This is a genomic window from Ruegeria sp. ABV4_181 (genome assembly GCF_056158465.1).
Map to the genome: position 1 here is coordinate 40,001 of NZ_JBSWTI010000002.1, position 114,403 is coordinate 154,403.

A 114,403-nucleotide genomic window follows, 5' to 3' on the forward strand; every position below is an offset into this window, starting at 1 on the left:
GCGATTTTTTTGCTTTTTCTTGTTTTTCTATTTTTTGTCAGTGAGTTACCATCCTCTCTGACCCTCCCAAAATGCTGTCTACATGCCGAAGCGGCGTTCCGGACATTCTGGTAGCATCAGATCCGATGCACACTGACCCCATATATAGTGCGTCTGTCATATACGCCTACAAGACCAAACCGAGTCGGACGCCCCGGCCGGTTCAGTATTAGCCCGGTTTTCGCGCCTCGCCCTACGCGTCAGGCATCAAATTCGGCACTAACCGAATCCCGGGCCTTGCGCATTAACCCTTAATACGGTCAGGTCAGCAGAAAGATACGCCCGCACTGTGACATGAACTTAACGCACGCTGACCCTTTCCCTTGCATCCGAACGGTTGGCCTGGACGGCCTGTTGATCTCGTTTGCCGACACGATGGCGGAACCCTCGAACCGGGCGGCTCTGGCATTTCGCAATGCAATCGACTCACTAAAGTGGAAGGGTGTGATCGAGACGTCCGCCTCGCTGGCCTCTGCCTATGTGCGGTTCGACCCCCTGAGCCTGCCTCATGCCGAACTTCATGCACGGATTGAACAGGTGCTGCGGCAACAGAACTGGTATCAAACGCCACTGCCGGGCGGGCGCAGACTGTGGCGGGTGCCAACTGTATATGGGGGCGTTCTTGCCCCGCAACTGGATGAGGCGGCCTCCTCGGCGGGGCTGACCACTGACGACGCAATACGGCGCCTGAGCGAAACGCGCGTTCGGGTTCTGACCATCGGCTTTGCCCCGGGGCAGCCCTATCTCGGGCCGTTGGGACCCGAGTTCAATATTCCGCGCCTTAGTGAACTTACACCGATGGTGCCGGAGGGCGCGTTGGTTCTGGCCATTTCTCAGTTTGTGCTGTTTTCGGGCCCGACCCCGACCGGATGGCGTCATGTCGGTCAGACGGCTTTTCGCTGTTTCCGGCCGGAAGCCCGGCAAAGCTTTGCGCTGCGCCCCGGCGATGAAATGCAGTTTCTGCCGGTCTCGGAAAAGGAACTGGAGGAAATCCGTGCGACCGCCACCGATGGTTCGGGCGGAGCGACCTGCGAGGAGATCCCGGGATGAGCCTGCGCGTGATCAGTATCGGCCCTGCCTGCACAATACAGGATCATGGTCGCAGCGGGTATCTGGATCAGGGTCTGTCGCGATCGGGCGCTGCGGATCAGCTGGCCCTGCATGAAGGCGCGGCCCTGTTAGGGCAGAGCCCGGATTGCGCGGCATTGGAAATGGCGGGCATGGGCGGTGTATTCGAAGCCACGCAACCCGTACGCATTGCCCTGACGGGTGCCCCGATGCAGGCCAGCGTCGACAATGTTCCTGTGGTCTGGAATGCCTCTCATTCCCTTATGACCGGGCAACAGCTGTCCATCGGGGCGGTCAAGCAGGGGAATTACGGTTACCTGCATCTTGGTGGCGGGATCGAAACGCCAATGGTGCTGGGATCTCGCTCGGCCCATCTGACTGCGAATGTCGGGCGCGCGGTGCAAGCCGGGGATATATTGCCGTCCGCGCCCGACACGGGTGATGCCGGCGCGAAACTGCGCCCTGATGAGCGGTTTGCCGGAGGAACCTTGCGCGTGGTGACCAGCTTTCAGTCCGCACTGTTCGATCAGGACACGCTGGACCGCTTTGGCCAAACCGAATTTCGCCGCGGCGCGCGGGCCAACCGGATGGGAATGCAGTTGGACAGCGACGGAGAAGGGTTCGCCGCCAAAAGGCAGCTGAACATTCTGTCCGAAGTCATAACGCCCGGTGACATTCAGATGACCGGCACCGGAAACCCCTTTATCCTGCTGCCCGAATGCCAAACCACCGGAGGCTACCCCCGCATCGCCACTGTCCTGCCTTGCGACTTGCCGCGCGCGGCACAGACCCCGGCAGGCGGGTTGGTTCGGTTTTTGTTCGTGACGATGAAAGAGGCCATCGCCCTGCAGGCTGCCTTTGTGGCGGACCTGTCGCGGATGCGGTCCCGGGTGGAACCACTGGTGCGCGACCCGCATGACATCCCGGACCTGTTGTCCTACCAATTGATCGGCGGAATGATCTCTGCCACTGACTAAGGAGTGCTGCCAATGCCCAGCGTCGATCTGAATGCCGATATGGGGGAAAGCTTTGGTCCCTGGAAGATGGGCGACGATGACAGCCTGCTGAAGATCATCACCTCGGCCAATATCGCCTGCGGCTTTCACGCAGGTGACCCGGATGTGATGGCGCAGACGATGGCTCTGGCTGCTGAAAACGGCGTCGGCATCGGTGCGCATCCCGGCTTTCCCGACCTGCAGGGTTTTGGCCGTCGCAACATGAAGGTGCCGCACGCGACCCTACGCAATCTGGTGCGCTATCAGCTGGGCGCGGCAATAGGGATGGCCAAGGCGGTTGGCGCGCAAGTGCGGCATCTGAAACTACATGGCGCGCTGGCCAATATGTGTTCGGTCGATATCGACATGGCGCGGGCCTGCTATCAGGGCGCGCTGGATGTGGACCCCGACATCATCATCATGGTTCTGGCGGTCACCAAACAGGAAGAGGCCGTACGCGAGCTGGGCTGCAAATGGGTCGGCGAGATTTTTGCGGATCGTGCCTATAATGATGACGGCACACTTGTAGATCGCAGCCTGCCCGGAGCCGTCATCCATGACCCGGACATTGCCGGCCCCCGTATTCTGAACATGGTCCGCGAAGGGGCCATCATCACCGAATCCGGCAAGCGGCTGGAGACCTCGATTGACACGATCTGCCTGCATGGTGACGGACCAACGGCGGTTCAGATCGCCCGGTCGGTGCGCCAAAACCTGATAGACGGCGGTGTCGAGGTGACAAAATTCATCCGATAGCCATCCCGGCGTAAGGTCAGCGGCCCACTTTCTTACTGTTGCCCGCGCGGATTTCAGTCCCTAGCATGCCGGCAAGTGCATGTTCTGAATACTACAAATCCAGGCAGCGCCGCGCCTGATCGCAATCGGGTGCACGCAAGGAGGTAAGTTAATGTCTTTCGATCTGATGTCTTATGAACCCCGGGGCGACAAGAAAAACTCGGACTTTTTCAATGAATACCTGCCGATGATTTACGAACGGCGTGACATTTCCGGCATTGCCGATCAGGTCGGCGCGATGCGGGCAATCGTTCTTCAGGTGGAAACCACCGCGCTGTTCGACACCCTGATCGAACTCTATGTCATGACCCCCTATCGCCACACGGCCACGTATCTGGGGCAAACCCACAAATTTTCGATCCTGCATTCACATCCGGACTATCCCGCGCTGATCGTTATGGCCCCGCTGAGCTCCGGCTTCGAAGACTTCATACCGCGCATCAACCGGATGTACCCGCTGGCCCGCAGCACTCCGCAAACCCGCTATGTCGGCGAGATTTACGGTGCGACGGAACTCAAAACCCTCTGCAAGACGCTCGAAGATCAGAACATCCGGTTCGAATACAGCGGTGACACCGAAAACCCGTTCTACACGCTGGATGGATTCTGCTTTACAACGCCGTCCGATTTCACCTGCAACCGGGTCGGTTATTCCACGCTGGATTTCAACGACCCCGACAGTCTGGGCCTTGGTGATCGGGTCTTGCTTAACGATGCGGAACAGGCGCAGCTGGAACAGGCCGCCGCGTTTGGCGCCGACAGCAAGATCGCGCCACTGATGCTGGGCATCGATCACCTTGCCACCCGCGTCCTGGCCGGCGAGCGCGAGGACGCAATCCTCGAGTTCCTGACCATGGTGCCCTATTACTTCTGGGGGGCGTACAACATCTTCGACATGAACTCGTCGACCAATGTAAACCGCAACGCCAATGTGGATGACGACAAGAAATCGCCAGCCAAGGTTTTCACAGCCAACAACACGCCTTCTTTTGTGAATTCATTCGCCAAGCTGCCGATGCCGACCGAGGATTTCGTACGCAATTTCGGTCGCCGCCTGCACCACATGGCGGTTGAAATTCAGGATGGCGATCACAACGCGGGCGAAAAGAACGTGGATTTCGTGGTCAACACGCTGAAAGACAAGGGCGTGCCGTTCCTGGCCCATGTGGTGGGCGAGTGCAAAGACGATCCGAACCTGAAACAGATCTTCTCGAAACACTCAAAGAACACGCTGCTGATCACGGAATATATCGAGCGCTGCCACCACTATGACGGGTTCTTTACCAAGGACAATGTAGCGGCCTTGACGGCCGCCGCCGGGCAGGATGAACAATACCAGCACGGCCACGTCTTCGACTGACAAAAAAGGCTGCGGGTGACCCCGCAGCCAAATCCAGCCAGGAGAGAGCATGTCGGGTCTTATGACGGCCCGATCATGAAACATGTGACGTTCCGGGCCTGCAATCTGCGGCAGGCCAGATCGGCCTGTTCGCGGGTCATGCCCTGAAACGTCGCATCAAAGCCGCGCGAGCTTTGGTTCACCTTGCGCAGCGTGCCTTCCAGAGTGGTCATTTCCGACAGGGCGGTTTTCAGCAAAACCTTTTCCGCCTCGTATCGGGTGGTATAGCGGCCGACATTGACGCCCCACAGATGCCCGCCGGATGTGGACAGCCGGGTGACGATTTCCTGCTCTGGCTCGGGTTGTACGGCCGGATCGGTCGAGGCCAGAACAAGATCCCCGGGACGAGCGGCAGGCCGCGTCGTATCGTCGGTGGGTGTCTGGATATCCGCCGCGGCAATTGCGGCTGCAATTCCATCCTGAATACGCGCACCGTTCTTGGCGGCGGTTTCGGCAACAGTGCCCGCGACTTGCACCGCGGCACCCGGCCCCGGACGCAGCACCGGACGCAGGCTGGATTTCGGCGCAACGGTCAGAGCGGCAATCGTGGCGCCCAGCCCGGAATTTCCGGCATAGGCCGGGCGGGCTGGTTTGCGGATCGGTGCCCGCGAGGGGGCACGACGAAAGCCCATATCCAGCAGCTCGGCCACGCGTGCATTGCGCGACGCGCCGGACTTGCCACCAAAGACCGTGGCAATGATGCGTTCGTCCTTGCGCTTGGCGGACGCAACCAGGTTGAAACCAGCCGCACGGGTGTATCCCGTCTTGATCCCGTCCGCCCCTTTGTAGGCAGCCAACAGGCGACGGTTCGTGTTGGGAACCGTCTTGATCCCCGCATGCGTCGACTGGCGCGAGAACAGGTTGTAGTACTGCGGATAATCATACAGCAGATGACGGCCCAGCGTGGTCATGTCCCGCGCGGTCGACAGGTGACCCGATTCCGTCAGCCCGTGCGCGTTCTTGAAGGTCGTCCGGCTCATGCCCATGGCCTTGGCGGTGCGTGTCATGCGACGGGCAAACGCCGCCTCGGACCCGCTGATCGCGATTCCGATTGCAGTGGCGGCATCATTGGCCGATTTTACCGCCGCCGCCCGGATCAGATAACGGAATGCAATCCTTTGGCCGGATCGCAACCCCAGTTTTGACGGCGGCTCGGAGGCGGCCTTTTTGGTGATGCGCACCTGAGTATCCAGGTCGATCTCTCCGTTCCTCACCGCTTCGAACGCAATATAGAGCGTCATCATCTTGGTCAGCGAAGCCGGGTGCAGCCTGGTGTCGGCATTGCGCGAATGCAGCACTTCACCGGTGCGGGCGTCGATCACCATCGCCGCATACGGTGCCGCGACCCCTTGCACAGGCGCAAAGGAAAGCAGCCATATCAACGCCATAAGGATTAAGCCCATCCGGGCTGGAACTTTCCGCCGAACCTGCACGATCTTTGCCTCTGTCTACCTCAGGCCGCCGGGTTTTCCCGGTCGGCAACCATTTATTTTATTATCTGTCAGGCTAGCACAGCGCCCCTTTGAAATAAACCGAAAGCTCGTGTTTTTGCGGTTTCGTTATCACCTTGACCCACCACAATATATTGTTCGCTCCAGCGCGGCGGCCACTAAATGCGCAATACTGGCAAGACTGTGTCGTCGAATCTGCGCGAAATTCCGGGACTGCGGCCAATTGGCAACATCAACTCAGCGCGCGGACAAGATCCGAAAGCCCGCTCAGATCCCTCAGCTCTTTGTAACGCGGGTTATCCACAGGGGTTTCCGCGTGTTCGACTTCCCAGACCAGCCCATGCGGCACATAAACACCCCAGCACCCGGCCCGAATCGGCGCGACCACATCCGAGCGCATCGAATTTCCCACCATCATCGCATGTGCGGGCCCCTGACCATGGCTGGCAAATATCTCACGATAGGTTTCCGGCGACTTTTCCGACACGATCTCGACCGCATCGAACAGCTCTCCCAGCCCTGATTGCGCCAGCTTCCGCTCCTGATCGATCAGGTCGCCCTTGGTGATCAGTACCACCTGATGAGTTGCCGCCACGCTTTCGATCGCCTCGCGCGCATGGGGCAGCAACTCGATCGGATGGGCCAGCATTTCCTGCCCGGCCTCGATCAGCCGTCGAATAACAGCGGCTGGAACGCGGTCCTCTGTCACCTCGATCGCGGTTTCGATCATCGACAGGGTAAAACCTTTGATTCCGTAGCCGTAATGCCGGATGTTGCGTTTTTCAGCGGCCAGCAGACGTTCCAGCAGGTGGTCCCGGTCGGCGTGATCGGCCAGCAATTCGGTGAAATAGGTCTGGGTCAGCTGAAAAAACCGCTCGTTATGCCACAGGGTATCGTCCGCATCGAAGCCGATTGTGGTAAGATTTTGGTCCATGTCGAATACGTCCTGCTGGCTCTTTTCTCCGGCCCTAGTGACGTTATATAACCGCACAAACAAACCGAAGCCTGAATCGGATAGTAGAACGCGATGCTGGAACACCAATGGATGATGTCTGACGAGCCGGACGACGACCCCGAGTCGTCCGTTCTGGTACAGACGCGCCCCAAGACCAAGCGTCCGCCGCTGTACAAGGTTCTGCTGCTGAACGACGACTACACGCCGATGGAGTTCGTCGTGCATGTGCTGGAGCGGTTCTTTGGCATGACCCACGCGCAGGCGTTCGAGATCATGCTGACTGTCCACAAGAAAGGCGTGGCCGTGGTCGGTGTCTTCAGCCACGAGATTGCCGAGACCAAGGTGGGCCAGGTCATGGATTTCGCCCGCAGGCATCAGCATCCCCTGCAATGCACTATGGAACGGGAAGAGTAAGGCCGCGCCGCTCTGACCGAAAACGCTTATGTCCCCTCGCCTTGATCTTGCCCTGCAAAGCGGCCTGACGTTGTCGCAACCGCTGACGGTTATGGGGCCGACGATGGCCGATGACTTGTCAGCTCTGCCTCACGAGACACAGGTGGTGCAGCCGTTCAAACCGTTCCACGATCACTTTGCCAATCAGGGTTTCGATGTTGTTCCCGAGTCTCAGGATGCCTGCCAGGACGCCATCGTGTTCCTGCCCCGCGCAAAGGCTCTGGCCCGCAGTCTGGTGTATCAAGCCTGCAGCCGCGCCAGCGGTGTGGTTGTGGTGGACGGCGCAAAAACCGATGGCGTGGACAGCGTGCTTAAGGACATCCGCAAGCGCGTTGCAGTCGAGGGGCCGATTTCCAAGGCTCATGGCAAGATATTTTGGTTTCAGTCCGATCGCGCTGCGTTTTCCGACTGGGCCGCGCCCGCAAGTCAGAAGGTGGACGGGTATCTGACCGCGCCCGGTGTGTTTTCCGCGGACGGAATCGATCCTGCCTCTGCCCTGTTGCTTGGTGCGTTGCCGGGCAAGATTGGCCCGCGGGTCGCTGATTTAGGGGCCGGATGGGGGTTTCTGTCCGCGGGGCTTATGCAGACCACGGGGCTGAAATCCATCCATCTGGTCGAGGCGGACCATATCGCGCTGACCTGCGCCCGCGCGAACGTGACCGAACCCCGTGCCCTGTTCCACTGGGCCGATGCCGTCACATGGCGGGCGCCCGACCCTGTTGATACGGTCGTGATGAACCCGCCGTTCCACACATCGCGCAGCGCCGATTCCGCATTGGGGCAAGGCTTTATCGCGTCGGCGGCCAGAAACCTGACCCGACAGGGTGACCTTTGGATGGTTGCCAACCGCCACCTGCCCTATGAGTCCACGCTTGCAGAGACCTTCGCGCGCGTGGAAGAGGTGGCCGGCGACAATCGTTTCAAGGTGTTTCACGCCTCTCGCCCTCGGCGATGATCCCGGTTAACCTGCGCCGCAATTCAGGAGGAAGTGCATGTCCTTTTCCATAGCTGGCAAGACCGCAATCGTGACAGGGGGCGCCAGTGGCGTCGGTCTGGCCATCGGGCGGCACTTTGCCGACGCGGGTGCCAATGTGATGTTCGCCGATATGGACGAAAAGCGGCTGGCCGAGGAACTGGGCGAGCAGGCCGATGACAGCAACATCCGCTTCTTTGCCGGCGATCTGCGGGAAAAGCTGACAATCGCCAACCTGCTGTCGGCCACCATCGACGCCTTCGAACAGATCGACATCCTGATCAACGGCTCGCGCCAGGTGATCCCGTCCGATCCTCTGGATACCGAGGATGACTCGGTCCGCACCCTGCTGAACCAGAACCTGATGCCCGCCCTGCGGCTGAGCCAGCTGGTCGCCAAACGGATGATCAAGCAGACAGGCGATGATGACGAGGACCCGGCCGGGTCGATCATCAACCTGTCTTCGATTGCCGCGCGGCGCACGCATCCCGATCTGATGGCCTATTCGGTGTCGACGGCGGCGCTGGATCAGATGACGCGTTCACTGGCCGTTGCCTTTGCCCCCCATCGTATCCGGGTGAATTCCATTGCGCTTGGATCGGTGATGAGTGCATCCCTGCAATCGACACTGAAGGAAAACCGGAGCTTCCGCGACGACATCGAGAAACACACGCCTCTGGCCCGGATTGCCGCGCCTTCTGAGCTGACCGAAACCGCGCAGTATCTGGCTTCGGATGCGGCCGGGTTCATCACCGGACAAATCCTGACCATTGATGGCGGCCGCACCCTGCTGGACCCCGTCGCAGCCCCGGCCCACTGACCCTCATGTTCGATACAGAAAAATCCACCGCATCCGCCTGGTTCCGCCAGTTGCGCGACGACATCGTCGCGGCGTTTGAATCCCTCGAAGACAGCCACACCACCGGACCTTTCGCAGAAGCCAGCCCGGGACGGTTCGAGATCAAGGAAACCAAGCGCCGGTCCGAGGACGGCACGGATGCGGGCGGTGGGCTGATGTCGGTGATGCGCGGCGGTCGGGTGTTCGAGAAGGTCGGCGTCAATGTCTCGACCGTATACGGTACGCTGGGCGCACGCGCGCAACAGGCCATGGCCGCGCGCAAAGGGATTCCGGGCATGACCGAAGACCCCAGATTCTGGGCTTCGGGCATCTCGCTGGTCGCGCATATGCAAAACCCACACGTCCCGGCGGTTCATATGAACACCCGCATGTTCTGGACACCCCATGCCTGGTGGTTCGGTGGCGGTTCGGACCTGAACCCCTGCATCGAATACGAAGACGACACGGCCCATTTTCACGCCACCCAGAAATCCCATCTAGACCCGCACGGACCCGGGCACTATCCGCGACTAAAGGATTGGGCGGACGAGTATTTCTATATCCCCCACCGCAAGCGCGCGCGCGGAGTCGGCGGGATATTCATGGATGACTATTGTACCGGCGACTGGGCCCGGGATTTCGCGTTGACGCAGGATATCGGCCGGGCATTTCTGCCCGCATTTCTGCCGCTGGTCGAAAAGCGCCGGGTGCAGGCGTTCAGCGATGATGACAAGAACACCCAACTTGTACATCGCGGCCTTTATGCCGAATACAACCTCGTTTATGACCGGGGCACCAAGTTCGGGCTGGAAACCGGTCACGACCCGGACGCGGTCCTGATGAGCCTGCCGCCGATGGCAAAATGGGACTGAGCCGCCCTCAGAACCCGAAATCCATGAAATTGTCAAAGCAGTAGCCCTGCGCGGAACCGGCGGTCATGTTCTCGCCGACGCGCTTGACGGTGACGGAATAGCCCGGCGTGGTGTCTACGCCTTCGGGCGCGGTCAGGGAAAACTGCACCGTCCGCGTTTGCTTCTCATACGCCTTGGTGATGTAGATGCGCTGTGTCGCCTGCGTGCGCAGGGTGCGGATGGCAAAGTCACCGATACCACACCAATAGGCGACCGCAGCCGAGGTACCGCTGGTGGACACCTGATAAATACCGCCGTTCAGCGGGGTGACCGTTGTGCGAAATGCAGGGTTCAGGCCAATGCCGAACCCGACGGCCTGCGCCAATCCGGGCAACACAACCAGTGCGAGTGCGCCCCACAACCTCCAGTACCGCATGGCAATAAATCCCTAAAAACAAACCAAACCTGACAAGGATCATAGTCGTCGTGCCGAACGAGTAAAGTTCGCGTCCCGTGACGTTGGGCTGCAACCCGGCTCGCCATAGGGGAAACCGAGGCCAAAACAGTATCATTTCAAAACTTTAGAGGTTAGAATCCGGATGTCAGAATTGAACGGGGTTTGTATTGAGCAAGGCATTCCCAAAAGACTGGTTCGACTTCCCGCCCGACAAATATGCGGATTTCGGCGCGATGTTCTATCTTGCCTCGCTGACCCGGACGCACCGGGACCGCAGTCTGGGGCAGGTCCTGTACGCGTTTGAAACTCCGTTCCGGCTGGGACAGTATCACATCTTTCGCCAGAACGGCTTTCCCCGCGGCTTTGTGACATTTGCGGGCCTCAGCGCCGAGGCGGAACACCGGTATGCGGTGCAGGAAACACCGCTGACCGACACGGATTTCACCAGCGGATCATCATTCTGGATCGTGGATCTGGTTGCCCCTTTCGGTCAGACCAACCAGATCGTGGAACTTCTGAAGAACCAGATCCCGCATCCCCGCGTGCGAACAAACCGCATGGATAGCGACATGACCCGAAACCGGATCGTGGAATGGACCCGCGACGATGCGGGCGATGTGCACATGCGCTTGTACCGCAAACAGGAATTCGAACTGGCCCTGCAGAAGGAGGGTATGTGACATGGCATCTATCGCGGGCGACACAACAGGTCTGGTCACCGGCAACCCGCCGAATATGGCGACCGGCGATCTGGACGTCGATACACCGGGCACGATCACGTCGCAGACCTGGGTTATTTCGTCCCCGCCGGCCTTCGGCACCGCCTCTGTCGATCCAAATACCGGCGAATGGACCTATACCGTCGACCCGGTTTTCTTCGACAGCCTCGACAGCGGAGATATCGCCATTGACACGTTCACGGTTCAGGTCACCGGAACGGTTGCCTTTCCCTTCGGCACGCTGCCTTTCAACCTCTCTCAGCCCGTCACCATCACCATCGAAGGGGTCTGTTTTACAGCCGGCACTCTGATTGACACGGACAACGGCGCGCGGCCAATCGAGACGCTGGCCGCGGGCGACAATGTCCACACGCAGGATCACGGCCCGCAGCCGATCCGGTGGATTGAAAGCAGCGCCCTGCCGCCGGATCGGTTACGGGACAATCCGGCCATGCGTCCCGTCAGGATCAGTGCCGGCAGTCTGGGTTTCAATACGCCCGCTCGCGATCTGCTGGTCTCTCAACAGCACCGAATTCTGGTCCGGGGTCCCAAAGTCGAACTTTTGTTCGGCGCGCGCGAGGCCCTTGTCGCAGCCAAACACCTGTGTTCGTGGCCGGGCATCGATATTGAGATGTCGGATGAACCGGTGGAGTATTTTCATATTCTGCTCGACAACCACGAAATCCTGACGGCCGAAGGCGCACCGGCAGAGAGCTTGTTTCTGGGCGAGGAATCCCTCTACACCCTGTCTTCGGACGCATTGCAGGAACTGGCCGCGATATTCCCCGACACCGCCACGCCAACAGGGGCGGGGTTCGGTCGTGCCGCCCGGATGATCCTGCGCGAATTCGAAGCCCGCGCTCTGGTTTAGGGCGCGTTCACACGCCCACCGACATCCTGCGGCGCCAGCGCGACTGTTTTGATCACTGCAAAACAGGGTTTGCCCGGCTCCAATTCCAGCGCCGCAACCGAGCGGCGGGTGACGCGGGCCAGAACCGACCCTGCGGGGGTTTTCACCGAGACGATGGCCCCGGGGCCTTCGCCCGCGCGGATCGTTTCCACGGTGCCCCCCAACATGTTCAGGGCAGAAAGGCCCTCGGGCCTTTTGCTCGACAGGATGACCTCCTGCGCGGGAATACGGATCCGAAGATCCTCACCGATCTGATGCGGCACCCTCGGCAGGAACAGGCTTTCGCCGCCGGCATCCAGTTCGGTCAACCCGTCGGCGTGATGCTTGCGGACCCGGACCTGCAACACCGCACCTACTGCCCGCACACCGGCGGGGGCCACCGACGGGTCGGCCATCACCTCGGATGCCGGTCCGTGCCGCACCACTTTACCGTCCTGCAGCGCAACAACTGACGTCGCCAACCGGGCGACCTCGGCGGCGGAGTGGGTGACGTACAGAATGGGGACCGAGACCTCATCCCGCAGCCGTTCGAAATAGGGCAGGATTTCAGCCTTGCGGGCGTCGTCCAGCGCCGCCAGCGGCTCGTCCGCCAGGATCAGGCGCGGGCTGGCCAGAAGCGCCCGACCAATGGCCACGCGTTGTTTCTCGCCCCCCGAAAGCCCGGCCGGGCGACGGTCCAGCAGGTGGCCGATACCCAACATATCAATCACCTTGTCGGGGTTTTCGCGGCGCGCGCCTTTGGGGGCGAACCAGCGCCCATAGGAGAGATTTTGGCGAACCGTCAGATGCGGAAACAGGCGGCCTTCCTGAAAAATGTACCCAAGCCGCCGCCGATGGGGCGGCAGCCACAGGTTTTCCTCGGTATCGAACAGCTTCCAGTCGTTTACGGCCACACGCCCGGATGTGGGTCGCAACAGCCCGGCTACCGCGTTGACCACCGTGGTTTTGCCGGACCCCGACCGCCCGAACAGAACCGTGACCCCTGCCGGAGCCTCAAAGCTGAGGTCCAGCGTCATATCGGGCAAATCGTGCCGCAGGTGGACGGACAGGCTCATGATCCGGCCACCCGCGCGGCGGCGCGCCGACCGACGTATTCCGACAGCAACAACGCCCCCATGGCGATCACGATTGAAATCACCACTAGTCGGGTTGCCGCGCCTTCGCCCCCCGGCACCTGCAGGAATGCGTAGACCGCCGAGGGCAGCGTTTGCGTCTGTCCCGGTATGTTCGACACAAATGTGATGGTTGCACCGAACTCGCCCATCGCTTTGGCAAAGGCGAGGATGGACCCGGCGATCACGCCCGGCAGGATCATCGGCAGGGTTATGGTTGCAAACACAAACGGTCGCGATGCCCCAAGTGTCGCGCCAGCCTGTTCCAGTTTGGGGTCCACGGCCTCAATCGACAGGCGGATGGCGCGCACCATCAGCGGGAAGGCCATGATCCCCGCCGCCAGCGCCGCGCCCGTCCAGCGAAAGGCCACGACGATGCCGAATTCGGCCAGCAACCTGCCCAGCGGCCCCTGAATGCCAAAGGTCAGCAACAGCAGATATCCGGTCACAACCGGGGGCAGGATCAGCGGCAAATGCACCAGCCCGTTCAAAAGCTGACGACCGGGAAATCGCCAGCGTGCCAGCGCGTAAGCGACGAAAATTCCAAAGGGCAGCGCCACCAATGTCGCCCAGAACGACACGCGCAGGGACAGCCTCAGCGCTTCCAGTTCCGCTGGTCCCAGCCAACCCACCCGGTTAGCTGCCCGGCAGGGTAAAACCCTGCTCTGCAAACACGGACCGGGCCACTTCCGACTGAAGATAATCCAGAAACTCTGATGCCCCGGCGGCGGCGGCACCTGTCACCGCGGCCGGATAGACAATTGGCGGATGCAGATCAGAAGGGAATGCGGCGACGACCTTCACTCTGTTTTCCGCCATCGCGTCAGACCGGTACACGACCCCCAATGGGGCTGCTCCGGTGGCAACCAGAGCCAGAGCCGCGCGCACATTGTCGGTTTGCGCGACGTGATCCTTTACATCGCCCCAAAGCCCCAGGTTTTGTAGTGCAGCCTTGCCATAAATTCCCGCCGGAACGGCATCGACCAGAGCCATCGCCAGATGGCCGCCAACCAGCAACCCCGGCAGATCGACATCCGCACGCATGTCTCCGATGTCCGGCTGATCCACCGCACCAATCAGAACCAGCCCGTTTCCCAGCAGATCAACGCGCGACGCAGGATCAACCAATCCACGCTCTTGAAGGAAATCCATCCAGTCCGCATTGGCCGAAATGAACAGATCCGCAGGCGCGCCCAACTGAATCTGTCGCGCCAAAACCGATGAGGCCGCAAAGGATACGGTGACGTCATGCCCCGTCTGCTGCTCGAACACCGGCGCGATTTCATCCAGCGCATTTTTCAGGCTGGCAGCGGCAAACACCAAAATCCCGTCCGCTCCGGCCCGGATCGGAGCCAGCGTCAAAACACCCAGAGCCAGAGCCGCGATCAGAAATCGGCGGACAGGGGACAGGATCATATGTACTCCCGCCTGGAAGATTACAGTCCTTCCGGGGATATCTGAGGCAACGGGGCACGCGCAAGCGCCTTTCCCGTATCCCGCAGGCACAGCATACGGAAAAGGCACGACATTAACCCGGTTCACGATCATTTCCGTCAGTTCAGCCTTCGCCCGTGTCGCAAACGACATTGATCCCGTTTGTCATCGCGTGGATGCTGCCCGTGACCCAGGAAGCAGGACGCTGACAATGCTGCAAAACACACCCGGCCTGATCGACGCCATCCGCGCCCGGTTTGCCCATGTCGACGCCTGCCCGTTTCAGGGACCCCGCATTTTCTTCGAAAACGCAGGCGGCGCGCTGACGTTGAATTCCGTCATCGAAACCTCGGCAAAGTTTGCAGCCATCCCTGACAATCAGGGGCGCGATAATGTTGCCAGCCATGCCCTTGTCGACATCATCAACACATCAAAGGCCGATCTGTCCGTTTTCATGAATGCCTCGGCCGGTCAGTTTTTTGTCGGCGAAAGCGGGACCGAACTGTTGTTCCGAATGATCCGAACCGCCTGTGTGAACGCGCCCAGGGGCCGCAAAGTCATCGGCAGTTCGATCGAGCACCCGGCCAGCCGCAGCGCCGCGCGCCGTTGGGCCGGTATCGCCGGGCTGGTTTATGTCAACGTTCCACATGATGACGAAACCGGTCTGGTCACCGCCGAAGACTATCGTGCCGCCATGACGCCGGATGTATGTGTCGCCACGATCCTGCACGCTTCCCCGGTAACCGGGATGGGCATGGATGTCACTGCCATTGCGCAGGCCATTCGCGCGGTTTCGCCCGACTGTTTCATCATCGTCGACGGCATCCAGCACGCAGCCCATGGGCAGGTGGATATCGACAGCTATGACATCGATGGCTATGCAATCTCACCTTACAAGGTGTTTTCGCGTCACGGCTATGGCATCGCCTGGATTTCCGACCGCCTGACCGCCCTACCCCATGATCAATTGATCGATGCACCCGCAGACGGGTGGGAATTCGGCACCCGCGACACCGGCTCATACGCCACAATGTCGGATGTGGTGCGCTATTTCGACTGGCTTGGCACGCAAGTATCTGACGCGTCCGACCGGCGGGCCCGAATCGAAGCCGCAGGCCGCGCAATTCACGCCTATGAAACTCACCTGACCAACGCGATGATCAACGGCACCGGCAATCTGCCCGGCCTGCGGGACATGGACCACGTGCGCATTCTGGCCGGGGCCGACAACCCGGCGCGTGAGGGGCTGGTGTCCGTGGTTCTGCGCGATGTCCCTTCAGCCGAAGTCGTCACCAGGCTGAACGAACAGGGCATCCGCACCCATATCCGAAAAGCCGACCATTACAGCGGCAATGTGCTGACCCCGCTGGGCCTGAGCGACTGCATCCGGATTTCGCTGTGCCACTACAATACCGAGCAGGAAGTGGCCCAGTTGCTGGCCGCACTGAACGAGATGGTAAACTGATCCGCCTTCAGGCAAAGAAATTCTTCCGGACCCTCTTGCGCCCGCGCGCAGGCTTGGCTACATGCACCGTCACGGGTGATTAGCTCAGTTGGTAGAGCGCTTCGTTTACACCGAAGATGTCGGGAGTTCGAGTCTCTCATCACCCACCATTCTAACCTTTTGAAACAAAAGAAAACCCTTGCAAACAGGGCGTTATGTCCGTTTGAAGGTTACAACTTTGGTTACAAAAGGTGTTTCCATGGCAGGTAAGATTCGTCACCTCGTCAACCGTTCCGGGCGGTATCATGCACGTGTTGTGGTTCCGAAAGACCTGCGCGGAATCATCGGGAAGACCGAGCTGCGCATCGCTCTGGGTGGTGACTACCGCGAAGCGCTCAAACTTTTGCCGGGCGCAGTTACGCAGATTCAGCATCAGATCGCGGTGGCAGAGCAAAAGGCGAACCCAAACCGACCACCAAACGCCCCTGCCCGCTTCCCTCTAACACCGAGTCAGATCGCACACAGCCACTATCACCAGCGCATGGCCTTTGATGATCAACTCAGAAATGATCCACGCTATTCTGCTGTCGGCATTGATGACCTACTGGTTGACCGCCTGCGCGCTGCCATAGCCGGGAATGCCAATGACGCTGAACTAGGCGAACTGGTCGGCGCACAGATTGAACGCTTCCGGGCTGCTGGCAATGTGGATGCGGCACCGGGTAGCACCGAATGGCGAGCGATAGCCCGTGCCCTTCGCCAAGCAGAGCTTGAAGCCCTTGCGCGCTCCCTAGAGCGCGATGAAGGGGATTTTACAGGCACACCCACAGCGCCAATCATTGTGAACGCACAGCCCCCGGAAAACGCCCCTACGCCGGTCAGCATCAAACAGCTCTGGAAAGACTACGTTGCGCACCGCCAGCAAGCCGGGTTCATGCGGTCTGGCACAGGTCGACAACAGCCGGTCATCGATAAGTTGGTCAAATACCTAAAGCACAACGACGCAACACGAGTAACAAAGAAAAACCTGCTGGCGTGGCGTGATCACCTGATGCGTGACTTGTCGGCCAAGACGGTTAGCGATGTGTATCTCTCAACCATCCGGTCACTATTTTCGTGGGCAGTCGAGAATGAATTCCTGAATGAGAATCCGGCAGCCAACGTGCGGCAGGCAAAACCTAAGAAACAGCACGCTCGGGAACGTGGATATGTAGATCCCGAGGCAAACAAGGTCTTGAATGCAAGCCGATCCTACCAACCCAACGAAGATGAGCGCGGCTATATCAGAGAGAAATCACATCTGGTTGCCGCCAAACGATGGGCACCAATAATATGCGCCTTCACTGGTGCGCGCGTCTCAGAGATTACTCAGCTCCGCAAAGAAGACGTGCGCAAGATCGATGAGCATTGGGTTATTCGGATTACGCCCGACGCCGGTTCGGTTAAGACAGGTGGATATCGTGACGCTCCGCTGCATCCCCAAATCATAAGCGAGGGCTTCATTGACTTTGTCGAAGTCGCGAAGCCCGGCCCAATGTTCCACGGCGGCACGAGACAAGAGGACTATTCACGCAAGGCGAAGCGTATCGCAAATCAGATTGCAGCATGGCTTAGCAAGTCCGGGCTGGCGCCAGAAGGATTGCTGCCCAATCATGCGTGGCGGCACCGGTTCAAAACGCAGTGCCGCGAACTCGGCATCTCAGATCGCGTTGTCGATGCCATCCAAGGGCATGCCGGAAAGACAGCCGGCGACGACTATGGCCTTGTAACTCTAACAGCTAAGATCAATGCGATAGAACAGTTGCCTTGGTATGAACTGGGTGGGAACTAGGGTTCGCAAATTTTCAAACTTGCCCCTACTGGAAGTTTTTTTACTGCTTCTCCCGCCGCGCATTCCCATCCAGATCATCGCTATACCAAAGACATGCAGCGTGTGTTGCGACACTTTCTAGAGAGTAGCGATGACTAAAAAACCGTATGAAGATTCCCGGATGGCGACGTATGTAAAACGGAGGGTGCTCGAACAGAAACCTACTAAAAGCCAAGCCAAGATCGCGGCGCAGGTAGGATACGTCAACCCGAACATGATCACGATGATCAAGCAGGGTAGTTCCAAGGTGGCATTGGATCGCGTCCCGGCTTTGGCGAAAGCTCTAGAATGCGATGCCGCCTACCTTATGCGCCTCGCAATTGAGCAGTCGATCGGCCCGGCTGCAGCCGAGGCAGTTGTCGAGGTGTTCGGAGAACCCGTCACGTCGAATGAGCTTGGTTGGCTTAATGCAATTCGCAAGGCTTCCAACAACACCGATCCTAGGCTGACCAGCCGGTCAGAGACGGCGATCAAGACCATCTTTGGGAGGTAGCTGCCATGTATGACCGGAAAGACGACCTGACATTGAATGAGCGCGCCTGGTTGCAGTTCCTCCGTGACGTAAGCAACGGAAGCGATCCTGAAGCTACGTTGCGGCGGGTGCAGCTTCTACGTCACCTCTGTGTAGTTCGCAGAGCTATGAAGTAGTCAGCATCGGTCCTGCGGTGAGGAATGGCTGGTTCGTCCTACCTCGCCGGATCCCGCAACAACGTCAAAAGGTTGCATAAGGTTGACAAAGGTTTACATGGCGCCGGCCGGGATCGACGGAATGTAAACCTTTCACCCCTCAAAACGACCGATTTCGGGCCAAAAGGTTTACACTAAGTTTACCTTAAGTTGACAGATTTCGGCTCAAAACCAGTTTTTCAGACCAAAATGTAAACCTTTGAACCTAACAAACCCATTAAACAAAGGTTCTCAGAAAACACATATCCGAAGACAGGCCAGAAAAGCTCATCAGAGAGCGAAACACAGGCCAGCTAGCACCAGACACACAAACAAACACGGAGGTAGCTCAGGCCAGCTTATAGAGCTCCTGAGACAAAACCTCATAGAGAGCAAACACACAGGTCTAGGCCAGCAAAGCTGTTGAGCATCTCCGGAGATCAAATACCGACGATTACACATAGAGCGGTAATAGATGCACCTAGAGAGAAACACCCTAAGAGAACGGACACACGTAAGAACGCCCTAGAGAGAGAAAGTCCCTATAGAGAGCGTCAATGCCTAGAGAGAAGAGGTGCGCGTGTTTAGAGGGGTAAACGTAGGGAGGAGTGCTGAGGGACGCCGCCCTATCCACATCGATCTTTGACCAGTGAGTTTCGAAGCTCCGCAGGTAACTATCTGTGTGATATGTAGAATTTACGGAGGCGGAAACCGGGTAGCATGCTTCAGGCCCAAAAAGCTAAAATGACACAAAGAGGGGCAACGTGCCCCTCTTTTCATTGAATAGTAACCCGAAGTGCCCTATTTTGAGACTGCAAGAGGGAGAATTTCAATGTCGGGTAAGTATGGCCAGGTAAAAAGTCAGGTCATCAAACGCCGGAGTGCCACTGGTGTGTTTGTCTCTGGCCGCAACGTCAAAAGCACGGCCGGAGAGTTTCGGACCGTTACCCTCAACGGCGTGAAGAAGCCGCTTACCGCCGAGGAGCGCAAAGCCCTGATCCGTGAAACCGCTTCAGAGGTAGAAAAGCGCTTCAAGGGGTCCATGAGAATCCTCGCCTAGTGTCCTTCGAACTGCCGGAAGGCCTGGACGGGATATTCTTCCCGAACCTTGAACATGTAATCTTGATCCATGACGAGTTTGCCCTGCTGACCGGTGGCCTGCCGGGCATGCTTAAGGTTGATGACCTGGCGGGTGCCGTTGGGCGCCCGGTTCAGGCTGCTCATTACGACCTGGATGCGGATTTCATCAAGATCGCCGCCTATTACTGGCATGGCATCTCGATCAGCCACGGATTCTCCGATGGCAACAAGCGAACCGGGCTGATCACGGCGATCACGTTCCTCAATATCAACGGGTTTGACGTGGAGGCAGACGAGAGCGAGTTGGGTGTCATTGTCGAGGATTGGATGGACAGGGGCATATTCACGCTCGACCGACTCGATGCGCTCCTGCGCGAGCGCACCTATGTCCTGCCTCAAGTGCTGGAGTAGCTGCACTCTATGAAGGCGTAATAGGCGTCGTTAGTATTGTAGTGTAGCCAACTGGAGGCATTCTTATGCCTCATTAAATTGACACATCCGACCCGTTGGAAATACTCTAAACAGCACCGGATTGGCTCTAGGAGGAGAACGTGAAGAAGGAATGCAGTGCTCCCTCGAGCGAAGAATTATCTGCGATGCTTCGCGAATCTCTGGTTCAATCCATAGAACGCTCCAAACAACCAGCCTGGCGCATTGTGCTGATGCCAATGCTTTTGGGAGTATCATTCACCCTCGCGATTATGATCTTGGTTGCATGGCTCGTAAAATCCGGATTGCTCTGAACAAATTGAAGAATTGCCAGTCGTGACTGAATCGAACTACACGCCTGTCGCAAAACTACTGATTTAATTCAAATAGTTAATTCTCCACACGGAATTGCTGAGTAGCCCGGCATATACCTTCGCCGACTTCCCAGGTTGTAGATGAAGTCCTAGAAAAATCCTCCAGATGCGAACAGGATGCATTCTGGTGCCGTCGCGTTGCGGCGGTTTGAACCTGCTACTAGATGCGTCAAGGCAGTTTGCTTGGCCAGAAGGTAAACCGATTGGAAGTCACTGATAAAAAAGTAGTAATCAGCAACAACTGAATCCATCTGGAAGATGTTCTGTCGCAGACATAGGGCCGGCTCGCGCAATTAGGCGAGGAATGGCCCGGCACCTCGCTCTAGCCCGTCCGCCAGATCCCTCAAAATCGAAGTCCTAGGTTTCCCCAAGCATGATTAAGGGGATGGGTTCTGGCTCCGCAGCATCCGGGTGTTCCAAACCTCCTCTAGATTCAGGGACACTTTCAGCGAGCAAACTAGACGTGCAAATCTGTTGTTCAGGGTCTCATTCGCAGTCTTAAGCATAGCCGTGCTTCTGGGGCCTGTGCTGATCTGAACTTCCAAGCAGGAACTGGATTTGCTTGTCCGAGTTATAGTGTGCTTCGATAATCCCGTTCCATCGAAGCACACTTCTTTATGGAAGTGTTTGCACTCGTGTCACAGAGCGAGGGTTATGCTGCCTTAGGTGATACCTTCCTGCCGAGAAATTCCGGATAGCGTTCGCGTAAATGCCTAACGGCCCGAGACGCCTTGGCATTCAAATAGTGCCATTGAGACAGGCCTTGGGGCTGACCCTTTTCGGGGATAAACTTAATGCTAAGCATGTCCAATTCCTGAAGCGCTTCGAAAACTGCTATCGGAAATTGTCTGTCCTTCTTTTCACCTGCGATACGCCAAGGTTCTCGCACATACTCGGGGCTGTTGACTAGTATCTCACGCACCTGGTTATCACCTGCAATCGGTGTTCCAATCAGCAAGCCCATCCCAAGCGTGCGGCGAGCTCGTGAACTGTCCGTCAGGCGAACAATCTCATTCAAGATCGGCGAGGTTAGCTGTGTTAACTCCATGCTGAATCTAGAGTCTGCCTCATTCCATGAAGCCGTTTGGACATCCTCTACGATCCACTGCAATGGAGGAGCGCGTTCAATTAGAGGTAACCAAACCGGACAATTAATCGTTTTATCGTAGATCTTTTGCTCTCCCGCACCATAGATGCGGTATCGCCAACCTGCGAAAATAGAAAAAGAAAGATACGCGACACCTTGGCGCTTGCGTGCGCGGTTTGCCAAAAAGTGGGCGATCGCACCGAACTCCGATGTTGGATCGCCTGCAATACCTAATGTTCCCGTTACGGCTGCATCGGTATGTTCTAAAACTTTAGCGCCCGGGATGAAATCAGTTGCAACATGTTCAACTTTTGGCATGAAATTTGCATTGGCTTCAATGCGATAGATGACTTCTTCAATGCCACGTTTTCCAAGTGCAGAGTTCGTGGGATGGAATTTGGATGCAATCCGCTGGACAAGCTCGTCACGCTCCTCGTCAAACTGCGAAAGCCTGAATGGGACGAACCCGGTTCCAATTACAATGTGCTCCGCCAGAGTATATACCAAGTCTGAGTGGATACCCCAGTTGTTGGTTTCTTTTCCCGTTAGTTCGCGCAGCCTGTTGGTGAAGCTACCAATATCAAAAGTGCCGTAACCATAGAACTTGTTGGCATCAATGCCGACTTTTAACGCCGCATCAGATTTGTATCCGAACCCGGCAGCTATCGCCTGCGAGATATGACTGCTTCTAAAGCCACTGTTTGTTGTTCTAAGCTGATTGCGTAACAAGCTTCGTTTGATGCCTGCGACAGACTCATGCGAGCATGGTAGGATGAACATTACCAATCTCCTAGTAAATCGGGAATTGTTCGTCGATTACACGCACCCGGACAGAGAATGGGATGTGCTCATTTTGATATAAAAACCAACTGTTTGAGTCGACGATAGCTCAAGCCGTTTGCGCTCACTCCATCGATATCGTGGCGTCAAAGAAGATGTCAAGGTCAGTGCCTTCAAAACGTTAGGTTTTTGGGGGGGGAGTGCTTCACTATGCCATCTGTGACCAAGTCACACGCGGCATGAAATCTTAGCTAGTCAGGGATAAGCGAAGTCCTAGAAAAACCTTCAGATACGTTGGGGATGCGTTCTGGTGCCGCCATGTCCGGGTGGGTGGAACCTCCCATCCTTTACGGCGCGCGTTTGCCTGGACGCTCTAGACACACGCGACCGACAAATACCTCGTGCAATTTTCTATGACGGGAAGCGAAGTGACGTGAGTTTACATCGAAGCCCACCTGAACGTCGGAACGCCCCGCCTTATCCGGTCCCGAGCCTTATCCTCTGATACTCCATATCTCTCCGCTAGAATCTTAGATGCAGCAGTCATGCTCCTGAAACTCTCTCCTTCGAACTCGAAATTCTCGCCTTTCCTAGAGGTCGCTCCAAGCGGAGCCGTCAACGCTTCTTCCACGGACATGCCCCGCTTGAGCCGAAATTCGAATGTCCCCTTGCCGATACCATAGTCTCGACAGGCTGCCGTTCGGCTTAGATACCAATTTCCAAAAACCGAAAGTCCCTTTCCGTGAACGCTGTTCACTCTGTCTTGCGGAGTCCCCCAAGCAAAGTTTTTTGGCCCCCAAGGCAAATCAGGGTCCGGCCGGTAGAAGTCCAGTTTCTCCTTGCCGTCTGCCGCGGTATCCCGTTTCCAAACATCGTAGCTTGCCTCCCAATCCGGCATCATTGATCCGGTTGCGCCTTCTCGAACACGCTTGCAGAGACCAAGCCATTTTCGATAAAGGATGGAGCCGGCCTCTGAATGCTTGCTGTGTAGTCTGGCCTTATCAGGCAGTGGCACACCGGCCGTCAAACGCGTCAGAATGACGTGTTCCGCCAGACCAGTCTCGTCTGCAATATCACGCGCTGCGGCCGCACGGGACTGATAGGCTTTACCATTGTGCCAAGTCTCACATCCCTCGACGCGGCCGATGCTACCGCCCTTGGCGATATTGAAGCCCGCCGGATATTCCGTTCCGAGTTCTCTGATCCAAAAGCGTTCGCGTTCACCCAATTCTGAGCCAGACATCACACGCTCCTCGATCACATCCATACGAAAGTCTTCTTGGCCAGTCTTGCGCATTTCTCTATGTAGGGGGGCTTTGCCGTCGTTTTCAAAAGCGTCTGCCAAGTGGTCCCGCCAGCGTGTCCGTTCCCCGCGAACACTGATTCCGACATAGCGCAGTCCGCTTGAAACCTGGGTGATCACGTAAACAATGCTATAAGTTCCGTCCCTTTCGATCGGAGGCCTACTTAAAGCATCATCAATGTCCCAACTTCGCTTCAATCGCGCTTGGATTGCAGCCCGGTCACTGTAGCGCCCAATCTGTTTCAGGAAAGATGTCACTGAACTGTAGTCGCCACGCGCCAATGGATAGAGATCGCCGTCATAGTTGAAACCTCTCCGACGCCCTCCGCCATAGTGGGTGATCCAATCCTTAGTCGACATAGTCGCGGCATCCTGGAGCAATTTACCCGTGAGATCGCCACGCTTAACGATCCGCTGACGGAAGGTAGACCAGGAGACTACCTTTTCGGGTAACTCCGCAAAAACCAGGCCGAGATCGGTCGCTTTACCTTCGATAGTCACCCAAGTGCGGCGAATACCATACTTCGATTTGAATTCCTCCGTGCTGGAGTAGAGCGCTTCGTCGAGCCAATGGTCTTCATAGCTGACGTGGTGCTTAAGGCCGCAGCGCAGCCTTCCTGATAGTGTGTTTCGGCTTACAGTCGGGGGTGGAGTTACCTCTCGAAAAAACTCCATAAACGATCTGTAGTTGCGACCCTTAAATGGGATTGGAAGCGGAAGGAGCGAATTATGAGCGGCTTTATTCCGGTGGAGATAGACCATGAATAGCACGAGGCTCCTTTAAACCTTCAATCCAACCGCCGAAGGGTGGTTAGAAAATCGCATCTTCGGTTTGATATTTCATAAACATACTTAGTTTTCGGGGTAGCAGTAGGCTGGTTGTTCTGAAACATGTTGCTGTATAGATGCGCTAGAATTTTGATTTCTGGCGTGTTCTGAGGAGAGATCGACCATGTGCCAGCAAACTGCGGACTTTCGTATGGGTGCCGACTGCCGCGACATTCTTCTCGTGGGAGCTTGCCCCGGTGAGGCCGAAGAGCGACTGGGAAGGCCATTCATTGGCGATGCTGGTCAAAACTTGCGCACCATGATCATTGCTCTACATGAGCGAGATCCAGTTATTTTTCCCTCCGCAGACCTGGACGATTATAGCATGCTCAACGCTCATCCGCTGCCGCGCTACAGCGACCGAGATGGGTTTGACGGTAAAACAGAACCGAGTGAGGAAGAGGTTTTGGCTCCAGAAAATATCGAAAGACTTAGAGAGCATATCGCACGCGTCAGCCCCAGGATTGTGCTATATCTGGGCAAAACAGCTAAGTATATTGATCCGATAATCAGAGACACTGCTCCCCGGGCAGAAGTTTTAATGACTGGCCATCCTTCGAGATCAGCTTGGAACACACGGCAAGAATACCAAGGCCTGCCTGCAAACGAAAAACTCAACAGGTGGGCCATCGACAAACTGGTCGAAATCTGCCCTCCATAACGTGCTCAACAACGGAATACCTGTGTAAACTTGGTGAGCGATCTGAAATGGCAACTTTTTTCTACTATTTGAAAGTGTATTACGATCAGCTTCGTTTGCGTGAAAGCCCTTTTCCCTATGGCGCGCGCCCTAAGCCGCGATGCCCGATCCTATTTACTTGTAAGTAAACGCTTACTTGTGACGTCATTTCTCAGCTTAGATCACAAAGAACTGAGCTGTTACCTGCACCCTAACTTTCAAGCCACGCTCTCCGTTCCCGCTCACCTAGGTGTCGGAAAGCGGTGGAGACTTTCTTATTCAAAACCTCATATGCAATCAAATTAGAAGTCGCGCCGCGGCCAACCCGGTTCTGTGTGATAGGCCATCCATTACGCCGAAATACCTTCTTAACTTCCGGTCTTGTTGAGCGAACATGCTCCTCCCACACCTCGTCTCTTCTCATGAGCGCAAGTAAGCCAGATTTCAGGAAAATTTCAGCACGTTTCTCTTCTTCCAGACCGTTAACTGCGCGGATTGCTGGGCTTCGTTTACTGTTAAGGCTGGCGAATGTGGGCAGCATAAATTGGAAGAATTTCTTCTGTAATTTTGTGTATTTGAAGCCTTTCAGATCGGGCAACTCGTAAAGCCCAAGGTCGTGAAGGTCTCGGCATTTGAGCGTGACCTCGACCCGGGCTCTCTTCTGATCTTCAGTCAGCTGCTTGAATGAGCCCTTCGAGGGGTTTTGCTGATCTTTCTCCTTGTTTTGGATGCGGATCATACCGCTCGTTCCTTTTTCTCCCATATACATCGTGCCATCTAAAAACGGGCTGCGAAACTCATTCGGACTAGGTCTCACTGTGAGCGAGTCCTCACGCTTTTCTCCCATTACGGGCGGCAAATACTCGGTTGTGGTAGCACTACCAGGTTGTTCGGAGATGGCTGCGGTCGAACGAGGCATATCCAATTCAGCCGCCCACCGATCCGTCGCAGCATAGTAAGTCCTCTGCAGCAGCCCTATCATTTGCTCTCTTTTGTCTTCTGCACCATCTCGGCTATATACGTCCAAACTGAATTCTATTTCCCGAATTTGAGGCGTCCTGCGTTCGCCTCGTTTTGCGCCAACAGCTGCAATCGCTGCTGCCACGACAGCGATTGATTGGGGTTCTTGGATCCTAATGTCGAACTCGTCTGCCCCCGTGCCTCCACTGGGGTTGGTGGAGGTGATCCAGCTATCACGCGGCAAGACGGTGCGAAGTTCTTGTTGGATCCACTGGAACTGGGTTCTGTTGGTAAACACCCTGACAACCACAAAGTCGATGACCGCCTTGAAGCGGAAACATTTGAGGTCCAACGTTGGTATCAGCACCTGACGGTCTCGGAAACGCGCTTGTTTGCCACCGACTTCAGATTCAACAAACGTCAATTTTCGCACTGGGCGTAGAGGATCCAGTGGCGACAGGTTAGTAGAAGTTGGCAGTGGCATTCTTGAGCCTCGAAAATTGGTTTTCGGCTGAATTTTGAAGATGTGTCTCTCGACGAGAATTGAGTTTGTATTCTCGGTCAATCGTTGGTCAAAACTTCAACAATATAGTCCAATAGTTTCTTCTGCTTTTCCCATCCTGGTGCATGCAAGCTAACCAAATCGAAAAACTCTGGACTGTGGTCGTGGTGTTTGAGGTGGGCAAGTTCATGCACGACGACGTATTCGATGCACTCTCGCGGCGCCTTGACCAAATGCGGGTTCAGGATAACTTGACCCTGAGGCGAGCAGCTTCCCCATTGGCGTGACATTTCTAACAACCGGAAAGGCGGAGGCTGATCGATCCAAGGCAGCTTTTTGGACTTCTGATCGATCAGCCGCGCGAAGTAATCTCGAGCGCGTGTGCGATACCAGGCGCGAACGATACCACGGACTTTTCTGGGATCTTTGGATTGCACCGTCACTTCCAACCGGTTTCCGCGCAATCGCGCTGTGCCTTGGGTCTTGTCGCTCTGAACTACTTTCAGCATATAGCGACGCCCCAGATACAGAACCTGTTCACCTGATACATAAGATTTGGGATGAACGTGGCGGTAGCGATCCTTAGCTTCGGCGACATGATCAGCGATCCAACGGGCCCGTTTATGCACCGCTTTGTGGACCATCTCAACGGGTTGGTTTGGTGGAGCATCGACTATGACACTTCCATCAGGCTCCACGTGGATTGCAATTCGGGTCGTTCTTCGGGGATCCGGATTAACCTGATACGGTATCTGTTCCTTGCCGTAGGTTAGAATGTTCTGGGCGGTCATGTGCCACGCCTCGCATCACCTGCACGGACGATTGCGACAACCTGCTCAATCACAGAATTGGCTGTGTCCAATCCTCCCAGAAGATTAAATAGCCGGGGCAAAAGAGCTTTTCGAATTTCCGCTTCGATGCCGGCAGGCTTGATCGAATGAGATCGAACAGCGTCTTGAACCACACCGTCGATGAAAAGTGTTTCTTCAACGAGTTTGTCTTCTCCTAGATCGTCAATCTGATTCCGAACCAGTGACATTGCGAAAGCCCCGTAGAAGGCTTGAGCCATTTTGTTGTCACCAAACCTATCCGGCACTGAGGGTGTGTCGCGATCTTCCACCATCGCTTCCAGATCAGCAAACATAGTGTATTGCTTGCCTGGGTGATCGAATAGCGCCTCGGCTTCACGGATGGCTTCCTTAAGCATTTCTGAGAACACCCGCTGAGCATAGGGATCATCTATCAGGTCCTGTTCAATCGTCTTGCGAATGCGGGTCTTGATGACATCCGCCTCTGTCCGAGTTTTTTCGTCAGACCATTCTTCAGGATCACCTGCCTGGCCCAGCGTGTCGACCCGGATGAAGCCTTCTGGGTCCACAACTTCTTGGCCGATAACTTGCTTGTCCACCATTCGTCGTATTTGGTCTTCGTATTCAGAGAAATCCACGGTCTCTTGTGCATCACGCTTGGCCTGCACACGAAGTTCGGAAAAAAACCTGAGGTCTCGTTTATAGCTCTGAATTGTCTTTTCATCGAAGGCACCGTCCTCAAAGAACGTGCGGGATGAAAGAGCCAACTTCAGGCACATTCCAAACTCAGTCAGAGCGTCGTAAAAGTCTTCACGGACTTTCTGGTTCTGGTCGATGCTATAACCAGTTCCATCCTCTGCCACTAACGGCACCAGCACGCGACGAAACTGTTCCATATCCTGTTTGTTGGCTACATCTGCAAAGATTTCCCAGAGTGCGTCATGCAGCCCGGGAAGCCGCTTATATTCGACAGATACGTTGGATACGGTGCCAGCAAGATCGTCTATCTCGTAGCCTGCTTGCGTCTGTGAGGCGAGGTCTTGGTAATCTTGGATTGAGGTATCAAGCTCGGCCAGGATGCCTCGGTAGTCGATTAGGTAGCCAAACTGCTTAGCATCATGGAGCCTGTTCACCCGTGCGACGGCTTGGAGAAGATTATGACCCTTGAGATGTTTGTCGATATAGAGCACCGCGTTGCGGGGCTCGTCAAAGCCCGTCAAAAGCTTGTCTACGACGATCAGGATGTCTGGTGCCCCGTCGGAGCTAAACCGTTCTATGACGTCCGTCTCATAGCCCTCGGGATCATTACCAACGTTCATCTTCCACCAGGCCTGAACCTCAGGGGTTTTGGTCTCATCGGTGTCTTCGTGACCTTCGCGAGTATCAGGGGCTGAGATCACGACTGCACTGGTCACCATACCAGTCAGATCAAGTGCGTTTTTGTAGCGGATAGCAGACAGTTTGCTGTCCGTTGCCAGTTGCGCCTTCAGGCCTAAACCCAGTTTGGCGAAGTTCTCGGTGAAGTGCATGGCAATGTCCCAGGCGATGAGATCAATGCGCCCACCCGCTCCGTAGACCCGTCCTCGACTGGAATACTTTTGTTTCAAGTCTGACTTCTGGCTGTCTGACAATCCCATGGTGATCTTATCGAACCAGGTATCAATCGCCGTGTCGTTGATATCCACGATGGGTCTACGTTCTTCGTAAACCAATGGGGTGACAGCCCCGTCCTCAACCGCATCCTGCATCGTGTAAGCATGCAGGATCGGGCCGAACTTGTTGCGTGTCTTATCTTCCTTCAGCAGAGGTGTTCCAGTGAAAGCGATGAAAGCCGCGTTGGGCAGTGCCTGTCGCATCCTCTCGTGGTTCTCGCCGCCTTGGCTGCGATGGCCCTCGTCAACCAGCACAATGATTTTGTCAGATGTATTCTTGCACTCCGGTAGCTTGGTGGCTGAGTTGAACTTCTGAAGCAGAGTGAAAATGATCCGTTCCGATCCAGACCCAATTCGTATGGCAAGGTCGCGCCCGGACAGGACCTTGGAAGTTTCCCCATCCTTTTTGGTCGCAACAGCCGAGCCGAACGCCCCGCCCGTCAGGAAGGTAGAAGCAAGCTGTTTTTCGAGGTCCACGCGATCTGTGACAATGATAATTCGACACCCCGCCAAGTCCTGATCAAGCAGAAGAGCCTTTGCTAGGAACACCATTAGGTTGGACTTGCCTGACCCCGTGGTGTGCCAAATCACGCCGCCCTCACGACTGCCATCGGGCTTCTGCTTGGCCACCTGTGAAAGGATCGCCTTGGCTCCCTGAACCTGCTGATACCTCGCCGCGATCTTGCCGAGCTTTTGGTCGAAGAAGATGAAGCGCCTTGTGAAGTCGAGCAGGCGGTCAGGACGCAGCAGGCTGATAATCAAGCGATCCTGCTCTGTGGGCCACACAGCGCCGCTGTGGAGCCTGTCGAAGTCGTCCCGCATCCAAGCGGGCTTGTCGGCGAACAGTGCCTCCCTCTGGGCCTCTGAGAGGGGGGTGGACTTAACCGCCTGCATCTCGACATCTGTGATCTCTTCTTCAGTCCACGTCCCCCAAAACTTGGCAGGCGTCCCCGTGGTGCCATAACGCCCATCGGTGCCGGAGATTGACAGCAGGAGTTGCGAGTAGACGTAGAGGTCCTGGATACCGTCAGGCTTTTGGTTCCTCAGGTGCTGGCTAATCCCTTCTGTGACCATCGCGGTGTCCTTGGTGGAAGACACGGGCCGCTTTGCTTCGATCACCACCAGGGGAATACCATTCACATAACAGACCACATCAGGCCTAAACCGTCCCATGCCCGCAGGGCGTTCAACGCTGAGCTCTTCGGTGACCTGAAGCGCGTTGGCGGTTGGATTAGTCCAGTCGATCAACGGCACGGTGACGGATGTGCGTTGCCCATTGACGAACTCGGTCACAGTGATCCCTAGCGTCAGATGTTTGTAAATCGCCTCATTGGCAGGGATTAGGCCTTCGTTCAGTCCGGTTGCACTGATTTCTCGCACCACCTGGTCAATACCGCCAGGAGAAAGGGAGTAGCTCTGCCCCTTGAATTCGAACCGATGGCACCTGAGGCGCTCGCGCAATACAGGCTCCAGCAGGACTGCACGTTCAGATCCGCGCAAGGCCAACGCATCAGCGGGGGTTATGTAGTCCCAACCCATCGCCATCAACGTATGCAAAGCTGGGAGCTTGGATGCCGCTTCTTCACGGGTGTCGGGAGTGCGGGAGTGGGTCATGATGCAACGGCCTGCTGCCAAAAAATTTGCATTCTGGTAGGAAGTTTCCTACATACTAGGCAAGGATTGGGAATTACCTGGTCGGCGATAGGGTGCTGGGAAACTGGTGCCCTTTTGCTCTTTTGAGTCATGGAAACTGCTTGATCGCTCCCATCTTGGTCAAAATTACATCGTAGGCGCGGTTTGGTTGATTGGGGCGCAAGGTCTTCAATGCAATGGGTCGTGCAGTGAGATCAGCAAGCTGAAGTCCCGTTGAATTGACAGATTTCTTGGCGAATTTTGGTTCAAAATCCATGATTTCAAACTTGTGCTTGCGATAGCCCCAATGTCCGTCTCCAGCTACTATCCTACGGAAGGTTAGCTCAAGGTCGTCATCCTCTGATTTGCCACGGCATTCGAAAACGACGTGTGTCAACTTTCCTTCCTGACCATTTTCTCGCAGGAATGTCTGCAATCGCTCCAAGCAGAAGTGCAGCGCTAGATCATACGGACTCCAAGGATTGGCATACTTGTCTGTCAGCTTCACCTTATCGATGACGGATCCGATGATCGTGATTGGCGCATCTACCATCACCTGGGTCAGGTCTTCGTAAAATTGTTCGCGTAGGGCGCGATCCGTCAGCAAGAAAGTGAAATCGCCTTTCGACTTTCGGATTTCGTGCTCATGCAGGACAACGGAATCGTGGCCCCAATACTTGAACTTGAGCGCCTGCATGGAGGGAACGACCTGGACCAGATAGTCGTCTTTTTTCACCACGCAGAACGACAAGGAGAATACCGGAAAATCCGCGTCGATGGAGGTCACGCTGTGATCACCGCTTTCATCAACATACACGATGTAATCCGAAAACTCCGCCATGCGTTACAGCCTGTCGAACACGGAGCCTACGCGCGGCTCAAACAACTGCTGATAACGCTTCGTGGCATAGTCGTCGGTCATGCCAGCAATGTAGTCACAGATAACCCGCTTCTTCAGGTCATCACTCGAGGCTTCGTCATGCCGACGAGCATCGCGTTTGGGCAGAAGTCTTTCCGGATCAGTTGCAAAGGCGTGGAAGAGTTCGGTGACAATCTTCTGACCCTTGAACTCAAGCTGCTGGACCGTGGTGGTAAAAATCACCTGATTAACAACTAGGCCTTGCAACACATCTAGAACCGCACGGGCCTCCTTTGCTAGAACGGCCTGATACCCGAAGATAGGGTTGCCAAATTCGTGAGGGTTTGATGTGTCCAGTGTCGTATGACGGATGCAGAAATCGACCAGCGCACCGATGGCCTTCTTCCGCTTGTAGGTATGTGACGAAAACAGGTTCGCGATGAGATTGCTATAGCTCATCCCGTCTGACCATTCACAGAACCCACCAATGTCTTCGGCTTTCACTCCGGCCTCGAATGCCGCGCGGTCGATTAGTCCCAGACCAATCGCATCCTCAAGGTCATGAACCCCGTAAGCGATGTCGTCGGCGATCTCCATGATCGAAGTGTCGAGAGCGTGGTGCAGAGTCTTTTTGTGCTTGTTGTCGCCCTGGTGCTTGAGCTCACCACTGATCCGAGCCCAATCGCTGAGGTCTTTGGCGATCCAATCGACAACCTCGATTTCCGTATCGAGGTAGCACTCAGGTGGTTTAAACGGCTTGGCCTTGAATACCGAGGAGGCGCCGTCGGTATCCGCCCCTTCATACTGTTTCTTGTTCACCACTGCGCTCAGCGGTGCGGGATACTTGAGCACACCCAACAGAGACCTGCGGCTCAAGTTCATACCAAGCGTTTCATGATACGGTTCGATCAGCGCCATGATACGCAGGGTCTGACCGTTTCCCTCAAACCCGCCATGACCGATCATGCAGCGGTTCAACGCAATCTCGCCGCCATGACCGAACGGAGGATGGCCGAGGTCATGAGCAAGACATATAGTGCGGATCAGGATCGGGTCAGGCAGGATGTCGTAGCTGGGTGTCCCTTTGATCGCAGCGGCTTTGAACCGGCGTGCGATGCCTTCACCGATCTGGCTGACTTCCATCGAGTGGGTCAGGCGTGTCCGGTAGAAATCGCTGTCACCGACACCAAGCACCTGCGTCTTGGCCTGAAGACGGCGGAAGGCGGCGGAGTGCACGACCCTAGCATAGTCCCGTTCATAAGCAGTGCGCCCGTCTTTGGTGACACCACCATCCCTACGTTCTTCCCAATACTCGACCATTAAGTCTCTCATCAAAGTCTTTGTTTATCAATTTGTTAAACCACTTCTACTGTCTAAACACTAAGCCCAACCGTTCAAGCTTTTTTGCGAATTCGGGCGCGTCACCCGTCAAATGGCCACCGTCGTCTTGTGTTTGCCCGTCATTTTTGGCGACGCAGATAGGCAAACCCGGTATTTCGCCTAGAAGTTCAACACATCGGGTTCCAATGCCCTGATGAAGATATTGGCGGTTGCAGCCCTCCAAGAAGGCGTTGGTCATTTTCAGGTAATAGCCATCAGGAGCCATGGAGACTTCAATGAGCCTGCATTCAATTGCCCCTATTCGGTTTCCGGACTGATCAAAGACCGTCGCGTCATAGTTGTCTTCATCAATCTTGATCGTGACGATTGAGCCGTTTTTTGTTTTGAATGTTGTCTTCATACGGAAACCCGCCGTTTGCCCGTGAGAAGCTGCTGCATCAGCGCTTTCTTTTCGGCGCGGAGTTTGGATACTTTTTTCTTTAGAATAGATATTTGGCCGTCTTCGGCGTCCAGGATTTCGGCAATGCGTTCCTGCTCAGGAAAAGAAGGTAAACGGACCATGCAGTTTCCGATTTCCCCCAGATTGATTTTCTTGGGAAACGCCACGTGGATCATCCGCTTGTGAAGTTCGCGTTGAAACGGCTGAGCGTTTAGATATTGCGAAAGAAAATGGGGAACAACACGATGGGCGGGTTTGATCAACGCTAAGCTAACATAAAAAGAAGCCCGGACATCCCAGTCAATCAAACGAGCTGTTCCTACGTCCCCGATGCGAGTCATCAGTATGTCTCCATGCTCTAGTTTGACTCTCTGATTTTCCTTTTCAAAGACTTCCTCAGAAATAAACTTGGTTACTGAGAAATCATCCTTTGTAACGTGTTCGACGCTGTAGAATGGCACACCCAACTCAACATACTTTGGGGTGGAGTGGGTGCCATCGAAAATCTTTGCGACATCCCGTAGGCGAACTTCTTCCCAGGGTTGGTCGTCGAACCCCGAGAAGCGGCGCTTGCCTGTGAGGAGGGATTGCATGAGGGCACGTTTTTGGGCTTTCGCAGTGGTCAGCAGGGCCTCAGTCTTCTCGATGGCCGCATCCCAGGTCGAGAGGATATCCGCGATCTTCCGCTGCTCGGGGAGTGGCGGGAGTGTGATCTGCAACTTGCGAAGATCAGCCAGCGAAATCTCTGTAAACGTGCTGCCCTTTGAGACGGCATGAACCCGCGCCCGAACAGCGTGGCTGCCGAGTTGATACCTAAGAAAGCGATTGTCAGCATTCCCGTTCACCGCCAGACGGGCAGTGCCTTGGGTCAAGTTAGCTTCCGGCAAAGTGTCGGGCACAATGCTGGATGCGCCCGTATTCCCCCGCAGTGAAATGATGATGTCACCAGGCTTAATGGTGGAGCGTTTGTAACGTTTGTGGATCTCTGGCGATGTTCTTGCCAATCCATCGGCCTTGATTTGCCCGCCAACGTCGGAACTCTTGATGTAAGGGATGCCGTCATCGACATGCTCCCCAGCCTGAACAATTCCGTAGACGATTTTCTCGTCGCAGACCTGTTGCAGGAGCCTTTCATCCCACCCCTCAAGAACCATACCCAAGCTCCCGCAGAAATCCCTCCATGCGGGCTTCCAACTCGGCCAGATCGGCCTTCAGCGCGGCCCGCTGGGCTCGCACAGCCATCAGGTCAATCTCTTCTTCCTCCTCGAACGTGTCCACATAGCGGGGGATGTTGAGGTTGAAATCGTTCTCCTCGATCTCCTTTCTCTTGGCACGGTAGGCATACTTGTCCACGGTTTCCCGAGCCTCGTAGGTCGCCACGATCTTGTCGATATGGGTCTGGTCCAGGGTGTTCTGGTTGGTGCCAGAGATAAACTCCCGACTGGCATCGACGAACATCACGCTGTCGTCTGCTTTGTGCTTTCGGAACACCAATAGCGCCGCGGGGATGCCTGTGCCGAAGAATAACTTTTCCGGCAGGCCGATGACAGCATCAAGCAGGTTTTCCTCCACCAGCTTCTGCCGGATTTTTCCCTCAGACGATCCACGGAATAGCACCCCATGGGGCACGACCACCACGGCGCGACCTGATTTGGGTTTCAGCGTCTCGATCATGTGCAGGATGAAGGCGTAATCGCCTTTGGTTTTGGGCGGGATGCCACGTCTGAACCGTCCGAATTTGTCCGTCTCGGCGGCCTCGGTCCCCCATTTATCCAGGGAGAAGGGAGGATTGGCCACGACCACATCGAAGTGCCGCAGCGCGTCGTCTTTAGTGCGCAGCTTGGGGTTGCGGATCGTGTCGCCCCATTCGACCTGGTGGTTCACTTCCCCGTGTAAAAACAGGTTCATCTTGGCCAGCGCCCAGGTGGATCCAATGGCCTCCTGTCCAAACAGCGCGTATCCCTTGCCGCCCTTGTCGTGGATCAGCTTGCCACATTTCATCAGCAGCGAAGCCGAGCCACAGGTAGGATCGCAAATGTGGTTCCTAGGTTGGGGGTCGGCCAAGCGGGCCATGAGATCAGACACCTCGGCAGGGGTATAAAATTCTCCCGCTTTTTTGCCTGCCGTGGCCGCAAAGCGCGAGATAAGGTATTCGTAAGCCCCACCGATGATGTCGAGTTGACCGACACGTGACGGGCGCAGATCCAAAGCTTGCTTGGCGAAATCTTCCAGTAAGTGGCGGAGAATGTCGTTCTTCTGCTCTTCGTCTCCGAGCTTGTTGGAGTTGAAGCTGATATCCTGGAACACATCGCGCAATTTGTCGCCGTTGGCTTCTTCGATCGCATGAAGGGCCTTATCGATACGTTCGCCATTCCCGGCCTCGTGGCGACGGGCATGCAGATTGTCAAATCCAGCACCAGTGGGTAGGACAAATGCCTCCTGCTGCATCAATGCGTCCACCAACTCCGGAGCTCCGGGGTGTTCAGCTTCATACCGAGACCGATGATCTTTCCAAACGTCACTGACATATTTCAGGAAGAGCATCGTTAGGACGTAATCTTTATAGATCGACGGATCGACCACGCCCCGGAAAGTGTCACATGCTCCCCATGCGGATTTGTTGATTTCGGATTGGGTGATGGGGGTCATCGTCTCTGCCTGCTCGTTCGAGTTTTGTTTTGCCGTAAGTATCTTGTGGTCGCCTGGGGAACTCAAGGGTCTTCCAAGCCTTTGGACATATCTGATTGGTGTTCGATTCAGCGATTGAGGAATATTGAAATGGCAATGACACCAGCGGAACGAAAACGTCTACAGCGGCAGCGGGAGAAAGAACAGCAACGTGCCACGTAGGATAGCACTTACCCCTTCCTCAAACGGACATTCAGTGAGCAAGCAGAAGCACGCGGCGGGTTCACTGAATTCGAGCTGCCATTGTGGACGGCGGGCATAGATGCGCCCTCGTTCGACGATGAGCGCGGTCCAGAGGCGTTCGTGCTGGAGGATGCGACTCAGGGAATAGAAAATCCGTTTGGCGGCGCGCAGGGCACCGTAGGGCGGGCTGAGGTGATCATCGATTGCCTAATCGACGCAGCCGTGGGGCTAGCCGTGGTGGTGAATGCCTATAAGCAGCAGGAGATCACCAACTACCTGGCAGAACTGGAACGCTCTGATACGGCAGACAAGACCACGGCCATGAGTGAAGCCGTGCGGCTCAACAAGATGCTGGATCAGCTTGATAAGCAGGTCCGCAGGTCTTTCCCTCAGTGGAAAGTTACGGGCATCTAGGCGCTCAAAGGAGCGACGTGGCTTCAGTTTGGCGACCAGAACCACGCCGCATTTTTGCAATGTTCAACAATAGGATGAACACTATGAACGAGAATACCACCAACACTCCGGCAGGGGCAACACTGACTCAGAAAGAACTGTTTCAGCGATTCCTGGATTCTCCGGTCTACCCGCGCACACACAAGTCCACTCTTGTGGACAACAAAGCTGTTAGTGATGAGACGATGAAGGATCACTTGTTTGGATTTAGCGCATGCTCTTGCGTGGGAATACCCGAAGATGTGATTGACCGGATCATTGACGATCTTCGGGCGGATGACGATCCTGCTGGCTCTCTTGAAGAACTCATTGATCAGCTCAGAGGCCTTCTTGTGGAGATGCAAAGGCTTGAAGTTGAATTCTCGGCTGTTGCTGCACTTACTCGCACCAAAGAGCCCGAAGAGGATGCACCGGACGAAGTGTTCCGCGAGTGGGAAGACAACCCCCGCTATGTGCTGCCGGTGGTCGAAGTAGGAAAGGATGCAGCATGAACGCCGCGTCTAATGTTGTCCCGTTCCCGGAGCGAGCGCGCGACTGCGCCTGGAAGGCTGCCGAAACTGAATGTCTTCTGGATACTATGCTTGATGCAGCGTCGAGGGCAGCGGAAGAGCTCCGCGCGGCCGAGCGGATTTTGACTAAGTTGAAAGCTGAATTTGCTGACAGTCAACCTGATGATTAATCTAGAAACCCGCCGGTGCAAGCTGGCGGGTTTCTTGATTCAAAGTCATACCTTTTAACCGGTTCGATTCTCATCTACCCCTCGTGTCATGGTTGCACAGTTTAGGAGCTGATATGCGAGTTGAGGTTCAGGTCACTGACACCACCCTTGAAGGCGAATACCGGGATGTAGATGGCCTGTCAGGCCAGTGCGAACGGTGTGGTCACACAGTCGAAGTCTATGGCGATAGTGACGCCTCAGAGCGGGCGCTTTGTGCGAAAATGCGTGAAGAATGCCTAGAGGGAGAGAGTAATTTTTAGGTGGCAAAACGCTGATCGGCAAATTGATCATGATTTCGCATTGGCAAACTTGGCGCTAATAAAATGAAAGTAATATCAGATATTTCCTTGGAAAACGCATCTAGCTTTAACGAAGCGGATGTCCGCTATCACTTTGTCAATAAAGTCGTCGAGCATCTAGGCTATGACGGGGCTAACGGAACATACCTGAAACTCGAAGAAAAACTAGAATACCCCTATTATTACATTGGACACAAATCGAAAAAGAAAGACCTACCGCTCGGATATCCAGACTATAGAGCCGGACTTAAGGGGCGAAGGGGGAGTTTTATCATAGAAGCGAAATCGCCGTCCAAGCCAATTTCAGATAATGTTGTGGGGCAAGCACACTCGTATGCCACACACGCGGAGGTGGGTGCAAATTATTTTGTCTTGTGTGACGGTTTGCGTTTCCAAATCTATGAGTCGCTTTCAGGGCCGTCTCCGGATCCTATAGTTGATCTGAAAGTATCCGAAATTAACGAATACTTCTACGAGATCGAAAACATACTATCTCCCTTAAACCTTCAAAAAAACTGCAACAAGACTCATGATACCGGCCTGCGTTTAAGCGACGGCTTAGGTTCTAGTATAGGTGTTCTTGTTGGCTCGTATGACCTGCAATGGGCAGAATACCGGTTCGATGTGGGTGGCGTCGACCAAACAGAGACTTTTAGAAGGCTTTTACCTCAACTTGCTGAATTAGATAATCAAATTGCAATGATGAGAGAATGCAAGTTGGTCGTCGAAGATGGAACTGCATCACGAAATGAACACGGGCGCATCGTTGCCGACGTTAAATTCTCCGGAATCACAAAAAGTAATCAACAAGCGATGCAGTTGATGGGCTTGGACAAGATTTCGTTCGAAACAGAAGAGAAGTTTATTTCGACGGACAGTTCGCAACCAACTGCTTTTGAAGCCGTGACAGGGTTCGAAGTTCACAAAGGTGTCGCGTTGCCTACAAGTCTGTTCGGCGTCCAGATTCGGTCAATTGATGTTGGAGTCAATGGCGATCTTTTCATAAGTGCAAGTATGGTTTTCAGTGAGAACGCTATCTCCGGTAGCTACGGTGGATCTGCAAACTACTACCTACAAATTCCCGGCATCGGGAAGACAGTTATGGAGTTCGATTTTTCAGGTAAATTCAATTTACGACCTTTGGGAAAGGTATAGCCTTGTAAGCGAGCCTTGACGCCACGTCATCCGGCCCATTTTAGGGCCGGTTACACGGTTACAAAACCACACGTAAGGCATTGATTTTACACGATGCGTCGGGAGTTCGAGTCTCTCATCACCCACCATCCCGCTTTCGCAAATTTGCCACGGACTCGGCGTCACACAGCATCGCTGATTGCAACCGATTGCAAGTCTGGTGCAATGGTGCATAGTATTTCCCCCATGTTATCACCTTTCCGCCATTCCCCCATTCGCGGGTATCAGCCATGAGTGTCACCCTGAAAGACGTCGCCGCGCTGGCGGGTGTTTCGCGCTCGGCAGTCTCGCGCACCTTTACCGAGGGCGCGTCCGTTTCCGCCAAGACACGCAGCAAGGTCGAAAAGGCCGCTCAGCAGCTGGGCTATAGTCCCAATGCGCTGGCCTCGTCGCTGACTACCGGGCGCACCAAGCTGATCGGTTTGATCTCCAACAACTTTCACAACCCGATATTCCTTGAGGTATTCGATCAGTTCACCCGCGCCCTGCAGGAACGGGGGTTGCGGCCACTGATCGTGAACCTGACCGATGAAACCGAACCCGCCAATTCGGTTCGGATGCTCAGGCAGTATTCGGTGGATGCCGCCATCGTGGCCTCATCCACGCTGCCGCCCAGCTTTGCCAAGGCGTTCCACGACGCAGGCGTGCCGGTGGTGCACACGTTCGGGCGTTCCGCCACGTCGCCCGAGGTGCATGTCGTGGGGATCGACAATGTCGAATGCGGGCGCATGGCCGCGCGCGAGTTGCTTGCCCGCAGCTATCGGCGCGTCGGATATCTGGGCGGACCCAGGGATGCCACCTCGGCGATGGACCGATATCGCGGTTTCATGGAAGAGGTTGAGCGGCATGCCGATCTTGAAGTGACACATTCCTTTGCCGACAACTATTCCTTCGAGGCCGGACGCGCCGAGATGCTGCGCCTGTTGCAAGGTACCCCGGCCGAAGGGTATTTCTGCGGCGATGACATCCTGTCGATCGGCGCATTGTCGGCACTGTCGGATCACGGGCTGAAACCGGGCCGGGATATCGGGATCATCGGCCTGAACGACATGGAAATGTCACGTTGGGAAAGCGTCGATCTGACCACCATTCACCAGCCGATCAAGCAGATTATCACCTCGTCGGTCGATCTGGTCGAAGAGATGCTGAAAGATCCCGAGCGCTATCCCGAAGCGCGGATTTTTCCCTGCCGCGTGATCGAACGGGGCACGTTGCGGCCCCGCCCCTGATCAGCGGAACATCGGCGGGCGCGCGTCTGTCCACGCGCCGTCATTTCTGGACGACGCGACGGCGGCGTGCACGGCGGCAATCGAGCGGACCCCATCGGACGGTGTGGGCAGCCCATCCCGTGCCTCACCCAATATGGCGTCTGCCAGATCGCAATAGATATTCGCCACCGCCAACGGAAAACCTTCGGGATGTGCGATAGCCACGCGGGACAGGCGCTGGGTTTCTTCGTGCAGGCCGCCTTCGCCCTTTTCGATGATCTGAGTGCGCCCGCCCACGGGGGTATAGACCAACTGGTTGGGATGCTCGGACGCCCAGCGCAACCCGCCCGTTTCACCGAATACCTGAATGTCGAACCCGTGCTGACGCCCGATGGCGACGGACGAGGTCCACAAACGGCCAACCGTGCCACGCTCCATTCGGAAATTGACCATGGCGTCATCCTCCAACTCGCGGCTTGCGATAGTAGAGGCCATGTCGGCGGACAGCGATTTCACCTCATCGTCGCAGATGAAGCTGGCCATATGCAGCGCATGTATCCCGCAATCGGCAAACTGGCCGGAAACCCCTGCCATCGCCGGATCGTAGCGCCAGCGCACCCGCGGGTTGTCGGCATCGGTGGCATCGCCGTGATGGCCGTGGCTGAAGTTGGTCACAACCAGCCGGACCTTGCCCAGATCCCCCGCACGCACCATCGCCCGCGCCTGCCGCACCATCGGGTAGGCAGAATAGCAGTAATTGACCGCGCAGATCTTGCCCGAGGCTTCGGCAACGCGAACGATCTCTTCGCCCTCGTCCACTGTCATGGTCATCGGCTTTTCGCACAGAACGTTGAAGCCGGCCTCAAGAAAGGCTTTGGCGATTTCGAAATGCGTTGCGTTCGGCGTGGCGATCGTCACCAGATCGATACGGTCGGCGCGATCCTTTTCGCCTGACAGCATTTCCTGCCAGTTGCCATAGGCACGGTCGGCGGAGACACCCAGTCTTTGGGCGTATTCGCGCCCCACATCGGCGCGATGGTCCAGCGCGCCGGCAGCAAATTCGAACATTCCGTCCGCCAGCGCGCCCAAACGGTGGGCGGGTCCGATCTGGCTGCCTTCGCCGCCACCAATCATGCCCCATTTCAGCTTTGCCATGGTTCTTGTCTCTCTTCGGTCTTTCAGTTGTGCGCAGCGCCTAGAAGTCGCTGACCTTTTGCCAACACCGCTGCTCGGACGAGGCCAGAGCGGCAGACAGTACGCGATTGACCTCGTGCCCGTCGCGGAAGGTCGGCCAGATCGCCTGTCCTGTATGGATGGCCTGCAGGAAATCCTTGGCCTCGATGATGATCTGATCCTGATACCCGGTGCCGTGCCCAGGGCCCTGACAGAACGGCTCATAATCCGGGTGGGCCGGGCCGGTCAGGATCTTAGTGAACCCTCTTTGCGCCTCGGGACCTTCGCGCCGGTACAGCCACAGCGCGTTCTGATCTTCCTGATCAAAGCGAATTGCGCCTTTCGTGCCCGAGATTTCATACGCGTAGCCCATCTTTCGACCGGTTGAGATGCGGCTGACATAAATGTTGCCCATCGCGCCATTCTGAAACCGGCACATGATCTGCGCATGGTCATCATTGGTCACGGTGCCGCCGGGACGTGTGTCGTGAACGGTCTCGACCTCAGCCATGACTTCCGCAACAGGCCCGATCAGCGCCAGCGCCCCGTTGACCATGTGCGGGGCAAGATCGCCCATGGTGCCGTTGGCCATCCCCGTGGTGCGCCAACTGGCCGGAGCCTGGGGATCGGCATAGAAATCCTCGGTATGTTCGCCGCGAAACCAGGTGATTTCGCCCAGTTCGCCATCGGCAATTAGCTGGCGGGCAAACTGGGTGGCCGGCGTTCGGACATAGTTGAAGCCGACCATGTTGGTCACACCGGCCGCGTCGGCCGCGTCCACCATTGCCTGACCGTCCTCCATGGATGCGCCCAGCGGTTTTTCGCACAGCACCGGCTTGCCCAGCGCAAGGGCTGCCTCGGCGATTTCACGATGCGTTCCCTGTGGCGACGCGATGACGATGGCCTCGACGGCGGCGTCACCCACCAGCGCGCGCCAGTCCCCGGTCGCGCGCCGGAACCCATAGGCAGCACGATACCGTTCGGCGCTTTCAGGGCTTGCCGCGCAGATCATCTCAAGCCGCGGGCGCAGCGCGGTATCGAACACCGCCCCCACTGCCGACATCGCAACTGAATGGGCCTTGCCCATATAGCCGCCGCCAACAATTCCAATTCCGATTTCCGGCATCTGTCACGGCTCCGAACAATATATTTGCAACCGGTTGCAAAATCAGTATCGTGTGAATCGACACAACGCAAGGTCCATACCACTTTGCACGCCCCTTTTTGCCGGAGGACATAACGTGAGCGCTTTGATCGACGGTATCAAAGGAAACCGGTTTGCGGTATTCGGACGTGCAGGCATGGACATGTTTGCCGCCCCCGTCGGCGTCAAAAGCGAAGATGCCGATACATTCCACGCCGATCTGGGCGGATCATCGGCCAATATCTGTGCCGGTCTGGTCAAACTGGGCAGTCAGGCGGCATTGATCACCTCGGTCTCGGATGACGCCGTGGGGCGGTTTTGCTTGAACCGGCTGCGCCATTACGGGGTGGACACGTCCAATATCCGGGTACTCGGCGGCGAATACCGGATGTCGTTGGCCGTTTACGAAAGCCGGATCGAGAATTTCCAGAATGTCATCTACCGCAATGGCGCGGTCGATTTTCAGGTCACCGAAGAAGACATGGACAAGGTCGACTATTCGGCCTTCTCAGCCGTGATCTCAGCCGGAACAGTACTTGCCGCCGAACCCTCGCGCAGCGCCACATTCCGGGCTTTCGACAACGCGCGCGCATCGGGTCTGCCGATCATTTTCGATATCGACTACCGCCCCTATAGCTGGCCTTCGCCAGAGGTCGCGGCCGATGTCCTGTCCCGCGCGGGCGAGGCCAGCGATTTGATTGTGGGGAATGACGAGGAATTCGGCTTTATGGCCGGCGGTATCGAAAAAGGGTTCCAAAAGGCCCGGGAACTGGCTGCGAAGCCCGGGCGGATCGTCATCTACAAATTGGGCGAAAAAGGCGCGGTGACGCTGACCGACGGTCAGGAAATCAGAACCGGGATCTACCCCGTCACTGCCGTCAAGCCGAACGGTGCGGGCGACAGTTTCATGGCCGGGTTGCTGGCATCCGTCGCAGCCGGGCATTCGCTGGAAGACGCGGTGCTGCGCGGCTCGGCCTGTGCATCCATCGTTGTCTCGCAACCGGGTTGCGCACCAGCCATGCCCACAACCCCGGAACTGGACGCGTTTCTGGCGTCCCACCCCGGCCCGACGACATAGGAGAGACCCATGCACATCGCGCCCTATGACAACCAGAACAAACCCATCGTCGACGCGGACGATCCGACGGTGCCGTTGAATTACTTCAATATCGTCAAGCTGCGCCGGGGCGAGGCCTTCGAATACCAGGTGCCCGGGTATGAAACCTGCATCGTGCCCGCCACCGGCAGCGTCGATGTCGAGGTCGAGGGCGTGCCGTTTCCCCGGCTGGGCAACCGCGGCGAAGATGTCTGGGATGGCGAGCCCGAAGGCGTCTATGTTCCCGTCGGCGCCAACGCGCAGCTGGTTTGCATGTCGGAAGAGGCCGAGGTGTTCATCGCAGGGGCAAAGTATGACAAGGTCCTTGATCCGTTTGACGTGCGCGAACATGACCTGGTGCAATACGGCAGTGACGACACGAAGACCCATCGCAAGATCAAGCATATCCTCGGCCAGAAACAGCACGATAAGGTTGGCCGCCTGCTGGTCAGCGAGTTGTTCACTGTCGGTCAGGGCGGATGGTCCGGCTTCCCCAGCCACAAACACGACACCAACCGCCTTCCGGACGAGTCGCGCCATGATGAGACGTATAATTTCCGCTTCAGACCCAAATGGGGCTCGGGCCTGCAGATGCTGCAGCGTGAGGATAACGAGCCCGGCGATGCCTATCACATCGTCGATGGATCGACGATCTGCATCGACAATGGCTATCACCCGTGCTGCGTTCTGCCGGGATACGAGATGTACTACTTCACCATTCTCGGCGGTCTGACGCAGCGCTCTCTGGTGCAGTATTTCCAACCCACCCATGCTTATCAGATCGAAACGATCCCGGGCATCAAAGACATGATTGCAAAGTTCAAATGACCCTTGTCACGCTGAAAGACGTCCTGACCCCTGCGTATGAGCAGGGCTATGCCGTGGGTGGGCTGGTGACGCTGGGCTGGGAGGACATGCGCGCCTATGTGGCGGCGGCAGAGGCTGAGAATGCGCCGGTGATCCTGCAGGCCGGGCCAAGTTGCCGCGAGCACACGCCGCTGCCGGTTCTGGGCAAGATGTTCCGGCATCTGGCCGAGAACGCCTCCGTGCCTGTCGTTGCCCATCTGGATCACGGATACACGTTCGAGGATTGCAAAATCGCGCTCGACAGCGGGTTCACCTCGCTCATGTTCGACGGGTCGCGCAAACCCCTGCAACAGAATATCGACGAGACCGCGGCCATTGCCGAAATGGCGCATAAGGCCGGGATTTCCTGCGAGGGTGAGATCGGGTTCGTGGGCTACTCCGGTGGCGAGGGCTCCAGCGGGACCGACCCTGATGAGGCCGCCCTCTTCGCACGCGAAAGCGGGGTCGATGCAATGGCCATATCGGTCGGAAACGTCCATCTGCAGCAGAACAAAGAGGGTGGTCTGGATGAGGATCGCATCCGCCGGATCGACGCCGTAACCGATGTGCCCCTGGTAATCCATGGCGGGTCAGGCGTACCGGTTGCGCAACGCACGCGGCTGGCGCGCGAGACCTCGATCTGCAAGTTCAACATCGGAACGGAACTGCGTATGGCCTTCGGCAGCGCGCTGCGCGAGGCGGTCAACCGCGACCCGGAACGATTTGACCGGGTGACCATTCTGAAGGAAACCCACGATCCGGTCGAGGCCGCCGCCCGCGCGGTGATCCGTGCCTTCGGGGCGCCGCCGCAACACCAGAACCCCGGCTGAGAAATCAGATCGTGAAGGCCGCCCGGAACGCCTCAAGGGCAGCCTCTGGGTCGCCGGACGCAGAAGCCTCCAACCCCACAGGGCCGCGATATTCGAGCTCGTACAGCGCCTTGGCGATTACCGCATAGTTGATTTCCCCGGTTCCCGGCTCGCACCGGCCGGGATTGTCCGCAACCTGAATTTCTCCGATCCAGGGCAGGCATTTGTCGCACCAGCGGATCAGGTCCCCCTCTCCGATCTGTGTGTGGTAGAGGTCCAGGTTGATACGCAGTTGCGGCCGGTCAATTGCCGACACCAAGGCCAATACGTCGGCCGTGGACCCGAAGGGGCAGCCGGGATGATCCAGCTGGTTCAGGTTCTCCAGCGTGAAAACCACGCCTTCTTCCTCGGCCAGATCACAGATGCGGTTCAGCGTATCCCGCGCCTTCAGCCACATTTCACCGGTCACAACATCGTGCTGCCTGATCGGAATCCCCCCTTCACCCAGCCCGGTTCCGTGCAGGTTCAGCCGATCCACGCCCAGCCGCTTCCCAACCTTGATTGTTTCACCAGCAGAGGCCAGCAGCATCGCGGCCCCCTCGTCATCGGCCAGCCGCCCCTGAACATAACCGTCCATGATGGTGAAGTTCGCCCCAATGGCTTCCAGCTTGGCAAGGTCCAGGTCAGGCCAGCTCCACAATCCGACACCAAGGCCCATCTCGGTCAGGCGCGCGACGCGCCAGTCTATCGGCCTGTCCAGCCACAGCATTTCGGCACAGGCCGCAAGTTGAAAGGGTGCGGACATTCCGGACCTCCTGAATTCAGAAACTATCGGGTCTCAGATCGACCCGCCTTCGACCATGAAATTACCCGCGCTGCACATGGCGGCGTCGTCCGAGGCCAGAAACAAAACCATCCGCGCGACATATATCGGATCAATCGGGTCCGGCAGGCATTGACGGTCGATCTGTTTGGCCAGCGCTTCGGGCGTGACCCACAGGTCCTTCTGCCGGTCGGTCATGATCCAGCCGGGAACAACGGTGTTTACGCGGATGCGGTGATCGCCCAGTTCGCGCGCCATCGTGCGGGTCAGACCGTGGACCGCCGACTTGGCGGTGGCATAGGCGGGAAAGCCTGCCCCGGCCTCCCACCACGAGTTCGAGCCGAGATTGATGATGGAACCGCCACCGGCTTCGATCATCCCCGGTGCGAGGGCCTGAATAGTAAAGAACATGTGCCGGATATTGGTGGCCATGCGCTCATCCCAATAGTCCGGGGTGACCGTGCGCCAGTCGTGGCGGTCGTCATGGGCTGCATTGTTGACCAGCACCTGGGCGGGCCCCAAATCCTCTGCCAGTTGGTCCAAAGCCGCGCGCAACGCGTCAATGTCGCGCAAGTCACACTGGGCAAAAGCGTGCTGGCCATCCAGTTCCGCCAACAGCGCTTGCCCCGCGTCGGCATTGATATCCAGAAACCCCACCTTCGCGCCCTGATCCGCGAATGCGCGCACCGTGCGCGCACCGATACCCCCTGCGCCGCCCGTGATAATGACCGTCTTGCCGCTGAGGCTGGTGTAGCTGGCGAAATCCTGTGTCAACTGTCGCGCTCCATGATCCATTTGACCTCGGGGGCCGGGACGAACCGCCATTTCCGCAAGGGCCCGGCCATGACGTTCAGATAATACATCTCAAACCCATATGGCGCACCGCAAGGGTGATGGCCACGCGGGACGGTCACAACATCGCCATCTGACACCGCCATCGTCTCATCCAGCTGTCCGTCGTCGGTATAGACCCGCTGAATGCCAAAGCCGGAGGCCGGGTTCAGGCGGTGGTAATAGGTTTCTTCCAGATACGTTATGCGGGGATAGTCATCCTCGTCATGGCGGTGGCTGGGATACGAAGACCAGTGCCCGTTCGGCGTGAACACCTCGGTCACCAGAAGGCTGTCGGCATAATCCTCGGCCTCCATCGCGATGTTGTTGATATGGCGGGTGTTGGTGCCCTTGCCGCGTTCGGTCAGCGTTATGCCGTCGGGTCCGATCCGGCGGGCCGAATGGCCGCCCTTGCCCGGCGCGGAACAGACCGCTACAACGCAGTCCGTTTCGGCCACCGCCGCCCACTCGGTACCGTTCGGCAGGTAAAGGCAATGCGGCGGCGTCTTTTCGAAAACATTCATCCGGTCGCCCAGAATACCCCAGTCCTGACCCGCCCCGGTGATACGTGCCTTGCCTTCGACCATGACCAGAATAACCTCGCGATCTCCGGTCACCTCGGCAGCCTTGTCCCCGGCACGCAGGTGATACAGGCCGAACCCGACATAGCGCCATCCGGCGCTGACCGGCGTAATGTCATGCACCTTGCCGCGGGTTCCGAACGGTTTCTTGAGCAGGTCTGCCATTCAGTCGTCTCCTTCAGGGGCGGGCACATCGGCCCGCCCGGGTCATGTGTCAGGCAGCCCGCCGCGTGTTCAGAGCTTTCAGAGCGTCGGCCAGTTCCGCCGCGCGCCAGCCCTCGGACACCGCGCGATGCAGAATGTCGGCCTGACTGGCCGGCGCGTTGCCCCCAACCGGAGGATCGGTGTCCAGATTGGTCGGGAACGGGTAGCCCTCGGCCGTGGCGGCAATCGCCGCGTTCAGTTCAGCCCCGGTCAGATCGCCCCGTTGTTTCAACGCGACCAGCTGCGGGAACACCGCCAGGGACATGGCCTGACGGTCGATCGCCTCCATCGCGCGTCCAAAGGCCGACGAGATCTGCAACAGGTTGGCCATCCGGTGAATATCCGTGCTGCGGTTCTCGCCCGCCGCATGGAACAGCGCCGGGTTGAAGAACACCGCATCACCTTTTTCCAGCGGCAACTGGATGTAGGACGCTTCGAAATGGTCCCTGTGGCCAGCGTCGTGAAACGCCAGATACCCGGCCGGGTAGAGCTGCGAAAACGGCAGCAACTTTGTCGGCCCGCTTTCCACCGGCATATCGCAATGGGCGACGGCCCCCTGCAAGGTCAGCGATGCCGTCACCAGATGCGCATGCGCCGGGTAACGGGCTGCATTTTCCGCAGTCTGAAAGCCCAGATGATAATCCCGGTGCGCCTGCTGCGCCTTGCCGCCGGGGCGCACCTGGTTGATCTGCGCGGTGACCTGATAGTTGGGGCCCAGCCACGCCTCGCAGGCCGCTGCAATCGCCGTGTTGCCGAAATAGAGCGCAAAGCCTTCGGGGTCGCGCAGGCATTGTTTCTGCAACGCATTCCAAACCCGGTCATTGGCACCAGAGGCTGCGAAATGGTCGCCTTCCCCCGCTCCGCCCCGGCGTTCTTCTTCGATGATCCGGCGAAACACGTCGGTGGCCCGGTCGATGACCGAAATGTCTGCGTAAGCCCGTTTCAGCGCGATCACACCGGCCGAGCTGTTCAGTACGCGACCCCATTCCGCCATCAGATCGCGGCGCTGGTCCGCGTCTTTCAGCGCCGGGCGCAGGGCGTGCATGTCATAGACGGGTACGTTCTGTTCAATTGCGGCCGCACGGGGCACGTCATCAGCCTTCAGGCTCTGCGAGGTCAGCACCTTGAATTCATCCAGATCACAGGATTCCCGGTCAAAATACCCGACATATCCAAGTTCCTGACTTACCATGATGTTCTCCTTTCTCATGGCGTTGGTGCTGCCGCTTTGGGCGGTTTGTTAACTGCTGATCTCCAATCCCGCCTGCCCGCAGACATCGACGATATGTTCGTAGCCCGTTTTGGAATATTCATAGGGCGGCGCCTTGGCGGGGTCCTGTTCGGCCTCGACCACGATCCAGCCTTCGTAATCCATCGCCCTGAGCGCGTTTGCGACGGCCTGAAAGTCAATGCAGCCATCGCTGGGAACCGTAAAGGCACCGGCAATCACGGCATCCAGAAAACTGCGGTTATTCTCGCGCGTGTCCTGAACCACTGCGGGGCGGATATCCTTGAAATGCACGTGATGCACCCGGTCGCCCCACCGATTGAGGGTGGCCATGACATCGCCGCCGCCAAACAGCAGGTGGCCGGTGTCGAAACACAGCTTTACTTCGGGGCCCGAGCCTTCCATCAGCCAGTTCACGTCCTCTTCGGTCTCGATGATCGTGCCCATGTGATGGTGATAGGCCATCGGCATTCCCTGATCGGCCATCCAATTGGCCAGTTCGGTGATCCGGGCTGCGTAAGCCAGCACTTCGTCCTTGGACAGTTTGGGGCGGTTGTTGACCGGCGTCCCGATCTGCCCCTGCACGGTGTTGGAACATTCGGCGTAGACGATGCAGGGGCTGTTCAGCGCCACGAACTGTTCGACCTGTTCGCGCACGGCTTCGCGTTCGGTGGCAAAATCGTTGACCAGCGACGCGCCCGAGCACCAGCCGCCGCACAACGCGATGTCATTGCCGTCCAGATAGGCCCGCAGCCCCTCGGTGTCGCCGGGCATCCGCTGACCGCGCTCGACGCCGGTATAGCCAATCTCGCGCGCCTCTTTCAGCGCCTGTTCCATGGTGTAGGCCGCCGTCAGGTCCGGCAGATCGTCATTCTGCCAGGCGATCGGAGAGATTCCGATTTTCACGCTCATTTAGTGTTTCTTTCCTTAATGGCGACTTCATAGGCCGCCCGCTTTTCATTCACTTCGGGGCGGGTGCTGACCTCGGGCACCGCCACTTCCCACCACGTGCCGCCATATTCGGTCGAGGGGTACGGATCGGTGTCGATGACCACCACATAGGGGCCCGTAATGTCGCCACGTTTGGCCAACGCGCCCTCCAACTCGGAGATCGAGCCGACTTTGACCGAAGTTGCGCCCATCGCCGCTGCATGGGCGGCAAAGTCGATAGCCGAAGGGTTCTGATGCACGGCGTGATCCAGCAGGTTGTTGAACTCGGCCCCGCCGGTGCCCATTTGCAGGCGGTTTATGCAGCCGAAGCCGCGGTTGTCGGTGATGACCACAGTGAATGACACGCCCATCATGGCGGCGGTCGCCATTTCCGAATTGGCCATCATATAGGTGCCGTCGCCGGTAAAGCAGATCACGTCACGCTCGGGCTGCGCCATCTTGATACCCATGGCACCGGCGATTTCGTAGCCCATGCAACTGAAACCATATTCCATGTGATAGGCCCCGGGGCGTGGCGCTTTCCACAGCTTGTGAAGCTCGCCGGGCATGGTGCCCGCCGCGCACATCACAACCGTGCCATCATGTGCGGCACGCTGCACGGCGCCCACCACCTGCATATCGGTTGGCAGAGCGTTGCCGTCACCCGGGGCGTCGGTCAGCTTGTCGACTTTACCGTACCACTCGGCCTTCAGCGTGTCGGCGACCGGGTCGGCGCGGTAACCTTGCAAAGCTGCGCCCAGTTCCTCAAGCCCCACGCGCGCGTCGGATTGCAGCGGCATTGCGCCGTGTTTTTCGGCGTCATAGGCGGCGGTATTCAGGCAGATCATCTCGCGTTCCGGGTTAGAAAACAGCCCCCACGATCCGGTGGTGAAATCCTGCAACCGCGTGCCGACCGCCAGAACCAGATCAGCCTCGGCGCAGGTTGAATTCGCGGGCTCGCCTCCGGTCACCCCAACCGGGCCCAGGTTCAGGGGGTGATCCCAGGCCAGCGCCGACTTGCCGGCCTGCGTCTCGGTAACCGGAACATTGTGGGTCTCGACAAAACTCTGGAGCGCATCCGTCGCGCCTGAATAGTGCACACCACCCCCGGCCACGATGACGGGCCGCTTGGCCGCTTTGATCGCGGCGACAGCGCGCGCCAGTTCATTCTCATCCGGACGAATGCGGCGCTGATACCAGACGCGCGGCTCAAAGAAGCTTTCGGGATAATCATGGGCTTCGGCCTGTACATCCTGACAGAAGGCCAGCGTCACCGGGCCGCAATCGGCTGGGTCCGTCATGGTGCGGAAGGCGCGCGGCAAGGCCGTCAGCAGGTGTTCAGGCCGGGTAATGCGGTCAAAATAGCGGCTGACCGGGCGGAAGCAGTCATTGGCGCTGACCGTGCCGTCGCCGAAATTCTCGATCTGCTGCAACACCGGGTCGGGCCCGCGGGTGGCGAAAACGTCGCCCGGCAGCAACAGAACCGGCAGGCGGTTCACATGCGCCAGCGCAGCAGCCGTTACCATATTGGTCGCACCCGGCCCGATTGACGACGTCACCGCCATCGCGCGTGTCCTGCGCATCTGCTTGGCATAGGCGATCGCGCAATGCGCCATGGTCTGCTCGTTATGGCCGCGATAGGTCGGCAGGCTGTCTTTCACGCCATGCAGCGCCTCGCCCAGCCCGGCCACGTTGCCATGGCCGAAGATGGCCCAGACACCGGCGATGTAAGGCTCTCCGGCCTCGTTCATCTGCGCACCCAGATAGCGGACCAGAGCTTGCGCTGCGGTCAGTCGGATTGTCTTGCCCATTGTGATCCCTTTCAACCCAAGGCCACCCGGCCGGTCCATTGGTATTGAGTTTTAAAGATTCAGAATTGTCCGGCGGACGTCACGCGGAAAGGAACGGGTTTACACCGTTCCGCCCAGCGATCCTTCCAGTTCCGCCATTTCCTGACCGCCCGCCATCAGATCCTGCAGTTCCTCGGGGGTGATCTCGCCGCGCTTGGCCGTTCCCAATGTCTTGCCCCGGTTCAGCACGGTAAAGCGATCCCCAACCGCCAGCGCGTGACGGACGTTGTGACTGATAAAGACCACGCCGACGCCCTGACTGCGCACCCGGTCGATGGTGGCCAGAACGTTTGACGTCTGGCGCACGCCAAGCGCCGATGTCGGTTCGTCAAGGATCAGGATCTTTGCGCCGAAATAGACGGCACGGGCGATGGCCACGGTCTGACGTTCGCCACCCGACAGGGTGCCGACTGCCTGATCCGGTCCGCGCAGGTTGATGCCCATCTTGCGCATCTCTTCCATGCAAACCTCGTTGGCCTGTTCCACGTCGAACCGTTTCAACAGCCCCTTTCCCTTGGTCGGCTCGCGCCCCATGAAGAAGTTGCGTGTCACGCTCATCAGCGGGATCATCGCCAGGTCCTGAAACACGGTCGCAATACCGGCTTCCATCGCATCGCGGGGCGTGTCGAAATGCAGCGGTTTACCTTCGAAATATATCTCGCCTTTGGTGGGTTTATGCACCCCCGACATGGTCTTGATGAAGGTCGACTTGCCCGCGCCGTTGTCGCCCAGCAGACAATGACACTCGCCCGGCTTCACATCAAAGCTGACACCGGCCAGCGCGATGATGTTGCCAAAGTGCTTTTCGATATCTTTCATCTCGACGATCGGAGCGGCGTCGGTGGCGGTGTCTCCGTGGTGGAACTTGGTATCTTCGGTCATATCAGCGCTCCCCGGTTACGCGTTTACGGATCGCATTGTTGAACAGAACGGCGATCAGCAGCATGGCGCCCAGGAAGACCTGGAACCAGTCCTGATCGAAGTCGGTATAGGTCAGGCCGATGACAACCATACCAAAGATGATCGAACCAAAGAACGCTCCGATGGCCGAACCATAGCCGCCGGTCAGCAGACAGCCACCGATCACCGCGGCGATGATCGCCTCGAATTCCTTCTGGAAGCCGCGGCGCGCATCGGTCGAGCCCGCATCCATCACCGTTATGATGGCCACCAGCGCAGCACAGCAGGCCGTCAGCATGAACAGCGAGACCTTGACGCGGTTCACCGGCACACCCGAGTTTGACGCGGCAGTCTTGTCGCCACCCGATGCGAAAATCCAGTTCCCGGCCGGGGTGCGCAGCAACACATAGGTCGCAGCCAGCGCCAGCACGATGAACCACAGAATTTCAACCGGGATACCGGGAACCTTGGGCGCACCGCTCTTGAATGTGTCGATGACGCCGCTTTCAGCCAGCGAACTGAACAGGCTGCCAAAAGCTTCACCCGAGAAGAAAGGGGCAAGCCAGTCGTTTTCGACCGCATCCCGCACACCGCGCAACTGGGTCGATCCACTGGTCGCCATCTTCAGACCAACCAGCGACAGACCCCGCAGGATGAACAGAAAGGCCAGCGTCACGATAAAGGACGGCAGACCCGAGCGGATCACGATATTGCCGTTGATCGCGCCGACCATGGCGGCAAACACAAATGTCATCGGGATCGCCGCAATCAGCGGCAGTTGCCAGGTGACCACGCAGACGCCGAAGAACAGCCCCGAAAACGCGACCATGGAACCAATCGACAGATCGAACTCACCACCGATCATCAGCAATGCCGCCCCGATGGCCAGAATGCCAAGCTGGGCCGCAGGCGTCATGAAGTTCATGACCCCGGCCAGGGTAAACATCGAGTCGTCCGCGGTGATCGCGAAAAAGATGAAGACCAGAACGACACCGGCCATAGCCCCCAGTTCGGGGCGCTTCATTAGCTTGGTCAAGAAAGGTTCCTTCTTGACCCTTTCGTCCGCTGCAACTTGCGCTGACTGGCTCATGTTTCCCTCCCAATTCGGTTGAAACGGCGCAGGTCGCGCCGTTTCAGATTTCAGTGTCCCGTGTGATTAACGGATGCCCTGCGAAGACAGGTCGATCACCTGAGCGGCCTTGTCCTGGGTGACCAGGTTCGGACCGGAAGGCACGTTGCCGCCGGGCATCAGGCCGTATTTGGCGTGCAGACCCATGAAGTTCACCGACAGGTAGCCCTGCAGGTACTGCTGCTGGTCGATGGCAAAAGCCGCGTCACCATCCGCGATCGACTGCAGGAAGTTAGCCGACAAGTCGAACGAGGCGACGTTCACGTCACGACCCGACCCTTTGACGGCTGCAACCGTGGGCTCACCCGCCGAGCTGGCGCCCAGCGCCATGACGGTGTCGATGGCTTCGTTGGCGGCCAGAGCAGCGGCCACTTTCGACTCGATCTCCGACGGGTCGTTCGAAGTTGGCAGCACCTCGACATTGCCGCCAAAACCCTCGGCGAAACCGGCGCAGCGCAGGTCCAGCGCGACGTTGCCCACCTCGTGGTTCACACAGATCGCGGTGCTTCCGCCCATCGAAGCCAGCTCTTCACCCGCGGCCTTGCCGGCGTCAAATTCATCCTGTCCGACATGCAGCAGAGCGCCCAGATCCTTGGACACGTCCGAGCCCGAGTTGATCGAGATCACCGGAATTCCGGCAGCCACAGCCCGTTCGATTGACGGCCCCAGCGCATCCGCATCCGGGATCGAGACGATCAGGCCGTCAGGCTCCTGGTTCACGGCGGCGTCGATCAGCTGTGACATGGCCACCATGTCAAAGGTTTCGGGCGCGCGGTATTCCACGTTCACGCCGACATCCTTGCCGGCCTGTTCGACGCCGTTTTTGACAACGTTCCAGAACGCGTCATTCGCCTGACCGTGCGACACAACCACAATTTCCTGCGCAAAAGCAGGTGTGGCCAGGGCCATTGCACCCGCAGCCAGTGCGCCTTTAACGAACTTATTCATTTGGTTTCCTCCCATTAGAACAGTTTGTCTTGTTGTCGGGGTCTTGGCCCCAATCATTCGGATCGACCGAATCTCCTCCGCTCCGGATCGTGGCGGAGCTTTCTCCAGTTTCCGTATATCCGCTCATTTTGCAACCGGTTTCAAAACATCAGCCATCGCAACCGGGTTTCCGGACTGGGCCGAGCGGGTCGCGGCCTCGGCCATTGCAAGCGCGGCAATCCCGTCCTCCAGCGTTACCGGCATTTCCGTTCCGGCCAGCACTGCCTGTACAAAAGCATCCCATTCCGCGCGGTAGGCGGGCATATAACGTTCCAGGAAGAAATACGTTGGCTTCGCCCCGATCACGCCCTGTTCGGTGGATTTGACCACCGCATTTTCAAGCACGTTATGGGCCTGCAAAAGCCCGCCCGAACCCAAAAGCTCGATCCGCTGATCATACCCGTAGACTGCGCGTCTGGAATTTTTGATCACGGCGATCCGGCCATCGTCATAAGTCATTGTAACCACAGCGGTATCAACATCTCCTGCGCGGCCGATCTCAGGGTCGACTATGGATGTTCCAACAGCAGAAATCTGCACCGGCAACCGGCCCATCAGAAAATTGGCCATGTCAAAATCGTGGATCATCATGTCCCGGAACAGACCGCCCGAAACCCTGATATAGCTGACCGGCGGCGGCGCGGGATCGAAGGACGTGATCGACAACATTTCCGCCGCGCCAATCTCATCCCGGTCCGCGGCCGATTTCAGTGTGGAAAAGCTGGGGTCAAAACGACGGTTGAACCCTACCATGACCGGACGACCGGTTTCATCAGCCAACGCCTTGCAGGAAACAGCACGGTCCAGGTCAAGATCGACAGGTTTTTCGCACAAAACCGCCTTGCCGGCGCGCGTGGCCGTTTCGATCAGGTCCGAGTGGGTGTCCGTCGGCGTCGCAATCAATACCGCATCGATTGACGTGTCGGCCAGAATATCCTGGGATTCGCGCGCCGTCGCGCCATGTTCGGCAGCAAGGCTTTCCGCCGCTTCGGAAATCGCGTCGGACACCGCGCAGAGCCGGCTTTGAGGATGCGCGGTTATGGCCTGTGCGTGAACGCGGCCAATGCGCCCGGCACCTAGCAATCCAATTCTGAGCATGCGGTTCTCCCAATTCCCGTATTTTGCGCCACAATGTTTCGCTTTGCAACCGGTTGCAAGAAATATTTCAAGAAATCTGATCTGCAGTCGGAAAAGCCCCTTGAACCCCTTTTTCTGATGCCCCGCAGCAAGCCCCAGGTTGATAGCTAACGGGACTTGAATTGGACTACGCGATTAACCGCTTTGAATTTCGGATGTGTGATGTGCCAAAAAAGAGGCCGTACAGGACTCTGTCAGACAACGTGAAGAGGCAGAGCATCTAAGGCTTCTTTTCCCTTTAGATTCGCGTGCTTCGCCGCAGGGCATTGCAAGAAAAATACAGTTCAGACCGGTCCTCCTGACTTTGCAATGCAACACCCTTTCAGGCACCCGTCAACGCCCATTTGAAGACGCGCCGTGCTGATCCCTGTTGGGGGCGTCGATAAGCAGGGCACGAACGCCTATTTTGCAGAACCAAATATGATAGGACCACCAAGCCGCATGCAATAAATCATGGAAAAAGCGGGCTTTGTACCTGTCTGTTAGTACCGGAAAGTTCAGCTTTAGCGTAGGGTCAACGGCGCTGTCGAGCACCTAGCCAAATGTCGGCTGGCTGCTCGGCTGCCGACGCTATGGTACCGATTGGCGTAGAGCAGATTTGATAGACAGATGGATACAGGCACGCATCCTTTGCTGAAGACTAGGCTAGGTTACATACAGGCGCAATATTGCCTCAAACGCATCAAGGCCATGTTCTACAAGATCATGGAGCAAATGCACATCGCCACCAAATACTACAGGTTCCCAAGGTTTTCCTAGCCGCAATCACCGTTCTCGCTATCAATCGGCCAAGTGTCTCAAAACCAAGGCAACTCCACAAAATGAAAGCGATGATTAGACCTAGCCTTTCAAAATGACTATCGGGTATTTCGTGTTGTTGCAGACCTTTACAGTAATCTCGTCAAAACCCCTGGGTATTTCTCGCGGATAGTGAACTCCCGCTTCAATTCGTTGATCCGTTGAATCTCCGCCGTTTATAGAAATTGACAAAGTTCCAGGAGTTATCGGAATAACCACGTACGGAAAAGAGTACGTGTGTTCCGTACAGGCGCCAGGTGGATAGGTAATCATTACCAATGGGCGCCCAGACGCCCTAGGTAGATACTCATCAGGTAAAAAATGGTAACCTTCATTCAGAATCTCAATATTAGGTTTTTTGTCTTCATCGGCCATGGTTTACCCCCAGAACAAAACTATTGCCGTTAATCCAAAAGTATGAGGAAATCTAATCGCTGATTAGGGTGGCAGAAATTGCCATATTCGGCAAGAATATTCTTCCTTGCGGAGAAATGACCACGTGACAAATCGGGGGTACAATCATGATTCCAATGCCTTATTTGGGGCCGAACTTAAGTTGGTCACATCGCTTTTTGTTGACCTCGTGGGGTCATTGGAAGCAATATCTGACATCGGGACTCAACAAGCTGCCTTACTTCTGTCCGAGTGTCGTTCTGCTCTAACTCGCGTCGCCCACCGTCATTCAGGCACCGTCGCCACTATAGCTGGTGATGGCATTCTATTTTTGTTCGGAGCTCCTCATGCTAGTTCCAAACAAGCATCTAATGCCTGCCTAGCTGCATTGGACATGATCGAGGAAACAAAAGCCGAAAATTGGCCGCTGCAGGATACAAAAGTACGTATCGGAATCTGTAGCGGCGAAACGCTCGTAAAACCTGTTAGCACTGACATTGGATGGCACTACGACGCGACAGGTGTTTCGGTTCACTTGGCATCGCGCCTGCAGGCGATCGCTGAACCAGACACGGCCATCACGGATCGACTAACCCGAGATTTGGCACAAGACGGTTTGTTGTTTGAAGAACTCGGTGGGCAAAATGTACGTGGTGTAACAAATGCCATACCAGTCTTTAGGTTAAAGAAAATATCCAGGAGCGCGAAGGTTGGATTGCACTCCGAAAGATCACCTTTTGTCGGACGAGAGAAAGAAGTCACGCAATTGGTAGAAATCTGTAGGAGATCATCTAGCGGCTCTAAGAAAGTCGTTGTTGTCGCTGGCGATGCCGGCATTGGGAAAAGCAGATTGATTTTCGAGACCCAAAAAAATCTTAAGGCCGAAGCTTTGGCTCCGACCCTGATCTGCCGTGGGTTTTATGGACTATTTGACTCTTTTTCCGGGATCCGAACTTGTATTGAGCAGTTGATCCAAAACTCAGACCTGACAAGTCAGGAGCAATTCTTGGCGCGATCACTACAAGGCGTATCCCCTGAAAAGGTGTCCGCCAAAGACGAAACTAGCCTGAAAAATTTGTTTAGCACATTATTTGGAACTGCAAAATCCGAATCTAAACCCAAAGAGTTTCAGCTAAATGAGGCCATTGCTCAGAAAATTACAGTGGTCCGACGAGGATTCGAAACTTTGGTGAAATTCAAATCAAACGACAATTCATTTTCGATATTTGTGGATGAATTTTTCGAGTTGGATAGTGAAAGCCGAGAGATATTCTATCAGTTAATGGCGAGAGACTCCGATTTCGAAGGAAATTTTATTATTAGCTGCCGCCCGGAAAGATTGGCTGAGCTACTAGAAAGAGAAATCACAAATATCCAATTAATGAACCTCGCAGGATTAGACGAAGAAGCGTCCACCATATTGGCGCGCGCACTAAAGAGCGGTATTGAAGGCAGTCAAATAGAAGAATCGCGCCAGGTGTTTGACTTAGGCAACGCAATTCGCAAATCTGACGGCAACCCGCTTTTTCTAATTGAAATCGTTAATGCTCTCGTATTCAGCAGAAGTGATTCAAAATTTGCCCGCCCAACTTCAGGGGATTTAAATTTCGCTATCCAGACCCCGTTCCTGCAAACCGTCATTGCCGAACGCATCGACCAACTCGATCAAAGTCAAAAACAGTGTCTGAAAGTTGCATCTATTTTGGGAGAGGTGATACCAGAAACACTGCTTTCCAAAGTTTTGTACAATTTGGAATTCGATGCATCAGCCGTGGATAGGTTAATCTCCGAAAGAATTTTGGGCTTTACAGCCATTCAATCGGGTCGCGGTTTGTGTTTCAAGCACCCTCTATTTAGAGAAATTGCTGAAAAGTCCATCATAGAGCGTGACAGAATTTCTTTTCACATAGCAGCATTTCGAGTCTTGGAAAAGTCGCTCGCCGACGGAAATAAAGTAAGCTCATTATCAATGGCTTATCACGCGAACTCTGGTCAACTTTGGGCTGAAGCATGCGAAGGGTTTCTGGAGGCTGCGGCAGAATTGAATGAGCGCGCAATGAATAGCCACGCATTGGATCTTTTGGATCAGGCATTATGCTCTTCAAATAATCTAAATGACGTTAAATTAAGGGCGCAAACTAGGGTAAAAATTCTGCTGGAGATGAGAAACCCTCTTTATCAGGTCGCTGACCTAACCGGCGTTGCAAATTGCTTGAAGAAGGCCAGTGAAGCCCTCATCGAAAGTGAGGAGCCGCGCGTCAGAGGCCGGATACTCGCCTTTGAAAGCCATATGTTTTGGTTGCAGGGACTTCCTTCGCTTGCGCTGAAGAGCGCCCAAAAGATTAATCAAATTGCAAGTGAATATGGAGATGAAACCTTAAGAGTTAGAGGAGAGTTTCACAAAGGACTTGCAAATTTCGGTTTAGAGAAACACACGGAATCTTTACGGCACATGCAAAACGTTTTTAACGTGATTTCGAGCGGCAGTCGCGATGCTGAGTTAGGCGTCAACCTGGGTCTGTCTGTTCTGGCAAAAAGCTATATGGCACGGTCATTGGTTTATCTGGACCGCCCGTTCGAAGGGAATGTGGCGATGGAGGATGCACTGGAAATTGTCGCGCAATCAGAAGACATCTTTGCACATATCATCGCTCAACTCTCAGCTGGTGCCGTGTATTTCTTTTCGGGAGACCAAGGTCGAAGTGCTAGCGGTTTCAATGCGGCAGGTCGCTTTCTGGAAGCCGTTGAGGCTCGATTGATGCAGCCGATCTTTGAAGCATACTTTGGTTGCTTCAAGGTATGTACTGGGAACATAGTTGGTGGAAAGCAGTTGATTATTCGATCTATCGGAGAAAGCAACGACATTGGCCTGGGGCTGGAGTTGGGTCGCAAGTACCTAAGCGCGGGTTTGTGCTGTTTGGCGACTGGTGACAGGAATGATGCCGCCGCCGCGTTTCAAGCGGGTATCGAAGCGTCAAGTCGAAGCGAAGCTCACCAAACCGCCTCCATTTTGGAGGCAATGTTGCGGTACGCGCAAACTGCTCGTTCAGAAAGCAATATGTTTGAAGGTCTGTCTACGCCCCCCTTCGAAAATGACCCGGTGATTAAGTCATTTGTCCGATCCTTTAGCCAAACTTCCGATTAGTGACCGTCAAACTTCGACGGACCTGCCCTTCTTTTCCGAAGAGTTCCGAACCCAAGGGCGTGAGTTGAGGTTCCAAATGGATCGCTACTGAATGTAGTGGGTAAGTCAGCGATTTGTGACTGCTTGCCTTACTTGGCTGCGCATAAACAACTTGCGCGGAAAACGTCATGTCATCCAAAGTTCGTCAGGCGTCATCGATGGAGGACACACTGAGCGTAGAGCAAATCACGCCGTCCAGCGCCGGAGCCGGACTCTTGCAACTGTATTCCCGAGCGGTCAGAGAACACCATTTTGCTGATATCTCAATGTCGTATACGAGTGGCCTTTTCGAAATAAGAAAGGCAGCTTCCCTACTCGTCGGAACACTTGCAACAATGGCGCCCACGGGAGGACTCGAACCCCCAACAGCCCGATTAGAAGTCGGATATTCTATCCAGTTGAATTACGTGGGCGCTGCTCCGCTGTTATTGGACAATGGCGGCAGATAAGTCAACTTGGTAGTATGCTGGTCTCTTCACCAATCACTTTTTTCTTCATAGTCAGACATTTACGCGGCTCTTGCGAACCGTCGGGTTCCTTTGACCTATCCTGTTGAGCCAATGGACCGCAGCGCCCTTCCCGTTGCTACTATGGGCTGGGTTCAAGGCCCAGGCGCATGAATGCGCTGTTCGGATCAGCTTTGTACCCGTGGATCGGACCGCAATAGGAATAGCCCAGAGCCTCATAGAGTTTGCGGGCCGCGTCATATTCGGGCAAATGCGCCGCGCCGGTTTCCAGAACCAGTGCAGACGCCCCTTCGGATCGCGCCTTTTCGGCCAGATGGGTCATCATCACCCGCGCCAGCCCACGCCCCCGTGCGTCAGGCAGGATATGAACCGACTTCACCTCGGCCGTATCATCCGGCAGCACCTTGAGCGCCCCGCACCCAACTGGGTTTCCGTGCACATACATGGCCCAGAACCGAATGCCCGGTCCGGCCAATGCGGCGGCATCCAGGGTATGATTGCTTTCCGCGGGTCCCGCCGTTTCGCTATGGGCGAAATGCGCGTCGATCACCGGGCGCAACGCATCCGATGTCGGATCAGCCTCGCGGATTTCGATCATTCAGTGCGTCCAGGGACCGCGCCGATCGGTGGCGAAATTCTCTCCATACCCGCGCGCGCGCAGGTTCGGCTTGCGCTTCTGCGGTTCGCTGACCTGCGCGTCAATGCCGTTGTCCTTGGCATAATCCAGCGCCTCTTCCTTGGTGTCGAATTTCAGGCGCACCTGGGTCTGCGTGTCATTGGATGAGGTCCAGCCCATCAGCGGATCGACCTCGCGCGCAGATGCCGGGGCAAATTCCAGAACCCATTTGCGGGTCTTGGCCATCCCCGAGGTCATCGCATTTCGCGAAGGCTGGTAAATCCGTGCGCGCATGTCGCCTCTCCGTACTCACTTGGCTGGGCTTGTTTATGCGCCAGAGCGCCGCTCGGGACAAGATGACAATTGTCGCGGAATGCAACAACGGCCTGATGACAGAAACTGTCATTGGCCTCGCCTATGATCTTGGAAAGATCAGCCAAAGGATTGAACAGATGATCCATTTTGAACAAACCCTCGAAATCAACGCGACCCCCGAAGCCATCTGGGCGGTACTCAGCCGGTTTATGCAGGTTGACGAGATTGCCCCACAGATCACGCATGTAGAGGCCCTGACCCACGGGATTCATGGCGTTGGCTCAAAGCGGCGTTGTTATTTTGCGAACGGAACCTCTCTGGTCGAAGAGGTCACCCGGTGGAACCCCAACCGGGGCTATAGCGTGCGCCTGTCCGAAATGTCGGCGATGCCACTGACCGCCGCGCACGCCGCGATCGCTATCGACCCGCTGGCCGGGGCTGGCACCCGGGTGATCTGGAGCATGGATTATGCTGTGAAATATGGCCCCCTTGGCTGGCTTATAGGGCAATCCCTGATGAAAGTGATGATGTCCAAGGTATTCAACGGCAACCTGAAAGCCCTGGCTGACAAGGTGAATTCGGATCACGCTCCGGATGCGCAACCCGCCTATTACTGAATCTGAGCTTTCCGGACCGGATCAGCCCTTGCAGTTGGACAAAATAAGAACAAATGTAAGGGCCTGACCCGGAGCCAGCCCATGCCTTATGCCCATTCCGACAAGACCCAGCTGACCGTCGATGACGTCCGTGCGCGCCTGAAACTGGAAGGTGGCAAACAGTTCGTCATGCATACTGAATTCGCGCCTGCCGGCGACCAGCCGACCGCAATTCAGGAACTGGCCGGAGGTGTGAACGACGGCGAGCGCGATCAGGTTCTGCTGGGCGCGACCGGCACGGGCAAAACCTTCACCATGGCCAAGGTGATCGAAGAAACCCAGCGCCCCGCGATCATTCTTGCCCCTAACAAAACCTTGGCGGCCCAGCTTTATGGAGAGTTCAAGGGATTCTTCCCTGAGAACTCGGTCGAATACTTCGTGTCCTACTACGATTACTACCAGCCAGAAGCCTATGTGCCGCGCTCGGACACCTATATCGAGAAGGAATCCCAGATCAACGAACAGATCGACCGGATGCGCCACTCGGCCACGCGGGCGCTGTTGGAGCGGGATGACGTGATCATTGTGGCCTCGGTCTCGTGCATCTACGGGATCGGCTCGGTCGAAACCTACGGGGCGATGACACAGGACCTGAAGGTCGGTAAGGAGTACGACCAGCGGCAGGTGATGGCCGATCTGGTCGCCCAGCAATACCGCCGCAACGATCAGGCGTTTCAGCGCGGGTCTTTCCGGGTACGCGGAGATTCCTTGGAAATCTGGCCCGCCCACCTTGAGGATCGCGCCTGGAAGTTTTCGTTCTTCGGCGAGGAATTGGAAACCATCACCGAGTTCGACCCCCTGACCGGCGAGCGCGCCGCGACCATGGAGCAAGTCCGCGTCTATGCGAATTCGCACTACGTCACTCCGAAGCCGACCATGAACCAAGCAATCATCGGGATCAAAAAGGAGCTGCGCATCCGGCTGGACCAACTGGTGGGCGAGGGCAAGCTGCTGGAAGCACAACGGCTGGAACAGCGCACCAATTTCGATCTGGAAATGCTTGAGGCCACCGGCGTCTGCAACGGGATCGAGAACTACTCGCGCTATCTGACGGGCCGCGCACCGGGCGAGCCGCCCCCGACCCTGTTCGAGTTCATCCCCGACAACGCCATCGTCTTTGCCGACGAATCTCACGTTTCTGTCCCGCAGATCGGCGGCATGTACCGGGGCGACTACCGGCGCAAGTTCACGCTGGCTGAACACGGGTTCCGCCTGCCGTCCTGCATGGACAACCGCCCGCTGAAGTTCGAGGAATGGGATGCCATGCGCCCGCAATCCGTCTTCGTCTCGGCCACCCCGGCAAAATGGGAGATCGAACAGACCGGCGGCATCTTCACCGAACAGGTGATCCGCCCCACCGGCCTGCTGGACCCCGAGGTTGAAATCCGCCCTGCGTCGATGCAGGTGGACGACCTGCTGGACGAAGTGCGCAAGGTCTCCGCCAATGGCTATCGCACGCTGGTCACCACGCTGACCAAACGCATGGCCGAGGACCTGACCGAATACCTGCACGAACAGGGCATCAAGGTCCGCTATATGCATTCCGACATCGACACGCTGGAACGCATCGAGATTCTGCGCGACCTGCGGCTGGGGGCGTTCGACGTGCTGGTCGGCATCAACCTGCTGCGCGAGGGGCTCGACATCCCCGAATGCGGTCTTGTGGCCATTCTGGACGCGGATAAGGAGGGGTTCCTGCGCTCGGAAACCTCCCTGATCCAGACCATAGGTCGCGCCGCGCGAAACGCCGATGGCCGGGTGATCATGTATGCCGACAAGATCACCGGTTCCATGGAACGCGCCTTGGGCGAAACCAACCGCCGCCGCGCCAAACAGCTCGCCTATAACGAGGAACACGGCATCACCCCCGAGACGGTGAAGAAGAATGTCGAGGACGTTCTGGCCGGTCTTTACGAGGGCGACGTCGACATGAACCGCGTCACCGCCACCATCGACAAACCGATGCACGGCGCGAATTTGGAAGCCCATCTGGACGGGTTGCGCGACCAGATGCGCAAGGCCGCCGAGAACCTCGAATTCGAAGAGGCCGCCAATATCCGGGATGAGATCAAACGTCTGGAAGCGGTCGACCTTGCCATCGCCGACGACCCCATGGCGCGCCAATGGGCGGTCGAGAAAGCCTCGGAAGACGCGGTGAATTCGCGCGGTCGCTCAACGGCTGGGCGGCCCGGGCAGCGGGGTGGAAATGTGAAGCGACGGAAGAAAGGTCACTGACTTAGCCGAAGAGATCGTCGAGAATGGTCTTCGTCGAAACGCTGGTCGCGCTGGACCAGTTTGGCGAATAGGACGGCTTTCGAACCTGATACTCGGTTCCCGTGCCATTGTTTGACCAAACACCGTCAAAAAACAGGGCCTGCTCTTTCCTGCGCCGGGGTATGATTTCCGGGGGTTTCTTCCAGTTCATGATTGCGGATTTGGCACCGGATACGTCTCCGGCTTTCCACCTTTTGACCCAGGTCGCCTTTTTTATGCCACCTGTATTGTAGTGAAACGATAATGCCCCGCCAAGTTGAGCCTCAGTAAGGGCGTGCCCGATGAACGCTTCCTGTACGGCAGGCAGGTAATTGTTTCGAAGCACCCATTCGAACACCTCGAAACATCTTCTGAGCGTTTGCGGATTATCGACATATCGCGGCCAAACCTTGTGACCTGAAGCGGACGTAATACCAATACTCCAGGTCCAAACCCCGACAGAGTCGCGGTAAGCTTCTCGAACTATGCCTTCATGCGAAATGAGTTCTGCGGCGATATTCGGGGTAATAAAATTTGTCATTACAATCTCCTGAAATAGAGAAGGCGTCATTTTATCACAGAATTGACGTTCCAAAAAATTAGGGACTTGCGCGGGCAAATTGCGTCAGAGAGACGCTTTAGCTGGGCACCGATCAGCGACTGCTTCGCCAATCGGCTGTGCGGAACTCAGTACCGTCAAAAATGACCGGGGAACCGCAACTGATGGTTGCAATTGAGCGCAAAGCGATAAATCATCCCGTCAGAATTTTTGAAGGAGTTCATTGGCTTGCCCGTTTTCATACTCATTCTGACCGCGATTGGCGGGGCCGTCTGGTGGTGGATACGCAACAATCCCCGGGAAGCGATTAATACTGCTCACGACATGGCAACAACATTGAAAAACGCGCCCCGAAAGCTGGCGTTTCGCAGTGTGGCCAATGCCCATCCGGTCGAAGGGATCGATGACGAACGGATCGCAATCTGCGCCATTGCCCAATCCTTCATCGAGCTTGACGATCTGCCGACGTCCGAACAACGACAGCGCCTGCACGTTCTTCTGCGCACAAAACTGCGCTGTTCCGAAGAGGAAGCGACCGAGATGGAAGTTCTGGGGCGCTGGCTGATGACGCAGTGCAAAGGGCCCGGTGATGCGGTTCCGCGACTGGGCCGCCGGCTCAGAAAGATCAATGGTGGGCAGTCCTGGGGCACGCTGCAGGACATGCTGATGCCGCTGGCCGGAGAACGTCTTTCCCGGGCGCAGGTCGACGCCATTGACGACCTGAAGGTTGCCCTGAAGGTCAGGTGAACGCGCAGACAGATCGGACTGCCACTAACTTTGCGAAAGGTGTCCCGCGTCGCCCGGGTTGATCTGGCATCGCCAGCGAGACAAATCGATCGAAGCCTTCTGCACCGAAGATTAAGTCTCATTTCTTAACATGTTGTGAACATTTTTTTGCCTCTATCTTCCGTAGTTCTGTCACAGCGAACTGGCGCGACAGATACGAGGTGGGGACAATGCGGGGCTTCAATCAAGCTTTTCGCGGATTGCGTCGCCTTGGACCGTTACCAGCACACAAGAACGCGCAGAAAAAGCGCAGTAAGACTAGAAGGGACATACATTGACGCTTTCAACGGACAAGCAACAGCTTATCGAACAGCGAATTGCCAACGATTCAAAGAACATCTTTGTGGCTTACCTGCTGTGGTTCTGCTTTGGGATGCTCGGCGCCCATCGCTTTTACCTCGGCGAAAACAAGTCCGGGATCATAATGCTGGTTCTGACGATCCTGGGTGTTTTGACCGCGATTGTGCTGGTGGGATATTTCCTCCTGCTGGGCGTCGCCATCTGGATGCTGGTTGATGCGTTCCTGATTCCGGGGAAAATTTCGAACCAAAAAGACACTCTGCGTCAGAAACTGACCGCAGAGATGAGCGCCTGACAACGCCGGCCATCGCCTGTTCTGGGCGAACTAACGGCTAAACTCTTGTTTTGGGGCGGCATGATCCGCCCCTGACATTTCTGCCCCCGCCGGCGTCACAAATGGCGGGTCCAGCCACCAAACCCCTCAATCGAACAGCACACACGTCCGCGTATCAATCAGGGTCGCACGAATTTGGCGTTCCCGATCGACCGCGTTTTCGGCTGTTCGACCTGTTGTACCGCGGTTGTTTCAATGGGCGCGGATACAAGTGTTCCACACGCAATACCGTCCCCGTCAGGATCGTTGGTTAGGTGGTATCCGGGCTCTCCGGCCAGGAACGGCCCCGAAACAACGGATTCCGCGGCCGTGCATCCGGCCAGGGCAATCAGATGCAGCACGGCTTCTTCACGCTCGAATTCTGAAGTGCGAAGATAGACGCTTACGGCAATGCCCAGCGTCGTCAGCGGCAGCATCAGGACCATGATCAGAATCCGTACCGGCGACAATGCCCGTTTACGCAGGGCTTCGGCGCGCATGCGGCGACCGGCAGCGCCGGAAGGAACTGAATTGAGTTTGGGCAGGAGGTTCCTGAACGACATGCACACCGGATACGTCAGATTTGTGGCAAAACCGAGACTGGCGGTCAGGCAATCTACGCGGTTTGCGCGGCGATCTGCCCCCCTCGCAGCGGAATGGCGATGAGGCTATTGTCAGAAACGCCTGAACCAGAACGCACAGGAATAGCATGAGCAAAGCCGACCCCTATCGTTCCGCCGAGGACCCTGCGCGCGAAATGGCACGCTGCTTGATCGAAGGGGCCACCCATGGCGCTCTGGCCGTGCTGCGCCCGGGCTGTGGATTGCCGTCGGTGACCCGGATCGCTCTGGCCACGGATCAGGTCGGGCAGATGATCTCGCTGGTGTCGTCGCTGTCGGATCACACCCGCGCTTTACAGGCTGACCCGGCCTGCGCGTTGTTGATCGGCGAGCCGAAAGAAACCGGCGATCCGCTGACGCATCCGCGCCTGACGCTTCATGCGCAGGCCGAGTTTGTAGACCGTGACACCGACGATCACAACGCGCTGCGCACCCGCTACCTGGCGCTGCGCCCGAAGTCCCGGCTGTATATCGACTTTGCCGATTTCAGCTTTGTTCGTTTTGAGGTTGCAGACGCCTTGCTGAACGGCGGGTTCGGCAAGGCGTGGCGGCTATCTCCGGCCGATCTGGCACCAGATCAGCGCACCACGTGAACCGCGCAGGCGGCGTGGCGGACGACGTGGTTCGCGGTCGATCCCAGAAGCAGATCCTGCATTCCCGGCCGGTGCGATGCCATGATGATCAGGTCCGGCTTATGCTCATCCGCCCAATCCAGAATCGTGCGCCCTGAATGCCCCTCGACTACCACGCCCATTGCATTGGGCAATTTCGCGGCCAGATCATCCAGTTCCTTTTGGATCGCCTTGCGGGCTTCGGACAGGTATTCCGGCGGCATGTACGAGATCGCATAGTTCGGAATGTGCTCGACCACATGTAACAGCGTCACTTTCGCGTCCGGAGTGGCCAGTATCCCGGCCAGTTTCAGCGGACCGGAAATGTCCCGTTCAGCATCAAACGATATGGGTACAAGAATATTGTGATACATGGCGCGCACCTCTGTTTTCCTTTGATCAGCTTGCGATGCGCCGGGCTCCAAGGCTTTGATCTAGGTCAGGAACTTCCAAAGGTTTCGGCCACGTCATACATCACCGGCTCAAAGCTTTTGCATAGCTCGTTGATCTTGCGGTTGCGGTCGCGCATTTCCGGCGTGCGCAGCATGGCCAGAAAATCCTCGCGACGTTCCCATTGAGAATAATTGGCGATCCGGGTCTGCGCATCGTTCACGTGCAGCCCCGCAGAAACAAACCCCGGTTGTTTCGAGATAAACTCGCCATAGGCATCGGTCAGCGCCTCAAGCAGATCATGGCAGGTGCCTGGCGTCATTTCGAATGTGGTGATGACAGTCTGGACGCTTGCGGTCTTGGAAATCTTCGGCATCTGGATTCTCCCTTAACTTACACAAGCCTAACACAGGATTTGGAAAGGTCGTGTGTTTCCTTTGGTACCCGGACCGAGGCGGCGTTGTCTGAAATGATTAAAATACTAACCATCCGTTAACCATGCTGGCGGATGCTGCGCGCATGTACCGGGTCTTCATGCTTTTGGTTCTATTGCTATCCGCCGCGCCGGCCTGGTCCGGGGCGTGGCTGCGGGACAAGGACGCCGCGTTTTCAGCAGCGTCCGTGACGGCATTCCGCGATTCCGACGGCAGTTATGACTACAAATCTTCCCTTTACGGAGAGTGGGGATACCGACCCAATCTGACGGTTGGATTCGATTTCGAAGAGAATCGCGATTTGTACGGCCACGCGCTGCTGTTTGCCCGGGTGCCTCTTGCGGATTATGGCGATTGGGGGCGTTTTGCCGCCGAATTCGGGGCTGGCGCCCATCACCGGCAAAGACGCGCCTGGGCGATGTACCGCGTAACCTTATCCTATGGCAAAGGGCTTCGGACCGGATGGGGCGATGGCTGGATCGCTATCGACGGCGCGCTGGAGTTTCGGACCCATGACGCCGTTTTTCGAAAGCTGGACATTACCGCAGGTCTGTCCGCGCAGCGGTTGCTGAACCCGCTTTTGCAGATCGAAACATCCTATACGCCGGGAAAGGCGCTTTTCTGGCGAGCGCGGCCATCGGTCATGATCCGAACCCCGAAAAGCACGACAACTTGGGTGCTGGGTCTTGAACGCAACGATGCCCGCAGTGACACGGGCATCAAGGTCGCGATCTGGAGCGAGTTTTGATCCGCTATGGAACCGCGATCAGCGTTCCATCCGGATAAGTGCGGACACCTCTCCGCGAACGGCTTCGGGCCAGCGCAGACGGATCGCGTTGCCAATCGAGCCCTGCTCCAGTTCGACGTAAGGGGCCGCGTAGGCCAAGGTACCCAATGTATTCCTCAGCGGTCCGAGAACGGTTGTCGCATCGCAACTGCGGGCCTTTCCACCAAAGGGCAGCCGCCCCTGCGTGGCAATGGTCCAGGCCTGGGCCGCCGAACTCTGACTGTGCCGAAGCCGCAACGGGTTCGCAACCTTGGTGGATACGCCGTGGAACGTGTTGTTTTCGAAGGTCACGTTCAGATGGCGGCTATTGTCCAGATCGGCAAAGCTGGTGTCCACCCGCTCGGCCCGGGTGATGCTGCCGTTGGTCGAGCGGAACTTGTTCCCGGTGACGATCACGCCATTCAGGAAATGCCCTACCCCATGCGGACGAATGACGATACAGCTGAACCAGGGCGCGACCTCGCTGGAATAAAAGATGTTGTCGGTAATGCTCATGGCGCTAAAGGAAAAGCCGGCCGTGTATTTCGGGTTGGCGTCCCGCTCATTTGTCCACTCGACAAAGCAGTTGTCGACATAGTTCTCCGCGATGGTTGAACTGTTATAGGTGCCGATCATGATCAGGCCGGCACTGCGGATACCCTGCGCAATGCTGTCACCCTGGAAAAAGTGGTTGCCCAGTACCATGTTGTTGGTCCCGCCCAGAACCGCAAAGTGCAGAAATCGAACGGCCCGGTTGTGGCGCAGCTTGATGTCGTTGGCCGTGGCGTTCAGTGCGATCGAAACCCGGTCCGAGACATTGAAGGATTCCTCGCTCGACAGGAACTGGCAATTGTCGATCAGCATGCCCTGACACCCGGTCCCGATTGAGGTTATCCCCCGATCCTTGGGTCTGCTGATAAAGCAGTTCGTTACCGCAAAGGTGCTGCCCGAAGGGGCAAGCCTGATCGCGCTGCACCGGCCGTTGCACTGGAATTCGATCTCTTCCATACCAAATTTGCGCAGGGTGCTGAAGCCGCTGAAATCCAGCAGGTACTTGAAGGAAACAAAGTCGAACACCTGCGTCCCCGCAGCGTCGTAGATCGGCGCGTTCAGCGTGATCTCACCCGCGCCTTCGTTTTTCGAACGGACGTAGATCTCGCGCCCTACGCCACTACCCTGCACAAGCGCACCAACCGGGATATTGGCCACATTTGCCACGTTAACCAGGCGCGTGGGGTCGGACGTGTTGTAGGTCGCCGTGGATGTCACCGTGTCCGTGTCCCAGGCCGCGCTGCTTTGCACGTCGAACTGCCCGTTGCGAATGACACGGCGCGTGGAAAATCCGGTTTGCTTGTTCGGCACCGCAGCCGCCATGTCAATTGGTTCGCTGACCGAAATCTTGCGCCCGCCCAGATCCAGTGATTCATGATCCGAATTGTTCAGCAGCGCCTGAAACGCCTTCTTGAAGGCCAGCGATTCGTCACCAAAGGCCGAAATATAGGCTGGCAGATCGAAATTCTTGCTCAGGATCAGCATCTTGTCATCGGGCATCGTCACCGTGCCCTCGAATTCGATCTCGGACGACATCGTGATGTTCTGCGACAGCAAATAGGTCCCCTCGGGCACAAAAACGCGCCGACCGTTCGCGGCCTGGTCCGCGGCCTGAAACGCTGCCGAGTTGTCAACGACTTCGTCGCCGACCGCACCGAAATCGCGCACATCGACCAGGCTGATCAGATCGCGCAGGAACACCCCCGTAACGTCGGTAATCTCAATATCGTCGACCCGGATGACAGCCCCGTTCGCTCCGTCGATATCCATACCGAAATGCCCGTAGAGCGCCTCGACCCCCCAAGGCATATCAACACCATCGCGCTGGCCGGTGCCAACGATTGCGGTGATCTCATGCACGGTTCCGTAACCGGAAAGTTGCGTGGCCGGACCTTGCGCGGCAACACCCGTCACCTGCACGTCGCCGGCACCGCCGGCCCAGCCGGCGATCCGCACCTCGGGCAGCGGTCCGCTGATCGCCTTGACCCGCGCCCTGATCTGCAAATAGCAGCCCGGCAAAAGCGGCGTCTGCCCCATGTAACGCAATTGCTGCGTGGCATTGACCTTCAGGATCTCAAGACAGCCGGCAAAATCCGCATCCGCCGGGACAAACGCCCCTGTGCCCGAACCGTCATATGTCGGTGAGCCGGGCGTTCCGTCGCCGCTCGACCAAACGTTCAGTCCATTTGCGAAAGCAGGCGGCATGAACACGATACCGTCGGTGATTGCCTTGTTCATAGAAATCCCTTTCCCAATCGCGCCGCAGCCGGTCACCACGGGCATAAACTCAGTGTCCGGGGTCGCCCCGAACGCAAAAGCCTGAGTATCGAAAAGGGATTAATTGCCGCTCATATCACCGTAACGGTGGTGTTGCGTCAGGCCGAAGGATCCGAATTGCGCAGCAATTGCACACCGTTGATCTTCCAGTCGTTTTCCAGCTGAACCATTTCATAGTCAAGAATATGCACGCGCCCGTCGCCATCGACGATCATCACCTTCTGCCAAAGCGACCCGGCCATCTCGCGCAGTTCAAGAAACCGCACATCCGCCGGGCGCCAGACCATAGGATAGCCATTGCGAACCATGGCACCGAAATTCTCGGGATTGCGGAACAGACGCTGGATATTCGGGCTGGCAAAAGTAAAGGCGGTGGCAAAGTCATCTGCCTTGAAGGCCTGTATCTGTGCGGTGATATTGGCCTCGATCTCGGAATTCTGGGCAAAGGCGCCCGTAACCAGACCGGCACTGAACAACACAGCTAACAAAATTCGACGCATGGGGCCACCTCCTGCCGAAAGAGTAGCCCCACACGGTACCAGGTCAAATCAGGCCAGTTCGCCAGCCAGCGCCTTGTCGATCAAGGCGATCGTTTCCGGCACACCGTAAAGCGCAATGAACCCGCCGAAACGGGGCCCCTGCGACGCGCCCAGCAACACTTCGTAAAGGGCGGTGAACCAGCCGCGCATCGGGTCGAACCGTTCACGCCCGATGGAATAGACCACCGATTGCAGCGCCTCGTCCTCGATCGGGCCGTCATAAGCCTCAAGCGCGGTTTTGAGCGCCTCAAGCGCTTCGCGTTCCTGATCGGTCGGGGCGCGGTGCTGACGTGTCGGTTTGACGAAGTCGTTGAAGTAACGAACAGCAAACCCGGCCGCATCGTCCAGATCGGGATGCGTTTCGGCGGTCGCCTCAGGTGCATAGCGGCGGATAAAGCCCCACAGCGCCTCTTTGTCCTCGGCCCCGGAAACAGAGGCCAGGTTCAGCAGCATCGCGAACGGCACCATCAACGTGGATTCAGGAACGTCTCCACCGTGGATATGCCAGACCGGATTGTTCAGCTGTGCCTTCAACTCCTGCCCCGGATAGGCCCGAAGCTGCTGGTGATATTCGTCCACCGCCTTGGGGATCACATCGAAATACAAACGCTTGGCTGTTTTCGGTTTCTGATACATGAAATACGAAAGGCTCTCGGGCGCGGCGTAGGTCAGCCACTCCTCCATCGACAGGCCATTGCCTTTGGACTTGGAAATCTTCTGGCCCTGCTCGTCGTTGAACAGCTCATAGCTCAGCGCCTCGGGTGGCTGCTTGCCCAGCGCCCGGCAGATTTTCGACGATTGCGTGACCGAGTTGATCAGGTCCTTGCCCGACATCTCGTAATCGACGCCCAGCGCGGCCCAGCGCATCGCCCAGTCCGGTTTCCACTGCATTTTGACGTTGCCGCCCGTGACCGGGATCTCAACCTTCTCGCCATCCGGTTCCTGATAGACGATCGTGCCCTTCTCGACATTGCGTTCCAGCGTCGGCACCTGCAGCACATGCCCGGTTTTCGGGCTGATCGGCAGGAAACAGGAATAAGTCTCACGCCGCTCGGGCCCGAGGGTCGGCAGCATGATCTCCTGAATCTTTTCGAACCGCTCCAGCGCGGTCAGCAGCATCTCGTCAAACCGCCCACTGTTATAGTAGTCAGTGGCCGAGGCGAATTCATATTCGAACCCAAAACTGTCCAGAAACTCGCACAGCATCGCATTGTTGTGCTGCGCAAAGCCTTCATGCGTCCCGAACGGGTCGCGCACTTTGGTCAGTGGCAGGTGCAGATCCTCTTTCAGCTCTTCCTGCATCGGCACGTTGGTCGGCACCTTGCGGAACCCGTCCATGTCATCCGAGAAACAGATCAGCTTGGTAGGGATGTCACTGATCTGTTCGAACGCGTGGCGCACCATCGAGGTTCGCGCGACCTCGCCGAACGTCCCGATATGCGGCAGGCCCGACGGGCCATAGCCGGTCTGAAACAGAACATATCCCTTTTCCGGAGCAGCCTTCTGATAGCGTTTGAGCAACCGGCGCGCCTCTTCAAAAGGCCAGGCCTTGGACGTCATAGCGGTGTCACGCAGTTCAGACATTTGAGTTAAGCTCCATCGGGAAAAACAGCGCCGGCCGCCCCATGCAACCGACCGGCCCCTCCTATTGTGCCGGTGCAGCATGAGTCAATAAAGCGCGTTGTTTTTCCTGACGGGAAACGGGTTCAGCCGGTCAACTGATCCAGCTTGGCCGCCCAAATAAAGTCATTCTCGCTGAGCCCGCCAATTTCGTGCGTGGTCAGCTTTACATCCACATACCCCCACCCGAAGGAAACGTCAGGGTGATGCCCTTGCTGGTCGGCCAGCCAGGCACAGAGATTTGCAAGATATGTCGCCTTGGCAAACCCCTTGAATTTGTAATGCCGGTGCAGCGTTTTTGCGTCTGCGTCCAGTTCCCAGTCGGATGCGAGCTCGGCCATATGGGTATCAGCCTCGTCTCGGGTCAGGGCCGGGACACCGCCGGAACAGGGCACGCAGGTCCGGTCCGACAGGCTGCAGGTTTCTCCTGATAAGGTCATAATCCAATCACTCCGCCGCGGTTGCTTTTTCCGGGAACTTGTTCGGCAGCAGCCCAAGGGACTGTGCACGGCGCACATCCGCCAGCAGGTCACGCTCGGCAGCGGCAAAAAGTTCCTCTGGATCATTTAGCACGAAATAACCCATCTGGTGCATATCGATCCGGTAGGGCGTGCGCAGGATGGTCATGATATCGAACGGATCGCGGTCGGGGATGTCACTTTCAACCGCGTACACCAGTTCCGTTGGCGAGGATGCCAGCCCGGACCCCAGCGCCTTGATCTCGCCGTCCTGACGGCGCAACCCGAATTCGATCGAGAACCAATAAAGCCGGATCAGCCAGGCATAGTCCTTGTCCCCCGCCTGCACGCCTGCCTTTCCGATGGCATGGCTGAAGGCGGCAAAACGCGGATCGCTCAGCAACGGGGTGTGGCCGAAAATCTCATGAAAGATATCGGGCTCTTCGATATAGTCGAAATCCTCGCGCGACCGGATAAAGGACGCGGCCGGAAACACCCGGTCCGCCAGCATGCCGAAGAAGGTCTTGAACCCGATCAGCGCGGGCACCGGCTGAACCCGCCATCCGGTCATGTCCAACAGCCGTTCCGAGATATCAGCGCAGGACGGCACGGTTGTTTTCGGAAGGTCCAGCCTTTCCAACCCGGCAAGATAGTCGCGCGCCATATAGCGTTGCACGTTGTCCTTCTGTGCAGCATAGAGATCGGCCCAGACCGCATCCTCCTCCGGCGTATAGGTGATATGGCCGCGTTCATCGGCCACCTTGGCGACGTATTTGCTGGATTTTGGCATCAGGTTTTCCTCCGTGAGGATTATTTTACCCTTAAACTCCGGTTATTTTGGTTTGGATTGCCGTTAAATTCGGCGTATTTTGGCAAACATAAGTCGCAGGATCATCTTTTATGAAACAAACGCTTCAACCCGCCGATATCGCCATTCTGCAGGCGCTTCAGTCCGACGGGCGCCTGTCGATGCAGGACCTTGCCGACAAAACCGGCCTGTCAGCTTCGCAATGCTGGCGGCGCGTCCGGGATCTCGAAGCCGTCGGGGTAATCTCGGGCTATACCGCTCAGGTCCGGGCCAAGGCGGTCGGGCTTGACGCGATTGCCTATGTCCACGTCGCGTTGCGCGATCATCAGGAAGACAGCATCACCTCGTTCCTGCGGCTGATCGAGACCGAGCCACAGATCGTCGAGTGCGCTTCGATCACTGGTGACCATGATTTCATTCTGAAGGTTTACGCCAGAACTCCGGAAGAGCTTGAGCATTTCATAATGCAGCGGCTTCTGAAATCCGGCCTGGTGCGCGACACACGCAGCAATTTCGTGCTGCGTCAGACAAAAACGCGGGGACCGCTGCCCATTCTTTAGGGACACGGGGACCAAAATCCGTTGAACCTGCGCTTCCGCCCTCCTATCGTGCGCGCTCAGAACAGCCCAATCAGGACGACACCATGACCGAACAAGTACCTCACCCGATGTCCCCACAGGATTGCCTTGTTGCGATCATGGTTGCGGTCTCAGCCTCGGATGAAACCATCCGCACGGCCGAACTGGTCAAGATCGAGGGCGCGGTCAACATGCTGCCGGTTTTTGCCGCATATGACATCGACCGCACGCGGCGAGTGTCGCAGACCGTGTTTGATCTGTTCGAACAAGAGGATGGCCTGGATGCGCTGTTCGGCCTGATCCGGGACAACTTGCCGGAGCGCCTGAATGAAACCGCCTATGCGCTGGCCTGCGATGTCGCGGCCGCAGACGGATCGCTTGCGGAAACCGAACTGCGTCTGCTGGAAGAAATCCGGTACGAACTGAACATCGACCGCCTGCATGCCGCTGCAATCGAACGGGGCGCGCGGGCGCGCCACACGACCTGAGGTCAGCTGCCGGCCAGCATCCCCCAGCGTTCAATCAACGCGCGCTGCAGTTTGCGCGACCTGCTGTTCCAACTGCGCGCGCCTTCTGGACGCTCACGATGCGCGCGCGGAATTGTGGCGCGGTGATCGACATCGGCGGTGAAAATGGCAAAGGCCAGCTCTGATCCATCCGGTGTGGTTATGAAACCGCCCAGACCCGAAACAAAGTTCAGAGTGCCCGTTTTGGCTTTCACTTTGATCGGGTGATCCTTTACGGGGCGGCCCTTGCTGTCGACAAGGTTGAACTGTTTCAGTAACGGTCGCAAAGCGCCGGACTTATTCGCCGCCACCAGCGCCGTAACCAGATCCCCGGGCATCATGCGCGACGCGTCGCCAAGACCCGAATGGTCCACCATCGCAATTCCCTGCACACCATAAGTCTCGGTTGCCCAGCGGTTCATTTCAGCTGCGGAATCAGCGAGGTTTTGCACAGGCGCGCCGCGTGCCTTGGACGCCGCCATCCCAACCATTTCCGCTGTGACGTTGGTTGAATATTTCAGCATTCCGCGCAAAATGCGGTCCAGCGGGTCGCTTTGGTGCACGACCAGTTCGGCGCCCCGCGGGGTTTGTCGCGTAATCTGAACGCGCCCCAGCACGATCCCGTTCGACCGGGCCAATGTGCGAAATACGTCGCCCGCATATAGCGCGGGCTTGCGAACCGGCAACCACCGCGCGCCGCCATTGCCCAATGCCCCCTTGGCCACAGTCCAGCGATCCTGCCTGGCGCTTGGCTGATAGGTGTAAATCGGCAGCTTGCGGCTTTCGATCCGCATCGACGCCATATCCACAGCTGGCGTATAGCGCGCGCTGCGTGCATCAAGCGAAACGGCATAGTTGGCGGCTGCGCGCTTCCACTCAAAATGCACGCGGTTGAAATTCAGTGATATTCCACTGATGGCCGGGCTGTATCCAAGATGATCCGGCTGTCCGGGATCAATACTGAAAACATAGGGAAGCGCCCCGTCATAAACCTTGAAGGCACCGCGAACCTCGGTGATGCCCGCTTCGCGCAGGTTGGCGGCCATCGTGGCCAGAGCATCGGTATCCAACAGCGGGTCGCCACCTCCGGCAAGGATCAGGTCACCCTTCAGAATACCGTTTTCAACCGGGCCGTCAGCCAGCAAGGCGGTCCGGAACCGATACTCTGGTCCCAGAGCATCCAGCGCGTAAAGGGCCGTCAGCGCCTTGGCGACACTGGCCGGGGGCAAGCCCTGCCCATCGCCGTAAGTCTCCAACCGCAGGCCGGTGTCGACATCCGCCACCGCAAACGCAACCTCACCCGGCAAACGGGCGGCTTGTATCAGCCGTTCGGCTCCGCTTGGCAGTGGCCCGCGAAGCTGCGGGCGCAATGATTGCCACGGAGCATCGGCTACAGCTGGACCCGCAATAATCGAGGCCCCAAGCCCGGAAAGAAATAGACGTCGCGAAAAACGATCAACCATGGGTCAATTAAAATCCCAGAGATCACAGCCAAACAACCACTGAATGCGATTATGCGCCCATGGGGGCTATTCAGGCAACACTCTGTCGTTCCATTCGCCGCGCGTCCGGATCGCGGTCGAGCTGACATCAACCATCGGCACGTTGACAAAACACCAGGCCGGAGCCTGCGCCCGCCCCAGCAGATGACGGGCCTGCCCGTCAATGCGATACCTCGCGTAGATACGTGCTGCGGGCGACATGCGGGCGGATATCCTGTCGCCGGGACGCGCGACGACACCCACCGGTACGCGATCCATGATCAAACGCCAGTCTTTCCACAGGTGGAATTGGGCCAGATTGTCCGCCCCCATCAACCACACGAAATTGACCCTGGGATAAAGTCGTTGCAGCGCAACCAGAGTGTCCGCCGTCGCCCGCGTTCCAGTCAGCGTTTCGATACCCGTTACCTCAACACGTGGATGGCGCATGACGGTTCTTGCCGCCTCAATCCGCCGATGCAGCGGCGCGGGGCCGCGTTGTTTCAACGGATTGCCCGGGGAAACCAGCCACCATACCCGATCCAGCCCGAACGCCTTCATCGCCTCACGCGTCACATGCACATGACCCTGATGCGGGGGGTCAAAGGACCCGCCGAACAGCCCGATGACCTGCCCCGGCCTTGCAAATGATATGGCGCTTCGCAACATCCTTTGCTGTTGTTCAGAACTGCGGCGCGTTGTCAATCAACAGGTTGCACCTCGTCGCCCAGCCGAACCTGACCGGGTTGCACCACCTCGGCGCACCAACCGCCATGCCCCCGCACCGCAGAATAGCCGCCCCGGCCCAGCACCTCTTCCATCCGGCTGCACGGCGCGCAGATGATCGTAAGACGCAGAACGGCACCTCCAACGCGAACCTCACGCCCTTTGAGTGCGGCAAGATTGATCCCCGAAACGACCAGATTGCGCCGCAACAACTCGGGCGTCACGGACCCAAGCCCCATAAAGGATGCAATGGCCGCCAGATGCTCCTGCTGAATCAAAGTTACCGCCCGCTTGCCGGCGCGACTGCGATCACCGGCCAGCCCGGCATCGGTGACGTCGGCCTTATCCAGAACGATCATCTCTGACCGTCGCGCCGGTCGCGTGCCGATCCACGCCAGACGGCCGGGCTTGGCCCAACCTGCAATCAACTGCGCCAGTTCAGACAAACCATGCCTCTTGTAAAATGATTGCAGTCTAGCGCGGAAAGACCGCACCGAAAGTTCACAAAACCACCAGCTTGCCCCGCCCGCCCCGCTTGGATATCAAGCGTCCCAACCCGAATTCCCCCGAGCCAAAGGACACGACATGGCCGCCTATCAATATGTCTACCACATGCAGGGTGTCTCCAAGACCTATCCCGGTGGCAAAAAGTGTTTTGAAAACATCCACCTGAGCTTTCTGCCCGGCGTGAAAATCGGTGTCGTCGGCGTCAATGGCGCGGGTAAATCGACGCTGATGAAGATCATGGCGGGTCTCGACAAGGACTTCACGGGTGAGGCCTGGGCCGCCGAGGGCGCCAAGGTCGGATACCTGCCGCAGGAACCGAAGCTGGATGAATCGCTCACCGTCCGCGAAAACGTCATGCTGGGCGTGGCCGCGAAAAAGGCCAAGGTCGACCGTTTCAACGAGATCGCCATGGAGATCGCCGAGAACTACTCGGACGAGCTGATGGAGGAAATGACCACCCTGCAGGACGCGATCGACGCCGAGAACCTCTGGGACCTCGACAGCCAGATCGACGTCTCGATGGAGGCGCTGCGCTGCCCGCCCGACGATGCCAACATCGCCAACCTCTCGGGTGGTGAGAAACGCCGTGTGGCGCTCTGCAAACTGCTGCTCGAAGCGCCCGACATGCTGCTTTTGGACGAACCGACCAACCACCTGGACGCCGAGACAATCGCCTGGCTGCAACAGCACCTTATCGACTATAAGGGCACCATCCTGATCGTCACCCACGACCGCTACTTCCTGGATGACATCACCGGCTGGATCCTCGAACTCGACCGAGGCCGCGGCATTCCCTACGAGGGCAACTATTCCGCATGGCTGGAGCAAAAAGCCAAACGGCTGGAGCAGGAAGCCCGCGAGGACAAGTCTAAGCAGAAAACCCTTCAACGCGAGTTGGAATGGATGCGTCAGGGCCAGAAGGCTCGTCAGGCCAAATCCAAGGCCCGGATCAACGCCTATAACGAGCTGGCCGAGCAGTCCGAGCGCGAAAAGCTGACCCGTGCCCAGATCGTCATCCCCAACGGTCAGCGCCTAGGCGGCAAGGTGATCGAGGTCGAGGGCCTGTCGAAACACATGGGCGACAAGCAACTGATCGAAGGGCTGGACTTTGCCCTGCCCCCCGGCGGCATCGTCGGCGTCATCGGCCCCAACGGTGCCGGTAAATCGACGCTCTTCAAGATGCTAACCGGTCAGGAACAGCCCGACAGCGGCACCATCACGCTGGGCGACACGGTCGAGCTGTCCTATGTCGACCAGTCCCGCGACGACCTGAAAGACAACGACACCGTGTGGGAGGCGATCACCGGCGGCGCTGAAATCATCCAACTGGGCGACGCACAGGTCAATTCCCGTGCCTATTGCTCGTCCTTCAACTTCAAGGGCGGCGACCAGCAAAAGAAAGTCTCGCTGTTGTCAGGGGGTGAGCGCAACCGCGTCCACATGGCCCGCCTGCTGAAAGAGGGCGGCAACGTCCTGCTGCTCGACGAACCAACCAACGACCTTGACGTTGAAACCCTACGCGCACTGGAAGACGCGCTGGTCGATTTCGCCGGCTGCGCCGTGGTCATCTCCCACGACCGCTTCTTCCTTGACCGCATCTGCACGCATATATTGGCCTTCGAGGGTGATGCACATGTAGAATGGTTCGAGGGCAATTTCGAGGACTACGAAGAGGACAAAAAACGCCGACTTGGCCCCGACGCCCTTGAACCGAAGCGGTTAAAGCATAAGAAGTTTGCACGATGACCAGCCTGTTAAAATCGCGAACTGAAAAATGGGTACGCAGCGCGCGAAAGACCCTTGCACCGGTTCGTGCACGATTTCGGCGAAAGTTCAATCCGGATCGTTGTGTGATTGTGGCCAGCAATGGCCGCTCCGGCAGCACGATGACGTACACAACCCTCTTGAATGCGCTACGCAGAATTGACCCCAATGCGGCGGATAAGGCTAAGTTTGTCGCGAGATTGAAGGATGCGGAATTCCAATCACCCTTTCTGTACAAGACACACGACTTCCCTCAACATCTGTCCGCATGGCCCAACGATACCCGCGTTGTGTTCTGTTTTGGTCCAACAAAAGACTCCACATTTTCGGTGTACTCAGCAAAAGAGCGCTATGGTGAAGACTGGATAGAACAGCATTTCTATCACCTGCACGCGACCGGCACATATAGCGAACTGTTCGAACGGGATGTACTGCAACAGGCACGGCAGATCAGAGAATGGACCACTTTTCAGGACGTCCCTGTCCTATGTGTTCATTATGATGCACTTTGGGATCATCAAGCAACGATCTCTAGATTTACTGGCCTAAAGTTTTTGCCACCTGCGCGGCGAGACCGGGCAGCCAAGGACATTCCTGCCGAATTCAAAGAAGCGGCAAGCCGTGTTTATGATCCAATCGACGAAGTTGTCGCAATGCTACCAAAGTGTTTCATGGCTTCTTCAAAATACAAAAAGATTGTTGAGAAATTACCTGTCACGACCTAACCGGCCCAAGGCGACAGCTTGCCGCCTGATTCTGTTCGCCTGGCAAGTTCTCTGCTATCCTCAGACCAGCGTTCACATAATGGAAACGGGACTATTAACACGGACCTCCCAGCAGCCCAAAAAAAGACTGAACCAAACATGAAAAAAATTCGTAAGTTTATTCGACCTTCCCGCCGTCAGGATACGCTCGTGGAAACCGCCGAGGTCGCTGTGCAAGCTGAACCAGCAGGAAACGATGAAGATGCTTCGGCTGCTATTCCTGATGAACGGAATAGCGGCGAACCCGCGCCCCAAGTGTTTGAGCCCTTTGCCGCTGCAAAACAGCGTGTACGAGAGGCCCGTGAACGTTCGGGCGGGCGTCGGTCAGCCCTGTTCTTTACGACCCACAAATGCGCCTCGACTTTTGTTACTGCCCTGCTGGATGAACTGGACGCGCAGAGCCCGTACACGAACATGAACTACGAAGGTGCCTATTGGGAACTCGGCGACGAAGTAGATTATACCGGACTGCCGGTCGAGCATTTCCTGAGCCGAAACTACGATGCCCTGCTGCATCAGCACGGCGAAATTTATGGTCCGCTTAGAAAGCCATTCGACTTCCCTGGCCGAGAGAATTTCAAACACATTTTTTTCTTCCGGGACCCTCGCGATGTTCTTGTCTCAATGTTTTTCTCATATGCCTACACGCATCCAGAGCCCAAACACGCCGCTGCACGCGAAAAATTTCTGAAAAGGCGCGAAAGAATGCGGTCAAACGGAATAGATTCCTTTGTTCTGCACACCGCAAAGGAAAACATACTTCCCCGTTTTGTTGGTTACAGCAAACTCGTACAGAATTTGAACAACCCGCTTGTCCTGAAATACGATGAATTTTCGAGTGAGACTGAGGCTTTTCTAAAAAGGATCGCACACTACCTGGAGATCGAACTCAGCCCCGAAAGCCTTGCCAAACTTACCGAGTTTGCCAGCCCTGTTCGCGACGGGGCGCCGGAATTGTCTCATAAGCGATCCGGCAGAAGCGGTCAGTGGAAGCATGAGCTAAGACCTAAAACGGCAGACAAGCTAAACGAAATGCTCAAGCCCGCCTTGGAAGATTGGGGGTTCTGAGATCAGGTGAATGTAAAATGGGTTGAGCGGAAACAAGCTTTTGACGAGGAATCCGTCCGCTACACTCTTGCCACAATGCCTGACCAATGCCATATGCGATGCGCTTACGTTTTTCTATTTCGACCTGCTGTCTCCTTCACCGGCGCTCAGTCTCTCGATCCGGACGACGACGCCAGGCTGCCGCAACCCCGTGGGCAGCACCAATTAGGAGACAACGGATATGCCCGCAGGCACCGTAAAATGGTTCAACACCACCAAAGGCTACGGCTTTATCGCACCCGAAGATGGCGGCAAAGACATCTTCGTACATATCTCGGCCGTTGAACGGTCGGGCCTCACCGGCCTGGCCGACAACCAGAAAGTCACGTACGAGCTGCGCTCGGGTCGTGACGGCCGCGAAAGCGCCGACAACATCCAGCTTTCCTAAGCTGTTGAAAGGGTGGAGGTTCCTCCACCCTTTTTTGTTGAGACACGTTATTGCCCGCCATAGTGCGCGCGGCAGTGTGTCCCGTTGATTACATCACATTTGGGTTACTTTTCTCGGGTGATTGACCAGATCGGTTATCATTCCGACATTATGGTTATGATTTTTCTGTTGTATTGAAGAGACCCACAATGCTCACACGCCGAACATTCCTGTCAGCAACCGCAGCAGCGAGCCTGGTGCCCGGCGTTGCTATGGCCAAGAAGAAAGCTGTCGAATACGATCCCACGCCACAATTCGTCCGGATCAAAAAGCAGTTTCTGCCCGGTCAGTTGCTTGTGGTACCGAGATCTTTTTATCTGTATTTCGTGACCGAGCCGCGCAAGGCGATCCGCTATGGCTGCGGTGTCGGAAAGGCCGGGCTGGAATTCACCGGCACCGCCACGATCGACGTCAAGAAAGAATGGCCCACCTGGCGCCCCACCGACGAAATGATCGAGCGGGAACCCGTCACCTATGCCCGGTTCAAGGACAACGACTATGTCCAGCCCGGCGGCGACGACAACCCGCTGGGTGCGCGCGCACTCTATCTGTTTCAAAACGGTGTCGACACGTATTTCCGCATTCATGGCACCACTCAGCCGCAAACCATCGGGCACGCGGCATCAAACGGCTGTATCCGGATGCTGAATTCCCATGTCATCGACCTTTATGAACGGGTGCCGATCGGAACGGTTGTTACCGTTGTGTGATCACTGCCCCGCAGCCTCTACCAGGTTCAGAACATAAGGGCCCAGATCCTGAACGATCAGGGCCACGCCTTGCGCGTTCGGGTGAATACCGTCCGGTTGCATATATTGACGGGCCGCATCCGGATCATCCCCTACCGCCAGCCCTGAGAAAAAGCTGGGGGCGTATTCCGTCTCGTACTGCCGCGCCAAATCCGGATACATCGCGTCAAAGGCCTTTTTGTATCCCGCCCCGTAATTCCCGGGTGCCTGCATTCCGACCAGCAGGACTTTGACGTCCGAAGCCCGCGCGGCCCGGATGATCGCGTCGAGGTTCGCGCGCGACACAGCCGGATCAATGCCGCGCAGCAGGTCGTTCCCACCCAGCGCGACGATCAGCCCGTCAATATCCGGTGTCAGGGTCCAGTCAATCCGGGCCGCCCCGCCCGCAGTGGTGTCGCCCGACACCCCGGCATTGATCAAACGCACCTCCGCCCCGTTTTCAGCCAGCCAGCGGCCCATCTGGGGGACGAATCCATCCTGTTCCGGCAATCCATATCCCTGCGTCAGCGAATCCCCCAGTGCCGCGATCACAACCTGCTCGGCTGTGGCCGCAAAGCCGCAGAACACGAACGGCACCGCCAGCCAAGACTTGCGCAAGACCTGAACTGCTCCATATCCCAAATGACCGCTCCTGCTTGGATAGACCTATGACAACACCCGTTCTTGCACTCCAAAATGCCGCTTTGTCGCTGGATGGCAATGCCGGTCGCGTGATTATCCTGCATGACATCAACCTGAATGTCGCAAAAGGTGAAACGCTGGGGCTTGTGGGGCCGTCGGGGTCCGGCAAATCTTCGCTGCTGATGTTGATGGGCGGCTTGGAACAGGCGACAGGTGGCAGGATCACGGCCCTTGGCCACGACCTGACCGACATGGACGAAGACGCGCTTGCCCGTTTCAGACGCAATGCGATGGGGGTGGTGTTTCAGAACTTTCACCTGATTCCCACCATGACCGCGCTGGAAAATGTTGCCACCCCGCTGGAACTGGCCGAGCACGGGGACGCGTTTGAACGCGCCCGTACGGAACTGGAGTCCGTGGGTCTTTCACATCGTCAGGATCACTATCCCGCGCAATTGTCCGGCGGCGAACAGCAGCGGGTGGCGCTGGCCCGCGCCTCGGCCCCAAGGCCGCAGATCCTGCTGGCGGATGAGCCGACCGGAAATCTGGACGAAACCAACGGAGCCGCCATTGTCGATCTGCTGTTCGGCCTCCGCGACAGGCATGGCGCGACACTGGTTCTGGTGACCCACAGCCACCGCCTGGCCCAGCGATGTGATCGGGTGGTCCGGTTGCGGGACGGGCGGATTTCGGATGACACCCAACAAGAGGCGGCGGAATGAGCCTGCGTCTGGCCGGGCGGCTGGCCCGCCGGGAATTGCGGGGCGGTTTGCGCGGCTTTCACGTTCTGCTTGCCTGCCTTGCACTGGGCGTTGCAGCCATCACCGCTGTCGGAACGGTTCGCACCGCGATCCAATCCGGGCTGACGCAAGAAGGGGCGTCTCTGCTGGGTGGCGACGCGCAGTTGGAATTTACCTACCGTTTCGCCACCGCAGAGGAACGCGAATGGATGGAAGACACCGCCGAGGACGTCTCCGAAGTGGTCGATTTCCGCTCGATGGCGGTTGCCCTCAAGGATGGACAGCCCGAACGCGCACTGACACAGGTGAAATCCGTCGATGACACCTATCCCTTGCTGGGAACGGTCGAACTGAGCCCCGAACAACCGCTTTCCACTGCTTTGGACGGGGCGCAGGGTCTGCCGGGCGCGGTAATGGACCCCACCTTGATAGACCGGCTGGACCTTTCGGTCGGCGACCGCTTTTCCCTTGGGGAACAAGAGTTTGTGCTGATCGCAGCGCTGATTCACGAACCGGACGGGGCCGCAGACGGTTTCGGGCTGGGTCCGCGAACTCTGGTCCGGACCAACGATCTCCAGGGTTCCGGCCTGTTGGCGCCGGGAACGTTGTTTTCCACCAAGTACCGTCTGGATCTTGCCCCGGGTGCCGATCTGCAAAGATTGTCATCCGAGGCGGAACAGAGTTTTGACGGCACTGGCATGCGCTGGACTGACGCCCGTAACGGCGCGCCCGGTATAGCCGAGTTTGTCACCCGTCTCAGTGCCTTTCTTGTCCTGGTTGGGCTGTCTGGTCTGGCGGTCGGGGGTATTGGCGTGTCGGCAGCGGTCCGTGCCTATCTGTCGCAGAAAACCGAAACCATCGCCACGTTGCGGACTCTGGGTGCGGACAGGGCGACGATTTTTCAGACCTATCTGATTCAGATCGGCATTCTGTCGGCAACAGGCATCCTTATCGGGCTCACCCTTGGCGGATTCTTGCCCCTGTTGCTGGCCCCGCTGATCGAAGCACAACTGCCCGTACCGGCAGTCTTTACGCTATACACCCGTCCTTTGGCCGAAGCCGCCATTTACGGCGTTCTCACCGCGTTTCTGTTCACGCTCTGGCCCCTCGCCCGGACCGAAGAGGTTCGCGCAGCGACCCTGTTCCGCGACGCGCTGACATCCGCACGGGCCGTTCCAAGAGGCATCTATGTTGCCGCGACGGCCCTTGGGTTGACCTTGCTGGTCGCCGCGGCGGCGTGGTTCAGCGGCTCGACCCGGCTGACGCTGTGGACCAGTGGCGGGTTGGCCGGGGCATTGCTGTTGCTGTCCCTTTCGGCATTTGCCGTCCGCCGGCTGGCCCGCGCAATCGCGCCGTCAACGCGTGGGCGTCCTGCGCTGCGATGGGCGGTGTCGGCCATTTCCGATCCAAAGGAAGGCGCAGCTTCGGTGGTGTTGTCTCTGGGGCTGGGGCTTTCGATTCTGGCGGCGGTCGGTCAGATCGACGGAACCTTACGCAACGCGATTTCCGGGAACCTGCCCGATGTCGCCCCGTCCTATTTCTTCGTCGATATTCAGAAGGACCAGATGCCCGGCTTCACCGAAAGGCTTGAATCCGACCCGGCAGTCAGCCGGATCGAGAGCGCACCGATGCTGCGCGGCATCATCACCCGGATAAACGGTCAGCCGGCGCGGGACGTGGCCGGCGATCATTGGGTTATGGACGGGGATCGCGGCGTTACCTATTCCGCCCTGCCCCCGGACAATGCCCGCATCACGGCAGGTGCGTGGTGGTCCGAAGACTACACCGGCACACCACAGGTCAGCTTCGCCGCGGAAGAGGCGGAGGAAATGGGCCTGAAGCTTGGCGATGAGCTGACCGTGAACATTCTGGGGCGCGATATCACCGCCGAACTCACATCCCTGCGCGAGGTCGACTTTTCGACTGCCGGGATGGGGTTCATCATGTCGATGAACCCGTCCGCTCTGGCCGGTGCCCCGCACAGTTTCATCGCAACCGTCTATGCCGAAGAACAGGCCGAGGCGGCAATTCTGCGGGACCTTGCGGGCCGGTTTCCGAACATAACCGCGATCCGGGTGCGGGACGCGATTGACAGGGTATCCGGATTGCTGGCCGGTCTGGCGGCAGCAACAACTTATGGTGCGGGTGTTTCCCTGCTGACCGGGTTTCTTGTTCTGATCGGTGCCGCCGCCGCAGGTGAGCCTGCGCGCCGGTACGAAGCGTCGATCCTGAAAACGCTGGGGGCGGACAGGCGGCGAATATTGCTCAGCTTCGCGCTGCGCGCGATCCTTCTGGGTGCCGCGGCCGGATGCGTGGCGCTACTGACCGGTATTCTGGGCGGATGGGCCGTGGCCACTTATATCTTCGACACGCGGTTTGCGATCATCTGGCCCTCGGCCCTTGGCATCGTTCTGGCCGGTATCCTGGTGACACTGGGTGCCGGACTGCTGTTCGCACTGCGCCCGCTGGCCGTTCGGCCGGCCCGCATTCTGCGTGCAAGCGACTAGGCCGAGCGTGTGCAGGCGACCGGTTGCAGAATTCGCAAAAGCTGATCGTTGTCGCAGACCAGAGCATCCAGCGTGATTTCGTCCAGCGAGGCATAGAACACTTCGGCTGCGTCCCGCAGCGCCAGCCGCAGACGGCAGGCATCCGTCAGCGGGCAGGTGTTATCCGCATCCGCAAAGCACTCGGCTATGGGCAAATTGCCCTCGACATGCCGGAAAACCGACCCGATGCGGATCTGATCGGCGGGCCGCGCCAATGTCATACCGCCGTTGCGACCCCGTTGGGTGCTGAGATAGCTCAACTGGCTCAGTTGGTTGATCACCTGAGCCAGATGGTTTTCCGAAATGTTGCACACATCGGCTATCTCGGATTTCGTCACCAGCCGATCCTGATGCGCGGCGCAATACATCAGCAACCGCACCGCAATATTTGTCCGTTTGGTAATCCTCATCGAGACCTCCCAAATTTCAAGATGCGACCTTATTGCATGTCCGGCAAAAAAGCGGTTTGACATACATCAATCGTCACAAAAGGACGCGGTTGCGCATGGCAGACCCTTATTTCTTTGGCTATGGCAGCCTGGTGAACCTCTCGACCCATGATTTTCCCGACCCGCGCCCCGCTCGGCTGAAGGGATGGCGACGCGCGTGGCGTCACACCGACCTGCGCCCGGTCGCCTTTCTGACGGCGGTTCCGGACGCAGAGTCCGAGATCGACGGCATGATTGCCCATGTCCCCAAAAACGACTGGGCGGCGCTGGACGAACGGGAATGGGCCTATGACCGCATCGCTGCAACGCAAGAGGTGACCCATCCCCTGACGCATGAGGTCGAGATTGCGGTGTATGCAGTTCCGCAGGGCAGACATACCGAACCGACCGACCGCCACCCGCTGTTGCTGAGTTATATCGACGTGGTCGTGCAGGGCTATTTGCGCGCCTTCGGACCCAGCGGTGCAGATCGGTTCTTTGCCACCACCGATGGCTGGGACGCCCCGATCCTGAATGACCGCGCGGAACCCCGATACCCGCGTCACCAACAACTCAAACCCACCGAGACGGAGTTCGTCGATGACCGTCTGCGCCGTATCTCGGCGCGCTTTGTGCTGACTGCATAGAAAAAGGCGGGGCCACCGGACCCCGCCTGTCCCAAATCTGATGTTGTGCCGGTCAGTCCCGGGCGCGGATCACCTGCAACAGCGGCAGCAGGGCTGCCATTTCGGGTCCGCGCTCCATACCGGTCAGCGCCTTGCGCAGCGGCATGAACAGGCCCTTGCCTTTTCGCCCGGTTGCCTCTTTCACCGTGCTCGTCCATTTGCCCCAGGTCTCGCCATCGAACGGGCCTTCGGGTAGCAGAGCCACAGCCTCAGCGATGAAGTCGCGATCCTCTTCGGCGATCAGGGGTTCGGCACCGTCGCGGCACAGCTCCCACCAGCCTTTGAGGTCAGCCAGAGTCGTGATGTTCTCACGCGCCATCGCCCAGAACGGCTCGGCCAGTTCTGCAGGCACCCCAGCCTCGGCCACCGCCTCGGACACCTCTGCCAGAGACAGCGATTGCAGATGTTTCGCGGTCAGCGGGAACAGGTCCTGAACGTCGAACTTGGTCGGCGCCGCGCCGAAACGGCTGACATCGAATCCTTCGATCAGCTCGGCCATGTCCGCACGCAGCTCAACCGGATCAGACGACCCCAGACGCGCCATCAGGCTCAGCAACGCCATCGGCTGCACGCCTTGTTCGCGCAGATCACGCAGCGCAAGTGTACCAAGACGTTTCGACAGCGCCTCACCCTGCGGACCCGTCAGCAGAGAATGGTGGGCGAAGCGCGGACACTGACCGCCCAGCGCTTCGATGATCTGAATTTGCGTTGCCGTGTTGGTCACGTGGTCCGAGCCGCGCACGACGTCGGTCACGCCCATCTCGGTATCGTCAACCACAGACGCAATCGTATAAAGAACCTGACCATCGCCCCGGATCAGCACCGGATCGGATACTGATGCCGCGTCGATAGAAATGTCGCCCAGAATACCATCGGTCCACTCGATCCGCTCATGATCCAGCTTGAAACGCCAGACGCCATTGCCACGCTCGGCGCGCAGGGCCTCTTTCTCGGCATCGCTGAGGTTCAGCGCCGCGCGGTCATAGACCGGTGGTTTGCCCATGTTCAGTTGCTTCTTGCGCTTGAGGTCCAGCTCGGTCGGCGTCTCGAACGCCTCATAGAAGCGGCCCATTTCACGCAGCTTGTCAGCGGCCTCGGCATAGCGGTCCAGCCTGTCCGACTGACGCTCGATCCGGTCCCAGTGCAGGCCCAGCCACTCCATATCCTGCTTGATGGCGTCGACATATTCTTCTTTCGACCGCTCGGGATCGGTGTCGTCAATGCGCAGGATGAACGTGCCGCCCGCCTTGCGGGCGATCAGATAGTTCATCAGGGCGGTGCGCAGGTTGCCCACATGGATGTAACCGGTGGGCGACGGGGCAAAACGGGTGGTGGTCATGGAGTTCTCCTGTTGGCGCGGCTCTTGTCACAAAGGCGCGATTTTGTCCAGCAGGGGTTTCAGCTCGGCTCGACCGGCCAGTGCCGATCAAGGTCTTTCAGCCCGGCGCGGATCAGTTCCGACAAGACGTCCAGTTCGATATCCGCCAGCTTGTTCACATACAGGCAGGACTTGCCCAGCTTGTGCTTTCCCAGCCGGTTCAGGATATCCCCGAAATCCGCATAGCCGGGCATGATGTAAATCGACAGTGCGGTCTTGCGCGGAGAAAATCCCGTCGCCAGAAACTCGCCCTCGCGCCCGGACTTGTAGCGATAGTGATAGCGCCCGTAACCCACGATTGAAGGCCCCCACATCATAGGGGAAAACCCCGTCACCTCTCGAAAAAGCGCATCCAGCCTCCGCGCGTCGGCGGCCTTCCCCGCCGGCTGGACAGCCGTCAGAAAGTCATCCACGCTTTGTTCGCTGGGAACTGTCTTGTTTCCGGATCGGGCCATAGACAAGAATTAACACGGAATGTTCATCCACGCAGCCCGTTTCAAGAGGGTATAACTGGTAAGAGACTCGCGCCGACCTACGTCTTGCAAGTGTGTTCTGACAGGGAGAACCAAAATGACTATGAAACTGACACGCCGTGCGGCACTGGGAACCGCTGCGGCATTACCGTTTGCCACAGCAGCTTCGCCGGTTCTGGCGGCCGGAGCCGAAGCCAAGGCCAATTCGACCATCGCCAAATCCTTCACCTTGGGCGATTTCACCGTCACCACGTTGCTGGATGGCAGCCTGCCGCGCGACGGCGCGAAAGAGATCTTTGGCGGGGGCGCCTCGGACGAGGACTTTGCCCGGGTTTCGGCGGACAACTTCATCTCACCGGATGTCGCGCAATTCTTCTTCACGCCCACGCTGGTTCATACCGGGTCCGAACTGGTCCTGTTCGACACCGGGCTGGGGCAAGGCGGAATTCAGGCCGCGCTGGCGGACGCCGGCGTAACCCCCGACCAGATCGACGTGGTGGTCATCACCCACATGCATCCCGACCACATTGGCGGCATGACAACCAATGACGCGCCAACCTTCGCGAATGCGCGCTATGTGACCGCATCGCCTGAGTATGATTTCTGGGCGGCGCAGGATGCAGGCAACCGTGTCGGCGATCTGGTCGCAGCCAAGGTCACGCCGCTGGCTGAGAAAATGACGTTTGTCGAAGATGGAGGGGCCGTGGCACCGGGCATCACTGCCGTGGCCGCTTATGGGCACACGCCCGGGCATACGGTTTATCACCTTGAAAGCAACGGACAGCGGCTGGTTCTGACGGCGGATCTGGCCAATCACTATGTCTGGTCGTTTGCGCATCCGGAATGGGAGGTGCGGTTCGACATGGACAAGGCCGCCGCCACCGCATCCCGGCGCAACGTGTTGGGGATGCTGGCCGCGGACAAAGTGCCGATGGTCGGATATCACATGCCCTTCCCCGCAGCCGGTTTCGTGGAGACCCGCGGTGACGGCTTCCGCTTTGTTCCGGTCAGCTATCAGATGATGGGCTGACGGGCTCAGAACCCCGCGTCCGGCCGCACTTTCGAGCCGTCCGAGAACCGCGACAGCCGGAAGGCGGCCGGATCGACACAGGGCGCAGTTCCCGTGACCAGATCCGCCATCAACCGGCCCGCGCCCGGGGCGATCCCAAAGCCGTGGCCGGAAAACCCGGTTGCGATGAACATGCCCTTAATATGATCCACGCCGGAAATCACCGGGATCGCGTCCGGCGTGACGTCAATCAGCCCTGCCCAGCTTTGCACGATCTCGGCGTTTTCAAGCACCGGCAAACCGCGCCGCGCCCGCCGCCACGCCCGCCGCAGCAATTTTTGCGACGGTTCGGGATCAAGAACGCGGCAATGTTCAAAGGGCGTAACATCGGTGGGCAGCCACCTTCGATCTTGCCCTGCCTCTTCCGCCCAGCGCCGCGACAGCCGGAACCGCAGGGATTTCCACTCCTGCGCGAAGGCGGGCAGGAACTTAAGGCCAAGCCGGAAACTGTCCGGAACGATATCCACGACATTCCCATACCCCGAGGCGATGGTATAACCGCCGTCATCCCGTTTTCTTATGGCGAAATCATCTGACCAAAGGGCTGTCTCCGGCCCTGCGGCGGGTGAGGTGCGCAACACCGTGTTCAGCACTTTCAGTTGGGGCAGGTCGATCCCCGCGTTTCCGGCAAACAGGCGGGACCAGGCTCCACCCGCCAGAACAACCCGATCGCACGTGACACGGCCGCGTTCCGTGAACACCCCGGCGATGCAGCCATTCTGGATATCCAAACTACGCACAGCGCAATTGGTCATCAGAACGGCACCTCTGTCGCGTGCCGCCTCGGCAATCGCCGGGGCCGCCCATTGTGGTTCTGCACGACCGTCCCGGGGCATGTGCAGGGCGGATTTGAGGCCGGTCCGGTTGTCCGGGATCAATGCCTCAAACTCGAACCCGGATACGATTTTAGCACCAGTTTGCATCCCGTCCACATGCCGCACCCAACGATCAAGATTGGTCCGGTCCTTGTCGGTGGAAGCGCCAAACAATATGCCCGAGCGGGTGTAACCCGTTCTGCGCCCGATGCGCTGGTCCAGCCCCTGCCAAATATCCAGCGCTTCGGTCATTAGCGGAATTTCCCGCGGGTCGCGCATCCCCAGACGCACCCACCCCCAGTTGCGAGAGCTCTGCTCGCCCCCGATCTGACCCTTCTCGCACAACAGAACGGTCAGCCCCCGTTCGGACAATTCCAACGCGGTGGCGGCACCGATGATACCACCGCCTATGACGACAACATCAACAACTTTGGGCAGGGAAAGATCCGGTTCAACGGGGGTTGGTTTCGGGCCGGGCATCAACCGCTCTTTGCTTCATTACCTTGACAGCAATGAAGGCGCGGGTCCGGCGCGCAGGCAACATGCGATCCGCACTTTGGTGACGATATTCAGAAGATGTGGCTATATCGCCAAAGGCGCGCCCGTAAGGTCGCCCTATTCCATTCAGAGTTACAGGGATTCAGGCTGCGCCGCGCAGCTCGGCCCATTTCTGTCGCAGTGTGGCCGCCAGCCCGGAGTCTTTCGGCAGGTCCTCTTCGTCCATCGCCTCTTGCCGGGGCAGTTCAGGAAAAACCGCCGGAGTAACAGGCGCCACTGCTGCAGGTTCCGGCTCGTCCGGATCCTCTTCGCTCAGCAAATCGGCAATCGCCGAATCCAGCTTTGCCTCATCCAATGCACGCCCCTCGGACTCCATCGTTTTCCATTGCAGCGGCGGGTGAAGCGGTTTGTCATATCCCTCGTACATAATAACACCAAATCGTTAACTCAGACATTTAACACCGGATGCGCCACGTTTGGTTCCGTCGTATAGGTTCCGACATTGCCCCGAACCAGAAGCTGTAACGCACTGCCCCATATGGGGCGTCAATTAAGCTAAAATGTGGCAAAAAAATGTCGCGCTATCAAGACGTCAGCCGCCTTGAGGCCGTGAAAAGACGTCATTGACGTTGAATGCCGAAACAATGGCAAATCCCAGCCGATCACTGGTCAGCCTTTAGAAACAGCGCATCCGGAGAATGTGGCACTTTTCGTTCTGATCAGTCGCGGTCGCGCCACCGATTGACGATCGGATACCTGCGATCCAGCCAAAATGCCCGACTGGTCAGGCGGGTTCCGGGCGCGGACTGAAAACGCTTGTATTCGCTGATATAGATCAGGTTCTCGACCCGGCGCGCCTCGGCCTCGTCGAACCCGGCCGCCACGCAATCCGCAATCGAACCGTCCTGATCCACCAGAATGGTCAAAATGGCGTCCAGTACAGGGTAATCCGGCAGGCTGTCGCTGTCCTTCTGATCCTCGCGCAATTCCGCGCTGGGTGGTTTGTCGATGATCGAGGGGCGGATCACCTCACCTGCGGGGCCCGCCATCCAGCTTCGGTGATTGGCGTTGCGCCAGCGGCAGGTCTCGAACACCCGCGTCTTGTAGAGATCCTTGATGGGGTTATAGCCGCCGTTCATGTCGCCATAAATCGTGGCATACCCCACCGCGACCTCGGACTTGTTGCCGGTGGTCAGCAGCATTTCGCCGAACTTGTTCGAGATCGCCATCAACAGCAATCCACGCAGGCGCGATTGGATGTTCTCTTCGGTCAGGTCCTCATTGCGCCCGGCAAACAGTGACGCCAATGTCTGGGTTACCGCCGCCCGGCTGTCCGAGATCGGAACGAAGTCATAATGAACCCCCAGCGCCCTGGCGACAGCTTCGGCATCGTCCAGTGAAGCCTGGCTGGTGTATTCCGACGGCAGCATCACGCACCGGACGTTATCCGCACCAAGGGCATCAACCGCAATGGCGGCGACAAGGGCGGAATTGACGCCGCCGGACAGACCCAGCAACACCTTCTTGAACCCGGTCTTGTCCATGTAGTCGCGCAGGGATTGAACCATCGCGCGATAATCCTGCTCCCACTCATCGGGTTGCGGCACGATTTCGGCGGGCACGATACGCCAGCCGTCATCGCCGCGCTCCAGATCGATATGCGTGATTGCCTCGTCAAATACCGGCATCCTGAACGCCAGCTCTCCGCCCGGGTTCAGGCCAAAGGTCGCGCCATCGAACACCTGATCGTCCTGACCACCGACCATGTTGAGGTAAATCAGCGGCAGGCCGGTTTCGACCACGCGGGCCACCATATGGTTCAGGCGCACGTCGTATTTGTTGCGGAAATAGGGCGATCCATTGGGGATCAGCAGAAATTCGGCTCCGGTTTCCTCAAGCGTTTCGGCCACGTCCGGATGCCAGCTGTCCTCGCAGATCGGGCTGCCGATACGCGTATTGCCAACCGAATACGGCCCGCCCAAAGGACCGGCATCATACAGGCGCACTTCGTCGAACACCGTCTCGTTGGGCAGATGATGTTTCAGCACTTTGCTGCCGACCCGCCCGCCCTTGAGGATCAGGTAGGCGTTGAAAAGGCTGCCATCTTCGGTCCAGGGTCCGCCAATGGCTATCGCCGGACCCTCGGCGCACCGCGCCGCCAGCGCTTCGACCGCCGCCATCGCAGCCCGGTAGAAGACCGGCTTCATCACCAGATCCTGAGTGTTGTAGCCGGTGATGAACATCTCGGGAAACGCCACCAGATCGGCCCCGGCTGCCCGCGCCTCTTCCCACGCGGCCATCGCCTGCGCCGCGTTGCCGTCGATATCCCCCACAACAGGGTTGAGTTGCGCCAGAGTGATGCGGAAACGGTCGGCCATGCTGCCCTCTTGCCCTCGTCGGTCCTAATGCCATTTAGCAGATCATTGCGCGAGTAAAAGGCAAATGCGGCAAAACCCGTTGCTCTGCCCCCTTCGGTACCTTAGTTTTGCGAAAAAGGGATCAAAACCGGGCAGTCAGGAACGACCATGAACGTTTTCCGCACTTCAATTGCCGCAACAACATTGGCGCTGATCGCCGCGGGTGCCGCGGCGCAGGACGGGCAGGTGATTGTCGCGGATGACGATGTGGGCGGCGTGTATGAAGGCACGTTCGAAAACGGCCTGCGCCACGGAACCGGCAGCTATCGCCTGCCCAATGGGTTCCAGTATGAGGGTGAATGGGTCGAGGGCGAGATTCAGGGCAATGGTATCGCCCGTTACGTCAATGGCTCGATCTATGAAGGGACCTTTGCCAAGGGTCAGCCCGAAGGGCTTGGCAAGATCGTATACCCGGATGGCGGCAGCTACGAAGGGGAATGGACCAACGGGTCGATTAACGGGCAAGGTGTCGCCACCTATGCCAATGGCGCGCGCTATGAAGGCGGCTTCAAGGATGCCCGTTATCACGGAAAGGGCGTGATGACCGATCCTTCGGGCTATAGCTACGACGGCGATTGGGTCGACGGCGTTAAACAGGGCAAAGGCAAGATAACCACGGCGCAGGGCAGCGTTTACGAAGGCGATATCGAAAATGGCCAGCGTCACGGTCAGGGCACTCAGACCTCGGCGGACGGCCAGGTGTATACCGGCACCTGGACCCGCGATCAGGTCACCGGAACAGGCCGCTTGCTGCAGGCCAACGGCGACCTCTACGAAGGCGAGCTTGTCGATGGGCGCCGTCAGGGTCAAGGCAAGGCGACCTATGCCAATGGCGCGATTTACGAAGGGGAATATTCGGACGACCGCCGCCACGGCACAGGGCGCTTTCTGGGCACCGACGGATTTGATTACTCCGGCCAGTGGGCGGACGGTCAGATCGAAGGGTTCGGCGAACTGACCTATCCCGACGGTTCGACCTATGTTGGCGATTTCAGCGCCGACCTGCCCCATGGCAGGGGCATGCACACCTTTGCCGACGGCATCATCTATGACGGCGACTGGATTGCCGGAATCTTCGAGGGTCGCGGCACCGCCACCTACCCCAACGGCGTCGTTTACACTGGCCAGTTCAAAAACGGTCTCAGCCACGGCACCGGCGTTCTGACCTTTGCCAACGGATATCTGTACGAGGGCGAGTGGGCCGACGGTGTCCGTCAGGGCAAAGGCAAGGCCAGTTTTCCGGACGGTACTGTCTATGACGGCGATTTCGAGAACGGCCAGCGCCACGGTCAGGGCACCATCACCATGCCAACCGGTTTCACATATACCGGCGGCTGGGTCGGCGGTAAAATCAGCGGCACCGGAATTGCGACCTTTGCAACCGGCGACGTCTATGAAGGCGGGTTTCTGGACAACAAGCGCCACGGGGACGGCACCATGCGCTATGCCAACGGCACCGAGGAATCCGGGCGTTGGCAGAACGGCGAACTGGCAACGCCAAACGAAGACGCAACCGACCCTTCTCCTGAGGCGGTGGTACCCGAAGCAACCAACTCGGACGGCTAGGCAAGACGCGTCACCAGGGCACCGGGTTTCCGGCCCAGTCGAAGAACCCGCCGCTGTCTTCTGGGGACAGACCCTTCATCACGGTCAGCAGGTTTGCAGCGGCCTCATCCGGTGAAACCGACGGATGACGGCCAAGGTATTTTCGGGTAAATTCGGTTTTCACCGTACCGGGATGCAGCGCCACGCAGATCGCCCGGGCATGTGTCCGTGCCAGTTCAATCGCACTGGTCCGAACAATCTGGTTAACTGCCGCCTTTGCCGCACGGTAGCTGACCCAACCGCCCAGACGATTGTCCCCGATCGACCCGACGCGGGCCGAAAGCACCGCAAACACGGCACGCCGGTCCCGCGGCAGCAGGCGCGCGGCATGGGCCAGGACCAGAGCCGGACCGACGGCGTTCAATGCGAGCTGATCCATCATCGCCTGCGCCGAAACGGCCCGAATGGTCTTTTCCGGTGCCGCACCGTCGATTTCCAGGGCCCCCGAGGCGATTAGGATCAGATCGAACCGGTCGGAGATTGCATCAAGCGCATGGTTCACACCCTCCGGGTCGGTCAGATCAAACCCGTCGGCTGAACGCGATAATGCGGTCACCGCCACACCCTGGCATTCCAACTGCCGGCAAACGGCTTGCCCGATCCCGCCTGACGCGCCAATAATCAATGCCTTGTCCATATCCGATCACCTAGCCGCCCGCCGCAAAGGGTCAAATTGGTCTTTTCATTCCGGGTAAGCTCTGTATAACTTCCGGCCTATGATCAACCGCGCAGATATCCCTTTTGCCGACGCCGCCCTTCGCGGTGCGTCTCTGCGTGGCCTACTGATCCTAATCCGCCTCTGAGCGTGCCATTCGGCGCGCCCGCTCAGAGGAGGACGCCCGCGCGCCATAGGCTTTAGGACAGACAAGAAAGAGATTCCCATGACCAACGTGACCGACCAAGACCGCGTCTTGATCTTCGATACCACTTTGCGCGACGGCGAGCAGAGCCCCGGCGCAACCATGACCCATGACGAAAAGCTGGAGATAGCCGAGCTGCTGGACGAGATGGGCGTCGACATCATCGAAGCCGGTTTCCCCATCGCGTCCGAGGGCGACTTCAAGGCCGTCACCGAAATCGCGCAACGCGCCAAAAACAGCCGGATCTGCGGTCTCGCCCGCGCCAATTTCGCGGATATCGACCGCTGTTGGGAGGCTGTGAAACACGCTGGGAAAAACCGGATTCACACCTTCATCGGTACGTCGCCACTGCACCGCGCCATCCCCAACCTCACGCAAGACGAGATGGCCGAGAAGATCCACGAAACGGTCAGCCATGCGCGCAACCTGTGCGAAAACGTGCAATGGTCGCCGATGGATGCGACCCGCACGGAATGGGATTACCTGTGCCGCGTGATTGAGATTGCGATCAAGGCAGGTGCCACGACGATCAACATCCCCGACACGGTGGGGTACACCGCTCCGGTTGAATCCGCGGACCTGATCAAGCGCCTGATCGAGACCGTACCGGGCGCTGATGAGGTGGTGTTTGCCACCCATTGCCACAACGACCTTGGCATGGCGACCGCGAACTCTCTGGCGGCCGTCGCAGGTGGCGCACGGCAGATCGAATGCACCATCAACGGTCTGGGCGAACGCGCGGGCAACACCGCGCTGGAAGAGGTGGTAATGGCGCTGCGAACCCGCAACGACATCATGCCCTGGAACACCGGTATCGACACCACCAAGATCATGCATATCTCGCGCCGGGTCGCGACGGTGTCGGGCTTCAACGTGCAGTTCAACAAGGCGATCGTCGGCAAAAACGCCTTTGCCCATGAAAGCGGTATCCATCAGGATGGCATGCTGAAGAACCGCGAGAATTTCGAGATCATGCGCCCCGAAGATATCGGCCTGTCCGGCACCTCGCTGCCCTTGGGCAAACACTCGGGCCGGGCCGCGTTGCGCGACAAGCTCGAAACGCTGGGTTACGAGGTGGGTGACAATCAGCTCAAGGACATCTTCGTGCGGTTCAAGGATCTGGCCGACCGCAAAAAAGAGGTGTTCGACGACGACCTGATCGCGTTGATGACGCTGGACGATGCGGACGATCACCTGCAACTGGTCTCGATGAAGGTGACTTGCGGCACTGGCGGTCAGGCGGAATTGACCGTTGAACTGGAAGTGGATGGCAAGGATGTCATTGCGACCGAGCACGGTGACGGTCCGGTGGATGCCACCTTCAAGGCGATCCGGACAATCCATCCCAACACCGCGCGGCTGCAACTGTACCAGGTTCACGCAGTGACCGAAGGCACCGACGCGCAGGCCACCGTTTCGGTGCGGCTGGAAGAGGACGGCATGATCGCCACGGGCCAGTCCGCAAATACCGATACCGTGGTGGCGTCGGCCAAAGCCTATATTCACGCGCTGAACCGGCTGATCATGCGCCGCGAAAAAGCCGGACCCGGGGCTGACACGCGTGAGATCAGCTATAAGGATCTGACCTGACCGGTTAGGGGCGAACGAGCTCCCGCACCCGCGGCTGCCCGGCTGCGCCGAACACCCTAGCGGCATTGGGCCCGGCAGCGCGCAGGCGCGCTGCCGGGCCCAACTCGGGCGGCTGCATCTCTGATGCTGGCAACCGAGGCGGGAGCATTCGCCGACCTGCGCCCATCAGGTGGTCACGTCTCAGAGGCGCGCGAAAATGTCCGACAAACGGTCTGTTTCTTCCGCGATGCCATAGGGCGCGTTCGCGATGAACATGCCTGATCCGATCATCCCGTGACCTTTTCGCGCCGGTGCGAATTCCACCTCATGACAGATGGATTTCGGCAGATTCTGCCCCTTAAGCGCCGAGATCATTTCCCGGTGCCGCCCGTCTGCCAGAATCGGATACCAGACGGCAATTACCCCCACGTTCCACTTGCGATGCAGTCTGGCGACAATTCCGGGCAGGCGGCCATATTCCGATTTCACTTCATAACTCGGGTCGATCAGGACCATCCCGCGCCTTGGAGTCGGGGGCAAAAGGGATTGCGCCAGCTCATATCCATCCTGTTTGTAGACCTTCGCGCCAGTGCCTGAGAGTGCCCCAGACAGCGCCGCGTGTTCCTGCGGGTGCAACTCGGCAAAATGCAGGCTGTCGCCATCCCGCAGCAGGCCAGCCGCGATCAGGGGCGACCCGGCATAGGCATCAGCGCCGTAACGCTCCTGAACCCCGGCCAGCGCCCGCGAAAGGGGATGTGTCGCGTCAAACCAGTCCTCCTTGCGGGCCCGCCCTATTCCGGCGGCGGCCTCACCGGTTCGCAGGGCTTCGGCGGCGCCCAGATGGTAAAGACCGCGCCCGGAATGGGTTTCAAGATAGGTCAGGGGCTTATCTTTGCGGGTCAGATATTCCAACATCCACGCCAATAATGCGTGCTTTTGCACATCAGCCAGATTCCCGGCGTGGTAAATGTGTTGATATGAGAGCATTTTGCCTTCTAAAGTCCCTGTCAATAAGGCGGAAAGGTGCTGATTGACGCGGAATCAGCCCTTTTACCGGGCGAGATGGCACCCTATAAGACATCCGTCCCGGAACCGTCGAGTTGCGGGCAGTTGAAATTCTGACGAACGGGATCAGTGAAAACATGGGAATCTTTGGCAATCTGGGCGGCCTGTTCACTGCGGACATGGCCATTGACCTTGGGACAGCGAACACGCTGGTTTATGTCAAAGGGCGCGGCGTGATCCTGTCCGAACCGTCGGTAGTGGCCTATCACGTCAAGGACGGTGTGAAAAAGGTGCTGGCCGTGGGCGAAGACGCCAAGCTGATGCTGGGCCGAACCCCGGGCTCGATCGAGGCGATCCGCCCGATGCGCGAAGGCGTCATTGCCGATTTCGATACCGCCGAGGAAATGATCAAGCATTTCATCCGCAAGGTGCACAAACGCTCGACCTTTTCGAAACCCAAGATCATCGTCTGCGTCCCGCACGGCGCGACACCCGTTGAGAAACGGGCAATCCGACAGTCGGTTCTGTCCGCAGGCGCGCGCCGCGCGGGCCTGATTGCCGAACCGATTGCGGCCGCGATTGGCGCAGGCATGCCGATCACCGACCCGACTGGCAACATGGTCGTCGATATCGGCGGCGGTACCACCGAAGTGGCGGTTCTGTCGCTGGGCGACATCGTATACGCCCGCTCGGTCCGTGTCGGCGGAGACCGGATGGATGAGGCGATCATCTCGTATCTGCGGCGTCAGCAGAACCTGCTGGTCGGTGAATCCACCGCCGAACGGATCAAAACCACCATCGGCACCGCGCGCATGCCCGACGACGGCCGCGGCCAGTCGATGCATATCCGCGGTCGCGACCTGCTGAACGGTGTTCCCAAGGAAATCGAGATCAGCCAGGCCCAGGTGGCCGAGGCGCTGTCGGAACCTGTCCAGCAGATTTGCGAGGCGGTGATGACCGCGCTCGAAACCACTCCGCCCGATCTGGCCGCCGACATTGTCGATCGGGGCGTGATGCTGACCGGTGGCGGCGCGCTGCTGGGCGATCTGGACCTCGCCCTGCGCGAACAGACCGGGCTGGCCGTGTCGATCGCCGATGAAAGCCTCAATTGCGTGGCTTTGGGCACCGGCAAAGCGCTGGAATACGAAAAACAACTGCGCCACGCGATTGACTACGAAAGCTAAGGCGCGCACCCTTGTGAAATAGGGTAAAATCGGGCGCGAGCAGCACGGGAAGGAGTCCTGTGGCAAAGGACCGATCACAGCGCGACGAATACACCACCCCCCTGCGACGGCTGCTGTTGGGGATTGTCGTTCTGTGTCTTCTGGCAATCTTTCTGGTCTGGCGCATCGACAGCCCGCGCGTCGAACGGTTTCGCGCGCAGGTAGTGGACCGGGTCGTGCCGTCGATGGAATGGGCCATGGTGCCGGTCACCGCTGTCGTCAATCTGGTGCGGGATTTTCAAAGTTATCAGCGCCTGAGCGAACAGAACCAGGAATTGCGCAGCGAATTGCGCCTGATGCGCGCCTGGAAAGAGGCCGCGCTGCAGTTGGAGCAGGAAAACGCCCGCCTGCTGGATCTGAACAATGTCCGGCTTGATCCGCGCCTGACCTATATCACCGGCGTCGTCATGGCCGACAGCGGATCGCCCTTCCGGCAGTCGGTACTGCTGAATGTGGGTGAACGCGACGGTATCACCGATGGCTGGGCGACGATGGACGGGATCGGTGTGGTCGGTCGCATTTCCGGGGTGGGTCCGGATACCGCGCGGGTGATCCTAATGACCGACGCGTCCAGCGCGATCCCGGCGACCATTCAGCCTTCGGGTCAGACCGCTCTGATCAAGGGAGATAACACGCCGGCCCCGGCGGTGGAGTTTCTGGAGAACCGTGAACTGGTGCGCCCCGGCGACCGGGTGGTGACGTCGGGGGACGGGGGCGTGTTTCCCGCCGGCCTGCTGATCGGCCAGATCACGGCCGACCCCGGTGGCCGCCTGCGCGTTCGCCTGTCGGCCGATTTCGAACGCCTGGAATTTCTCAGGGTCCTGCGCTACCAGTCGGCCCCGCCGATCCGGGATCCAGGCAACATTGTCGGCCCCAGACAACCTGCTGCCGCCCTGACCCCGGTGGAGGTCGGCGATGGATAGCGCGACCTCGCAGCTTTGGTCCAAGCGCGGGCTTTATCTGTGTCTGGCGGCCCTGATCATGTTCCTGCACCTGTTGCCGCTGGATACTGCGCCCGACCGCTGGCCATTTCCGGACCTGCTGATTGCCCTGACTTTTGCCTGGGTCCTGCGGCGGCCGGAATTTGTTCCCACCCTGCTTGTGGCGGTTGTCATGCTGATGGCCGATCTGCTGCTGCAGCGGCCGCCGGGATTGCTGGCGGCGCTGGTGGTTCTTGGCGCCGCCTATCTTCGTTCAGCGGCGCCGGGAATGCGGGATTCTGGATTTGTTGGCGAATGGTCCAGCGTCGCCGTGGTGATCACGGCAGTTTTTATGTTGAACCGCATCATTCTTGCTATTCTGTCGGTGCAACAGGCGGCATTGGGACCGGTGGTGATACAAGTGGTTCTGACGATTGCAGTATATCCCCTGATCGTTCTGCTCAGCCAGAACGGATTAGGGGTCCGGCGGGTATCCGCAGCTGAAACCAGCCCGTTCGGAGCGCGGTCATGAAGCAGCGCAAACCCAAGTCCCAGGGCCTCGCCTATAAACGCCTGCCACGCCGGGCGCTGATACTGGGCGGGCTTCAGGCCGCCTTCATCGGGGGTCTGGCCGCCCGCATGCGGTTCATGCAAGTGGATCAGGCCGACGAATACCGCCTGCTGGCCGAGGAAAACCGGATCAACATCCGCCTGATCCCGCCAACGCGCGGACGGATTTACGACCGCAATGGCGAAATCATCGGTCAGAACTCGCCCTCTTACCGGATCGTCATGGTGCGCGAGGATGCGGGCGACGTAGACAAGGTTATCGCCAAGCTCTCGGACCTGATCCCTTTGACCGAGGATGAGATCGAACGCGCCAAGGCGGAAATGCGCCGCTCGGCACCGTTCCTGCCCGTGACACTGGCTGATCAGGTCACGTGGGAACATATCTCGAAAGTTGCCGTCAACGCCCCTGCCCTGCCCGGTGTGACCCCCGAAGTGGGTATGACGCGCCAGTATCCCCGGTACGAGGATTTTGCCCATGTGGTTGGGTATGTCGGCCCGGTCAGCGATTACGATCTCAGCCAGATCGAGGACCCCGAACCGGTGCTTCGTATCCCCCGGTTCCAGATCGGCAAGGTCGGGCTTGAAGCCAAGCAGGAAATTTCCCTGCGCGGCAAGGCCGGGGCCAAACGGGTCGAAGTCAATGCCACCGGCCGGGTGATGCGGGAACTGGACCGGCAGGAGGGCACCGCCGGGGCCGATTTGCAATTGTCGGTCGACGCGGACCTGCAGCAATACGCACAGGCCCGGCTGGCCGGTGAAAGCGCCGCGGCGGTGGTCATCGATTGCGAAACAGGCGACATCCGGGCGATCAGCTCGGCGCCCAGTTTTGATCCGAATCTGTTTGTGCGCGGCATCTCTGTGGCCGACTACCGGACGCTGACTCAGGACAATTACCGCCCGCTGGCCAACAAGACCGTACAAGGTACTTATCCGCCCGGCTCGACCTTCAAGATGATCACTGCCATGGCCGCGCTTGAGGCTGGCGTGATCGGGCCCGGCAATACGGTTTACTGCCCGGGTCACCTGAAAGTCGGCAGCCGCCGGTTCCACTGCTGGAAGCGCGGCGGTCACGGCACGGTGGATCTTGGGCTGTCGCTGAAACGCAGCTGCGATGTGTACTATTACGATGTTGCCTTGCGCACAGGCATCGACAAGATATCCGACATGGCGCGCACCTTCGGGCTGGGCGTAAAACACGATATCCCGATGTCAGCAGTCGCGGCCGGGCTGGCCCCCAACCAGGCGTGGAAACAACGTGTTCACGGCGAGGACTGGCTGGTAGGCGACACGGCGAATGCCTCGATCGGACAGGGTTTCATGCTGGCATCGCCGCTGCAACTGGCGGTGATGACCGCGCGCATCGCTACCGGGCGGGCGGTGACGCCGCGTCTGGTGCGGTCGGTGAACGGAGTTGAACAGCCGTCGGGCGCGGGCGAGCCTCTGGCGGTGAACCGCAACAATCTGGAGCACGTGCGCAAGGCGATGTTCTCGGTCTCGAACGACCGGCGCGGCACCGCTTATCGCAGCCGCATCATTGCCGATGAATTCCGCATGGCGGGCAAGACCGGCACCAGTCAGGTGCGCAACATCACCAAGGCCGAACGGGCCGCCGGGGTGATCCGCAACGAAGACCTGCCGTGGGAGCGCCGCGACCATGCGCTGTTTGTCAGCTTTGCCCCCTATGACAATCCCAAATACGCCGTGGCCGTGGTTGTGGAACATGGCGGCGGCGGTTCCAAGGCCGCCGCACCGGTTGCGCGGGATATCATGTTGCAGGCGCTCTACGACGGAACTCCGCCGCTTGAGGCTTATCCGGTCGCCGACCGCGAGCGCATCAAGGAACAGCAAAAACGGCTGGAAGGTGACCGCCGGCCCAAAGCGCGCCCGACCGAGAAGGACCGCGCATGAGCTATCTTGAATATGCCGTCAAATCCACGCCGTCGGGGTTCCGCAAATTCCTGTATATGAACTGGCCGCTGACCCTGCTGCTGATCAGCGTGGCCAGCGCCGGGTTCCTGATGCTGTATTCCGTGGCGGGAGGATCCTGGACCCCTTGGGCCGAGCCGCAGATGGAGCGCTTTGGTCTGGGCCTGACCGTGATGTTCATCGTGGCGCTGGTGCCGATCTGGTTCTGGCGCAATATGTCGGTTCTGGCCTATCTCGTTTCGATCGCCCTGCTGGTCTTTGTCGAGTTGTTCGGCACGGTCGGCATGGGGGCGCAGCGCTGGATCGACCTTGGTTTCATGCGTCTGCAACCTTCGGAACTGATGAAGGTAACGCTGGTCATGCTGTTGGCGGCTTATTACGACTGGCTGCCGTCGCACAAGACGTCCCGGCCGCTCTGGGTCATCATCCCGGTCATCCTGATCCTGATCCCGACTTTCATGGTTCTGCGCCAGCCCGACCTTGGCACCTCGATCCTGTTGCTAGCCGCGGGAGGTGGGCTGATGTTTCTGGCCGGCGTCCACTGGGCCTATTTCGCCGCCGTAATAGCGGCGGGCGTCGGGCTTGTCGCAACCGTGTTCAACAGCCGAGGCACAGAGTGGCAGTTGCTGAAGGATTACCAGTTCCGCCGCATCGACACTTTCCTTGACCCTTCAACCGATCCGCTGGGCGCGGGGTATCATATTACCCAGTCCAAGATCGCGCTGGGGTCCGGTGGCTGGAACGGGCGCGGGTTCATGCAGGGCACGCAATCGCGACTGAACTTCCTGCCCGAAAAGCACACCGATTTCATCTTCACCACGCTGGCTGAAGAATTCGGCTTTGTCGGCGGCATCACCCTGCTGACCCTGTATGGTCTGATCCTGATTTTCTGCCTCGTGACGGCGCTTTCGACCAAGGACCGGTTTTCGTCGCTGGTCACGCTGGGCATCGCGCTGAACTTTTTCCTGTTCTTTGCCGTCAACATGTCGATGGTGATGGGGCTTGCCCCGGTCGTGGGCGTACCGCTGCCCATGGTCAGCTATGGCGGTTCGGCCATGCTGGTCCTGATGGCCGCCTTTGGCATAGTCCAGAGCGCCCATATCCACCGCCCCCGCTGATCCGAAAGGCCACAAATGCCCGTGAACGTCCTGTTTTCCGCGCGCCCTGCCCTGTGGCCCGTGTATGAACCCTTGTTGTCCGATGGCCTCACCAGGGCGGGTCTGGACTTTCGGCTTGCCACAGATTTTGCTCCGGATCAGGTCGATTATGTGGTCTATGCCCCGAATGGCGGCCTGCTGGATTTCACCCCGTTTTCCCGGCTGAAGGCGGTTCTGAGCCTGTGGGCCGGGGTTGAAAGCATTGCAGGGAACAGAACGCTGACCGTACCGCTGGCGCGAATGGTGGACCGCGGGCTGACACAGGGCATGACGGAATGGGTGGTCGGCCACGTTCTGCGCTATCACCTGGAGATGGACCGGCATATCACCGTTCAGGACGGCGTCTGGACGCCGGACGCACCGCCCCTGGCCCCGGAACGCAATGTTTGCATCCTGGGTCTGGGCGCATTGGGCGAGGCCGCCGCGCGTGCGCTGACGGCCCTGAATTTCAACGTCACCGGCTGGAGCCGCTCGGCCAAGGATATCCCCGACGTCACCTGTCTGCATGGCGAGGAGGGACTGCGGGAGGCGCTGTCCAAGGCAGAGATTGTCGTGCTGTTGCTGCCGGACACACCGGCGACGGAAAACACCCTGAACGCGGAAACCCTGCGCTTGCTGCCCCGTGGCGCGCGCATCATCAATCCCGGTCGCGGGCCGCTGATCGACGACGACGCATTGCTGGATGCGCTGAATACGGGTCAGGTTGGCCATGCCACGCTGGATGTATTCCGACAGGAACCGCTGCCGCCCGAGCACCCTTATTGGACGCACCCCAACGTGACAGTGACCCCGCATATCGCCTCGGAAACACGGCCCGAAACGGCAGCGCAGGTGATTTGCGAGAACATCCGCCGGGGTGAGGCGGGTGAGCCCTTCCTGCACCTCGTCGACCGCGCTCTGGGCTATTGAGTCACGCAGCGATCAGGCCGCGGCCTTTCAGCAGAGCCTCGACGCCCGGCAAACGCCCTCTGAACGCCAGATAAAGCTCTTCCGCCTCGCGCGATCCGCCGGTGGACAGGATGTTTTGCTCCAGCGCTCTGGCGCGTTCCGGATCGAATGCGCCGCCTGCCTCTTCAAAGGAAGCAAATGCGTCGGCATCCATAACTTCGGACCACATGTACGAGTAATAGCCCGCGCTATAGCCGTCGCCAGCAAACACATGCGCGAAATGCGGGGTGGCGTGACGCATGCCGATGGCGTGCGGCATTCCGATCTCGGTCAGTACCTCGGCTTGTTTTGCCATCGGATCGGCAGGCGCGGCACCGTCGTGAAACGCCAGATCGACCAGAGCCGAGGCGACGTATTCCACCGTCTGAAACCCCTGATCGAAATTCGCGGCCTTCAGCACCTTGTCCAGCATCTCTTGCGGCATCGGTGCCCCGGTTTCGGCATGGGTGGCGAACTCGGCCAGAACCTCGGGCACCTCCAGCCAGTGTTCGTAAAGCTGGCTGGGCAGTTCGACGAAGTCCCGCGCGACGCTTGTGCCCGAGATGCTTTCATAGGTCACATTGGACAGCATCTGATGCAGGGCGTGCCCGAATTCATGGAACAGGGTGCGCGCATCGTCATAGGACAGCAGCGCCGGATCGCCCTTGGCGAAGTTGCAGACGTTGATCACGATCGGGGCCTGCACTTTGGGGAACGTCGCCTGCGCCCGCATTGCGCTGCACCACGCGCCCGAACGCTTCGATCCGCGCGCAAAATAGTCACCGATGAACACCGCGACATGCTGCCCGTTGCGGGTGACCTCCCACGCCCGGCAATCAGGGTGATAGAGTGGTACGTCCAGCGGGGCGAATTCCAGCCCGAACAGGCGGTTGGCGCAGGCGAATGACGCCTCGATCATGCGGTCCAGTTGCAAATACGGCTTCAGCGCGGCCTCATCCAGATCATGCTCGGCCTTGCGGCGTTTCTCGGCATAGTAGCGCCAGTCCCATGCCTCCAGCGGGCCGTTGACCCCGTCCTCCTGCATCATCCGGGTCAGGGTTTCGGCATCCGCTTCCGCGCGCGCCCTGGCGGGCTCCCAAACCTGCATCAGCAGTTCACGCACCCGATCCGGCGTTTTCGCCATTTCGGTTTCCAGCTTGAACGCGGCGAAGCTGTCATAACCCAACAGTTTGGCCCGTTCCTCGCGCAGTTGCAGGATCTCGGTCGCGATGTTGCGGTTGTCGGTCTCACCGCCATTTGCCCCGCGCGCCGACCATGCGCGGTAGGCCTTTTCGCGCAGGTCCCGACGTGGCGAGAATTGAAGGAACGGGACGATCAGAGACCGTGACAGCGTCACGACCGGACCGTCCGCGCCCTTTTCCTGTCCCGCAGCACGGGCCGCATCCACGACGAAATCCGGCAGACCGGTCAGGTCGTCTTCGGCCAGTTCCATGAACCAGTTTCGCTCGTCCGCCAGAAGGTTTTGGGTAAAAGACGTGCCCAAGGACGCCAGCCGCGCCTTGATATCCTGCATCCGGACATCGTCGTCCCCCTGCAATGCCGCGCCCGCGCGCACGAACCCTCGGTGAGTCAGCATCAGAACGCGCGCCTGTTCCTGGCTCAGGCCCAGACCGTCCCGGCGCGCCCAAAGATCGGCCACGCGCTGAAACAGCGCCTTATTTGACGATATACCCGCGTAATGCGCCGCCAATTTGGGCGAGAATTCACGTTGCAGTTCTTCTCGCGCGGGGTTGCTGTCCGCCCCGGCAACGGTAAAGAACACCGACAGGACCCGGTCCATCTGCTCACCTGCAGCTTCAAGCGCTTCGATCGTGTTGGCGAAGCTGGGCGCTTCTTCGTTTCCGGCGATGGCGTCGATCTGGGCATTATGCGCTTGCATCGCCTGTTCCAGCGCCGGGGCGAAGTCATCATCCGAAATATTGGCAAAGGGTGCGATTTCGAAGGGCGTGGTCCAGTCGGACAGGATCGGGTTGGTCATTCGGGTCTCCTTTGACCACAATTTGGGAACGGGCGCGCCTTGATGCAAAGCGCCCCGGTTTTAGCCACAGATCGGACAATCGGCGCGCCGCGACATGGTGATCTTGCGGCTTTCACCATAAAGCGCGTCGTAAATCAGCATCTCGCCACGCAGCGGCTGCCCGGCCCCGGTGATCACCTTGATTGCTTCAACGGCCATCATCGAACCGACCACCCCGGGAAGCGGGCCGATCACGCCAGCCTCGGCACAGGACGGGGCCAGTCCGGGCGCCGGAGCCTCGGGGAATACGCATTGATAACAGGGGGCACCTTTAGCCGGGTCAAAAACGCTCAGCTGACCTTCCCATTGCGACAACGCGCCCGAGATCAGCGGCTTGCCCAGCGCAACCGCGGTTCGGTTGGCCAGGTATCGGGTGTCAAAATTGTCGGTGCCATCAAGGATCAGATCAAAATCGGCAAACAGGTCCGCTGCGATCTCTTCGGTCAGGCGACGGTGATAGGGCAGAACTACGACATTTGGGTTCTGGGCCTGCATGGCCTGTTGCGCCGAAAAGACCTTGGGCATGCCGATATCGGCGTCGCGGTGGATCACCTGCCGCTGCAGGTTGGCATTTTCGACCTCGTCATCGTCGATCACGCCGATCGTTCCGACACCGGCGGCGGCCAGATATTGCAACGCCGGCGCACCCAGCCCGCCCGCGCCGATGATCAGTACGCGGGCCTGTTTCATCTTTTTCTGACCCGGCCCGCCCAGTTCACGCAGGACGATGTGGCGGGCATAACGTTCCAGTTCGGTTTCCGAGAATTGGTCGGACGGCATCGCGGGCTCCTTCGCACGGCCAGTCGCCGCACGATTTCGCAGCACCTTCAGCACCCATCCATAAACCAGAACCAGCAGGGCCGAGCCACCCAATATCAGCCACATCGCGGCGGACCCGCCCGTGGCTGTCCGCAACGGGTGCCCGTCAGGCAGAACCAGTTGTGCGGTGATGACGCCCAGCAACAGCACCCCGACAGACGTCATGCGGGCGTTTCGGGACACACCGGCCACGTAACCGATGCCCCACAAGGCCGCGGCCAGGATCAGAACCAACAGCATCAGCCGCGCCCGGTCGAACCGAACCCGCCTGCGCCGCGATCGGTATCACTCAGCGCGTTCACAGGTTCGAATTTGGCCTGGACAACAGGTGCAACGACCAGTTGGGCAATGCGTTCCCCATGGGTGATTTCGAACCGTTCCTGTCCTGCGTTCAGGACGATCACACCCAGCGGACCGCGATAATCGCTGTCGATTGTGCCGGGTGTGTTGGGCAGGGTGATGCCGTGTTTCAGCGCAAGCCCGGACCGGGGGCGCACCTGCACTTCGAACCCTTGCGGAATTTCGATCCGCAATCCGGTGGGCACCAGGGCGCGCTGACCGGGTTCCAACGTGACCGGGACGCCATCCGGCAGATTTGCGCGCACATCCGCACCGGCGGCCCCATGCGTTTCGTACGAGGGCAAGGGCACTGACGGATCAGCCCCGTCTTCGCGGATCACCCGGATAGCTACCATCACCGAACCTCTTTCTAACTGCTTAGTGCGTCGGCGATCTTGCGCGCCAGACGTTCCGCCACCGCATCCTTGCCCATGCGCGGCCACTCCTCGGCCCCGGCATCCGAGATCAGGATCACCGCGTTCTCGGACCCGCCCATAATGCCGGTCGCGGGGCTGACATCATTGGCAACGATCCAATCGCAACCCTTGCGCGCCCGTTTTGCCGTTGCGTGGTCGATTACATTGTCCGTCTCGGCGGCAAAGCCCACGACCAGAGCGGGCCGTCCGGCCTCCATCCGTGCAACACGCTTAAGGATGTCGGGATTCTCGGCAAATTCCAGCACAGGCAGGCCATCGCGGCTTTTCTTCAGTTTCTTGTCCGACGCGCTTGCCAGGCGCCAATCCGCGACCGCCGCAGCAAATACGCCTGCGTCAACCGGCAGTGCCGCATCCACAGCGTCCGACATTTGTTGCGCGGTCTCGACCGGCACGACCTGCACGCCCTCAGGTGGGGGAACGTCCGCCGGCCCGGTCACAAAGACCACCTCAGCGCCCAGCGCGGACAATGCGCGCGCAATCGCCGCCCCCTGCGCGCCCGAGGACCGGTTGGCAATGTAGCGCACCGGGTCGATCGGTTCATGGGTCGGGCCGGACGTCACCAGAATACGTTTTCCGCTCAGCGGCCCGGCGCCCAGTTCCGCTTCGATCGCGGCCACGATCTCCAGCGGTTCCGACATGCGCCCCGGGCCGTATTCGCCGCAGGCCATATCGCCCTCGTTGGGACCGACAAACCGGACACCATCAGCCTGCAATTGCTTCAGATTGCGCCTTGTCGCGGGGTGATCCCACATCCGCACATTCATCGCGGGCGCGCACAGAACCGGCGTATCGGTTGCCATCAGCAGGGTTGAGGCCAGATCATTGGCCAGCCCCGCGGTCATCTTGCCCATAAGGTCAGCCGTCGCCGGGGCAACAACGATCAGATCGGCCGAGCGTGAAAGCTGAATATGGCCCATTTCGGCCTCATCGGTCAGGTCAAACAGATCCCGATAGACCTTTTCGCCGGCCAGAGCCGACACCGATAGGGGCGTCACGAATTCCTCGGCGGCGCGGGTCAGCACCGGCGTTACCGCCGCGCCGCGCTCTTTAAGACGCCGGATCAGATCGAGTGACTTATAGGCTGCGATCCCACCACCGATGATCAGAAGAATGCGTTTCGATGCCAGCATGTGTTGCCCTTCCCGTCCCGGTCGGCCCCGACATTAGGCAAGGCCGCCCGTCAGTTCCAGCGGTTAATTCTGAGTTTCAAAAGCCAGGCAGGGGTCTTCGCGTTCAATCGCCGGGCTGTCGATCACGGCATCAAATTCCCCATCAACGACGCCATCTTCGGACTGGCCCAGAACAAATACCTTCAACCCCGGACGCAGGCGGGCCAGAAAGGTTGGGATGCCCCGGTCCTTGCGGGCATGGCCATTACCGGTGATCACCGCCACCGGCCCGCCGGTTTCCTCCTGCGCCCGCAGGATCGCCCGGGTCAGCACCGCATCGCGCAACCGCTGAATCGCGACCAGCTGCGGCAGCGCGCTTTCGGGGATCGCATCGCAATGCGCGGCAAGCTGATCAGCTTCGCGCGCGGCTTGTTCCGCCGCCGGCAACGGAACAGTCAGACCATAGCGCGCCGCATCTGCACCCAACGCAGTCGCCGCACCGCGTTCCATCGCAGCGCGCGCGGCCGAGCGCGGAACCATGGCACCATAGACCGGCGCTGCCGAAGCCTGAAAAATCGGGTAATACATGCTGAGCGGCGGCCAGCCCGATTCAAGCCAGCGCAGAATTCTGGACAATTCCTCGGGGTTCGAGACCGCTTTGTCCGCCAGACGTTGCGCGCCTTCTTCGGTCACCATTTCCCACACGACAGCAGAGGGGTTTACGAGGGTCACGGCCTCTGCCTGAACAAGGTGGTGATCGGGATTGTCGTGAATTTCGCCCAGAATTACGACATCTGCGGATTTCATCGCATCCGCAATATCGTCCGGAATCAGATCGCCGGCCCGACCGGGACCGGCCATAACCGCCAGTGTACACAGCAGAATCGCAATCGGTTTCATGCGATGAAGTGTTGCACCTCGCGCGATTGCGCTTCAAGGTTCTTGCGCATTTTCACGAAGGCTGCCGCCTCCAGTTGCCGCACGCGTTCCTTTGACAGCCCCAGTTCGTGACCCAGGCTTTCCAGGGTCCGGGCCGGCTCGCGCAGCTTGCGTTCCCGCACGATAAAACGCTCACGATCGTTCAGCGCCTGCATGGCCGTCACCAGCCACTGGCGCAGCTGTTCCGTGTCATGGCTGTTCTCGACCACCTGAGCGGCCTGTTCACGCTCATCCTCCAGCGCGTCGATCCACTCGCGCCCGTCCTCATCCGCCGATTGCACTGCGTTCAGCGAGAAATCGGACCCCGAAAGCCGCCCTTCCATCATCTCGACATCGCGCAGAGGGACCCCGATCTCAGCGGCAATCCTTTGGTGCAACTGATGGCGATCCAGTTCCATCCCTTCGGTCGCAGCCTCACGCTCCAGCCGCGCCTGAACGCGCCGCATGTTGAAAAACAGGGATTTCTGAGATGAGGTCGATCCGGTGCGCACCATCGACCAGTTGCGCATCACGTAATCCTGAATGCTCGCCTTAATCCACCAGACGGCATAGGTCGAAAAGCGCACGCCGCGGTCGGGGTCGAATTTATCCGCCGCCTTCATCAGCCCCAACCCGGCCTCCTGGATCAGGTCGTTCATCGGGGCACCGTAGCGTTTGAACTTGGCGGCCATGGAAATCGCCAGCCGCATATAGGCGGTGATCAGACGGTGCAGCGCCTGTTCGTCCCGGTCATCCCGCCACGCGTAAGCCAGTTGCAATTCAGTTTCCGCGTCCAGAAGTTCGGCCTTCATCGCTTGCCGGGACATCGAAAAATCTTTTGCGTTGTCCAGTGCCATGGAAATCTCCCCTTTTCACAGGCGCGGCCCGGGCTTGCCTTGCCGACCTAGGGTCGATACGCAGAACAAAACCGGGTGGATCACCTGAAAGGTAATTATAGTGAGACCGGATTTAACCTTTGTGTTGGGCGGCGCGGCTTCGGGAAAGTCGGCATTAGCCGAGCAACTCATTGTTTCAACAAATAAAAAACGCACTTACCTGGCGACATCACAAGTGTTTGATGATGAGATGCGTCAAAAGGTGCAACGCCACATCGCCCAGCGCGGCGCGGGTTGGACAACCATTGAGGCACCCCTGAACCTTGGCCCGGCTTTGGGCGATCTGACGCCGGACGATATCTGTCTGATCGACTGCGCGACCATGTGGCTGACCAATCACCTGCTGGCCGAAAACGATCTGGACCGGGCGCAAGCAGAATTGTTGCAGGATCTGCGGGATTGCCGGGCACCGGTGGTCATCGTCTCGAACGAGGTCGGATATGGAATCGTACCTGAGAACGCCCTGTCGCGCCGATTCCGCGAAGCGCAGGGTCGGCTGAACATTGCGCTGGCCGCACAGGCCGATCTGGTGGTGCAGGTGACCGCCGGCCTGCCGCTGGTTCTGAAGGGGCAATTGCCGTGACCCGCCTGCATCTGGTTCGCCACGGGCCGACCCACGCGAAAACCATGGTTGGGTGGTCCGATCTGCCCGCGGATCTCAGTGATCGGGCAGCGATTGCGCGCCTGCACGACCATCTGCCGCGCGATGCGGTCGTGATCTCCTCCGACCTGTCCCGCGCCGCAGACACAGCCTCGGCCATCCAAGGGTCACGCCGGCGCCTGCCCCATCATCCCGATCTGCGCGAGATCAACTTCGGCGCCTGGGAACTGCGCGCGTTCAAAGAGATCGAGGCCGAAGACCCCGAACTGGCCTTTGCCTATTGGGACAATCCCGGAGACGTCCGCCCCCCGGACGGAGAAAGCTGGAACGAGGTGCGGGCGCGTGTCGATGCCGTGATCGACGGGCTGATCGCGCAGCATTCCGGGCGCGAACTGG

The 114,403-nt window shown here is 58.3% G+C and carries 109 protein-coding genes and 2 tRNA genes (1 of these 111 only partly in view); 52 read left to right on the plus strand and 59 right to left on the minus strand.

The window, feature by feature from the left end; all coding sequences use genetic code 11:
* Positions 1-333: 333 nt before the first annotated feature.
* The 4 genes from ACXAC3_RS00195 (at position 334) to ACXAC3_RS00210 (ending at position 4,257) form a co-directional block, all read left to right on the plus strand.
* A complete protein-coding gene (locus tag ACXAC3_RS00195; protein ID WP_475153959.1) occupies positions 334-1,089 on the plus strand; it encodes a 5-oxoprolinase subunit B family protein in 756 nt (251 codons plus the stop codon).
* A complete protein-coding gene (locus ACXAC3_RS00200; protein ID WP_475153962.1) occupies positions 1,086-2,084 on the plus strand; it encodes a 5-oxoprolinase subunit C family protein in 999 nt (332 codons plus the stop codon). Before ACXAC3_RS00195 ends, ACXAC3_RS00200 begins: the two co-directional genes overlap by 4 nt.
* A gap of 12 nt (positions 2,085-2,096) precedes the next feature.
* Positions 2,097-2,858, plus strand: a complete 762-nt coding sequence (locus tag ACXAC3_RS00205) for a LamB/YcsF family protein (RefSeq protein WP_475153965.1) — start codon at positions 2,097-2,099, stop codon at positions 2,856-2,858.
* Positions 2,859-3,009: 151 nt separating this feature from the next.
* Positions 3,010-4,257 (plus strand): hypothetical protein, encoded by a 1,248-nt coding sequence (locus ACXAC3_RS00210; protein ID WP_475153970.1) that lies wholly within the window; start codon positions 3,010-3,012, stop codon positions 4,255-4,257.
* A gap of 59 nt (positions 4,258-4,316) precedes the next feature.
* Here the strand turns inward: ACXAC3_RS00210 and ACXAC3_RS00215 are convergent, their stop codons facing one another.
* Positions 4,317-5,699: a D-alanyl-D-alanine carboxypeptidase family protein gene (locus ACXAC3_RS00215; RefSeq protein WP_475153974.1), complete on the minus strand. Its 1,383-nt coding sequence runs from the start codon at positions 5,697-5,699 to the stop codon at positions 4,317-4,319.
* Positions 5,700-5,979: 280 nt separating this feature from the next.
* Complete coding sequence (locus tag ACXAC3_RS00220; protein ID WP_475153978.1) at positions 5,980-6,681, minus strand: HAD family hydrolase; 702 nt, start codon at positions 6,679-6,681, stop codon at positions 5,980-5,982.
* 93 nt (positions 6,682-6,774) lie between these two features.
* Here ACXAC3_RS00220 and clpS point away from each other — a divergent pair, with 93 nt between their 5' ends.
* From clpS to hemF, 4 genes are read left to right on the plus strand one after another with little or no spacing between them, the layout of a single operon-like run.
* A complete protein-coding gene (gene clpS / locus ACXAC3_RS00225; protein WP_475153982.1) occupies positions 6,775-7,116 on the plus strand; it encodes an ATP-dependent Clp protease adapter ClpS in 342 nt (113 codons plus the stop codon).
* 28 nt (positions 7,117-7,144) lie between these two features.
* Entirely contained in the window at positions 7,145-8,110 is a 966-nt protein-coding gene (locus ACXAC3_RS00230; protein ID WP_475153986.1) for a class I SAM-dependent methyltransferase, read from the plus strand.
* 37 nt (positions 8,111-8,147) lie between these two features.
* Positions 8,148-8,948: an SDR family NAD(P)-dependent oxidoreductase gene (locus tag ACXAC3_RS00235; RefSeq protein ID WP_475153988.1), complete on the plus strand. Its 801-nt coding sequence runs from the start codon at positions 8,148-8,150 to the stop codon at positions 8,946-8,948.
* A gap of 5 nt (positions 8,949-8,953) precedes the next feature.
* A complete protein-coding gene (hemF, locus tag ACXAC3_RS00240; protein WP_475153993.1) occupies positions 8,954-9,838 on the plus strand; it encodes an oxygen-dependent coproporphyrinogen oxidase in 885 nt (294 codons plus the stop codon).
* 7 nt (positions 9,839-9,845) lie between these two features.
* Here hemF and ACXAC3_RS00245 read toward each other — a convergent pair whose 3' ends face one another.
* The gene (locus tag ACXAC3_RS00245) at positions 9,846-10,253 is read right to left on the minus strand and encodes a hypothetical protein (RefSeq protein ID WP_475153998.1); all 408 of its coding nucleotides are present in this window, start codon (positions 10,251-10,253) and stop codon (positions 9,846-9,848) included.
* Positions 10,254-10,441: 188 nt separating this feature from the next.
* Here ACXAC3_RS00245 and ACXAC3_RS00250 point away from each other — a divergent pair, with 188 nt between their 5' ends.
* Positions 10,442-10,954, plus strand: coding sequence for a toxin-activating lysine-acyltransferase (locus tag ACXAC3_RS00250; RefSeq protein WP_475154002.1), 513 nt, complete (start codon positions 10,442-10,444; stop codon positions 10,952-10,954).
* Position 10,955: 1 nt separating this feature from the next.
* A complete protein-coding gene (locus tag ACXAC3_RS00255; protein ID WP_475154006.1) occupies positions 10,956-11,864 on the plus strand; it encodes a Hint domain-containing protein in 909 nt (302 codons plus the stop codon).
* On the opposite strand, the gene modC is transcribed toward ACXAC3_RS00255, so the two are convergent.
* The 3 genes from modC to modA are packed head-to-tail and all read right to left on the minus strand — an operon-like array spanning position 11,861 to position 14,431.
* Positions 11,861-12,958 carry a molybdenum ABC transporter ATP-binding protein gene (modC, locus tag ACXAC3_RS00260; RefSeq protein WP_475154012.1) on the minus strand — a complete coding sequence of 366 codons (1,098 nt, stop codon included), beginning with the start codon at positions 12,956-12,958 and terminating at the stop codon, positions 11,861-11,863. The two genes, ACXAC3_RS00255 and modC, sit on opposite strands and share 4 nt — an antisense overlap.
* Positions 12,955-13,647 (minus strand): molybdate ABC transporter permease subunit, encoded by a 693-nt coding sequence (modB, locus tag ACXAC3_RS00265; RefSeq protein ID WP_475154017.1) that lies wholly within the window; start codon positions 13,645-13,647, stop codon positions 12,955-12,957. The genes modC and modB overlap by 4 nt, the downstream gene beginning before the upstream one ends.
* A gap of 4 nt (positions 13,648-13,651) precedes the next feature.
* Positions 13,652-14,431, minus strand: coding sequence for a molybdate ABC transporter substrate-binding protein (modA, locus tag ACXAC3_RS00270; RefSeq protein ID WP_475154021.1), 780 nt, complete (start codon positions 14,429-14,431; stop codon positions 13,652-13,654).
* A 229-nt stretch (positions 14,432-14,660) separates the two neighbouring features.
* On the opposite strand from modA, the gene ACXAC3_RS00275 reads away from it, so the two are divergent.
* From ACXAC3_RS00275 to ACXAC3_RS00300, 6 genes are all read left to right on the plus strand, one after another.
* On the plus strand, positions 14,661-15,914 hold the full coding sequence (locus ACXAC3_RS00275) for an aminotransferase class V-fold PLP-dependent enzyme (protein ID WP_475154023.1): 1,254 nt from the start codon (positions 14,661-14,663) through the stop codon (positions 15,912-15,914).
* Positions 15,915-15,987: 73 nt separating this feature from the next.
* Positions 15,988-16,063 (plus strand) — tRNA-Val (locus ACXAC3_RS00280).
* Between the two features lie 89 nt (positions 16,064-16,152).
* On the plus strand, positions 16,153-17,724 hold the full coding sequence (locus ACXAC3_RS00285) for a DUF6538 domain-containing protein (protein WP_475154025.1): 1,572 nt from the start codon (positions 16,153-16,155) through the stop codon (positions 17,722-17,724).
* A gap of 130 nt (positions 17,725-17,854) precedes the next feature.
* A complete protein-coding gene (locus ACXAC3_RS00290; RefSeq protein ID WP_475154030.1) occupies positions 17,855-18,256 on the plus strand; it encodes a helix-turn-helix domain-containing protein in 402 nt (133 codons plus the stop codon).
* Positions 18,257-19,261: 1,005 nt separating this feature from the next.
* On the plus strand, positions 19,262-19,489 hold the full coding sequence (locus tag ACXAC3_RS00295; RefSeq protein WP_475154037.1) for a hypothetical protein: 228 nt from the start codon (positions 19,262-19,264) through the stop codon (positions 19,487-19,489).
* On the plus strand, positions 19,489-19,920 hold the full coding sequence (locus ACXAC3_RS00300) for a type II toxin-antitoxin system death-on-curing family toxin (RefSeq protein WP_475154041.1): 432 nt from the start codon (positions 19,489-19,491) through the stop codon (positions 19,918-19,920). Before ACXAC3_RS00295 ends, ACXAC3_RS00300 begins: the two co-directional genes overlap by 1 nt.
* A 1,044-nt stretch (positions 19,921-20,964) precedes the next feature.
* On the opposite strand, the gene ACXAC3_RS00305 is transcribed toward ACXAC3_RS00300, so the two are convergent.
* Both ACXAC3_RS00305 and ACXAC3_RS00310 read right to left on the minus strand, forming a co-directional pair.
* Entirely contained in the window at positions 20,965-22,179 is a 1,215-nt protein-coding gene (locus ACXAC3_RS00305) for a hypothetical protein (RefSeq protein WP_475154045.1), read from the minus strand.
* A 439-nt stretch (positions 22,180-22,618) separates the two neighbouring features.
* The gene (locus tag ACXAC3_RS00310) at positions 22,619-24,244 is read right to left on the minus strand and encodes a GIY-YIG nuclease family protein (RefSeq protein ID WP_475154050.1); all 1,626 of its coding nucleotides are present in this window, start codon (positions 24,242-24,244) and stop codon (positions 22,619-22,621) included.
* A gap of 190 nt (positions 24,245-24,434) precedes the next feature.
* Here ACXAC3_RS00310 and ACXAC3_RS00315 point away from each other — a divergent pair, with 190 nt between their 5' ends.
* Positions 24,435-24,971: a uracil-DNA glycosylase family protein gene (locus ACXAC3_RS00315; RefSeq protein ID WP_475154055.1), complete on the plus strand. Its 537-nt coding sequence runs from the start codon at positions 24,435-24,437 to the stop codon at positions 24,969-24,971.
* 229 nt (positions 24,972-25,200) lie between these two features.
* On the opposite strand, the gene ACXAC3_RS00320 is transcribed toward ACXAC3_RS00315, so the two are convergent.
* The 8 genes from ACXAC3_RS00320 to ACXAC3_RS00355 form a co-directional block, all read right to left on the minus strand.
* Positions 25,201-26,373: a hypothetical protein gene (locus tag ACXAC3_RS00320; RefSeq protein ID WP_475154059.1), complete on the minus strand. Its 1,173-nt coding sequence runs from the start codon at positions 26,371-26,373 to the stop codon at positions 25,201-25,203.
* Positions 26,374-26,510: 137 nt separating this feature from the next.
* The gene (locus tag ACXAC3_RS00325) at positions 26,511-27,242 is read right to left on the minus strand and encodes a M48 family metallopeptidase (RefSeq protein WP_475154064.1); all 732 of its coding nucleotides are present in this window, start codon (positions 27,240-27,242) and stop codon (positions 26,511-26,513) included.
* Positions 27,239-30,526 (minus strand): type I restriction endonuclease subunit R, encoded by a 3,288-nt coding sequence (locus tag ACXAC3_RS00330; RefSeq protein ID WP_475154069.1) that lies wholly within the window; start codon positions 30,524-30,526, stop codon positions 27,239-27,241. Before ACXAC3_RS00330 ends, ACXAC3_RS00325 begins: the two co-directional genes overlap by 4 nt.
* A 127-nt stretch (positions 30,527-30,653) precedes the next feature.
* A complete protein-coding gene (locus tag ACXAC3_RS00335) occupies positions 30,654-31,385 on the minus strand; it encodes a DUF3800 domain-containing protein (RefSeq protein ID WP_475154074.1) in 732 nt (243 codons plus the stop codon).
* A 3-nt stretch (positions 31,386-31,388) separates the two neighbouring features.
* Entirely contained in the window at positions 31,389-32,723 is a 1,335-nt protein-coding gene (locus tag ACXAC3_RS00340; RefSeq protein WP_475154079.1) for an anti-phage deoxyguanosine triphosphatase, read from the minus strand.
* Positions 32,724-32,769: 46 nt separating this feature from the next.
* The gene (locus ACXAC3_RS00345) at positions 32,770-33,144 is read right to left on the minus strand and encodes a hypothetical protein (RefSeq protein ID WP_475154086.1); all 375 of its coding nucleotides are present in this window, start codon (positions 33,142-33,144) and stop codon (positions 32,770-32,772) included.
* The gene (locus ACXAC3_RS00350) at positions 33,141-34,337 is read right to left on the minus strand and encodes a restriction endonuclease subunit S (protein ID WP_475154093.1); all 1,197 of its coding nucleotides are present in this window, start codon (positions 34,335-34,337) and stop codon (positions 33,141-33,143) included. The genes ACXAC3_RS00345 and ACXAC3_RS00350 overlap by 4 nt, the downstream gene beginning before the upstream one ends.
* Positions 34,327-35,832: a type I restriction-modification system subunit M gene (locus tag ACXAC3_RS00355; RefSeq protein ID WP_475154099.1), complete on the minus strand. Its 1,506-nt coding sequence runs from the start codon at positions 35,830-35,832 to the stop codon at positions 34,327-34,329. Before ACXAC3_RS00355 ends, ACXAC3_RS00350 begins: the two co-directional genes overlap by 11 nt.
* A 342-nt stretch (positions 35,833-36,174) precedes the next feature.
* Between ACXAC3_RS00355 and ACXAC3_RS00360 the strand changes: the two genes are divergently transcribed.
* From ACXAC3_RS00360 to ACXAC3_RS00375, 4 genes are all read left to right on the plus strand, one after another.
* The gene (locus ACXAC3_RS00360) at positions 36,175-36,468 is read left to right on the plus strand and encodes a hypothetical protein (protein ID WP_475154105.1); all 294 of its coding nucleotides are present in this window, start codon (positions 36,175-36,177) and stop codon (positions 36,466-36,468) included.
* Between the two features lie 83 nt (positions 36,469-36,551).
* Positions 36,552-36,998 (plus strand): hypothetical protein, encoded by a 447-nt coding sequence (locus ACXAC3_RS00365; protein ID WP_475154110.1) that lies wholly within the window; start codon positions 36,552-36,554, stop codon positions 36,996-36,998.
* 550 nt (positions 36,999-37,548) lie between these two features.
* The gene (locus tag ACXAC3_RS00370; protein ID WP_475154114.1) at positions 37,549-38,679 is read left to right on the plus strand and encodes a type I restriction enzyme HsdR N-terminal domain-containing protein; all 1,131 of its coding nucleotides are present in this window, start codon (positions 37,549-37,551) and stop codon (positions 38,677-38,679) included.
* A 269-nt stretch (positions 38,680-38,948) separates the two neighbouring features.
* Positions 38,949-39,947 carry a LacI family DNA-binding transcriptional regulator gene (locus tag ACXAC3_RS00375; RefSeq protein WP_475154119.1) on the plus strand — a complete coding sequence of 333 codons (999 nt, stop codon included), beginning with the start codon at positions 38,949-38,951 and terminating at the stop codon, positions 39,945-39,947.
* Here ACXAC3_RS00375 and ACXAC3_RS00380 read toward each other — a convergent pair whose 3' ends face one another.
* Both ACXAC3_RS00380 and ACXAC3_RS00385 read right to left on the minus strand, forming a co-directional pair.
* On the minus strand, positions 39,948-41,081 hold the full coding sequence (locus ACXAC3_RS00380) for a Gfo/Idh/MocA family protein (RefSeq protein ID WP_475154123.1): 1,134 nt from the start codon (positions 41,079-41,081) through the stop codon (positions 39,948-39,950).
* A 40-nt stretch (positions 41,082-41,121) separates the two neighbouring features.
* Positions 41,122-42,225, minus strand: coding sequence for a Gfo/Idh/MocA family protein (locus ACXAC3_RS00385; RefSeq protein ID WP_475154126.1), 1,104 nt, complete (start codon positions 42,223-42,225; stop codon positions 41,122-41,124).
* A 115-nt stretch (positions 42,226-42,340) separates the two neighbouring features.
* Between ACXAC3_RS00385 and iolC the strand changes: the two genes are divergently transcribed.
* From iolC to ACXAC3_RS00400, 3 genes are read left to right on the plus strand one after another with little or no spacing between them, the layout of a single operon-like run.
* Entirely contained in the window at positions 42,341-43,321 is a 981-nt protein-coding gene (iolC, locus tag ACXAC3_RS00390; protein WP_475154130.1) for a 5-dehydro-2-deoxygluconokinase, read from the plus strand.
* 9 nt (positions 43,322-43,330) lie between these two features.
* Positions 43,331-44,167 carry a 5-deoxy-glucuronate isomerase gene (locus ACXAC3_RS00395; protein WP_475154134.1) on the plus strand — a complete coding sequence of 279 codons (837 nt, stop codon included), beginning with the start codon at positions 43,331-43,333 and terminating at the stop codon, positions 44,165-44,167.
* On the plus strand, positions 44,164-45,015 hold the full coding sequence (locus ACXAC3_RS00400; protein ID WP_475154138.1) for a class II fructose-bisphosphate aldolase: 852 nt from the start codon (positions 44,164-44,166) through the stop codon (positions 45,013-45,015). The genes ACXAC3_RS00395 and ACXAC3_RS00400 overlap by 4 nt, the downstream gene beginning before the upstream one ends.
* Before the next feature lie 4 nt (positions 45,016-45,019).
* On the opposite strand, the gene ACXAC3_RS00405 is transcribed toward ACXAC3_RS00400, so the two are convergent.
* The 11 genes from ACXAC3_RS00405 to ACXAC3_RS00455 all read right to left on the minus strand — a co-directional run bounded on the left by ACXAC3_RS00405 (position 45,020) and on the right by ACXAC3_RS00455 (position 56,767).
* Positions 45,020-45,799, minus strand: a complete 780-nt coding sequence (locus ACXAC3_RS00405; protein WP_475154142.1) for a TIM barrel protein — start codon at positions 45,797-45,799, stop codon at positions 45,020-45,022.
* Positions 45,800-45,832: 33 nt separating this feature from the next.
* Positions 45,833-46,591, minus strand: a complete 759-nt coding sequence (locus tag ACXAC3_RS00410; protein WP_475154144.1) for an SDR family NAD(P)-dependent oxidoreductase — start codon at positions 46,589-46,591, stop codon at positions 45,833-45,835.
* Positions 46,588-47,394 (minus strand): 5-deoxy-glucuronate isomerase, encoded by an 807-nt coding sequence (gene iolB / locus ACXAC3_RS00415; RefSeq protein WP_475154146.1) that lies wholly within the window; start codon positions 47,392-47,394, stop codon positions 46,588-46,590. The genes ACXAC3_RS00410 and iolB overlap by 4 nt, the downstream gene beginning before the upstream one ends.
* A 49-nt stretch (positions 47,395-47,443) precedes the next feature.
* The gene (locus ACXAC3_RS00420; RefSeq protein WP_475154151.1) at positions 47,444-48,625 is read right to left on the minus strand and encodes a phytanoyl-CoA dioxygenase family protein; all 1,182 of its coding nucleotides are present in this window, start codon (positions 48,623-48,625) and stop codon (positions 47,444-47,446) included.
* Between the two features lie 48 nt (positions 48,626-48,673).
* Positions 48,674-49,573, minus strand: a complete 900-nt coding sequence (iolE, locus tag ACXAC3_RS00425; RefSeq protein ID WP_475154156.1) for a myo-inosose-2 dehydratase — start codon at positions 49,571-49,573, stop codon at positions 48,674-48,676.
* The gene (gene iolD / locus ACXAC3_RS00430) at positions 49,570-51,402 is read right to left on the minus strand and encodes a 3D-(3,5/4)-trihydroxycyclohexane-1,2-dione acylhydrolase (decyclizing) (protein ID WP_475154161.1); all 1,833 of its coding nucleotides are present in this window, start codon (positions 51,400-51,402) and stop codon (positions 49,570-49,572) included. The genes iolE and iolD overlap by 4 nt, the downstream gene beginning before the upstream one ends.
* Before the next feature lie 99 nt (positions 51,403-51,501).
* Positions 51,502-52,323: an ATP-binding cassette domain-containing protein gene (locus ACXAC3_RS00435; protein ID WP_475154165.1), complete on the minus strand. Its 822-nt coding sequence runs from the start codon at positions 52,321-52,323 to the stop codon at positions 51,502-51,504.
* 1 nt (position 52,324) lies between these two features.
* Positions 52,325-53,431: an ABC transporter permease gene (locus ACXAC3_RS00440; RefSeq protein WP_475154168.1), complete on the minus strand. Its 1,107-nt coding sequence runs from the start codon at positions 53,429-53,431 to the stop codon at positions 52,325-52,327.
* A gap of 66 nt (positions 53,432-53,497) precedes the next feature.
* The gene (locus tag ACXAC3_RS00445; protein ID WP_475154173.1) at positions 53,498-54,418 is read right to left on the minus strand and encodes a sugar ABC transporter substrate-binding protein; all 921 of its coding nucleotides are present in this window, start codon (positions 54,416-54,418) and stop codon (positions 53,498-53,500) included.
* 123 nt (positions 54,419-54,541) lie between these two features.
* On the minus strand, positions 54,542-55,555 hold the full coding sequence (gene iolG / locus ACXAC3_RS00450; protein WP_475154177.1) for an inositol 2-dehydrogenase: 1,014 nt from the start codon (positions 55,553-55,555) through the stop codon (positions 54,542-54,544).
* An 879-nt stretch (positions 55,556-56,434) separates the two neighbouring features.
* Complete coding sequence (locus ACXAC3_RS00455) at positions 56,435-56,767, minus strand: cupin domain-containing protein (RefSeq protein WP_475154180.1); 333 nt, start codon at positions 56,765-56,767, stop codon at positions 56,435-56,437.
* Between the two features lie 124 nt (positions 56,768-56,891).
* Here ACXAC3_RS00455 and ACXAC3_RS00460 point away from each other — a divergent pair, with 124 nt between their 5' ends.
* Entirely contained in the window at positions 56,892-59,930 is a 3,039-nt protein-coding gene (locus ACXAC3_RS00460; RefSeq protein WP_475154182.1) for an ATP-binding protein, read from the plus strand.
* Positions 59,931-60,305: 375 nt separating this feature from the next.
* Here ACXAC3_RS00460 and ACXAC3_RS00465 read toward each other — a convergent pair.
* The 3 genes from ACXAC3_RS00465 to ACXAC3_RS00475 all read right to left on the minus strand — a co-directional run bounded on the left by ACXAC3_RS00465 (position 60,306) and on the right by ACXAC3_RS00475 (position 61,346).
* Positions 60,306-60,382, minus strand: a tRNA-Arg gene (locus ACXAC3_RS00465).
* Positions 60,383-60,557: 175 nt separating this feature from the next.
* Entirely contained in the window at positions 60,558-61,034 is a 477-nt protein-coding gene (locus tag ACXAC3_RS00470) for a GNAT family N-acetyltransferase (protein ID WP_475154183.1), read from the minus strand.
* On the minus strand, positions 61,035-61,346 hold the full coding sequence (locus ACXAC3_RS00475) for an ETC complex I subunit (RefSeq protein ID WP_475154186.1): 312 nt from the start codon (positions 61,344-61,346) through the stop codon (positions 61,035-61,037).
* Between the two features lie 35 nt (positions 61,347-61,381).
* On the opposite strand from ACXAC3_RS00475, the gene ACXAC3_RS00480 reads away from it, so the two are divergent.
* Positions 61,382-61,984, plus strand: a complete 603-nt coding sequence (locus ACXAC3_RS00480) for an SRPBCC family protein (protein ID WP_475154192.1) — start codon at positions 61,382-61,384, stop codon at positions 61,982-61,984.
* Positions 61,985-62,065: 81 nt separating this feature from the next.
* Positions 62,066-64,258 carry an excinuclease ABC subunit UvrB gene (uvrB, locus tag ACXAC3_RS00485; protein ID WP_475154193.1) on the plus strand — a complete coding sequence of 731 codons (2,193 nt, stop codon included), beginning with the start codon at positions 62,066-62,068 and terminating at the stop codon, positions 64,256-64,258.
* A 1-nt stretch (position 64,259) separates the two neighbouring features.
* On the opposite strand, the gene ACXAC3_RS00490 is transcribed toward uvrB, so the two are convergent.
* Positions 64,260-64,817, minus strand: coding sequence for a lysozyme (locus tag ACXAC3_RS00490; RefSeq protein ID WP_475154198.1), 558 nt, complete (start codon positions 64,815-64,817; stop codon positions 64,260-64,262).
* A gap of 246 nt (positions 64,818-65,063) precedes the next feature.
* Here ACXAC3_RS00490 and ACXAC3_RS00495 point away from each other — a divergent pair, with 246 nt between their 5' ends.
* A complete protein-coding gene (locus ACXAC3_RS00495) occupies positions 65,064-65,582 on the plus strand; it encodes a hypothetical protein (RefSeq protein ID WP_475154203.1) in 519 nt (172 codons plus the stop codon).
* Between the two features lie 313 nt (positions 65,583-65,895).
* A complete protein-coding gene (locus tag ACXAC3_RS00500; RefSeq protein WP_475154210.1) occupies positions 65,896-66,216 on the plus strand; it encodes a TM2 domain-containing protein in 321 nt (106 codons plus the stop codon).
* Positions 66,217-66,374: 158 nt separating this feature from the next.
* Here the strand turns inward: ACXAC3_RS00500 and ACXAC3_RS00505 are convergent, their stop codons facing one another.
* Positions 66,375-66,734 (minus strand): excalibur calcium-binding domain-containing protein, encoded by a 360-nt coding sequence (locus tag ACXAC3_RS00505; protein WP_475154216.1) that lies wholly within the window; start codon positions 66,732-66,734, stop codon positions 66,375-66,377.
* 209 nt (positions 66,735-66,943) lie between these two features.
* Here ACXAC3_RS00505 and ACXAC3_RS00510 point away from each other — a divergent pair, with 209 nt between their 5' ends.
* Positions 66,944-67,447: a HugZ family pyridoxamine 5'-phosphate oxidase gene (locus ACXAC3_RS00510; protein WP_475154221.1), complete on the plus strand. Its 504-nt coding sequence runs from the start codon at positions 66,944-66,946 to the stop codon at positions 67,445-67,447.
* On the opposite strand, the gene ACXAC3_RS00515 is transcribed toward ACXAC3_RS00510, so the two are convergent.
* Together ACXAC3_RS00515 and ACXAC3_RS00520 are read right to left on the minus strand one after the other, a co-directional pair.
* Positions 67,432-67,839, minus strand: a complete 408-nt coding sequence (locus tag ACXAC3_RS00515) for a universal stress protein (RefSeq protein ID WP_475154226.1) — start codon at positions 67,837-67,839, stop codon at positions 67,432-67,434. The two genes, ACXAC3_RS00510 and ACXAC3_RS00515, sit on opposite strands and share 16 nt — an antisense overlap.
* Positions 67,840-67,904: 65 nt before the next feature.
* Positions 67,905-68,231: an antibiotic biosynthesis monooxygenase family protein gene (locus ACXAC3_RS00520; RefSeq protein ID WP_475154232.1), complete on the minus strand. Its 327-nt coding sequence runs from the start codon at positions 68,229-68,231 to the stop codon at positions 67,905-67,907.
* A gap of 143 nt (positions 68,232-68,374) precedes the next feature.
* Here ACXAC3_RS00520 and ACXAC3_RS00525 point away from each other — a divergent pair, with 143 nt between their 5' ends.
* Positions 68,375-69,037 carry a hypothetical protein gene (locus ACXAC3_RS00525; protein WP_475154239.1) on the plus strand — a complete coding sequence of 221 codons (663 nt, stop codon included), beginning with the start codon at positions 68,375-68,377 and terminating at the stop codon, positions 69,035-69,037.
* Positions 69,038-69,055: 18 nt separating this feature from the next.
* Here ACXAC3_RS00525 and ACXAC3_RS00530 read toward each other — a convergent pair whose 3' ends face one another.
* The 5 genes from ACXAC3_RS00530 to phhA form a co-directional block, all read right to left on the minus strand.
* On the minus strand, positions 69,056-71,344 hold the full coding sequence (locus tag ACXAC3_RS00530) for a glycosyl hydrolase family 28-related protein (protein ID WP_475154244.1): 2,289 nt from the start codon (positions 71,342-71,344) through the stop codon (positions 69,056-69,058).
* Positions 71,345-71,481: 137 nt separating this feature from the next.
* Positions 71,482-71,883 carry a DUF4864 domain-containing protein gene (locus ACXAC3_RS00535; protein WP_475154249.1) on the minus strand — a complete coding sequence of 134 codons (402 nt, stop codon included), beginning with the start codon at positions 71,881-71,883 and terminating at the stop codon, positions 71,482-71,484.
* A gap of 48 nt (positions 71,884-71,931) precedes the next feature.
* Complete coding sequence (locus ACXAC3_RS00540) at positions 71,932-73,506, minus strand: lysine--tRNA ligase (RefSeq protein WP_475154254.1); 1,575 nt, start codon at positions 73,504-73,506, stop codon at positions 71,932-71,934.
* A 122-nt stretch (positions 73,507-73,628) separates the two neighbouring features.
* Positions 73,629-73,982: a 4a-hydroxytetrahydrobiopterin dehydratase gene (locus ACXAC3_RS00545; RefSeq protein WP_475154258.1), complete on the minus strand. Its 354-nt coding sequence runs from the start codon at positions 73,980-73,982 to the stop codon at positions 73,629-73,631.
* A 7-nt stretch (positions 73,983-73,989) separates the two neighbouring features.
* Entirely contained in the window at positions 73,990-74,790 is an 801-nt protein-coding gene (gene phhA, locus ACXAC3_RS00550) for a phenylalanine 4-monooxygenase (RefSeq protein WP_475154263.1), read from the minus strand.
* Between the two features lie 110 nt (positions 74,791-74,900).
* On the opposite strand from phhA, the gene ACXAC3_RS00555 reads away from it, so the two are divergent.
* On the plus strand, positions 74,901-75,368 hold the full coding sequence (locus ACXAC3_RS00555) for an Lrp/AsnC family transcriptional regulator (protein ID WP_475154268.1): 468 nt from the start codon (positions 74,901-74,903) through the stop codon (positions 75,366-75,368).
* Between the two features lie 83 nt (positions 75,369-75,451).
* On the plus strand, positions 75,452-75,874 hold the full coding sequence (locus ACXAC3_RS00560) for a tellurite resistance TerB family protein (RefSeq protein WP_475154275.1): 423 nt from the start codon (positions 75,452-75,454) through the stop codon (positions 75,872-75,874).
* Between the two features lie 2 nt (positions 75,875-75,876).
* On the opposite strand, the gene dacB is transcribed toward ACXAC3_RS00560, so the two are convergent.
* From dacB to ACXAC3_RS00575, 3 genes are all read right to left on the minus strand, one after another.
* Positions 75,877-77,355 (minus strand): D-alanyl-D-alanine carboxypeptidase/D-alanyl-D-alanine endopeptidase, encoded by a 1,479-nt coding sequence (gene dacB, locus ACXAC3_RS00565; RefSeq protein ID WP_475154279.1) that lies wholly within the window; start codon positions 77,353-77,355, stop codon positions 75,877-75,879.
* Positions 77,356-77,421: 66 nt separating this feature from the next.
* Positions 77,422-78,042, minus strand: coding sequence for a nicotinate-nucleotide adenylyltransferase (locus ACXAC3_RS00570; protein WP_475154281.1), 621 nt, complete (start codon positions 78,040-78,042; stop codon positions 77,422-77,424).
* 32 nt (positions 78,043-78,074) lie between these two features.
* Entirely contained in the window at positions 78,075-78,545 is a 471-nt protein-coding gene (locus ACXAC3_RS00575) for an MOSC domain-containing protein (protein WP_475154286.1), read from the minus strand.
* Between the two features lie 139 nt (positions 78,546-78,684).
* On the opposite strand from ACXAC3_RS00575, the gene ettA reads away from it, so the two are divergent.
* The 5 genes from ettA to ACXAC3_RS00600 all read left to right on the plus strand — a co-directional run bounded on the left by ettA (position 78,685) and on the right by ACXAC3_RS00600 (position 83,378).
* On the plus strand, positions 78,685-80,352 hold the full coding sequence (gene ettA, locus ACXAC3_RS00580) for an energy-dependent translational throttle protein EttA (RefSeq protein ID WP_475154289.1): 1,668 nt from the start codon (positions 78,685-78,687) through the stop codon (positions 80,350-80,352).
* The gene (locus ACXAC3_RS00585) at positions 80,349-81,095 is read left to right on the plus strand and encodes a hypothetical protein (protein WP_475154296.1); all 747 of its coding nucleotides are present in this window, start codon (positions 80,349-80,351) and stop codon (positions 81,093-81,095) included. Before ettA ends, ACXAC3_RS00585 begins: the two co-directional genes overlap by 4 nt.
* Positions 81,096-81,233: 138 nt before the next feature.
* Positions 81,234-82,202: a sulfotransferase domain-containing protein gene (locus ACXAC3_RS00590; RefSeq protein WP_475154301.1), complete on the plus strand. Its 969-nt coding sequence runs from the start codon at positions 81,234-81,236 to the stop codon at positions 82,200-82,202.
* Positions 82,203-82,422: 220 nt separating this feature from the next.
* Positions 82,423-82,629: a cold-shock protein gene (locus tag ACXAC3_RS00595; protein ID WP_475154304.1), complete on the plus strand. Its 207-nt coding sequence runs from the start codon at positions 82,423-82,425 to the stop codon at positions 82,627-82,629.
* Between the two features lie 188 nt (positions 82,630-82,817).
* A complete protein-coding gene (locus ACXAC3_RS00600) occupies positions 82,818-83,378 on the plus strand; it encodes a L,D-transpeptidase (protein ID WP_475154308.1) in 561 nt (186 codons plus the stop codon).
* Here the strand turns inward: ACXAC3_RS00600 and ACXAC3_RS00605 are convergent, their stop codons facing one another.
* Positions 83,379-84,038 (minus strand): arylesterase, encoded by a 660-nt coding sequence (locus ACXAC3_RS00605; RefSeq protein ID WP_475154310.1) that lies wholly within the window; start codon positions 84,036-84,038, stop codon positions 83,379-83,381.
* Positions 84,039-84,064: 26 nt separating this feature from the next.
* On the opposite strand from ACXAC3_RS00605, the gene ACXAC3_RS00610 reads away from it, so the two are divergent.
* Complete coding sequence (locus tag ACXAC3_RS00610; protein WP_475154313.1) at positions 84,065-84,760, plus strand: ABC transporter ATP-binding protein; 696 nt, start codon at positions 84,065-84,067, stop codon at positions 84,758-84,760.
* Entirely contained in the window at positions 84,757-87,285 is a 2,529-nt protein-coding gene (locus ACXAC3_RS00615) for an ABC transporter permease (RefSeq protein WP_475154315.1), read from the plus strand. Before ACXAC3_RS00610 ends, ACXAC3_RS00615 begins: the two co-directional genes overlap by 4 nt.
* Here ACXAC3_RS00615 and ACXAC3_RS00620 read toward each other — a convergent pair.
* Entirely contained in the window at positions 87,282-87,734 is a 453-nt protein-coding gene (locus tag ACXAC3_RS00620) for an RrF2 family transcriptional regulator (RefSeq protein ID WP_475154318.1), read from the minus strand. The genes ACXAC3_RS00615 and ACXAC3_RS00620 overlap by 4 nt on opposite strands.
* 95 nt (positions 87,735-87,829) lie before the next feature.
* Between ACXAC3_RS00620 and ACXAC3_RS00625 the strand changes: the two genes are divergently transcribed.
* Positions 87,830-88,399, plus strand: a complete 570-nt coding sequence (locus tag ACXAC3_RS00625) for a gamma-glutamylcyclotransferase family protein (RefSeq protein WP_475154320.1) — start codon at positions 87,830-87,832, stop codon at positions 88,397-88,399.
* A 52-nt stretch (positions 88,400-88,451) separates the two neighbouring features.
* On the opposite strand, the gene gltX is transcribed toward ACXAC3_RS00625, so the two are convergent.
* Both gltX and ACXAC3_RS00635 read right to left on the minus strand, forming a co-directional pair.
* Positions 88,452-89,777, minus strand: coding sequence for a glutamate--tRNA ligase (gene gltX, locus ACXAC3_RS00630; protein ID WP_475154325.1), 1,326 nt, complete (start codon positions 89,775-89,777; stop codon positions 88,452-88,454).
* 59 nt (positions 89,778-89,836) lie between these two features.
* Positions 89,837-90,271, minus strand: coding sequence for a DUF1801 domain-containing protein (locus tag ACXAC3_RS00635; protein WP_475154329.1), 435 nt, complete (start codon positions 90,269-90,271; stop codon positions 89,837-89,839).
* A 115-nt stretch (positions 90,272-90,386) separates the two neighbouring features.
* Here ACXAC3_RS00635 and ACXAC3_RS00640 point away from each other — a divergent pair, with 115 nt between their 5' ends.
* A complete protein-coding gene (locus ACXAC3_RS00640) occupies positions 90,387-91,319 on the plus strand; it encodes an MBL fold metallo-hydrolase (protein ID WP_475154336.1) in 933 nt (310 codons plus the stop codon).
* A gap of 5 nt (positions 91,320-91,324) precedes the next feature.
* Here the strand turns inward: ACXAC3_RS00640 and ACXAC3_RS00645 are convergent, their stop codons facing one another.
* The 3 genes from ACXAC3_RS00645 to ACXAC3_RS00655 form a co-directional block, all read right to left on the minus strand.
* Positions 91,325-92,653: an NAD(P)/FAD-dependent oxidoreductase gene (locus ACXAC3_RS00645; RefSeq protein ID WP_475154341.1), complete on the minus strand. Its 1,329-nt coding sequence runs from the start codon at positions 92,651-92,653 to the stop codon at positions 91,325-91,327.
* 160 nt (positions 92,654-92,813) lie between these two features.
* Positions 92,814-93,098 (minus strand): hypothetical protein, encoded by a 285-nt coding sequence (locus ACXAC3_RS00650; protein ID WP_475154343.1) that lies wholly within the window; start codon positions 93,096-93,098, stop codon positions 92,814-92,816.
* A 292-nt stretch (positions 93,099-93,390) separates the two neighbouring features.
* A complete protein-coding gene (locus ACXAC3_RS00655; RefSeq protein ID WP_475154346.1) occupies positions 93,391-95,049 on the minus strand; it encodes an NAD+ synthase in 1,659 nt (552 codons plus the stop codon).
* 147 nt (positions 95,050-95,196) lie between these two features.
* Here ACXAC3_RS00655 and ACXAC3_RS00660 point away from each other — a divergent pair, with 147 nt between their 5' ends.
* Positions 95,197-96,654 (plus strand): MORN repeat-containing protein, encoded by a 1,458-nt coding sequence (locus tag ACXAC3_RS00660; protein WP_475154348.1) that lies wholly within the window; start codon positions 95,197-95,199, stop codon positions 96,652-96,654.
* A gap of 10 nt (positions 96,655-96,664) precedes the next feature.
* Here ACXAC3_RS00660 and ACXAC3_RS00665 read toward each other — a convergent pair whose 3' ends face one another.
* Entirely contained in the window at positions 96,665-97,330 is a 666-nt protein-coding gene (locus ACXAC3_RS00665) for an SDR family NAD(P)-dependent oxidoreductase (protein ID WP_475154350.1), read from the minus strand.
* Positions 97,331-97,574: 244 nt separating this feature from the next.
* On the opposite strand from ACXAC3_RS00665, the gene ACXAC3_RS00670 reads away from it, so the two are divergent.
* Positions 97,575-99,143, plus strand: coding sequence for a 2-isopropylmalate synthase (locus ACXAC3_RS00670; protein ID WP_475154353.1), 1,569 nt, complete (start codon positions 97,575-97,577; stop codon positions 99,141-99,143).
* Between the two features lie 180 nt (positions 99,144-99,323).
* Here ACXAC3_RS00670 and ACXAC3_RS00675 read toward each other — a convergent pair whose 3' ends face one another.
* Positions 99,324-100,109 (minus strand): 23S rRNA (adenine(2030)-N(6))-methyltransferase RlmJ, encoded by a 786-nt coding sequence (locus ACXAC3_RS00675; RefSeq protein ID WP_475154355.1) that lies wholly within the window; start codon positions 100,107-100,109, stop codon positions 99,324-99,326.
* Between the two features lie 155 nt (positions 100,110-100,264).
* Here ACXAC3_RS00675 and ACXAC3_RS00680 point away from each other — a divergent pair, with 155 nt between their 5' ends.
* Genes ACXAC3_RS00680 through ACXAC3_RS00705 form a run of 6 tightly spaced genes read left to right on the plus strand, consistent with a single transcriptional unit; the run spans position 100,265 to position 106,832 of the window.
* Entirely contained in the window at positions 100,265-101,311 is a 1,047-nt protein-coding gene (locus ACXAC3_RS00680; protein ID WP_039523195.1) for a rod shape-determining protein, read from the plus strand.
* A 59-nt stretch (positions 101,312-101,370) separates the two neighbouring features.
* Complete coding sequence (gene mreC, locus ACXAC3_RS00685) at positions 101,371-102,273, plus strand: rod shape-determining protein MreC (protein WP_475154358.1); 903 nt, start codon at positions 101,371-101,373, stop codon at positions 102,271-102,273.
* Positions 102,266-102,802 carry a rod shape-determining protein MreD gene (locus ACXAC3_RS00690; protein WP_475154361.1) on the plus strand — a complete coding sequence of 179 codons (537 nt, stop codon included), beginning with the start codon at positions 102,266-102,268 and terminating at the stop codon, positions 102,800-102,802. Before mreC ends, ACXAC3_RS00690 begins: the two co-directional genes overlap by 8 nt.
* Positions 102,799-104,748, plus strand: a complete 1,950-nt coding sequence (gene mrdA, locus ACXAC3_RS00695; protein WP_475154364.1) for a penicillin-binding protein 2 — start codon at positions 102,799-102,801, stop codon at positions 104,746-104,748. The genes ACXAC3_RS00690 and mrdA overlap by 4 nt, the downstream gene beginning before the upstream one ends.
* Positions 104,745-105,884 carry a rod shape-determining protein RodA gene (rodA, locus tag ACXAC3_RS00700; protein WP_475154366.1) on the plus strand — a complete coding sequence of 380 codons (1,140 nt, stop codon included), beginning with the start codon at positions 104,745-104,747 and terminating at the stop codon, positions 105,882-105,884. Before mrdA ends, rodA begins: the two co-directional genes overlap by 4 nt.
* A gap of 15 nt (positions 105,885-105,899) precedes the next feature.
* Complete coding sequence (locus ACXAC3_RS00705) at positions 105,900-106,832, plus strand: 2-hydroxyacid dehydrogenase (RefSeq protein ID WP_475154369.1); 933 nt, start codon at positions 105,900-105,902, stop codon at positions 106,830-106,832.
* A 1-nt stretch (position 106,833) separates the two neighbouring features.
* On the opposite strand, the gene ACXAC3_RS00710 is transcribed toward ACXAC3_RS00705, so the two are convergent.
* The 6 genes from ACXAC3_RS00710 to ACXAC3_RS00735 form a co-directional block, all read right to left on the minus strand.
* Positions 106,834-108,849 carry a M3 family metallopeptidase gene (locus ACXAC3_RS00710; protein WP_475154371.1) on the minus strand — a complete coding sequence of 672 codons (2,016 nt, stop codon included), beginning with the start codon at positions 108,847-108,849 and terminating at the stop codon, positions 106,834-106,836.
* Between the two features lie 60 nt (positions 108,850-108,909).
* Positions 108,910-109,947 carry a HesA/MoeB/ThiF family protein gene (locus ACXAC3_RS00715; protein WP_475154373.1) on the minus strand — a complete coding sequence of 346 codons (1,038 nt, stop codon included), beginning with the start codon at positions 109,945-109,947 and terminating at the stop codon, positions 108,910-108,912.
* A complete protein-coding gene (gene dut, locus ACXAC3_RS00720) occupies positions 109,947-110,402 on the minus strand; it encodes a dUTP diphosphatase (protein WP_475163313.1) in 456 nt (151 codons plus the stop codon). Before dut ends, ACXAC3_RS00715 begins: the two co-directional genes overlap by 1 nt.
* Positions 110,403-110,416: 14 nt before the next feature.
* Complete coding sequence (gene coaBC, locus ACXAC3_RS00725; RefSeq protein ID WP_475154375.1) at positions 110,417-111,613, minus strand: bifunctional phosphopantothenoylcysteine decarboxylase/phosphopantothenate--cysteine ligase CoaBC; 1,197 nt, start codon at positions 111,611-111,613, stop codon at positions 110,417-110,419.
* Positions 111,614-111,676: 63 nt separating this feature from the next.
* A complete protein-coding gene (locus tag ACXAC3_RS00730) occupies positions 111,677-112,492 on the minus strand; it encodes a ChaN family lipoprotein (protein ID WP_475154377.1) in 816 nt (271 codons plus the stop codon).
* Positions 112,489-113,367 carry an RNA polymerase factor sigma-32 gene (locus tag ACXAC3_RS00735; protein WP_475154381.1) on the minus strand — a complete coding sequence of 293 codons (879 nt, stop codon included), beginning with the start codon at positions 113,365-113,367 and terminating at the stop codon, positions 112,489-112,491. Before ACXAC3_RS00735 ends, ACXAC3_RS00730 begins: the two co-directional genes overlap by 4 nt.
* 100 nt (positions 113,368-113,467) lie before the next feature.
* On the opposite strand from ACXAC3_RS00735, the gene cobU reads away from it, so the two are divergent.
* Positions 113,468-113,989, plus strand: a complete 522-nt coding sequence (gene cobU / locus ACXAC3_RS00740) for a bifunctional adenosylcobinamide kinase/adenosylcobinamide-phosphate guanylyltransferase (protein ID WP_475154383.1) — start codon at positions 113,468-113,470, stop codon at positions 113,987-113,989.
* Positions 113,986-114,403, plus strand: partial view of a histidine phosphatase family protein gene (locus ACXAC3_RS00745; RefSeq protein WP_475154385.1) — the 5' portion only. 161 nt of this gene lie beyond the right edge of the window; only the first 418 of its 579 coding nucleotides appear in the window; its start codon is at positions 113,986-113,988; its stop codon lies beyond the right edge, outside the window. Before cobU ends, ACXAC3_RS00745 begins: the two co-directional genes overlap by 4 nt.

Bases quoted from the DNA above. Each gene is read 5' to 3' on its own strand.
- ACXAC3_RS00195 (WP_475153959.1), top strand. From the start codon at position 334: ATGAACTTAACGCACGCTGACCCTTTCCCTTGCATCCGAACGGTTGGC.
- ACXAC3_RS00200 (WP_475153962.1), top strand. From the start codon at position 1,086: ATGAGCCTGCGCGTGATCAGTATCGGCCCTGCCTGCACAATACAGGAT.
- ACXAC3_RS00205 (WP_475153965.1), top strand. From the start codon at position 2,097: ATGCCCAGCGTCGATCTGAATGCCGATATGGGGGAAAGCTTTGGTCCC.
- ACXAC3_RS00210 (WP_475153970.1), top strand. From the start codon at position 3,010: ATGTCTTTCGATCTGATGTCTTATGAACCCCGGGGCGACAAGAAAAAC.
- ACXAC3_RS00215 (WP_475153974.1), bottom strand. From the start codon at position 5,699: ATGGGCTTAATCCTTATGGCGTTGATATGGCTGCTTTCCTTTGCGCCT.
- ACXAC3_RS00220 (WP_475153978.1), bottom strand. From the start codon at position 6,681: ATGGACCAAAATCTTACCACAATCGGCTTCGATGCGGACGATACCCTG.
- clpS (WP_475153982.1), top strand. From the start codon at position 6,775: ATGCTGGAACACCAATGGATGATGTCTGACGAGCCGGACGACGACCCC.
- ACXAC3_RS00230 (WP_475153986.1), top strand. From the start codon at position 7,145: ATGTCCCCTCGCCTTGATCTTGCCCTGCAAAGCGGCCTGACGTTGTCG.
- ACXAC3_RS00235 (WP_475153988.1), top strand. From the start codon at position 8,148: ATGTCCTTTTCCATAGCTGGCAAGACCGCAATCGTGACAGGGGGCGCC.
- hemF (WP_475153993.1), top strand. From the start codon at position 8,954: ATGTTCGATACAGAAAAATCCACCGCATCCGCCTGGTTCCGCCAGTTG.
- ACXAC3_RS00245 (WP_475153998.1), bottom strand. From the start codon at position 10,253: ATGCGGTACTGGAGGTTGTGGGGCGCACTCGCACTGGTTGTGTTGCCC.
- ACXAC3_RS00255 (WP_475154006.1), top strand. From the start codon at position 10,956: ATGGCATCTATCGCGGGCGACACAACAGGTCTGGTCACCGGCAACCCG.
- modC (WP_475154012.1), bottom strand. From the start codon at position 12,958: ATGAGCCTGTCCGTCCACCTGCGGCACGATTTGCCCGATATGACGCTG.
- modA (WP_475154021.1), bottom strand. From the start codon at position 14,431: ATGATCCTGTCCCCTGTCCGCCGATTTCTGATCGCGGCTCTGGCTCTG.
- ACXAC3_RS00275 (WP_475154023.1), top strand. From the start codon at position 14,661: ATGCTGCAAAACACACCCGGCCTGATCGACGCCATCCGCGCCCGGTTT.
- ACXAC3_RS00285 (WP_475154025.1), top strand. From the start codon at position 16,153: ATGGCAGGTAAGATTCGTCACCTCGTCAACCGTTCCGGGCGGTATCAT.
- ACXAC3_RS00290 (WP_475154030.1), top strand. From the start codon at position 17,855: ATGACTAAAAAACCGTATGAAGATTCCCGGATGGCGACGTATGTAAAA.
- ACXAC3_RS00295 (WP_475154037.1), top strand. From the start codon at position 19,262: ATGTCGGGTAAGTATGGCCAGGTAAAAAGTCAGGTCATCAAACGCCGG.
- ACXAC3_RS00305 (WP_475154045.1), bottom strand. From the start codon at position 22,179: ATGTTCATCCTACCATGCTCGCATGAGTCTGTCGCAGGCATCAAACGA.
- ACXAC3_RS00310 (WP_475154050.1), bottom strand. From the start codon at position 24,244: ATGGTCTATCTCCACCGGAATAAAGCCGCTCATAATTCGCTCCTTCCG.
- ACXAC3_RS00315 (WP_475154055.1), top strand. From the start codon at position 24,435: ATGTGCCAGCAAACTGCGGACTTTCGTATGGGTGCCGACTGCCGCGAC.
- ACXAC3_RS00325 (WP_475154064.1), bottom strand. From the start codon at position 27,242: ATGACCGCCCAGAACATTCTAACCTACGGCAAGGAACAGATACCGTAT.
- ACXAC3_RS00330 (WP_475154069.1), bottom strand. From the start codon at position 30,526: ATGACCCACTCCCGCACTCCCGACACCCGTGAAGAAGCGGCATCCAAG.
- ACXAC3_RS00335 (WP_475154074.1), bottom strand. From the start codon at position 31,385: ATGGCGGAGTTTTCGGATTACATCGTGTATGTTGATGAAAGCGGTGAT.
- ACXAC3_RS00340 (WP_475154079.1), bottom strand. From the start codon at position 32,723: ATGGTCGAGTATTGGGAAGAACGTAGGGATGGTGGTGTCACCAAAGAC.
- ACXAC3_RS00345 (WP_475154086.1), bottom strand. From the start codon at position 33,144: ATGAAGACAACATTCAAAACAAAAAACGGCTCAATCGTCACGATCAAG.
- ACXAC3_RS00350 (WP_475154093.1), bottom strand. From the start codon at position 34,337: ATGGTTCTTGAGGGGTGGGATGAAAGGCTCCTGCAACAGGTCTGCGAC.
- ACXAC3_RS00355 (WP_475154099.1), bottom strand. From the start codon at position 35,832: ATGACCCCCATCACCCAATCCGAAATCAACAAATCCGCATGGGGAGCA.
- ACXAC3_RS00365 (WP_475154110.1), top strand. From the start codon at position 36,552: ATGAACGAGAATACCACCAACACTCCGGCAGGGGCAACACTGACTCAG.
- ACXAC3_RS00370 (WP_475154114.1), top strand. From the start codon at position 37,549: ATGAAAGTAATATCAGATATTTCCTTGGAAAACGCATCTAGCTTTAAC.
- ACXAC3_RS00375 (WP_475154119.1), top strand. From the start codon at position 38,949: ATGAGTGTCACCCTGAAAGACGTCGCCGCGCTGGCGGGTGTTTCGCGC.
- ACXAC3_RS00380 (WP_475154123.1), bottom strand. From the start codon at position 41,081: ATGGCAAAGCTGAAATGGGGCATGATTGGTGGCGGCGAAGGCAGCCAG.
- ACXAC3_RS00385 (WP_475154126.1), bottom strand. From the start codon at position 42,225: ATGCCGGAAATCGGAATTGGAATTGTTGGCGGCGGCTATATGGGCAAG.
- ACXAC3_RS00395 (WP_475154134.1), top strand. From the start codon at position 43,331: ATGCACATCGCGCCCTATGACAACCAGAACAAACCCATCGTCGACGCG.
- ACXAC3_RS00400 (WP_475154138.1), top strand. From the start codon at position 44,164: ATGACCCTTGTCACGCTGAAAGACGTCCTGACCCCTGCGTATGAGCAG.
- ACXAC3_RS00405 (WP_475154142.1), bottom strand. From the start codon at position 45,799: ATGTCCGCACCCTTTCAACTTGCGGCCTGTGCCGAAATGCTGTGGCTG.
- iolB (WP_475154146.1), bottom strand. From the start codon at position 47,394: ATGGCAGACCTGCTCAAGAAACCGTTCGGAACCCGCGGCAAGGTGCAT.
- ACXAC3_RS00420 (WP_475154151.1), bottom strand. From the start codon at position 48,625: ATGGTAAGTCAGGAACTTGGATATGTCGGGTATTTTGACCGGGAATCC.
- iolE (WP_475154156.1), bottom strand. From the start codon at position 49,573: ATGAGCGTGAAAATCGGAATCTCTCCGATCGCCTGGCAGAATGACGAT.
- iolD (WP_475154161.1), bottom strand. From the start codon at position 51,402: ATGGGCAAGACAATCCGACTGACCGCAGCGCAAGCTCTGGTCCGCTAT.
- ACXAC3_RS00435 (WP_475154165.1), bottom strand. From the start codon at position 52,323: ATGACCGAAGATACCAAGTTCCACCACGGAGACACCGCCACCGACGCC.
- ACXAC3_RS00440 (WP_475154168.1), bottom strand. From the start codon at position 53,431: ATGAGCCAGTCAGCGCAAGTTGCAGCGGACGAAAGGGTCAAGAAGGAA.
- ACXAC3_RS00445 (WP_475154173.1), bottom strand. From the start codon at position 54,418: ATGAATAAGTTCGTTAAAGGCGCACTGGCTGCGGGTGCAATGGCCCTG.
- iolG (WP_475154177.1), bottom strand. From the start codon at position 55,555: ATGCTCAGAATTGGATTGCTAGGTGCCGGGCGCATTGGCCGCGTTCAC.
- ACXAC3_RS00455 (WP_475154180.1), bottom strand. From the start codon at position 56,767: ATGGCCGATGAAGACAAAAAACCTAATATTGAGATTCTGAATGAAGGT.
- ACXAC3_RS00470 (WP_475154183.1), bottom strand. From the start codon at position 61,034: ATGATCGAAATCCGCGAGGCTGATCCGACATCGGATGCGTTGCGCCCG.
- ACXAC3_RS00475 (WP_475154186.1), bottom strand. From the start codon at position 61,346: ATGCGCGCACGGATTTACCAGCCTTCGCGAAATGCGATGACCTCGGGG.
- ACXAC3_RS00480 (WP_475154192.1), top strand. From the start codon at position 61,382: ATGCGCCAGAGCGCCGCTCGGGACAAGATGACAATTGTCGCGGAATGC.
- uvrB (WP_475154193.1), top strand. From the start codon at position 62,066: ATGCCTTATGCCCATTCCGACAAGACCCAGCTGACCGTCGATGACGTC.
- ACXAC3_RS00490 (WP_475154198.1), bottom strand. From the start codon at position 64,817: ATGACAAATTTTATTACCCCGAATATCGCCGCAGAACTCATTTCGCAT.
- ACXAC3_RS00505 (WP_475154216.1), bottom strand. From the start codon at position 66,734: ATGCGCGCCGAAGCCCTGCGTAAACGGGCATTGTCGCCGGTACGGATT.
- ACXAC3_RS00510 (WP_475154221.1), top strand. From the start codon at position 66,944: ATGAGCAAAGCCGACCCCTATCGTTCCGCCGAGGACCCTGCGCGCGAA.
- ACXAC3_RS00515 (WP_475154226.1), bottom strand. From the start codon at position 67,839: ATGTATCACAATATTCTTGTACCCATATCGTTTGATGCTGAACGGGAC.
- ACXAC3_RS00520 (WP_475154232.1), bottom strand. From the start codon at position 68,231: ATGCCGAAGATTTCCAAGACCGCAAGCGTCCAGACTGTCATCACCACA.
- ACXAC3_RS00525 (WP_475154239.1), top strand. From the start codon at position 68,375: ATGTACCGGGTCTTCATGCTTTTGGTTCTATTGCTATCCGCCGCGCCG.
- ACXAC3_RS00530 (WP_475154244.1), bottom strand. From the start codon at position 71,344: ATGAACAAGGCAATCACCGACGGTATCGTGTTCATGCCGCCTGCTTTC.
- ACXAC3_RS00535 (WP_475154249.1), bottom strand. From the start codon at position 71,883: ATGCGTCGAATTTTGTTAGCTGTGTTGTTCAGTGCCGGTCTGGTTACG.
- ACXAC3_RS00540 (WP_475154254.1), bottom strand. From the start codon at position 73,506: ATGTCTGAACTGCGTGACACCGCTATGACGTCCAAGGCCTGGCCTTTT.
- ACXAC3_RS00545 (WP_475154258.1), bottom strand. From the start codon at position 73,982: ATGACCTTATCAGGAGAAACCTGCAGCCTGTCGGACCGGACCTGCGTG.
- phhA (WP_475154263.1), bottom strand. From the start codon at position 74,790: ATGCCAAAATCCAGCAAATACGTCGCCAAGGTGGCCGATGAACGCGGC.
- ACXAC3_RS00555 (WP_475154268.1), top strand. From the start codon at position 74,901: ATGAAACAAACGCTTCAACCCGCCGATATCGCCATTCTGCAGGCGCTT.
- ACXAC3_RS00560 (WP_475154275.1), top strand. From the start codon at position 75,452: ATGACCGAACAAGTACCTCACCCGATGTCCCCACAGGATTGCCTTGTT.
- dacB (WP_475154279.1), bottom strand. From the start codon at position 77,355: ATGGTTGATCGTTTTTCGCGACGTCTATTTCTTTCCGGGCTTGGGGCC.
- ACXAC3_RS00570 (WP_475154281.1), bottom strand. From the start codon at position 78,042: ATGTTGCGAAGCGCCATATCATTTGCAAGGCCGGGGCAGGTCATCGGG.
- ettA (WP_475154289.1), top strand. From the start codon at position 78,685: ATGGCCGCCTATCAATATGTCTACCACATGCAGGGTGTCTCCAAGACC.
- ACXAC3_RS00585 (WP_475154296.1), top strand. From the start codon at position 80,349: ATGACCAGCCTGTTAAAATCGCGAACTGAAAAATGGGTACGCAGCGCG.
- ACXAC3_RS00590 (WP_475154301.1), top strand. From the start codon at position 81,234: ATGAAAAAAATTCGTAAGTTTATTCGACCTTCCCGCCGTCAGGATACG.
- ACXAC3_RS00595 (WP_475154304.1), top strand. From the start codon at position 82,423: ATGCCCGCAGGCACCGTAAAATGGTTCAACACCACCAAAGGCTACGGC.
- ACXAC3_RS00600 (WP_475154308.1), top strand. From the start codon at position 82,818: ATGCTCACACGCCGAACATTCCTGTCAGCAACCGCAGCAGCGAGCCTG.
- ACXAC3_RS00610 (WP_475154313.1), top strand. From the start codon at position 84,065: ATGACAACACCCGTTCTTGCACTCCAAAATGCCGCTTTGTCGCTGGAT.
- ACXAC3_RS00615 (WP_475154315.1), top strand. From the start codon at position 84,757: ATGAGCCTGCGTCTGGCCGGGCGGCTGGCCCGCCGGGAATTGCGGGGC.
- ACXAC3_RS00620 (WP_475154318.1), bottom strand. From the start codon at position 87,734: ATGAGGATTACCAAACGGACAAATATTGCGGTGCGGTTGCTGATGTAT.
- ACXAC3_RS00625 (WP_475154320.1), top strand. From the start codon at position 87,830: ATGGCAGACCCTTATTTCTTTGGCTATGGCAGCCTGGTGAACCTCTCG.
- gltX (WP_475154325.1), bottom strand. From the start codon at position 89,777: ATGACCACCACCCGTTTTGCCCCGTCGCCCACCGGTTACATCCATGTG.
- ACXAC3_RS00635 (WP_475154329.1), bottom strand. From the start codon at position 90,271: ATGGCCCGATCCGGAAACAAGACAGTTCCCAGCGAACAAAGCGTGGAT.
- ACXAC3_RS00640 (WP_475154336.1), top strand. From the start codon at position 90,387: ATGACTATGAAACTGACACGCCGTGCGGCACTGGGAACCGCTGCGGCA.
- ACXAC3_RS00645 (WP_475154341.1), bottom strand. From the start codon at position 92,653: ATGCCCGGCCCGAAACCAACCCCCGTTGAACCGGATCTTTCCCTGCCC.
- ACXAC3_RS00650 (WP_475154343.1), bottom strand. From the start codon at position 93,098: ATGTACGAGGGATATGACAAACCGCTTCACCCGCCGCTGCAATGGAAA.
- ACXAC3_RS00655 (WP_475154346.1), bottom strand. From the start codon at position 95,049: ATGGCCGACCGTTTCCGCATCACTCTGGCGCAACTCAACCCTGTTGTG.
- ACXAC3_RS00660 (WP_475154348.1), top strand. From the start codon at position 95,197: ATGAACGTTTTCCGCACTTCAATTGCCGCAACAACATTGGCGCTGATC.
- ACXAC3_RS00665 (WP_475154350.1), bottom strand. From the start codon at position 97,330: ATGGACAAGGCATTGATTATTGGCGCGTCAGGCGGGATCGGGCAAGCC.
- ACXAC3_RS00670 (WP_475154353.1), top strand. From the start codon at position 97,575: ATGACCAACGTGACCGACCAAGACCGCGTCTTGATCTTCGATACCACT.
- ACXAC3_RS00675 (WP_475154355.1), bottom strand. From the start codon at position 100,109: ATGCTCTCATATCAACACATTTACCACGCCGGGAATCTGGCTGATGTG.
- ACXAC3_RS00680 (WP_039523195.1), top strand. From the start codon at position 100,265: ATGGGAATCTTTGGCAATCTGGGCGGCCTGTTCACTGCGGACATGGCC.
- ACXAC3_RS00690 (WP_475154361.1), top strand. From the start codon at position 102,266: ATGGATAGCGCGACCTCGCAGCTTTGGTCCAAGCGCGGGCTTTATCTG.
- mrdA (WP_475154364.1), top strand. From the start codon at position 102,799: ATGAAGCAGCGCAAACCCAAGTCCCAGGGCCTCGCCTATAAACGCCTG.
- rodA (WP_475154366.1), top strand. From the start codon at position 104,745: ATGAGCTATCTTGAATATGCCGTCAAATCCACGCCGTCGGGGTTCCGC.
- ACXAC3_RS00705 (WP_475154369.1), top strand. From the start codon at position 105,900: ATGCCCGTGAACGTCCTGTTTTCCGCGCGCCCTGCCCTGTGGCCCGTG.
- ACXAC3_RS00710 (WP_475154371.1), bottom strand. From the start codon at position 108,849: ATGACCAACCCGATCCTGTCCGACTGGACCACGCCCTTCGAAATCGCA.
- ACXAC3_RS00715 (WP_475154373.1), bottom strand. From the start codon at position 109,947: ATGCTGTTGGTTCTGATCCTGGCCGCGGCCTTGTGGGGCATCGGTTAC.
- dut (WP_475163313.1), bottom strand. From the start codon at position 110,402: ATGGTAGCTATCCGGGTGATCCGCGAAGACGGGGCTGATCCGTCAGTG.
- coaBC (WP_475154375.1), bottom strand. From the start codon at position 111,613: ATGCTGGCATCGAAACGCATTCTTCTGATCATCGGTGGTGGGATCGCA.
- ACXAC3_RS00730 (WP_475154377.1), bottom strand. From the start codon at position 112,492: ATGAAACCGATTGCGATTCTGCTGTGTACACTGGCGGTTATGGCCGGT.
- ACXAC3_RS00735 (WP_475154381.1), bottom strand. From the start codon at position 113,367: ATGGCACTGGACAACGCAAAAGATTTTTCGATGTCCCGGCAAGCGATG.